This is a genomic window from Aerococcus urinae (genome assembly GCF_001543175.1).
Lineage (GTDB): Bacteria > Bacillota > Bacilli > Lactobacillales > Aerococcaceae > Aerococcus > Aerococcus urinae.
In genome coordinates this window covers 576,714-691,496 of the sequence record NZ_CP014161.1, presented here as the reverse complement: position 1 = coordinate 691,496, position 114,783 = coordinate 576,714, and the positions used below count along the sequence as shown (strand labels likewise).

Sequence of the window (114,783 nt, the reverse complement as noted above, 5' to 3'; positions counted from 1 at the left end):
GCGGCTGAGCTTACTTTGTAAGTCTAAGATGATCTGTTGGGCAGTTTTTTTACCAACGCCGGGAAACTTGGTTAAGAATTTGACATTTTCCGATTCAATCGCTGCAATAAATCCGGCTTGGTCACCATAAGCTAAAATTGATAAAGCACTCTTAGGCCCGATTCCCGAAACACTTATTAATTGTAAAAAGAGTTGTTTCTCGGCCTGATCAAAAAAGCCATACAGGCGTATGGCATCCTGGCTAACCGCTTGGTAGAGCCAAACTTGCACCTGTTGGCCTTTTTGATCACTTAAGCGATAAGGGTTAGGAAAATAAATATAATAGGCAAGTCCCGCCGTTTCAACAACTACCGCTTCACTAGTTAAATCAACAAGTAATCCCTTGATATATTGGTACATCACTCAACCTCATTACTCCACATATTTTTTGTAGTCACTATAGCCAGCTTGGTCCATTTCTTCATAGGGAATAAATTTTAAAGTAGCAGAATTAATACAATATCTTAACCCCCCTGCTTCACTTGGACCATCAGTAAAGACATGTCCCAAATGAGAGTCTGCTGCTTGACTTCGTACTTCAGTACGAACCATGCCATGTGAAGTATCTTGGTGCTCGTTAACAACATCCTCTTCAATAGGCTGGGTAAAAGCCGGCCAACCACAACCGGAATTGTATTTTTTACTGGAAGAGAATAAGGGTTTTCCATCCACAATATCTACGTAAATTCCCTTTTCAAAAAATTCATCATAGTCACCTGAAAAAGGACGTTCAGTGGCTTGATTTTGAGTCACTTCATAAGCTAAGTCACTAAGTTCTTTTAAACGAGCGTTTTTTTCTTCTTGATTCATAGCAGTCTCTCCTCTTTCTTTAATTTGCTTTATTTTATCATAACTAGCAGATAATCCCTATATTATTGATTCTTAGGACTTTCATGGGCATCTTGGATCCGTTTGAAGCTGCGTTCGATTTCATAATTAGAATAATGGATTAAAACGGGACGTCCGTGGGGGCAATTATAAGGGTTCTCACAGTAAGTCAGGTCATCTAACAATTGCCGGGCCTGACGATCATCTAAATAATGGTTAGCTTTTATCGAAAGCCGGCAAGACATCATAATAGCGGTTTTTTCCCGGTAGGTATTGACCGAAAAATCTTTATTTTCAATGGCTAGTTGGATCATGGAATCAATGTGTTCTTGGACCTGGTCACTCCCCATCCAAGCGGGATGGTAGTTGACTAAAAATTGATTGGGGCCAAATTCTTCAATGCCAATCCCCATAGCCCGTATCCGGTCTAAGACTTGTCTGACATCATGACTTTCTGATGAGGGATAGTCTAAAACTAAAGGAACCAGTAATTCCTGGCTAGCTGTATCCATATCACCGATGGCTTCGCGGAAATATTCATATTTAATCCGTTCTTGAGCCGCATGCTGGTCAACTAAATACATCCCGGTTTCATCGGAACAGACCAAATAAGAAGCCTGTAATTGGCCCACATAGTCCAGTTGAGGGAAGCTTGGATTCCTCTGACCTTGGACTTGCCCCTCTTCATGATTAGGGCTAGCTAGCTTAAGATCACTAGGTGTGCTTGTGCTTGGTGGGAAACTTTCTCTATGAGCACCCTCCCCTTTTTCAGCTGTCTGGGCTTCCGCTTGCCAGTCTTTGCCATGGTCTGTTTCCTTAACTAGGAAAGCTTCATTCTCAGCTGGCTCTACTTGATTTTTAAAATCAAAACGCAGTTGCTGGCTATCTTCTTGACTGCTTAGATCAATGCTGGCTTGATGGTTAGCTGTCTCAGTAATCTCTTTCTTGCCTACATCGGGGATCCTTCTTAGGGGAGATAGTCTTTCCTGAACACTGCTTTGGATGAGATCGTAAAGTTCTTCTTCCTTACTAATGCGAATCTCTTGTTTGGTTGGATGGACATTAACATCAAGTAATTGGGCATCTGTAGAAATATTAAGGACAGCTATGGGATAACGGCCAATCATGAGCTTAGAAGCGTAACCCTTGATAATTGCCTGACTGAGGACATAGTTTTTGATATAGCGGCCGTTAACAAATAGGGACATATAATTGCGTGAGGCCCGGGTAAGTTCTGGTTTAGAAATATAACCGCTGAGTTGAAAATCATGGTCCTCATTCTCAATCGCTAACATGTCTTGAGCCTGTTTAAAACCGTAAACTGCAGCGATAACTTCTTGGAGGCGGCCCTTGCCATTGGTCCTTAGTAGCTCCCTGCCATCATGATTATAAGTAAACCGGATATCAGGATGGGCCATGGCTAAACGGTTCACGACATCCGTAATATGAGAAAGTTCGGTGCTTAATTGCTTAATGTGCTTTAAGCGGGCTGGGGTATTGTAGAATAGATTTTCTACTCGGATGGTTGTTCCTTGCCGTAAATGCGAAGGACGATACTCTACTTCATCGCCCCCAATTAAGCTGATAGAGGAGCCCTCTTTTCCATCACTGGTTTCCAGCGAAACTTCAGCAACTGAGGCGATCGAGGGCAAGGCTTCACCACGAAAGCCCAAGGTTTTGATCCGAAAGAGGTCTCGTGAATGATAGATTTTACTGGTAGCATGGCGTTTAAAGGCCAACTTCACATCTTCCCCACTCATTCCTAAACCATTATCAATGACTTGGATGCTCTTCAAACCAGCCTCTTCGACTTTGATATCGATACTGGTTGCCTGGGCATCAATCGCATTTTCTAAGAGTTCTTTTACCACGGAAGCCGGCCGTTCAACCACTTCCCCAGCGGCAATCTGATTAGCAACTTGTTCAGGAAGTTCGTGGATCATCCTAGTCCTCCTCGCTTAGTTTCCTTTGTAATTGGTTCAATAATTCTAAGGCTTCAATAGGTGATAAATGATTAATATCGACAGCATCTAGCTGGTCTAAGACATAATCTTCACTCGCTGTTTTTTGATTGAAATTTTCTTGGTCAGTGAAGAGATTAAGCTGCTTAGGCTCAGCCCCTTTAGCGGCTTCACTCTCCAAGTCAGATAAAATATTAGCTGCATTGGTTAATAAGCTCTTAGGTAAGCCAGCCAGCTTAGCAACATGAATCCCATAACTCTTATCGGCCGGGCCATCATAAACCTTGTGAAGAAAGACCACTTCCCCATCTTTTTCAATGGCTCCGACGTGAATATTCTTAAGAGCTGGCAAGTGATTATCCAGATCAGTCAGTTCATGGTAATGGGTTGAAAAGAGCACCTTCGCCTTAAGATGGTCGTGTAAATACTCTAAAATAGCTTGGGCTAAAGCAATGCCATCATAAGTCGAAGTTCCCCGACCAATCTCGTCAAAGAGTAACAAGGACCGGTCAGTCGCATGTTGAATAGCCTGGTTAGCTTCCATCATTTCGACCATAAAGGTACTTTGCCCCGCTTGCAAGTCATCGGTTGCCCCAATCCGGGTAAAGATCTGGTCAAAAATAGGCAGGGTCGCTTGACTAGCGGGTACAAAACTTCCCATTTGGGCCATGATCACGGTGAGGCCCAGCTGGCGCATGTAAGTGGATTTTCCTGACATATTAGGTCCGGTAATTAATAGAATGGAAGTGTCCTTATCCATGATGATGTCATTAGGGACAAAATCGTCACGTCCTAAAGTTTCTTCAACCACTGGGTGGCGGGAATCTTTAATCAATAAGGCCCGGTCTTCTCCACTAAAATGAGGACGCACATACTGGTTTTGTTCGCTAATTTCCGCTAGGGACTGAATCACGTCCACCTGGGCAATAGCCTGGGCGATGGCTTGTAGGTCTTTTTGGTAGACTTTTACCTTTTCTCTCACCCCAAGGAACAGCTCGTACTCCAAGTCAACTGATTTTTCCTGAGCTTCCAAGATCCGATATTCCATCTCTTTTAATTCTGGGGTAATGAAGCGTTCCGCATTAGTTAGGGTTTGCTTTCTCTCATACCGACCTTCTGGTAAAAGATGGAGGTTGGCCTTGGTTACCTCGATATAATAACCAAAAACCTTATTATAGCCAATTTTTAAAGATTTAATCCCGGTCGCTTCACGCTCCTTGGCTTGCAGGTTAGCAATCCATTCTGACCCGTGGCGAATGGCCTGACGGTAGTCATCCAGCTGGTCACTAAAGCCATCCCTAATAATGCCACCTTCAGTAATCGATATATTCGCTTCCGGATCAATAGCGCTTTCGATGGTTTCAACCACTTCTGGTAGGGCTGCCAGGCTGTTAAGAAGCTTGGTCCAAACGCCAGTCTCTTGGCTGTCACTTTGATTGTCTTGGATAGACTGTAAATTTTCAGAGACTTGGGGAACCTTTTTCAAGGAATTCATCAATTGCAGGAGCTCGCGGGCATTGACCTGCCCCATTGAGATCTTAGCCACTAAGCGCTCTAAATCGTAGACCCCAGAGAGATTTTCTTGGATATTGCGCCGTTCAAAGAAGGCGTCGATCAAGGACTCTACTTGGTCTAAGCGCTCTTCAATCGTTGCTTGGATAATAAGAGGCCGGTCCAGCCACTGTCTTAGCAAACGTCCGCCCATGGCGGTTTTAGTCTCATCGAGAAAATGCAGTAAACTTCCTGAACATTTCTGAGTTCGAATCGATTCGGTTAATTCTAAATTGCGTTTAGCAAAATAGTCCATATGCAAGTAATAATCTAACTCATAGGACTCCGCTTGGCGCCAGTGGTTAACCATACGAAACTGGGTACTATAAACATAGGCCATCAAAATATGCAGAGCCTTAAGCTCAATACCATGCTTAATATTTTGAGTAATTTTTTCAAAGGCAGTTTCCGGTAATTGATCGAGGGTTTTCTGATTAATATAGGAAGAGGTGAAAGGAAAGAGCTGCTCGAGTTGGGCCAAGTCTTTTTCACGAAGTTCATGGTAAAAGACAACTTCCTTGGCTTGAATTTGTGAGAATTCTGTTAACAGCATTTCAAATGAATCCATATGGGTCACTTTCAACTCGCCTGTTGAAATATCAGTATAAGCTAAAGCATAGGCGCCTTCTTGATGTATAATCGCACAAATAAAGACATTTTCCTTATCGCTAGAATTGTAATAAGTCCCCGGAGTAATCACCTTGATCACTTGCCGGTCTACCATACCCTTAGCTTGCTTAGGATCTTCCATTTGTTCAGCGATAGCGACCTTATAGCCTTGGTTGACTAGGGTTTTCACATACTCATCCGCTGAATGATAGGGAACACCACACATGGGAATGGGATCATCCGCATTCCGATTTCGACTCGTTAGGGTTATTTCTAATATCTGTGCCGCTTTTTTGGCGTCATCATCAAACATTTCATAAAAATCGCCCAGCCTAAAAAATAAAAAGGCATCGGGATATTGATCTTTGATCTGATAGTATTGCTCCATCATTGGTGTTTTTTTCTTCGCCATTGTTTACATCCTTTAATCTTAACTTTTTACAATCTTATCTATTCTAACATAGAAAAGCAAAGGGTGAAATTCACAGCTTTAATAATTCGTGATAGAATAAAAGCTAAAAAAGAGAAAGGAATGAATTATGTTAAAGCATTTATATCTCATGCGCCACGGGGAAACGGAATTCAATTTGGAGAACAGAGTACAGGGCTGGTGTGATTCCCCTTTAACTGAAAAAGGTATCCGACAAGCCGAGCTGGCTAGAGATATGCTAAGGGAACGAGAAATCACTTTTACCCATGGCTACAGCTCACCACTTGACCGGGCCAGAGAAACGCTAAAATATAGCAGCCCCAATCCCATGCCCACAGAAACAGTCACTGGTTTAAAGGAATGGGGCTTTGGTTCACTAGAAGGGCAATCTCGCGACCTCATGCCTAAACCTCTCTCAGCACCCAAAACGGATGATTACTATTGTCAATATGGTGGTGAGAGAGCTAGCGAAGTCTGTCAACGCATTAACCATAGCCTCCAAGCCATCATGACTAGAGAGGATAGCCAGCAAGTCTTAGCGGTCGCTCATGGGGCTGTTATCTACCAATTTGTAAAAGATTTCCTCCCTGACCCGGTTGCTGGTATCGGCAACTGCGAAATCTTTCACTTTGTTTACGATTTCAACACCTTCACCTTTATAGAAAATATGAAGCCTTATCGGGAGATGTCCGTGTCTGGTGAAAATTTATTTGCAAAATCGGACAAAACGTTATAAGATATACTTTGTTGCTAACTTCGTTTAGCTGGGAGAAGTAGCGAAGAGGCCGTAACGCGCTTGACTCGAAATCAAGTTGTCGGGAAACCGGCACGTGGGTTCGAATCCCACCTTCTCCGTAAATGACTTTTTTTAAATTATCAAAAGGTGTCAAAAACGTTGATATAACAAGGATTTTAAAAAAGTTGATAACAGATGAAGACGCCTAATATTGCGACTATATTCGCAAAATATTGCGCAAAATTCTCACTATCCCTATAGCTGAATTAGCAAGTCAAAGCTCTTAATTTAAGGGCTTTTTTATTTGCCTTTTATTAACCGCTGGTTTGATTTAATAATCCTAAGATATATTTATACCTCCTAAGGCTAAAAACGCCTGTAGGGGTCTATATTTAAGTCTGAGAGTATGTTTTGAGCAAAAGAAAAGACTAGCTTTAAAATGCTAGCCTAAAAAAGTTGGTCATGTGTTCCTAACCTAGTTAAGGTTACTATCCCTTTTTGATCAATATAAATAATTAGCGTATCCCCATCAACATGAAGTTCTTTATATCCTTGCCATTCTCCCTTTAGATTATGAAGCCTATACTGATTAATTAAGATGTCTATTTCTTCACTAGCTATCAAGCATATAGCCTTATCAATTTTAGTCATGGGATAGTGCTTTTTCTTGTAACGTTTATAATCCCGCTTGAAAGCACTAGTAAATCTAATTTTATTCATTTAATGCCTCTAGTAAATCATCGACATTATCATAAGTTTTTAGTTGGTCACTTTCGGCTTCGGCCCTTGCTTGTCTGTTCTCAATTTGCTTCTTTGTTGCTGGTTTGAATGGTAATTCACCACTATTCACGGAATACTTAATAAATAAAGTGATTGCTGTTGTCAGATCAAGCCCCATATCTTCAAAAGTTGCTTTAGCTTGCTCTTTTAAATCATCATCAACTCTAATATTGATTCTAGCCATATAAATAACCTCCCTTTATCACTATTATTATACACCAATGTTATCCCGATGTTAGCATTTTAGGTTTGATAAAGCCGTCTACACTATCAATTTCGCACGATTTACTCACGATTAAATATTGATATATCAGCCTTTTTAGCTATTTTCGCACGATTTGCACACGATTATTGACGTAAAAAAACCACCGTTCACATTTGCGGTGGTTAACTAGCTAGATAAGTTTTAGCTTTTTGGTATTTTTTGTATCGCTTTATATCCTGATCGGTCACTTCGGATAGCCTTGTCAAATTCATGTTATCTTTTAGATCAGAAAGCTTCACTTCCCTAGCAATCTTATTTTCCTTAATTTGTTTAATATAATCAAAGTAATCTACTGCCTTATTATGAGTTAATAAACATAGCGCTTCTTTTTGCTCGTCGTCAAGGAAATTAAAGTCTGAAAGATTAAAGCGCCCGCTGTCTTCTAAAACATCGTGAAGCAAGGCCACAATTTTGACTCGTGGATTTTTAACTCCCCTAGATACTCTAAATGGGTGAAAAAAATAAAGGTGACCGCCCTTGTCTTTTTGTCCCCAATGAGCAACAGCGGCAATAATAAGCGCTTTAATATAGCTGATCATAATATTTCTCCTTAGAAATATCTTCGGTATAGATCTCTCCTAAATCAATTTGAGAATAAAAATCATTAAACCTTTCTACACCTTTTTCAATACAAAAAAACATTCCGCCTTCTCGCTTCACGTATTTCTTATAGTCAGGGCAATAATAATATTCTGTTGGGCTTGAGAAGTTTCCCATATTAACCAATCCTTTCAACGTCATGCGCCTGCACTAAATATGGCTAATTTACTCTTGAGGTAGTCCATCCCTCGATTGTCCATGTGATCAACTCCTTGCTTTCATTCCTTTTCATGAAAAAATATGTGCAATAGACGGCTGAAGTCCGGCCGGCCATGGGGTGGGGGAGGTATCCCCCCACCTACTGAGTCAGCCGCTCATAGAATTTTATAAAAAATATTTCTAAAGTTATCACTTATTAATAAATAAAAAAATAATTTATTTTTTATCTTTTTTATTTTAATTATTACTTTACCTTGAAGCTTAGCTAGCATAGGTTCACGCATTGACCTCGCTGCGGTTCAACTCTTAATTAGACTGAACAACTATTTACTTTATTATATCTAAATCTTTATCAGTGTTCCAAGTGATCATTGATTAGATTAATCGATCATAGTTATTAATATTAGCAGCAGCACTTACTTATCTATTACTTTCCTAATCGTCCGCCTATCAGTCAATAGCTTTATGCTTTGCTGTGAATGTAATAGCTAACCTATATCAGTTAGTTATCCTTATCTATACCAACTAACAATCTTTATCTATATCAGCTAGCCATCATAGTAGGCTACTGGGTCTAGGTAATAGAGGCAAACAGGTAGGCAGACTATCAGACCTATAGGCTATTCAAGGTAGTGGGGTAAAGGAAAAGGGGCGGTGTTCCACCAGCCCCATACCTATACTTCTCTTATTATGCTTACCACCAGTTAATAATACTTTAGCGCCATGAAGCTTCGATAAGGCTGTCAGCCATCTGAGCCCATGGGTTACCCTGATAGGGGCTAGGCTCTAAAGACTTCATAGGTGCTTCCGGCTGTGGCCTGCTGTCTAGGGTATCTCTCAGCAATTGAACATCTTCTGCGATCTCCTCGCCTGTTGATCCCTTAACATACTTAGCTATGTTAGGGTTAAGCCCATACTCTGCTAGCGTTTTAATCTTAATACTATTGACCTGCTCTTGGCTTAGGAGGTCTTGGCTTTCAGTTAGTGCCTGCTCATAAGTTGAAAGTTCCTCGGCCTGTTTGGCTATGGTATCTTCAAGGGTGCTGTTGGCTTCCTTGAGCTTTTCCAACTCAGAAACCTCCTCAGCACGAACTTTATATTCTTCCTTAATCTGATCCAAGGAATTATGATATTCCCCTAGGATCTTACCAATAGCCTCCTTATCTAGGCCAAATTGTTTTAGAAATTCTCTGTCCATGGTTGTTATTCACTCCCTGCTTTTTCTTATAATAAAAGTTATCCTTATTCAGCAGCTTCAAGCCCTAGCTCTTTTAGCTCATCGCTGCAACGTTCTTCAATGCTATCAAAGATCCATGCCGCTGATTTTCTAGGGTAATAATTTTCTGAGGGTTTTCGCCAGCTTTCCCCTTTAGCCTTTAAGTAAGCATTACTGCCCCAAGCGCCTAATCTGCCAATATCATAAACTAAAGCATGGATAAGGGTGTCAGCATGGTTGGTTATTTCCTGTGATTGTTCAGCTAATTTTTTAATTTCTAAAAGCGGGGCCTTTAATTGCTTGAATAGTTCATCAAGCCGTGATTCTGCTTCGGTCTTAATTTGATCCTCAAAAGCTTCAAGTTCTTTGCTAGTTGCCACTAAAGGGGCTTCTTTCAGTTCCTCAAGCTTCTTTTCAAGGTATCTAATAGTGACCTCGTTGGCATTAGCTTCTTTCGTTAAAGATAGGGCGGTATCAATATCAGCCTTTTCCTCAGCTTTGGCAAAATTGTTTTTATTTTCAGCATTTTGGGCCTTGAGCTTTTCCAGTTTGCTTTGGTATTCCGTGGTCAGCTTTTTATTTCTTGTGAGTAAGGTATTAAATTTTCTGTCGATTTGTTGCAATGTAGGCATATTTGCTTCCTCTTTTTCTATTATTTTGCTGAATTAATAAGACTTTCGGCCAAGTTAGCATAAGAGTCATTTAGGGCTTGTTCTTCTGTGGTTTTCTCGTTATAAACTAGCCCAGCCTCCTTAAATGCTTTCCGTTGGGCTAAGACCCTGCGATCATGTTCACGGTTAGCCTGTTCTTTGGCTAGGCGATCACTTTCCACTTGCATAGCATCTGCTAAGAATTGGCGGTTCTTTTCTTCCTCCTCTTGCATTTTTTTAATCTTAGCCTTTTGGGCTTCTTTATATTGTTGGTATTCTTTGGCGGCTTCTTCCTCTTTAATTTCCATATAAACGCCTAAGTCAAAAGCACCGGGTTTTCTTAAAATTTCATCTTGAACATCATTCATAATTAATTCTCCTTTTCTTTTTTAATTCCAAGTAATACGATCGGTTTCGTTCTTAAAGCATAATAGCTCACCTCCTTTAAAGGCCTCTGCGAACTGAATTTGAGCCTTTTTTAAGAACCTGTAAAAAGTGGATTCAGAATAGTAATACTCTCTATATATATCAGTATTTTTGAAGTGCTTAATATACTTTTTTTCCAAAATTTTGCCTAGTTCGGGCTCTACTAAATCAATTGCGTTTTCAATTTCTAATACTTTAGCTTTAGCCTCTTCTCTGATCTCTATTAGGTCCTCGGAATAATTACCAGCATTTTTTACATGCTTTTCAGGGGTATATCTATAGTTAGCTACTAAACGGCCTTGGTAGCCGCTAAGTCGTCTTAAACGGTCATAATCGCTTAATATACTATCGGCTTTTTTTGCAGTTTTTTCTTCATCAATTGGCGGAATATAGAACATTACCTAGCCCCTCTCTGATTCAAAATATGCTATAATTGGTATAGCCTACTTGATCTAGTGGGCTTCTGCTAAGGGTTTGCAAGTTCCTTTCTAAACGGGCTTATTATCATTTTTTTGGATAATAAGCTTTTTTTATACCCTGATACTGAAAGGCTGCTTAATTAAAAAATCTCCAATTCTTCATGAGATTATAGGCTGAGCATTCAATTTCGGTGTTTTCCTTAATCTTCCCTAGCTTTTCCTCGCTAATGCCCCCAGCAAGGTAGCGGGTTATGGCATAATACAAGACCATCACATCTAGTTCACTTTGAGCTAAGGCCTTGCTTACTTCATCTTTTGAAGTGCCTTTTAGCAGTTCCACACGGTCATTAATGTAGTTATCGCCAAAGGTCGCTATATGGGATTCTAATTCTCTAAAACTTAACATCTTGGCCACCTCTTTTATAAAATACCTACTTCTTTGAAAAGGTCAGCTGCTGCGGTTGGCATACCTGCTGAATAGGCATACTTCTCAAGTGCTTCTTTAGGTAAATCGCCATTGAGGTAGTCTATTACCGTGCCGGCCAATCCCAACATTTCTATTTCTTGATTTGCCAATAACTTAGCAATAGTGGGACATGGTAAATTAACTAAGCCTGCCACTCGCTTTTCTATGTATTGATCAATCTTTTCTTTTTCGTCCATAAGGTCCTCCTTTATAAAATATCCATGTCTTTCATCATCTGATAAGCTTCCCGGGCCACTCCGTACTTATCATTAATTGCTTTGAGCTGGTCTCTAGTGATTTGCCCTGATAAGTAGCCATTAATTGCCTTAGTAAGCATTGCTGTGTTGTATTCTTGACCTGCCACCATATCAGCTATTAGGTTGATAGGGTATTCCAACACTTGGCTTTGTCTGATTGTTGTAAATTGCTTTTTCTTTTCTGGTGAGTCCATTTATTTCCCCTTAAAATTCAATAATGCCAACTTCTCGCATGAGTTCATAACCTTGTTTGTCGATTCCGTTTTGATCATTGATTAGTTCCAACTGATCCTTGGTAATATCTCCCTCAATGTAATAAATGATCCCTTGCATGGTCATAATCAGATTGAATTCTTGTTCTGCCAACATATAAGCCCCGTCTCCTTGGGGGCGGTTAAGTAATTGCTTCATTCGCTTCTTGATATATTCATCTTTTATTTCTAAAACATCCATTTTTAGGTCTCCTTTTGTCTTTAATCATTGTTAATGATCTATTTAGGGGGTTGTGTCCCCAGTCTTGTCCCGGTTGTTTTTAGGGAAAAATTGCTCCCAAATCCCTTGATAGCAAAGGCTTTAGGCCTATTCCAAAAAAATGTCCCGGTTCTTGCCAACTTGTTATATATATATATATTATTTATTACTATAGTTATACTTAAAAAGAAGCGGGACATAGGGGACATATATGTTAGATTGTTGATATATCGCTGTTTCTAGGGTCCCGCCTCAAGCGGGTCAATACGGGACAAAGCGGGACATTATTCATGCTTGAGAATAATTCTTATTGGATTGCGGCCCTTGGCATAGGGTTGGATTTCCTCTGGCATATTTTCCGATTCAGAAACATTAATTCTCTGTTTGGCCAATTTATACTTATTACCCGTCAACCGTTCCAAGATCTCAATAAACTTAGTCCAAAAGCCATAGGGCAAGGGGCTATAGTTCCCCATCTCCTCTTTATAGACCGTTAAATCATGCTTAATAAAATTGTTTGGCACTTTCCCCAACTCATGATAGCCATTAGGGATATACTCATCATTAATGTATCCCTCTATAAAGTCATTAGCTCGGCGGTACTTAGCGATTTCTTTCTTAACCGATTCTGGCTCGATAAAGTGGGTGAAATCCAACTCAATGGCCTTTTTTAGGACGTATTCTAAAACAGCCTTGTCTTTTAGGTAGACTTCTTTAATATTGGGATCGTTCTTTTCCCCGTTAAAGTCAGCATTAAAGGGGATCAATAGTAACCGTCTGTACCAGCCTGTAGACTTATTGCGGACGTTAGGCATGCCGTTACCGCTAAATAAGCAAAATATTTTAAGGGTAGCCATAAAAATGGGCTTCCTTTTTTCCTCTATCATAATGGGATCTCCGGTGGCTAGACTCATAAGATCTGAGATACTATCGACATATTTATTAGAGATATCATCCCCTATGTTGCAGACTTTCCCTATTAGTGCCTCTTTCCCAAATTGACTGCCAAAATCAGGCGGTTTTAAAGCACTAACATTCTTTTTGCCAATAAGATTGATTAATAGTTGCTGAAACGTTCCTTTACCACTATTCCCATTACCGATTAAAAAACCGATTTTATTCCGTGTATGGTTAGGGTTCAGGGCTTCATTGATAACCTGCCATAGCAAAGTAACGACTTCTTCATCACCACAAGCAATAGCCTTTAGCCACTTATCAAAGTCAAAGCCATTGATAATAGGCTTAGTGGCCAAGGGATTGTAGTTAGTGGCGATTTTGCTGGTAATGGCATACTTAGGGCTAAAGGGTAGTAACTTATGTTCCTTGAGTGAGTAAATGCCATTGTTCACTGGGATTAGGTCACGACTAGAAAAAGGCTCTTTGAGGGGCACTCTGATTCTTAATTGCCGTATAACCTCGATCCAATGCTTATATTTATATTCTTCCAAGCAATTAATTAGCCCGCTCATTTCATTCTGACTTGAAATATAAAGGCCTTGTTCTGGGTCATAATAAGCCAGCATGGCCCTATCCCGGTCATTACCTATCAAAATACAATGGACATGTTGCATAAAAAGTTCTGCCCCTGTTCCCTCATGTAAAAAGGGGGCGCTTTTGTTTTCTTTTTGGTGTTCAGCATGCCATTTAGCCCCTGCGGCCTCGAGTGCTGAACGGATCTCTTCCATGGTTCTGGGGGCTTTTTCCTTAGGGGGATTGGTTAGGTTTCTGGCACGTCTAAGCACTTCATCAAATTCATTAGTCATTTACTGGTTCACCTCGCTTTCGTTCTTCTCGTGATAAAACGCTTTTCATTACACCAACCAATTCTTGATCAGATAGGGGCGGTTGAGTGAAGCGCTGATTCCAATCTTGACAAATAGAAATACAATATTCTGGGCTAACATTGGCCTTTAAAAGCGTTCCAAAGGCCTTAGTGAAAAAGTTATTGCGGCCACCTTGAGAAATTCCGGAATAAACTTCCTGTAATAGCCGGGGCACTTTGCCAATATAGCGGCCGTTCTCATAGGGGCTATAAGTCCTTTTAATTTCAAAATTAGCTTGTTGCTCAGGACGATTTACAGGCACTTTCGCACCACTAAGATGGGTAATTACCTTATAATCACCGTCTAGGCCGTTGTCTACTGGCATACCCATTAGACGGCTAAAGTCGCCACTACTTGGGTCAATGGGTAAACCTAACTTTTCCAAGTGGTCAATAAGCGCCTGAGTTGTCGCTTTACATTCTCGCTTAGTCATAGGCTGGTCAGGCTCTAAAATAACCCTTATTCTGGCATGCTGGGGCTGGCTATTGATCGTTGGATAGATGATATACCTTAGCCCCTCAAGCTCTTTTAAAAGCTTCTGAACGGCTTCTTCATAGTCCAATGGCTCATATTTAAAAGGGCTATTAGGGTCAGCGTTGGCCCTAGGTTCAATGTCTAGGGTAATGAGTGACTTGCTAAGGGTCTGGCTGTCAGAACGCTTTGAGCCTTGGATTTGGCCACTAAAGAAGTAAAGGCAGTCATTTAGTTTGATCTCATCAGAAACCGGCTTGCCACCGTCTGGCTGGGATTGAATGCCCTCTAGGTGTTGGATATTGTTTTGACAAAGATAGGCTAAGGTTTCAAAGTCACTACCATTAGAGGGGCATTCTTTGAGTTGGTTGTTCTTAACTCCTGTTGTTGTGTAGATCATGGCAGCCACCTAGTATTCAATACCTAAGGCCTCTAGGTTACTTTGAACTTCTGCTTCATCATCGCTATTGCATAATAGGCAATAGATAGTTGCTAAAGTATCGCCTTGGCGCATAATCTTTTCTTGAAAATCATTATCAAAGTCTTTTTGGATTCCTTCTAATTCGTGAAAACAGTCTAAATCGTTGGTGCTAGCGTATGAAGCCAAATAAATCAGTTTATCAATAGCTTCTTGCTTTTCGATTAGGTCTATAACGGGATATAGAACATTGGCCAACTGGTCTAAGTGATAAGGGTTTAGGTAGCATAAGTCTTCCGGGGTTCCCTCTGGGGCTGGTCTTAGCCAAAAGAGATTAGCTGTTATGCTAGTAACTGCTCTTTGAATGGCTTTGATTCTGGGATCAGTTTGCGGGTCACCTAAAGCAGGTAGGTTATTTTGGATAATGTCCTTTTGCTTAGAAATATCTTTAATTAACTCGTCTTTTGTTGTTTCCATGGTGATTTCTCCTTTAAAATCCTATTGCGGCGGGTTTTATAGATCTGGTATAATGGACGTATAAAAAGTTACCAAAGTTTCTTTTTAATTCCGGAAAGCTTCCGGTTCATAAAATCGTCCTTAGCGACTTGTGGTTAGCCATGAGCCGCTTTTTTTATTGGTAAGGGTGCGATCTAATGAAGTCGTTTAGCACTTGACGTTCAATATAGATCTTGTTTCCTAGCTTACTGAGGGGCAAGCCTAGTTCTCTGTGCCACTTTTCCGTTACCGTGTTCCGGCTGGTGGAATATAACTGACAGACTTCATCAATCGTGAGCATTTCCCTGTTAATGGCTAAATCTCTCTTGAGGTCTTCGGCCAGTTGGTTCAGATAGGGCTTTAACTGGTCTACAAAGCCTTTTGAAACGGTAGGATCTAATTTAATTTCAATATTACTCATCTTGTTTACCTCCTATACCTTAGACAAGGCTTTCATGGCCACCTGAATAGTATTAGTTTTTGCATTAAGAACAGTCGTGTCATTTTCGGTCATGGCCAATTCTTTTAACAGATAAAAAAGTTCCCAATACTCGGCGGATTGTTCTTGGCTTTTAATCCAAATTGGTTCATCTGCTCTTTTTAAGACCTCTAGGCCGTGCATGGCGCTATCCTTTACCGTAAAATCAATATAGCCTTGGCTCTTTAGGCGGTACATTTTGGGGCGTGCCACCTCAGCGGACGGGTAACCAAATTTGTCGGCCACTTCCTGAAAAGTAACTGTTGAGTGGCTGCCAAAGTAATTAAGCATGGCCTCCCGCCTTGCTGCGGCTTTTTCCCGCTGGTTCATTCCCTCTGTATTCTTAGTTAAATCTGACATAATAAATCGCTCCTATCCCTGTTTTTGGGCATATAAAAAGCCCTCATCAAATCAATGATAAAGGCTTAAGTGTTTTAGCTAGATTAGGCAGCTGCTAGGGTATCTTCCGTGTTAATTCCTTATAAAAGTTCTCACGGCTACCAACTTGGACAATTTCCACCGTCACTATGTCTTCATGGATCGTGTAAGCTATGCGATATTGTGCCTTTTGGTAGTGAATTGGTCGGGTGTAAATGTCCTTCAAGCCGCCTTTTTTCCGATCCCCACAATGGGGGTCTTTGGCTATGACCTGGTAAATTTCCTGACTAATTAACTTGATTAGGCGTTTATCTTTTAACTTATTGAGTTCCCGCTTGGCGCTGTTCCTGAAAAAGATTTTATAATCCAAACTCACGATTAAAATCCTCTTCGGTCATCTGGCTAGATGGCTCGTCCATCAGTTCAGCTAAACGGTCTTCCATGAGACTCTTCCGGTGTTCCATTTCCTTAATGATCGCCTCTCCGTCTGTGTAGCCGTCTTTGATAATGTCCGTTAATAATAAGGCATCAAAATCATCAACAAAGCGGGGGGCGGTGTCCACTCGCTCAAAGAATATTCCGTCTTCTTGCAGGTGGGGCGTAAAGCTAGCCCCCTCAGCTATGTTAAAGGCTTTTGGGATGGTGACCATTAAAGAATTCCCTTGTTTTCTGGCTTTAACTACCATGGCTTTCACTCCTTATTAGTAATTATTTTCGTAATTACATTATAATTAATTTAAGCCCGATAGTCTACACTTAGCCCTTTATATATTTAATTTTCAAAAATCAATGTTTTCGGTATAATGTAAATGGTGTTTTTTTAATGTGCCGGTGGTTAACCATTGGCACTTTTTTTCTAGTCTTCTTCAGCTTCTTTAAGGTCTGCTGGGGCTTCGTCCTCGGACTCTTCTGAGCCACCAAATAACAACTTATCAAGCTCCTTGAGTGAATAATTTGTTTCTATGATAGATTCGTCCAATGTCTCGGCAAGACTTTGTAGTCGAGTCATTTCCTCAGCACACTCAAAAGCGTATTCGGCGATTTCATCTTCTCCCCATTCAGCTAAATCTTCGACATTAAACGCTTTTACGTAAGCTTTTCGCTTGATAATATTAATAAGCGTTTTTGCTTCATCGATTCTTATGCCTGCGGTTGCTAGGGTTGCTTGAACACGTACTTCTTTAATTTCATCTTTAGTCATAATAAATACCTCTTTTACTTTCTTTTTTTAATTATTTTTGTACACTACTATTTAAAATATTTTTGATCTTGGCATTTTCCTCAGTCAGCCGCTCTACAGCCATCATCTGGTGGACAATGCCGGCCACTAGGAAAAGGATGGATATAAATAGGGTGGCAATATCTCCGGTTGAAAAATACATGTCTCTCACCTCCTTGGGCTGTTTATTTGCATAATAAAAACCCTTATCATTAGCAGATAAGGGCATTCACTCCCTTATCTGGGTTAGTCAAATAAGGGTACATGTGGTATAGTATTCATGTACTCTTATTGAGTGCCCCCCTTAGCGGTTCTCTGTCGCCAAACTTGCGAACCTCTAAGGGGTCTTTTTTTATTTGTCAGACTTTAAAACTAATTGAATGCCTTTCCGTATGGCTTCCGTCCTAGTGATATTGTGCTTTTTACAATAAGCAAGTAATTGCTCATTGGTTGCTTCATCAATACGAACTTTAACATCCACATTTAAAGGATTTTTAGCTTTAGGTCTTCCCATCTTGGAACTTTTCAAAGGCTCTCACCTCCTACTAATTGAGTTCCATAAAGTAATAATACTTTATGAGTTCCAACATGTCAATACCCTTATTTATTCAATTTTCAATGATCATTAATTTTATTGTTATTACTCAGGTCTAAGCTGCCAATAAGTTGGCTTTGATTTCTGAGTAAGGCAATTGCTGCCTTAAGCAGATGGTTGCCTGAACCTCTTTTTGGCGGTATAGGTCTAGTTCTTCCGTTGTCATGAGATCAAGGGCCGGCACTTCTTTAGAAGCGCCATGCTGCCCCCTTAATTGTCTGGGGGTCTGCCCTGTGACCACTTGGCAAAGTAATGAGTTGATATTACTGTAGGAATGCTGATTTTTGTATACCCAGCCATTAATGGCTTCATTTAGATGGCCGTGATACAATTTTTCATGGTCACGTTGAAGTCTAAATTCAGCAAGCTCTGCCCTCATAGAATAGAACTCCTTAACCAAAGCCTTTTTAAAAGCTCTAACTGGCTTTGTATTGTCAAGCCAAGTTATAAGCAGCGTGGCTTGAGGTTCGGTTAATCGGTAGTCTTTCGTTGGTCGTCCTCTACCCTCAGTTAATTTATGGATTTCAAATCCAATAATTCCAAACTCTTCTAAATCCTTTTTATAGGTTCTAATTAGTCGGGTAACGGTGTGGTGCTGTACCTCAGCACATTCAGCAATAACACTTGATAATGTGTAAGGTTCGCTGCTTCTATTTTTGATATAGACTAACTGCATGGTGGATTCCCCTTTCTAATTTAAAAATGGATTTCTGCCCCAAATACCTGTATAATAAGCAGGTAATATCTATAAGAAGTGCGGGGCTAGGTGGTATGACCTAATAGGTGCTTACTCCTTGTCTAAGCGCTATGGCGGGCGCTAACTTCTTATGGTTGGGTGAAAACGTTGGGCTATCTGCTCAGCGTTTTTTGTTTTCATTTTCTTCTGCAAGCTCCTTGGCGTGGGATTTAATTTTTTGACTTGCAGACTTTCTAACTAACTATAAATTTACCTTTAAACTTTTGACACTTCATGGCTAAAAAAAATATCATCGATTGTTGCACTTGGAAAAGATTCGTTGAAAATCTTTTTAAGAACAATCTTCTCTTCATCGGTGAATGGGGTTATCCCTTTTTCTTTTTTCCAATATGCTTGTAAAGAAATGTCTAGCGTATTAGCTAAATCAGTTTGAGTTAATCCCATGTATGACCGCATTTGTCTCACTTGAGTCATTCTCAAGACCTCCTTTCTACTTTTGACACCTAAAGAATATCATGGGATAAAAATAATTGCAACCCCAATATTCAACTTTTTACACTTTTGTGATAATATTAGCTTTAGTTAGGAGGAAATGCTTATGACTATAAACAAGCATGAATTAGGTCAGAAAATAAAAAAAATAAGGGTTGATCATAAATTAACCCTTGCTCAATTCGCCGATGAAATAAAAAAGAAAACTGAGGGCGCCTCTAAGACTGGTAAAAGTAATGTATCAAAGTGGGAACGTGGGGAAAATGTCCCTAATGACATTACAATTAAAGCTATAGCGGACATAGGCGGCATAACAGTAGATGAGCTATTACATGGCAATCAAAAAGACCGCTTATATAACCTTTTATGTAGTGCGATAGATGAAAATTCAGAAGTCTATTCTGAAGACCTTTATAATAGAATAATTGAATATTTGGATGTGTACGAAAACCTTACAGATATATTATTTTCTTTGCAAGATCTTGGAAATGACGGGGATTATGAAGAAGAATCAATAAGAAATTTTATTCGCACCAATATAGACAGTTTTATAAAATACAATTTAAATATCGATTTTAATCAACCTGAACAAATAATAGAGTCATTTATTCAATATATTAATATTGTTAGTAGCGAAGTAAGTAAGACATTTAAAGGCGCTGAAACTGTTATTATGAACGCTGTAAACGCTATTGATCCTTACAGCTATACGACTGAAACAGTTGAAGAATATGTTAGGGATCATGACAAAATGGGAATGACCAAAGATCAAGCAATCGAGCAATATTTTATTTTTCAGCTATATGATAATGTTCAAAATACAGTTTTAAAAATACATGAAGAATATTGGACTTATAAAAATAATGAAGAAAATAAAGAGATTTGACTAGAAAATAATATAATTTCATTCTTTTCTGCAAGCTCCTTGGCGTGGGGGGTAAAATTGACTATAGACTTTCTGATTCTGCTATAGGGATAGTGAATTAGAGAGGAAATTAAAGAATGGCAACTTATAGAAAATATACCAATTCAAAAGGGGAGTTCTGGCAAGTTTGGGGCTACCTTGGAATAGATGAACTAACAGGAAAAAAGGTTGAATGCCGTAAAAGAGGTTTTCAATCAAAAAAAGAAGCAGCCGCCTATCTCAAAGAACAAGAGAAAAAGTTCTTGCTAGGCGATTGCTTCAATAAAGAAAAGAAATTCACTTTTAAACAAGTATATCATGAATGGCTAGAAATTTATCAAAATGATGTCCAAGATTCCACATTATCAAAAGCTAAACGGCTCTTTGAAAATAGAATCTTACCTGTCTTTGGGGAGTATTACATAGACAAAATAACTGCCCCTATGATTCAGAATGTCGTCAACCAATGGCATAAGAAATATAAAAAATATCGCTCTGACTATAGTTATTTGAAACGAGTAATAAAATACGCCTATGTTCAGGGATACATTTCCCAATTAGTCACTAATAAAGTCGTTGTTCCTAAGAAGCAAATAACCTATGAATGCGACGAAAAGGCCGATCCCTGCCCTTTCTATACCCGTGACGAGTTACGCCAGCTTATGGCCATTCTTGAACGGCAGAGGAGCAGGAAATGGCATGCATGCATTAGAACGCTAGCCTATACCGGCCTAAGACGTGGGGAAATCCTCGCCTTGACTTGGAACGATATTAATTTCAATGCTAAGACACTAACGGTTGATAAAGCTGTTGGGCAACGTGACGGCAATGAGCTCTATTTAAAAGCTCCTAAGAATGCCAATAGTATAAGGACGATTAGCGTTGACGACAAGACCCTAAATGTTTTGAAGAAATGGCGGGCAGAACAGGGACAACTATTATTAAAAATGGGCTTCAACCTAGGTAAAGATCAGCTTATTTTCAATAACACTAAGACAAATGGCTTTCTCAACCTAACGTCTATCTATAACGCCTTTAAACGTATCTGCGAACAGAATGATTTTAGATTCATTAAGATCCATGGTTTTAGGCATACTCATTGTTCATTACTCTTTGAGGCCGGTGTCCCTATGAAAGATGTGATGAACCGCCTTGGCCACGGGGATATTCAAACCACCATGAACATATATACCCATGTCACGGAACAATCTGAAAGAAAAAGCGCTCAGCTTTTCGCAAATTATGTTAATTTTTAACTGTAGTCGCAAAATATTGCGCAAAGTGGAAAGTATAAACAAATCATATAGGGTTAAAACGCTGGTAAATCAATGTTTATAGAAGATAGAAGCGAAACAAGGGTGGAATCCCACCTTCTCCGTAGACAAATTTCTAGTGATTCTCAGTAGTTCCTAATTGTTGTTAAATCAACGTTTCTAAGGGTTTCGATTTCCTAATAATTTCTACTAATTGCCAACTTTTACCCCAAAATATATAACTTTTCTGTAACTTTTTTATTTCACAAACTATTGCCAGTCAACGTGTTAGCATCCTTCGGGGTGCTTTTTTTCTATATTTTATTGCTGGTTTTGACCTGTATTAAAAAATACTTTTAAAATAAGTCGCGACTACTTAAAAACAGTCAAATCAAAAATAAATCGTACAAATAGCGTACGAGTCTTTACTTCTCCGCTAAGGGGTTTATAGAAAAGAATGAATGAGCGGTCATAAGAATCGCCTTTTTTATTGCGCTTATTTAGCACTTTCCCGCCCTCTTTCAATAAAATCATAAATTTTCAACTTTTACTTTGCGATACCATATAAGCATATCCTAATAACGATACTGCGTTTTTACATAACATTAACAACATGAATAACTTAAAAAATAATATTATTTTTCATAAGGTGAATATATGACTGATGAAATGAGATCTGTAAAAGTCACCAACTTTGATTACTAGCTTACATAAAAAATAAGCGAACTGACCTTTCCAATAAGAAATTATCGATTCGCTTATTATTTCATTCTGGAATTTACTACTCCAGATTTCTTTATTTTTAATCAAAGCTTATTGTATAGCTTAGGTAATTTATCTTGCATAATCCACAGAACGGGATTCACGTATTACCGTCACCTTAATTTGGCCTGGGTAATCCAGTTCGTCTTCAATACGTTTAGAAATGTCATGTGACATCTTAACGACACTTAAGTCATCCACCTTTTCGGGGTTAACAATCACACGAATTTCGCGACCCGCTTGAATAGCGTATGTCTTCTTCACACCACTAAATTCATTAGCTAGGGCTTCTAAACTTCTTAAACGTTGAATATAATTCTCTAATGATTCACTTCGAGCACCAGGACGAGCAGCTGACAAGGCATCAGCGACTTGAACAATAATGGCAATCGCAGAAGCAGATTCAATATCTCCATGGTGGGCCGCAATGGCATTAATAACGATATCATTTTCATTATATTTACGAGCGAGTTCAGTACCGATTTCGACATGGGTACCTTCTACCTCGTGGTCCACAGCTTTGCCAATATCATGTAATAATCCACTTCGCTTAGCAAGTTGTTCATCTTCGCCGAGTTCACTAGCAATAATACCAGCCAGTTTAGCTACTTCGACACTATGGTTCAAGACATTTTGCCCATAGCTGGTGCGATAGTTTAAACGTCCGACTAACTTGACTAAGTCTGGATGCATATCATGAATACCTAGGTCAAAGGTTGTCTCTTCCCCAGTATCACGAATTTTTGTATCCATTGATTTTCTAGCACGTTCAACCGCTTCCTCAATTTTTGCTGGATGAATACGTCCATCCTTAATTAGATTTTCTAAAGCAATCCGAGCAATTTCCCGACGAATCGGGTCAAAACCACTGAGTACCACCGTTTCTGGAGTGTCGTCGATAATTAAATCAATCCCAGTCAAGGCTTCAATGGTTTTAATATTCCGCCCATCTTTACCGATGATACGACCTTTCATATCATCGTTTGGTAAATCGATACGGGTTACCGAAGTATCAGCGACTGTATCGGCAGCAGATGTTTCGATTGCTTGTAATATAATTGAAGTAGCGATCTTATGTGCTTGCTCTTTATAGTTTTCTTCTGCATTTCGAATTCGTAAAGCAATTTCATTAGATAAGTTTGCTTCTGTCTCTTTCAAAATCAAAGCCTTGGCGTCTTCAGTTGTCATCATAGAAATCCGCTCGATTTCATCTTGACGTTCCTGAACCATTGCTTGGGCTTCTTCTTCTTTTTGAGAAACATTTTTTAAGCGATCTTGAATCGATTGCTCTTTAGAAAGCTGATCATTTTCCTTATTGGTAAGAACATTTTCTCGCCGATCAAGATTTTCTTCTCTTTGGAAGAGTCTTTGCTCTTTTTGAGTAATTTCTTGACGACGGTCACTTAATTCGCTTTCTACTTGATTGCGATAATCCTGAGCTTTCTCTTTTGCATCTAAAAGAATTTCTTTTCTTTTAGCTTCAGCATCTTTATTGGCTTGAGCTAAAATTCCTTTTGCAGTATTTTGCGCCTCATTACGTTCTTCTTCTTCAACATTTTGACGTCTTTTGTAACCAATTACTAATCCGACTAAAAGGCCAACAATTAAAGTAACGATAACGAAGGCAATAGTTAAACCATCCATAGTTTCACCTCCGTGTCTATTTAATTGTTTGCTTTTTTAAATAAAAAAATCATAAAATTTCAAATGCAAAGCATTTATTTAAATTTTATATTTTTTTCACATTATTGTCAATTATTCTAGAAGCGCTACCAAGAAATTCTCCCTCTGCTCAGAAAATAAAAATAAGGAAGTATTGATGGGATGAGCCTTTTATAGGCAATAGATACAGCACTTAATCTCAGCATTTATAAGAGTCACAAAAAATATTTCTAAAAAAAACTTGGCTATCACCACCAAGTTTTTGAAAAAATTATTTTATTCTTCATCATCATTAAATAAATCTAGGGTCTCATTTTCTTCATCACTTGATGAATCGTTTTTGGTTTCTTCTTTGCTTGTTTCATCCTCTGAATCGTCATCTTCAACAGCTGGTCCAAAACCATACTCTGCTCGAACCTTGCTATCAATTTCCTTAAATATGTCAGGATTTTCGGTGAGATATAGTTTGGCATTCTCGCGTCCTTGGCCAATCCGGTCATCCCCGTATGAATACCAAGAACCACTCTTCTTAATGATATCCATGTCAGCAGCTAAATCGACTAATTCACCTGCTTGAGAAATCCCTTGGCCATACATAATGTCCACTTCAGCAACCTTAAATGGCGGAGCTACCTTATTTTTTACCACTTTAATCTTGGTGCGGTTACCAATAATATCCTGACCGGATTTGATCCGTTCACCGCGTCTCACTTCTAGACGGATAGTGGAATAAAATTTTAGGGCCCGTCCCCCTGGGGTGGTTTCTGGGTTACCAAACATGACACCTACTTTTTCACGGATCTGGTTTATAAACATGGCAATGGTTTTCGTCTTATTAATGGAGCCCGATAACTTCCGTAGGGCTTGAGACATCAAGCGAGCTTGGAGGCCCACATGGGAGTCCCCCATCTCACCTTCAATTTCAGCCCGTGGAACCAAGGCAGCAACAGAATCGACAACAACAATATCAATCGCACCAGAGGACACTAAGGCATCGGCAATCTCTAGTCCTTGTTCACCAGTATCTGGTTGAGAGAGTAATAGCTCATCAATGTCAACCCCTAAAGCTCTAGCGTATTCAGGGTCTAAGGCGTTCTCGGCATCAATAAAGGCAGCAATACCACCTTGTTTCTGAACCTCAGCAACAGCGTGTAAGGCAACAGTGGTTTTCCCGGAAGATTCTGGACCGTAGACTTCAATAATTCGTCCACGCGGGTAACCTCCGACTCCTAGAGCGATATCTAAGGATAAGGAGCCTGACGGGACAGTCGAAACCTGAGTATCCGTCGATTCTCCCATTTTCATTATAGCTCCCTTACCGAAGTTTTTTTCAATTTGTTTAAGAGCCTGGTCTAAAGCTTTTTGGCGGTTTGCATCATGTGATGTACTCATTCAATATCCTCCTCGTTTATCTTTCACTCTTAGTCTAACGGCATTAAGTCAAAAAAGCAAGCAAAAACAGAACAAATGTTCTCACAACTTGTCTTGGATAAAATCTAACACAGCTTGGTAGATAACCTTTAAACGAATGGCTGAACGATTGCCATTAATGTGATAGCGTTTGACCTGGGTAGTCTGCCCTTGGCTAGCAAAACCACAATAGACGGTTCCAACCTCTTGACCTTCCATTTTATCGGGGCCAGCAACTCCGGTGAAACTAATAGCATAATCAGCCCCATAGTCCGAGCAGGTTAATTCAGCCATTTGCTGGGCACAATCCTCGCTAACCATACCCTCTTGGTCGAGAGTTGCTTGACTCACCCCAATGACATGGGCCTTGGCATATTCACTATAGGAAACTGTTGAGCCCTTAAAAATTTTTGAAGACCCTTCATGGTTGACCAATAAATGCGCTGCTAGACCACCCGTTAGGCTTTCAGCAAAAGCAATCGTTTTTCCTTCTTGGTTCAAATAATCGAATAAGGCATCCATAGGGAGATAATTATAACCGCTTCCGTAATAATAGTCACCAACGAGGTCAAGGATTCCTTCCTGGGCTTGATCTAGTAGTTTATCTGTCACTACTTTATTCTTCCCTTGAGCCGTGAGTCTTAAGGTGACTACTGATTTTGAGGCATAAGGAGCGATCGTTGGATTACTTTGCTTAGCGATCAAGTCTTCTAAACGGCTAGTTAGTTCAGCTTCCCCAATGCCAAAGAAGTTTAAAAAACGGGAGGACAGTACCTGTTTATTGGTCAAGTGTTCAAACAGGTAGGGCTTGACTTCGTTAATGAACATGGGTTCCAATTCATCTGGAAAACCTGGGAGAAAAACATAGAGACAGCCATTTTTATGAATGAGGCTACCACAGGCTTGTCCCGTTTCATTATTAAGCGATTGCCCATTTTTGAAAGTTAGGGCCATTTGGAGGTTGTTGGAGGACATGGTTTGATGGCGGTCCTGGTAGTACTGCTTTATCTGCTCTAGACAGTCTTGGTCGTAGATAAGCTCTTCATTTAAGTACTCGGCAATGGCTTGCTTGGTCAAATCATCCTGGGTCGGTCCAATTCCCCCAGAGTAAATGATCATATCGCTACGTGACTCGGCAATCTGAGTTAATTCAACTAAGCGTTTGGGATTGTCGCCCACTACCGTCTCATAGTAGTGTTCAATTCCTAGTTCATTCAGTTGTCTAGCCATAAAGGGAGCATTGGTATTGACAATTTGTCCCATAAGCATTTCTGTTCCTACCGCGATTATTTCTGCCTTCATGATTTCCTCCACTCTATTATTCCGTACTTTCAGCAATTTTTATTGTCTTATTTAAAAACTATCACTAAAGACTTGCCAATTCTTTTTAAAATAATCATAACCTGAATAGATGGTTGCTAGTAAAGCCAGGTAGAGGCAAAGCTGTCCGAGTGAAAATGGCAAGGCTTGGAAAGGAAAATCATTCATTAATAATAAAATGATCGCCAACATCTGGGTACAGGTCTTGATTTTTCCTGGCCACTTAGCTGCTAGAACCTCCCCTTCAGTCACGATCAATAGTCTTAAGCCCGTAACGGCCAATTCACGCATGACAATAATGGCAACAATCCAAGCTGACGCCTTGCCTAGAGCAATGAGCTCGATTAGAGCTGTAATCACCAACATTTTATCCGCTAGGGGGTCGGCAAATTTACCAAAGTTGGTCACTAGGTTATCACGACGGGCAATGTAGCCATCCAACCAATCAGTAAAACTCGCTACGGCAAAAATGAGAGCTGCCACAGCCAATTGAACACTCACACTTTGACTAGCAATGGTCCATGTTCCCCAATTAAAGGGAATTTCTATCAATAAAATAAATAAGGGAATCATCAAAATCCTTAGCATGGTCAGTCGATTAGGTAAATTCATTATGACAATGTCCTCCTTTAGGAAAATATCTCTTACATTATATCACGTTTTAGACAGTCAAAAAGCAATCCAGCCTAGTAAAAAAGTCAAAGAGTGAGTCACTACTAAAGTTTCCTTTCTCTTTGACTTATTTCTTAGGAGCGTACGACAAGTGCCTTTAAATAGCGATCGATCTGCATCCGGGGCACCTTTTGAATTAAATAGTTTGGATTTTGAAAAGAGATTGGGACTTTTATCCTAGCCTCTTAGTCTTCCTGTTCTTCTGGTTTTTCACTAATATTAACTGTGCGCGGCTTGCTACCGTTTTGTTCTGAGACAATGCCGCGTGCCTCCATGTCATCAACTAGGCGAGCGGCCCGGTTGTAACCGATACGAAATTGACGTTGCAGCATGGAAATCGAAACCGTTTCGCGACCCTTGACAAAATCAATGACCTCATCCCACATCTCATCAAGGTCGTCAGCCGCGCTATTCTCATTCACTTCGCTAGGCATCATCGCCTCGCTGTAGTTGGCCTCTTGCTGGTCTTTAACAAAATCAACCACGCTTTCAACCTCTTCGTCCGTAATGAAAGCACCTTGTACTCTTAAGGGTTTTCCCTCTCCCATGGGCATAAAGAGCATATCACCACGGCCGAGGAGTTTTTCCGCACCATTTTGATCGATAATTGTCCGTGAATCTGTCCCACTAGATACGGCAAAGGCAATCCGGGAAGGCACATTAGCCTTAATGATCCCCGTAATAACATCAACGGACGGCCGTTGGGTAGCTAAAATCATGTGAATACCAGCTGCCCGCGCCATTTGTGCTAAACGGGTGATGGCAGCCTCAACTTCTTTGGAAGCCACCATCATCAAGTCAGCTAATTCATCGACAATAACCACAATATAAGGCAGCAAGGCCTGTTTATCATCACTGGTCTCATTGTATTCACTCACATGGTGGTTATAGCCATCGATATTTCGCTGACCCGTTGCGGCAAATAATTCATAACGCCGCTCCATTTCCTCAACTACCTTATTCAAGGCTTGGGCGGCTTTGCGTGGATTAGTTACTACTGGAGTTAGTAGATGAGGAATACCGTTATAGACGTTTAACTCAACCTTTTTGGGGTCAATCATCATTAATTTCACTTCATTAGGCTTAGCCTTTAATAAAATGGACACAATCATACCATTGATGCAGACGGATTTACCCGAACCCGTCGACCCTGCAATTAAGAGATGGGGCATTTTCGTTAAGTCTGCCACCCGGGTGTCCCCATAGATTGACCGTCCCAAGGGAACTTCGAGTAACTTAGTGTTAGCTGGCTGGTTCTCAAAACTGTCTCTAAAGGAAACCACAGACACCTTTTGGTTAGGGACTTCAATACCAATCACTGACTTTCCTGGAATCGGCGCTTCGATCCGGATATCCTTAGCAGCTAGGGCCAAGGCGATATCGTCAGCTAAGTTGGTAATTTTAGATACCTTGGTACCGACTGCCGGTTCAATTTCATACTTGGTAACTGCCGGACCTAAATTTGCCTTAGTCACCTTGGCATCCACATTGAAACTGGCTAAGGTCTTTTCCAAAGTTTTGATGTTTTCTTTAATAATGTGGTACTCACTACTTTGATCCGTGTGGTGAATCGGATTTAAGAGGTTGACTGGAGGGAGTTTATAATCTGGATTTTCTTCTTCGGCCTCGATAGTTAAATCAGATAAATCTTCCCCATCATCCTCTTCGTCGATATCCAGGCTTAATTGGCTAGCTTGATCTTGGCTTTGACTTGCCTTTTTCTGGTCAAGGGCTGATTCTTCTTCAGATTCTACTAAATTTTGGTAGTTGGGCCCTACAATTTCCACAGCGGATTCTTGATTTTTGTCGTCATCAAGCCTGACTTCATTATTATCATCTTCCTCTGCAGCTAGCTTAGGGGAATGATTTTTCGCTAGAATTTCTGGCTGACTTTTCTTAGCCCTATTAGCCTTGGCTTCTTTACGTTTAGCGGATTTCTCCTTAGTAACATTTATAAAGCCTTGTAGCCATTGCACCGCCATTTGAAAAAGATTTTGAACACTAGAAATCATTTCTTGACCGGATATATTTAGGCAGTAAGCCAGCCAAGCTAAAGCAGCTAGGAAAATAAGTAAGTAGGTACCCCATTGGCTGAGGATAAAATAACTCACTTGATAGAGACCAGCGCCCATGATACCGCCACCAACATCGGGCTGAAAATCTCCCTTAAAACCGGCCAAAAAGTGATTTAAACTAACGGCAAATAAAGACTCCCCCTTGGCCATGACTTCTTTAAACTGGATCGCATGGCAGAGTAAAGCCAAAATGGGGACGGCTAATAGCAGAGAACTGTAAGGGCGTTTGCGCCAATTTGGCCCTTGATTGGTTAATAGATAGGCAAGGGCGGTAATGGCCACCAGGAAAAAGCCCAATAAGTAGAGCTCGCCCACAATAAAACGCATGCTGGCTTTAACAATTCGACCTAAAAAGCCCAGTTGAAAACTCCCTAGCCCGGTTAAAATTAAAATAAAAAAAGCGATAATCGCTTGTTGGTAAGTATTATTTGTTTTTTTCTTTGAACGTGTTTTTCTTTTTGCCATAGTTCCTCCCGACTCATCTCTTCTTAAGTCAATCAGTCTTCATTATATAATATCCCTCCATTTTTTTAAAGCTGGGTCTTGGCATGATCCTCTATAGAATTAATCAATTTATTAGAGGGATTATGTTAAAATAAAACAATAGGAGATGATCATATGCTAACTAGTAAACTACAAGTTCAAGGACGGGTACAAGGCGTCGGTTTCCGTTTTCACGTTACCCGCCTAGCCAATAAACTGCAACTGACCGGTACGGTAAAAAATGAGTCCGATGGCAGTGTGACTATCCAATTACAGGCAGATGAAGCCCAAAGAGATCATTTTATCACAGAGCTCCAAGATCCTAAGAATATCCCTTACGCTAGAATCGACCAGCTAAGTATCACGGGAGAAAAAGATCTTCCAGTCATGCATGATTTTCACCCCATATATTGAAAAAAACAATATTTTTCGCTAAAATTAGGGGCGTTCGACAAATCTATATTAAGGAGTGCTATTTTGAAAACAAGTCTCAAATCAAAACACTTCCAGCTGCTCAGTCTATTGGCTGCCTCTTCCTTATTCTTAGGAGGCTGCGTTAGCCGTAACCAAGACAGCTGGACTTTTCGTTTAATTGCCAGTCCAATTAACCAGTTAATCGAGTGGTTGGCCCAATTTTTCAATGGTAACTATGGTTTTGCTATTATTGGCCTAGTGATCATCATCCGCCTACTACTTATTCCACTCACCTACAAGCAACAAACCAGTTCCATTCTGGGAACAGAAAAACGCCGTTATTACCAACCTTACTTGATGAAATTCCAAGAGTTAATCCAAGGCGCTGAAACTCCAGAAGAGCAAATGGAATATACCCGTCAACAGCAAGCCTTTATGAAGGATAATAACATCTCCCTATTTGGAAATATGGGCTGTTTACCCCTGTTAATTCAGTTACCTATCCTTTCCGGGATGTATGTGGCAATCTATAATAACCAAAATATTGCCAACTACAATTTCTTTGGCTTCTCTTTAGGAGAACCCAACCTAGTTTTAACAATTATCTTTATTCTTTTATCTTTCTTACAAACCCGGATCAGCATGCAAACCATGCCTGAAGAAGTCCGCGAACAACAAGGTAAATCCATGCTATTTATGCCTCTCATGCTAGGTTTTGTTGTCTTCAACGTCCCTGCTGCGATTGGTTTATACTTAGTAACAACCACTATTTGGGGAATGCTCCAACAATTGGCCATTAATACCTTTGTTCATCCTCGTATTAAAGCTAAAGTGGAAGATGAAATGAAGGATAATCCCATTCGCTTTGACCAACATTATAAACCCAATAATTCAGTCAAAGATGTCACCCATACAGCAAATTCCTCAACTTCAGCAACTAAGCCTCATAAATCTAACCGGAATGCGGGAAAACAAAACAGAAAGAAATAAAGTTTTAAGTAAGCCTTCAAACTAAAACACCCCCTAGCTGCTAGCGCATTAAGCGAACAGTTAGGGGGTGTTTTGATGTCTTTATTATGCTAAGAGTTATCCTCATCGCGCATGACATAACCAGCACCGCGGATGGTTTGGATATACTTTTGATTCCTATTGGGATCTATTTTATTACGTAAGTAACGAATATAAACGTCCACGACATTGGTTTCAACCACACTTTGAAAACCCCAGACATCTTTAAGTAATTTTTCCCGGCTCAACACCTTATTGATATTCTCCATAAAAATTACTAATAGGTCATACTCACGTTTTGTCAAGTCTAAGACCTCTTCGCCACGATAAGCAAGATGATTTTCTTTTTCCACTAGTAAATCGCGAAAGACCAAGCGGGTCTGTCTAATGTGGTTTTCATTGGCTTCAATGGTCATACGCCTTAAAATTGAGCGTATGTGTGCTAAAAAAACTTCAATTGGAAGCGGCTTAATTAAATAACCATCAGCTCCTTGGTCCAAGGCGGACACTTGGTCAATGACCGATGAGCGCTGGGTCATCACTAGAATTGGGACCGTCATCTCTTGCCGCAAGCGGCGCATGACCTCTAAGCCATTTAACAAAGGCAAATCTAAATCAAGTAAAATCAAATCCCATTGGTGTTGATGAGCTAGTTCTAAACCCATTGGACCATCATGAGCGATTGTAGCAAAATAATTTTCACTATTTAACTCATCACCGAGGTAATGCACCCATTCTTCTTCAGCATCGATTAAAAGAATTTGCTTTTTTGCTTCCAAACCCTAACACAACTCCTTAATGCGGATTACTGCTTAACTTCCTTTTCTTCATCCCATAAGAAATGATAAGTTCCTTCTTGGTCCACTCTTTGATAGGTATGGGCCCCAAAATAATCTCTTTGTGCTTGAATCATATTAGCAGGTAGTGTAGCGGAACGATAGCTGTCATAATATGATATCGCACTAGTAAATCCAGATACCGGAATACCCGCTTGAACTGCTGCACTCACCACATCACGAGTAGCTTGTTGGTATTTAGCGGCTATTTCTTTAAAGTAATCATCTAAAAGAATATTTTCTAATTCTGGATTATTCTCATAAGCAGCCATAATTGTTTCAAGGAATTGTGCTCGAATAATACATCCCCCTCTAAAAATACTTGCAATGGCCTTATAATCTAAGTTCCAGTTGTAAGTCTTGCTTGCTTCACGGTATTCCACAAAACCTTGGGCGTAGCTCATGAGTTTAGAGAAATAGAGAGCTTGACGAATTTTTTCAATAAAGTTTTCTTTATCCTCAACGCCTTTCACTTGGCTTGGACCTTCTAAGACTTGGCTAGCACGAACACGTTCATCCTTTAAAGCAGAAATATAACGCGCGTAAACTGAGTCCGTAATGGTTGGTAGCGGCACACCTAAATCTAAGGCCTCTTGAGAAGTCCATTTTCCGGTTCCCTTATTACCCGCAGCATCAAGGATAACGTCAATCATGGGTGCTTTGGTTTGGGGGTCCTTCTTGGTCAAAATATCAGCGGTAATTTCAATCAAATAGCTGTCTAATTCGCCTTGGTTCCATTGCTTGAAGTATTGAGCGCACTCTTCCACGCTTAAGCCTAAATAATGACGCAATAAATCATAGGATTCACTAATTAATTCCATGTCCCCATATTCGATACCGTTGTGGACCATTTTGACAAAGTGACCGGCTCCATTTTCACCAATATAGGTCACGCAGGGTTTACCATCACTTGGTGCCTTAGCCGCCATGGCTTCAAGAATATCTTTCATTTCTAGATAGGCTTCTTTTTGACCACCTGGCATTAAAGCAGGCCCCTTCAGGGCACCCTCCTCACCACCAGAAACTCCCATACCGATAAAGTGGATCCCGGATTGAGCTAATTTTTCTGAACGTCGCATAGTATCCTTGAAATAGGTGTTTCCTCCGTCAATGAGGATATCCCCTTCTTCTAAAAGAGGTAAAATTTGGTCAATAAAATGATCAGTAGCCGCCCCAGCCTTTACCATAAGTAAAATACGACGGGGACGTTCAAGATGTTCAACAAATTCTTCTAACGTACGGGTAGGGACTAAGTTCTTGTCCTTGTTTTCTTCATAAACGGCTTCCATCCGTGAGGTAGTCCGATTATAAATAGCGACCGTATAGCCGCGGCTTTCAATATTTAGGGCTAAGTTTTTCCCCATTACCGCCATTCCGATTACACCAATTTGTGCTTGAGTCATAGTAGTTCCTCCTACATTCTAATAACATTCGATGAGATTGCGTCATTAGGCTTCTCATTTCAATGATAATATTATCAAAGTCTTTAGCAAAAATAAAGGCGTAGCCAGGCACTTGTTTTCATCCTTTGCTTAAGTGAAGGCTTAAGGAAATCTTTCTAAGTCCACGTTAAATGTCATAAGCCTTTATGCTATAATAGCAAAGAGATTATTGTAAGGAGCGTTATACGAATATGTCAAACTCAACTAACTGGAAAGAGCAACGCGAAAAAGCCTATGAAAAATCAGAACGAAAAAAAAGACGTAAGAAAAGATGGGGCAAATTATTCACTTGGGCCATGCTACTCGCCCTGGTTTCAGGTGTCGTTATCAGTCTGGGAGTTGCCGTTTACGGTTATTTTTTCTAAATAAGAGGTAAAAAGCTTGCCAATTGAGAGAGGCAAGCTTTTTATATTGTTCTTTTTTACGACCTTGATCGACTCGCTTATATTTTTAAAGCAGATCATCCATGGCTTCTTCCTGGGCACTCGTTTCCTCTAAGGAATGATGGTCAATTCGCTCAAAGTTAAGCTTAGCTAGGCAATTATCCACTAGGCTGTCAATATCAAGACGAGATTCATAATATTCACAGCGGTCTACTTTTGGCTTAGTACTTGGTGAAGCCGGTGCAAAGACAGTACAGCAGTCCTCAAAAGGTTGAATCGACAAATCAAAGGTATCAATTGCTTGAGCAATATCAATAATTTCTAGTTTATCCATGGTAACAACAGGACGAATAATCGGTGTTGTGGTCACGGCATTGATAGCATACATGGATTCAGCGGTCTGAGAAGCCACTTGCCCAAGGGACTCTCCATTAATAATGGATAAGGCATGATATTGGTCACGTATCCGGTCAGCCACCCTTAGCATCATCCGCCGGGTAATGGTCATTAAATACTCACTAGGGATATGCTCCTTAATCGCTTCTTGAATTTCAGTAAAAGGCACTTCAATAAAATCAATCCACGAACCGAATTTAGTCAACTTACCTGCTAATTTTTTCGCCTTTTCTAGGGCTTGAGGACTGGTATAGGGTGGTGAGGCAAAGTGGATGGCAATGGGTCTAACCCCACGTTTCATGGCTAAGTAACCCGCCACTGGAGAATCGATTCCCCCAGATAACATGAGTATCCCACGGGAACTGGTGCCCACCGGTAAACCGCCGATCCCTTTAATCCAGTCTGCAGACACCACAAAGTCCTTGAAGCGCACCTTGACCCGGACAGTCAGGTCGGGCTTTTTCATTTTAACTTCTAAATCAGGAAATTCTTCCATCAGATAAGCTCCTAATTCCCGGTTAATAGCATTGGTGTCCATATGATAATTGTGGTCGGAGCGCGAAGTAGCGACCTTGAAGCTATGAATTTCCCTTTCATTTAATTTTTCTTCCACCACTTGCTTGGCCACTTCTTTCAACAGGTCAAAGTCGCGGTCAATTTCGTAGACGGGACTGTAACTTTGGATACCAAAAATATATTGTAAGCGATCAATGACGATTCCCTTATCGACCCCATTAAGCTCAATAAACATGAAATCGAACTGTTCACTCACCTTAACCTGTGGATAGTCGGAAAAAATTTGGCGGATATTTTCAGCTAAACGATTTATAAAACGGCGTTTATTTTTTCCTTTAACTGATAATTCGCCATAGCGAATCATGATTTTAGTTTCCATAAGACCTCCTATTGGATCACAGTAAATTTTTGACGTAATTCTTCAAAAGTGTCAACAAAGCGTTGAGCTTCTTCTACAGTATTTTCAAAGCCAAAACTTAGACGAATGGCCGAATGAGCCCAAGAGCCATCAACGCCCATGGCTAGTAAGGTCGATGAAGAATGACCGGTTTGCCGGCTGGAACAGGCGCTGGTGGTGGACACATAAATGCCCTTTTCTTCCAAAGCGTGAACCATCACTTCTCCACGTACCGCCTTTAAGGCAAAGCAGAGCACATGGGGAGAGGCGCCTGATTCAGGAGAAAAAATCCGAATGGTATCAGGATATTGTTTGAGGTAATCTCTGATTAAAGTCTGGATGGCTTCTTGGCGCTGATTTTCTTCTTGGGCCCGTTCTAAACTTAACCGGAAGGCCTTGGCTGTTGCCACAATTCCGGGTAAGTTTTCGGTTCCACTTCGTAGATTTGCTTCTTGGCCGCCACCTTCTACTAAATTCTTCAAAGTCCGATTTTTCTTTTTGTAGAGAATCCCCACTCCCCGAGGCCCATTAAATTTATGGGATGAGAAGGAGTAAAGGTCGACACGAGAATGGATGAGAGGATTTTCAAAGCGTCCCAAACTTTGGACGCCATCGACATGGAAGTGGATAGTGGGAAAATCGGTTAAAATTTCAGCAATTTCCTTGATCGGTTGGATGGTCCCAATTTCATTATTTACGGCCATGATGGAAACCAGAATCGTATCTGGTCGTAAGGCGGCCTGAAGATCCTTGGAATTTACCCGTCCTTCCTTATCAACGGGTAAGTAAGTCACTTCAAAGCCTTCTTGTTCTAGCTCTTTTAAAGTATGGCTAACTGAGGGGTGTTCAACACTAGAAGTAATAATATGTTTGCCCCGGCCAGCCTTTTCATAGGCAGTCCCTTTGAGAGCCCAATTATTGGATTCGGTTCCTCCACTGGTAAAAAAGATTTCCTCAGCCTGACAGCCACAGAGTTCTGCGATTTGTTGACGGGCTTTAGTAAGCAGGGCTTTGGCTTGGTTACCTAGGTCATGCAAGCTGGAAGGGTTGCCGTAATAATTCTCCATAGTCATCACCAGGGACTTTAAAGCGGCAGGATCAATTTTAGTTGTTGCACTATTATCAAAATAAATGATTTCTGACATGATTACTCCTTTATACACGGTCAAAATAGTGACTGCTAGTCATTCAATCAATGGATAAAAAGCAAAAGTGCATCAAATCAATAGCTATCCAATTGATTGAAGCACTTTTCTTGTTTAGAGACTGGTCAATGAGTCCCTATTAATATTTAAAACAAACGCTCTTCTTTCTCTTGACGATATTGGTTCTCAACTTTATTGGAAGCTCCTGACTCTAATTGGTCAACCGCTTGACTAATAGTTTGATGGGCCTTTTTATAATCGAAAGTTTGATTAAAGTAATAAGAAGATTTTTCGATGGCTTGATTCAGTTCAGGATGGTTGGCCCGGTAGCGGTTAGCATATTGAACGGTTTGTTCGGTCAATAAGGCTTGGTCAATCATATTTTCTGTTTCTAAATCCAGGCGCTCAATCGCCTCAGAAACTTCGTTGACGAGTTGGTCAATTTCATCCATATCCAATTTAACCCGGTTCATTTTACGTTCCAATTCGCCTACTTTATCTTCAGTAGCAAAATACCGATCTAGATAAGGATCAGGGAGACCAGGTAAGTGGTATTGGTTAACCCGGCGTTTCATGTTACGCATATCTAAGTCAAAGCTGTATAACATGTCACGGGCATCGCGTTCTTTTTGCCGGAGATTGGCTAAAGACCCCACAATATGGGATTGGGCCTTATCAATTTCATTAAGCTGTTCATATTTTTCTTTATAAACGCTCTGCATATCGGTATAGGCAATGACGTGGGCTCCCAGGCGTTGGTTAACGGTATCCACCTCTTCATGGATGCGATCAATTTGATCGGCGTAGTCCTGTAACTTGCCCAGTTCATTATCATGGAGCAGATAGTTTTGTGACACCCGGTCAATTTCTAGTGACCCATAGCGATTACTTTGGCGGACTTGGTTAATTCTTTGCTCAAGGTTACCTTGATTTTTCTCAATATATTCCTTAGCTCGTAATTCAACTTCCATTAATTCATAGCTGCGGTCAATTTGAGTTTCCGTTGCACTCATTAAGGAAGAGGTTTCACTTAAATCGCATTCAGCTAAGGCGGCATAGCATTGCTCGATACCCTTTTCTACCTGTTGAATTTCTTCGTCAACTCGCACACCAGAAGGGAATTGGAAGTCCATATCTAGCATTTGCGAATAGCCTGATTTCAAGTCTTCAAGTTGTTCTTCGTATTCATTATCAATCTTATCCAATAGCTTAGGAATTTCTTCCATCATCGCTTCTAAGGCTTCAATACCTTCCTTGGTTTGGTCTAAAACATCATGAGCTGCTAAGTAGTCGGCATCACTCATTAAGGTATTGTATTTGGTAAAGTCCAATTCAATATAAGAAAGATGCTTTTCCAAAGTTTCTTGTGAATCCCCGTAGGCATAACCATGGGCAAGGAGTTGTTTTCTTATTTTAGCATAGCGGTCATTGACCTCTTGAAAATAAGCTTCATTTTTTGACTCACTAGCTAAGAGTTCTTCTAAGGATTGATTAATATTTTGAACATCTTGCAAAGTATCATAAATCAACTTTTCAGTTTCTTCGGCCGTTTTTCGAGACTTAATCAGCGAAAATTTATCAGCATCTGCCTGGGCCTGCACCAGTGCCGCTTCAATTTCAGGCAACTTATACTGTTTAATGGTTTGCCACTTAGCTTGTTCAGCCTCAAATAGTCGGCGTGTATTACCACTCACATTTTTATTCCGGATAGTGTAGAGTTTATCTGCAACAGGAATGGCCATGATCTCCTGTTTCTTCTCATCAAGTTCTAGGTTGGTTTTGCTTTGCTTGCGACCTAAGTAGTAGAGTAGGCCATAGCCAATCAAAATAATCACAATGATGATGATTAGAGCAATTATAAATCCCACTGTCTTCCCCCCTCTATTGCTAAAAAGACGCTTTTGTACCTAATAATAAACATTATACGCTAAAGTTGGGACTTAGTCCACACTAGCCTCAGGGCAATGAGCAAAGTATTGACCAAGAAAGGCTTACTGCCGGTAAACAATAAAAGTCTGTTACAAAAACTGTAACAGACTTTTTTAAAAGCGGATTAAACTTGGTTGTAGTATTCAACAACAAGTGATTCGTCAATTTCTTGGTTCATTTCATCGCGTTCTGGTAAGCGTGATAATGAGCCTTCAAGTTTATCAGCATCAAATTCAACATAAGGAACGTGACCGTATAAACCTTCAACAGAGTCTTTAATCACTTGTAAGTCCTTAGATTTTTCACGAACGCCGATAACTTGTCCAACTTCAACAATGTAAGAAGGAATGTCAACACGGTTACCATCAACAGTGATATGTCCGTGGGAAACTAATTGACGTGCTTGACGACGGGTAGAAGCTAAACCTAAACGGTAAACCATGTTGTCTAAACGTTGTTCTAAAAGGGTCATGAAGTTAGTACCTACAGTACCTTCTTTAACCTTTTCAGCACGGTTGTATAGGTTATGGAATTGTTTTTCAGTTAAACCATAGATAAAACGTAATTTTTGTTTTTCTTGTAATTGAAGACCGTATTCAGATAAGCTCTTACGACGTTGGTTAGGTCCATGTTGACCAGGAGCGTAAGGGCGACGGGCTAATTCTTTACCAGTTCCGGATAAGGAAATCCCATAACGACGTGATTTCTTCCAGCTTGGTCCTGTATAACGTGACATAAATTGTTTCCTCCATTTTTTAAATAATTAGTTTGGAGTAAAATAATTATGGAATTGATCGCATTCGTGTAGTTCATCCAAGGCTTTCCCCTATGCAGCCGCAGGTACTCACTACACCATTCGTGGGCGAACTATTGACGAGCTTGCTTCAACTCTGCTGCATTATTTTACACAACCACTAGTGTACTAAATATCTAGCTTGCTGTCAATTTATTTACCGATATTTTTCTGATACTTCTTCCTAAGCAGACTTATTGAAGTTTTGCAATAAAGTCCAGCGTAGCTTGGGCGCTTTGACGACCCACTTTTTCAATAAACTCTTCAAAAGTTATATTAGCATCATGGTTAGCGGTATCTGAGATGGCCCGGATAATGACAAAAGGAATCTTAAAACGATAAGCTACTTGCCCTATCGCCGTGCCTTCCATCTCGGTACACAGGGCCCCTGGGAAGTGCTTTTGAATCCATCTAACCTTGTCTTGGCTAGCAATAAAGGAATCCCCAGAAACAATCGGACCAACTTTAATATTAGCTTGGCTAGCATGTTCAGAATAATACTGATAAAAAGCTGAACGCCATTGAGGGTCGGTTGGGTAGTTAACCGGCATCCCATCCACTTGGCCTAAAACATTATCAAACGCAGTCGCATCGACATCATTGTAGATGGCATATTCCGCCAAGACAATATCCCCAATCTTTAAACTAGGATCAATCGCTCCAGCTGAACCGGTATTAATAATCACATCCGGGTCTTCCAGAGCAACGACAGTCGTAGCTAAGGCAGCATTGACCTTGCCGACTCCGGATTGGGCGATCACTAAGTCCTTGCCTTGGTAGCTACCTAGCCAATAGGTCATATCAGCGATTGTCTTTTCCTCTAAATGATCAATGGTTTCAATATAATAATTCACTTCCCGGCTCAAAGCCGCGATAATAGCAATTTTCATTCTTCTCTCCTATACAAAAAATGCAATAGCTGTCACGATAATGATAGCTACAATTAAAATAACAATTCCCCAATTAAGGAAGCGGTCAATTGGAGGCCTTTGGTGAAGTCTGCCTTTCTTATCATCTGGGTCCGCTTCCTCAAGTTTCCCAGACTGGCTAGCTGCTTTAGCCGCTTCCAGGTCTGCGTCAGCCTCTTGACTGGCGGATGAGCTAGCTTGGCTCTCATCAGCTTCTGATTCAGCGGGCTTCTCTGGGGCAACTGGGCTAGTTTCATTATCTATTTCTTCTTGGTCATCAGAGTCGTCCTCTTGTTTGAAGAGGCGCCGCCAGATATTCTTGTGGTTGTTCTTTTCCCGAGCTTTCCGATAAGAACGTCGGGTAATTAAAGGATCCTTTTGCTTCATAAGACCTACTTCTTTTCACCTCGTAATCTATCAATTTCCCACTGCTTGACGGCATAAATCGTCTTCATATCACAAATATCGCCATTTTCAATAGCCGCTTGCGCTTCTTCAAAGCTTAATTGAAACACTTCAATATGCTCATCGGCGTCTTGAGCCTTAGGATGAGCGACTTTAGCTAAAGTTGAAGCCTGGTAGACTTGTAAATATTCATCTAAATAGCCAGGTGAGACATAAAATTTATCCAGGGCCTGCCAATTTTCAGCTTGAAAGGCGGTTTCCTCTTCGAGTTCACGCTTGGCAGCAGTTAAGAGGTCTTCTCCAGGATCGACTAAGCCGGCAGGAATTTCTAAAATTGCCTTTTCAATGGCCTTACGGTATTGCTTGACCAGTAATAATTTGCCATCATTAATCGCTAAAATTGCTACAGCCGGAGCATGGTGGATGATCTCGCGATTAGCTTTTTCCTTGTTCTGTAATTCCACCACGTGCTTTTCAACTTCAATCAAACTGCCTTGGTAAATGGTTTTTTTATTGAGTGTTTTTTCACCGAATTCCATGAGGCTACCCCTTTTCTATGAAATTAAATTCTGTTTTATTGTAACAAAAATCTATAGGAATAGGTAAAGCTCTCAATTTCTTAAGCAGAACTTACATATTATTTGTTAAAAGCGTCTTTTTCAACTAGAATATAAACAGACAAAAATAAAGGAGGTAATCACTATGGGTTGGATTTGGTCCCTCATTGTTGGTGGTGTACTTGGTGCAATCGCTGGTGCCATCATTGGTAGAGACGTTCCCGGTGGAGTGATTGGAAATGTTATTGCAGGTATTCTCGGTTCCTGGCTAGGCGGAAAATTAATGTCTGGCTTCGGTCCAGAAATCGGCGGTTTTTACATTATTCCTACCCTACTAGGTGCCATTATTATTTTGCTCATCTATTACTGGCTCGCTAAGAAGCTAGGCTAATAAATTATCAATCAAAAAGGCCCTGACTCACTTGATTTTGAAAAATCAGCGAGTCAGGGCTTTTCTCAATTTTCTTAATGGTTGCTATTTATCAGCGCTTAAAGCCGCCATAGTGACATAGTTATAAGGTTGGTTATAGTGAGGCAAGAAGAAAATGTCCAGGAGTTGTAATTTATCCATGGTTAATTCTTCTTGGATTGCTAAGGAGAACATGTGGATTAATTGGTGCATATCGTAATGAGAAGCTAATTGAGCACCGACGATCCGGTTTCCTTCTTCAGTATAAACAATCCGAATTTTTACTTTTTCATTCTTTTCTTCTGGCATAAAGCCTGGTAATTGTAAGTCTTCATAGTCAACATATTTCACTGGAATATCGGCCTTTTTGGCAGCCTTAACGCTTAAACCGGTGGAAACTAATTTCAAGTCAAAGATTTCAATCCCGTTTGAGCCTTGGACACCAGCGCCATCAATGGCAGTCCCTGCAGCATTGTGAGCACCAACGATACCAGCACGCACCGCATTACTTGCTAAAGCGATATAGGTGGTATCTTGCAAAGCATTGGAATAGTTGGTTGCACAGTCGCCTACAGCATAAACATCAGGATCAGAGGTTTGGAAACCGCGGTTAACTAAATAAGCGCCATTGCCAAAACGTTCCAAGTGATCTTCACCAAGGTTTGAATTGGGTCTAAAGCCGATACAGTTAATCACAGCATCCACTTCATATTGGCCTTTATCGGTTTTTAGTCCAGTGACCCGTCCATTTTCACCTAAATATTCTTGGGCGAATTCACCGTAATGGGTCTCAATCCCATTTTCTTTCAGGTTTTCATCCATTAATTGGGAGAACTCTTTGTCATAGTAGGAAGCCAAACAAGTATCTTCAGCATCGAATAATAATACATTCTTCCCACGACGCCTTGCTGCTTCAGCAATTTCTACCCCAATATAACCGGCACCAATTACGGCTATAGTATCGACACCTTCCTTGCTGAGTTCTTGGTCAACCGCTTGTCCTTCTTGGAAGAGTTTTAAGAAGTGGATCCCGTCTAAGTCTTTACCTGGTAAGTTAGGAGCAATTGGTGCAGAGCCTTCCGCAAGAATTAACTTGTCATAAGCTTCTTCAATTGCTTGCCCATCTTTTGTTTTGGCATACACGACTTTCTTGTCAAAATCAACCTTTTCGACATTGGTTTCCAAAGAAATTTTAGCACCTTTAGCTTCAAAATCTTCTGGTTTAGTATAGAAAAGTCCTTCATAGCCATCAATTTGACGACCTACCCATAAAGCTGTCCCACAACCCAAGTAACTCAAGTTGGAATTCCGGTCAAGCATGACTAATTCATTGCCTTCGCCATAATTATCTAAGATCGTGTTTGCTGCTGCAATCCCAGCATGGTTTGTACCAACAATTACAAATTTCATTTCGCTACCTCCTAAATTTTGTACTATTTTCTACATGTTTATTATATCACGAAGTCATGTAAGCGCTATTTATTTTGGTAAAATGACGTGAAATCAAGGTAAAAAGACACAATTTGTATTTATATTCACGAAGTAGATACAATTATTGTATATTTTATTAGTGGTTTACCTTTTTACTTCCCTTTTTTGTTTTTATTTACTCCTGCTTCATGAATTAGGCAAGCAAAAAAGCTATCCCAAAGCGGACAAAAATCCGATTGGGATAGCTTATCAATTTATTGAACGTTGACGGCTTGAGGGCCTCTTTGCCCCCAGGCAATTTCAAAAGCTAAAAGATCATTTACTAGCATTTTTTCATAATTGGCCGCTTCTAAGGCCGTCCGGTGGATAAAGACCTCTTTTTCAAAATAAGGATGAAGGACTTGGATAAATCCATAGCCGCGTTTTTCATCGTATGACTTTAAAATTCCTTGGTACATAACTAATCTTCCTCTTTAACTAGGGCTTCAGGGAAGTGGTTCAGCACGATTTCGGCACAACGTTGGCAAAGGTTTTCTGCTTCTTCAACACTACCAACAGAAGGATAGACGCCCCGGCAACGTTCACAGACCTTACCTTCAGCTGGAACAATAGTGATGGCATAGTCTTCATAATCTGTAGCTTGGTCATCAGCTTCTTGGTAGTCCTTAACATCTAATTGAGAAACAATCAGATAGGTTTTTAGGTCTTCTCCGATGCTTTCTAAGAATTGACGACTATCTTCCTTAGCATAAACAATGACCTTGGCTTCTAAAGACTTACCGATCACTTTTTCGTTACGGGCGCTTTCTAAGCTATGGTTAACATCATTTCTAAAGTTGAAGAATTTTTCCCATTTTGCTTTTAAGTCTTCAGCATTACTATAGTTTTCTACTTCAGGGAAGTCTGCTAATTGGACATAGTCTTCAGCTTCACCCATGTAGGACCAAATTTCTTCCGTGGTATGGGGAATAATTGGTGTCAGTAAAATAGTCATTTTCTTCAATACTTCGTACATTACCGTTTGCATGTTGCGACGTTTAGGATCATCGGCTAAGAGAATATAAGTAACATCCTTGGAATAATCCAAATAGAAACTAGACATGACTTGGGTGAGGAAATTAATGATTTCTTGGTAAATACTGTTGAAATCATAGTGATTGTAGTAGTCAATGACATGGTCAACTAATTCATTAAGTAGGACCAAGATATATTGATCAATACTGTCAAGTTCCTCATAAGCAACATAATTTTCCTTGGCATCGAAGTCAAAGAGATTTCCTAAGGTAAAGCGCAAGGTATTCCGGATCTTCCGATAAGACTCAGCCACTTGCCCCAGAATATCATCAGAAATGCGGACATCATAGCGGGAATCTACTGAAGCCACCCAGAGGCGCAAAATATCTGCCCCACGTTGGTCACAGACATCATTAGGAGAGACGGTGTTTCCTAATGACTTACTCATTTTACGTCCTTCCCCATCGTTAACAAAACCTTGGGAAACGACTTCCTTATAAGGCGCATGGTCATTAACGGCAACAGAAGTTAAGAGACTAGAGTTAAACCAACCACGGTATTGGTCAGACCCTTCCAGATACATATCTGCTGGATAGGAAAGTTCATCTCGAGTTTGTAAAACCCCAGCCCATGATGAGCCTGAGTCAAACCAAACGTCCATAATGTCGTTTTCCTTAGTGAATTCGCCATTTGGAGAGTGTTCATTTTCATAGCATTCAGGGAGTAAGTCTTTGGCTTCTTTTTCAAACCAAATATTTGACCCATGTTCTTCGAAGAGCTTAGCCACATGGTCGATCGTTTCTTCGCTAATGATTGGTGTGCCGTCTTCTCCATAGAAAATAGGTAGTGGAACTCCCCAAACCCTTTGTCTAGAGATGACCCAGTCACCCCGGTCACGAATCATGTTATAGATCCGGTGTTGACCAGAAGGATGCCACCAAGTCACTTCATTATTGATAACATCTAGGGTCTTTTCACGTATTTTATCTACTGAACAGAACCATTGAGGGAGGGCTCTAAAAATAACTGGTTTCTTGGTCCGCCAGTCATGGGGATAACTATGGACAAAGTATTCTACCTTTAATAAAGTGCCATTTTTAGTCATTTTATCAATGACTAAGTCGTTCCCTTCTTCGTAGAAGATCCCTTCTAAACCTTCTGCTTCTTCAGTAAAGCAGCCTTGGTCATCCACAGGGGATAAGACATCTAAGCCATATTTAACCCCGACATAGTAGTCATCTTCCCCATGACCAGGCGCCGTATGAACTAAACCAGTACCTGATTCAGTGGTCACATGGTCCCCCAGGATGAGTAGTAATTCGCGGTCATAGAATGGGTGGTTGGCCTTCATTAATTCCAGATCTTGACCTAAGACTCTATCTTCAACTTGATAATCGGTCCACTGGAATTTTTCTGCTAAACTTTCTAGCAATTCGCTAGCAACGACATAGTGATGACCATTGACTGCCACTAAACTGTATTCGATTTGTGGATGAACTGCAATAGCTTCACTAGCAGGCAAGGTCCATGGTGTGGTGGTCCAGATAATAAATTCAGTATCCTCTGGTAATTTGCCCTTAGTATCCTTGGCCTTGAAGGCAGCATAGATACTTGGGGTTTCCACGTCCTTATATTCAATTTCCGCCTCAGCTAGGGTTGATTCACTTGAAGGTGACCAATATACCGGTTTATTTCCCCGATAAATTAAGCCCTTCTTAGCCATTTCACCAAAAACACGGATTTCTTGGGCCTCAAACTTTTTAGTATAGGTAATATAAGGGTCTTCCCAATCCCCTTGGCCACCTAAGCGTTTAAAGTCTTGGCGTTGGCTATCGATTTGCTGGCTCGCGTAATCTTGACAGATCTGACGAAATTCAGCTGTGGACATTGACTTACGGTCTACTCCTGAATTAGTCACCGCTTGTTCAATCGGTAAGCCATGAGTATCCCAGCCAGGCACATAGGGACTATAATAGCCCTGCATGTTTTTAGAACGGACAATGATATCCTTGGTAATCTTATTTAAAGCATGACCAATATGAATATTTCCATTGGCATAGGGAGGGCCATCATGGAGAACAAAGGGTTTATTGTCCTTATTTTGGCTCAAACGTTTTTCATAAACCTGATTTTCTTCCCATTCTTTTTGACGTTCGGGTTCTTTTTTGGGTAAATTTCCCCGCATAGGAAACTTCGTTTTTCCTAAGTTTAAAGTATCTTTCATTTTCATATATCAATTGCTTCCTCTCATTAAAATAAAAAACACACCGCCCAAAGGGACGATGTGTGCTCGTGGTACCACCCAATTTTACAGATAAAGTTCTGCCTTAAAGTCTTAACGCAACTAACGGCCCAGCTTACTCTACATGTTCAGCTAAACAGGTCAACAGATGATAATCTAAGGCCTTAATCATCTATCTCGCACCCCACATAGACTCGCTCAGATTAAAGTACCTTAAACCGTGTTCTGTTGTAAATCTTATTGCAATCAATTATACGCAAGAAATGCTAAATTTTCAACTTCAAAATAGCGCCCATTTGCTTTGTTCTAATTATCGCTATCCAGTTTCTCCGCTTCTTCATCAAATAGTTTTTGTGCCTCCTCAGGCATTTGGGCTGGTTGGTCTCCAGAAGCTTGGTCAAAAAATTCTTTTTGCGCTTGTTTATGCTTAGCCTCATCCAAAGCTTCTTGGTAGAGTTGGTCAGCTTCCTGGTTGCGTACCTGGAAGTTCTCCCCAGCTAGGACTTCGTCCAATACCGGCGTCTCAACTTTTTCTTCTTCTTGATCTGCAAAGAGTTCCTGCCATTGCGGATCATCTAAAACTTCTTTTGCATTATTAATCAAGCCTTGCATTTGGAAGATGTAGTAGCGCGACATTTCCCTGAGCCGTGATTTCTCTTTAACAATGGTATTGGCTTTATCCGCTGCTGTTTGTAGGAGTTTTTGGGCTTCCGATTCGGCTTTTTGAATAATAAGATCAGCCTCATTCAAGCTATCCGCCCGCACCCGGTCAGCGGCTTGTTGGGCAACTACTATAGACCGATTCACTGAGGCTTCTCGTTCACGATATTCATCGAGCTGGTTATTGACATCGTATAATTCTTGTTGCAAATATTGGTTATTGGTCTCCAAATTATCCATGACCATGGAAAGCTCTTTGAGATAAGCATCGACCTCTTTTTTATCATAACCCCGCATTTTGCTATTAAATTTTTTTTCTCTCACTTGTTTAGCTTGCATCGAAAGTAACCTCCTAGCGATTTTCTAAACGACTTAATTGTACCCGATACTTGCCCTTTTTGCTGACCTTAAGCACCTTGTCTAAGCGCAGCCGACCACGATGTCTAAGCGATAAAATATCTCCTTCAGTCACTGTTTGAGCACTATTGGTTAAGGGCATCCAATTGTATTTCACTAAGCCAGCTTCAATGGCTGATTTTACCTTTGACCGCGACAAGTTAAAGCCCTCGCTTAAAACCAAGTCCATGCGAAAAGAAGCTAGTGATCTTTCCAAAGGCTGCCAAGGATCTTCCACTTGGATACGATCAGCAAAATCAACGGCTTCTAATTTAACACTGACTTTTCCAATACGCTGAATTTGGCTATTTACAAAGTCAATGAGAGAAGCATCAATAAAAAATTGCCAGTCTAAGTCAGAGTGAATAATATCGCCAATTCGATTTCTTTGTAAACCTTGTCCCAGTAAAGTCCCTAAGACCTGGCGATGTTCAATATGGTTGAACTTGGCGGCGTAATTAATCTGAATCAGGCTAATGTTAAAATCACTATCATTGATCTCCTCATAGCGAGGAGCAATGATCATCCGGCGCATTTCAGCTTGAGGATAACCGCCAAAATCTTTAACCTTTAGGTCTTCATCCTTACCAATGATGGAATAAACAATGGCCTGCTCTCTAGGATCCAAAAAGTGGCTTAAAAAGGGTTGAAAGGATGAAGCCACTCGGTTTTTCCAATTAATCACCTGGTCAACAAAATCCGCCTCACTTGACAAGAAATGCATCAAAATCGAATCGGTCATCTCAAATAACAGTCCTTCTAGCGTAAAACATTTAAGCCACTAATGGCTAATTCTAAGACTAAGATGGCTACAATAGGGCTAAAACTAATACCGCCGATCGGTGGGATTATCCGTTCGAACCAGTCAATATAGGGTCTGACGATCCGGTCCAATAATTGGCCCAAGCGACTTTGTCTTGCGCCTGGCAACCAGGATAAAAGTGCCCAAACGATGATAACAGAAATATATATTTGCAATACATTTTGAATAAAATTAATCATTAACATTCCTACCTTTTTGGCTAGTCTTTGAAGAAAGCTGACCCTACGCGAATAAAGCTGGCCCCTTCTTTAATGGCAAGTGGATAGTCTTGGCTCATTCCCATGCTAAGCTCGGTGCAAGGAGCGTGCATCCATTGCTGGTCAGCAACTTGGTCACGCAAGCTTGCCAATTGGCTAAAAATTTCTTGAACTTCTGAGTCACTGGCGGCACTCGGAGCCATGGTCATCAGACCAACTACCTTGATTTTCTTATATTCAGCTAATTGTTCGATGAAGGGAAGGGTCTCTTCCTTTGTTAGACCATGTTTGGAAGTTTCTCCAGATATATTCACTTCAACAAAACATTTAATCGCTTTAGCCGCCCGCTTGTCGATCTCTTTAGCTATCTTTATACGGTCTAAGGCATGGTAATAGTCGATTTCATTAATAACCTCTTTGACCTTCCGTGACTGCAAGGGCCCGATTAAATGCCAAATCACATCATCCGGCATAGCTGCTTTTTTAGCTAATAAGCCTTGGACATAATTTTCTGCAAAGTGACGGATGCCACAATGGTATACTGCCATGGCCTCTTCAGGACTATGATATTTAGAAACGCAAATCAGCGTGACCTTGTTTGAAGAACACGCTGATTGCTTAGTATCCTCTATGATACCTTCAATTTGTTTTACATTCGCTTGAATCGTCATGATCTTAACGACGACGCTTTCTAAAGAATGGTGGTGTGTCTAACTCATCATCTTCACTAACGTTATCAGTAAAGCGGTTGTCTTGTTGGTAGCGTGGGTCTTGACCACCATAATTACGTCCTGAATCATTCCAAGGTTCTTGGCTTACTTGTCCTTGGCGACTTTGGAAAGCTTGGTTATTAGGAACTTGTTTTTCTTCAAAGTATTCGGGACGATTGCCTAAATTTCTGGCTTGTCCTTGGTTTTGGAAAGCTTGATCTTGATAATTTGGTGTAGGTTGGCTAACCGGACGTTGCTTTTTTGCCTTACGTTGTTTTTCTTGACGACGTTCAGGATCAATCCCGGTAGCAATAACAGTTACCACAACCTCGTCATCTAAACGATCATTAATGGTGGTACCAAAAATGATGTTTACTTCGCTAGAAGAAGCCGCGCCAACAATTTCAGCAGCATCTTGGGCCTCAAATAAGGTTAAGTCTTCCCCACCAGAAATATTCAAGAGAATTTGTTCAGCACCATCAATGGAGACTTCCAATAATGGTGAAGAAATGGCCTTCTTGGTTGCTTCAGCCGTACGGTTTTCCCCGCTAGCGGTACCAATGCCCATTAAGGCTGTTCCTTGGTCTTGCATCACAGTACGCACGTCAGCAAAGTCCAAGTTCACATAACCTGGTGAAGTAATCAGGTCAGAAATTCCTTGCACCCCTTGGCGTAAAACATTGTCAGCTTCACCAAAAGCTTCTCGCATTGGAGTTTTCTTGTCAACGATTTCTAATAAACGGTTGTTTGAAATGGTCACTAAGGTATCCACATATTCTTTCATATTAGCAATACCTTCTGCAGCTGCACGACCACGTTTAGGACCTTCAAAGGTGAATGGACGGGTAACTACCCCAACAGTTAAGGCACCTAAGTCTTCCTTAGCAATACGTGCAACAATTGGAGCAGCACCAGTACCGGTACCACCACCCATACCAGCGGTAATAAAGATTAAATCAGCACCTTCTAAGGCTTCGCGAATTTGGTCTTCACTTTCTTCAGCGGCTTTTTGCCCTACTTCTGGTTGGGCACCAGCACCAAGGCCACGAGTCACTTTAGGACCTAAGTGAATCTTTGCATCTGCTTTAGAGTTAGCCAAGGCTTGGGTATCAGTATTAGCAACAATAAATTCAACACCCTTAACACCTTCATCGATCATGCGGTTAACAGCATTGTTACCCCCACCACCAACACCAATGACCTTGATGTTAGCGTTATTGTTGTATTCTGCAGTATTATCAAATTCTAAATCCATAGTTAATCCTCCTATTTATAAGCAATTCCCTCTTAACTAAACATATCATCAAAAACTTGACGTATTTTTTGTAAGAATCCTTCATCTTCTTGGTTGTCATCTTGATACTCTTGACCAGCATCTTCAGCTGTTGCATAAACATCACGCTCATCATTCGTTACAGAATCCTTATAAGTTGGTTCATCCACAACTGCCTCTTGATGAAGGGCTTGATTGGAAGCTTGGTAACTTGGTTTACTTTGATTACTGTTTACAGAATGGGTCTTTCCTTGAGCAACATGATAAATATCTGGTAGCTTAGCTGCATAAGCCACAACGCCATATGCTGTGGTAAAGCTTGGATTTCTTAGGCCAACTTGTTCAGGAATATAGAACCTAACATCCGTGCCAAACATTTCCTCAGCCAAATCAACTAGACCTGGTAAGGAAGCGGCTCCTCCGGTGATCACAACTCCTCCAGGAAGTTCAAAGGCTTCCACTTGGTCTAGGGCTTTCTTTAGCGTTTCAATTATTTGTTGTAAACGTGCTTCAATAATTTCTGCAAGATACTGTTCATCAACACGAACAGGGTCTTTTTTCCCGATCGTTTCAACTGGGAAATATTCATCAGGACTGGTAACGTCTGATTTTGCGTAGCCATATTCTAATTTAATACGTTCAGCATTTTCTAAAGTCGTATTGAGTATGGTGGAAATATCTTTTGAAACATATTCTCCACCTTCTTGATCAACATAAGAGAATTTTAATTGACCTTCATGAATGACACTGGCTGTAGATTGCCCGCCACCCATGTCAATGATAATAGTTCCAAAATCGCGTTCATCTTCAGATAAAGCCACTTGACCATTGGCCAAGGGTTGAACAACGAGATCATCAACAATGAGACCAGCTTTATCGACACAACGTTTAATGTTGTGAATGATGGTTTTGGGACCGGTAATCATGCTGGCGTATAATTCTAAACGTACGCCAATCATACCACGTGGGTCGCGAATGCCATCAAAACCATCAACGATAAATTCTTCAGGAACAACTGAAATAATTTCTCTCTCCGGGGGTACAGCTCTCACTTTAGCTGCTGATAAGACATTGTAAACGTCCTTGTCGGTGATTTCTCGATTTTCTCCTGAAACGGCAATCATTCCGTAACAAGGTTCAATATTAATTTGATTACTTGGAACGCCGACAACCACTCGATCAATTTGTATGTTAGCTTTCTGTTCGGCTTGGTTTACTGCACTTCTAATCGCTTCGACGGTTTTATCAATATCAACAATTACTCCTCGGCTTAGGCCTTCAGAGCGTTGACTACCAACACCGATAATATTTAAACGTTGATTAACATTTTCGGCAACAACGACTTTGACGGAAGTGGTTCCAATGTCTAATCCTACATATGTTTTGGGTTGAACCATATGATTGAAACCTCCTATTTAATTCTATAAGTATTAGATATGACTATATCGCAATTAATTTTAACATAAATCCTATTAAGACGAAACGAATTTGTTAGTAATCGGCCTTTTTACTTCTATCACTTGGCCGGCAAATAGGGCTATTAATTGTTTTTAATCATTGTATAAGAGACAAGTCTTTTTTTTCAATCCAATTTAATAAATAAATTTTAAGAATTACTTGACCTAGTCTGAGTCACTGTTGATGACTGCTGGCTCGAATTAGTACCGGGTCTAGGGTTGGACTGACTACTAGTTTGCCTTTGTGAAGAAGTCACTTCCTCACTTACTCCGCTTTGCTCTCCTCTTGGCTTAGGTTTATCTCCTGGCTTAGACTCGCTGCTATGCTTATCAGCCTTTGCCTGCTTTTCTTTAGACTTTTCCTTTGCCTGGTCCACTTTTTCTTGGTAGGAAGCTTTTTCCTCCGGACTCACAAAAGGATCGTTTAGAGGAGTTTTTTCTTGGAAATAGCTACCGACTTCCATATTAATTACCCCGGTTTTCCCTTCTAATTCGCTAACGATTTGGTCGTAGTACTGCATCCGGTCAGCAATACTATCGATAAAACCTACCACGATATTGCCATCTTCCATTTTTAAAGCGATGTGGTTAGGATAATTATCATCGCTAATATTCACAACTTCATTAATCTTAGCCAGTAAGTCATCAGACAATTTGGAAAGTTGGTTGGCCAGATGAAGAAGTTCTTGGTCTTCAAAACCAGTAAATAAGGGAATATCCTGGTCAAGATAAGGAATAGCCCCATCAAGAATAATATGATTTTCCAAAACCGGGTAATAAAAATCTTGTTTCTTTACATAGCCAATGGCACGGAATTCTTGGACATTAACTTCAACCGTTCGATTTCCCTTAGCATTCAGCTGAACACTGCGGACACTGGGGAACAATTGTTTTAAGCGGTTATCCACCACCCCGGTTTTTGATTCAATCCCTAGATAGGTCATATTTTCCCGTAAGCCTGATCCATAGAGAATCTGCTCTTGAGGGACAATATTATTCCCACTTACTTCAATTGCAGCGATACGGTTAAGTGGTGAAAGCCAAAAAACACTAAAAATAATCATAAAAAGGAAAGCAGCAGCTAAAATCAATCGTGACCATGAGACTGATTTTAACTGCACTTTTTTGTTCTTTGACCGGGATAAATAGGTCCAATTGATATACTTTCTATGATTAAAAGTCTTTTTGTGCTTTTTCTCTTGATGCTTAGAGGGATCTTCGTCCTTAGTCTCTTCTTCATCTGGCAGGTCTTGTTGCTTATCTTTTTGCCCTAAATGTTCTTGTGGATGCGCTTGACTTTGTCCAGGGTCATCACTGGACTCATCGGCTTGGCCTTCTCTTGCAGCCAATTCTTCCTGCTTCTCGACCTCTTGACGCCGTTGACGAAAGCGTCGGGCTTCCTTATCCCAATCAACCATAATAACCTCCTTTAAAGCAGATCTTTAATGACTTGAATAATCCGATCACTAGCATCAGGGACACCTAAGTTTTTCGCTTGGTGGCTCATTTGGATGCGCTTTCCCGGATTAGCCATTAGTTCATCGATGGTTTGCATTAAACGTTTGGGGCTGAGGTCTTTTTCTAGGATCATTTTGGCGGCCTGATTGTTGACCAAGCTTTCAGCGTTATGTTGTTGGTGGTTATTGGTCACATTAGGACTAGGGATCAAGATACTCGGTGTACCGACTGCCGTCAGTTCGGTAAGCGTCGTTGCTCCGCTCCGACAAACGACTAAGTCTACCTTACGCATAAGTTCAGGCATATTATTGATATAAGGCAGGATCCTAACATTGGAAAAGTTCTTCATATTAGGGAAACGCGCCTGCCAATCCTCATAGTAAATATCTCCCGTAGCAATAATACTTTGATAGGACCGGTGTTGTAGTTCACCCACCATATCCAGAACTACCTCATTGATCCGTTGCGCCCCCCGGCTTCCGCCAAAGATAAGCACTGTCGGCAGGTCATTATCTAATTGAAAGCTTTCTAAATCGACTTGAGAAGTATCTCCAGCTAATTCTTGGGCCCTAGGGTTTCCCGTAAAGACCACCTTATTTTTGTGATGTTTAAAATCTTGCTTGACCTCAGGATAGCAAATACAAATTTTATCAACATAGCGACTGAGAAACTTATTGGTGACACCAGCAACACTATTTTGTTCATGAATAATCGTTGGAATTTTCATCTTAGCGGCTTGGTAAAGAACCGGTGCACAAACATAGCCACCTGTTCCAATCACCACATCTGGTTGGAAAGCTTTTAAATATTTTTTACATTGATGAATACTTTTGACCATATAGGCTAGAGTGCGCACATTGTCAAAGGAAAGTGAGCGTTTTAGCCCCTGGATTCTAATCGTCTGAAAGTCAATGCCCAAATCAGGAACAATTTTCCCTTCAAGACCCTTTTCTGTTCCAATATAGAGGAATTCCGCTTGGGGGTATTGCTTTAAAATTTCTTTCCTCAGTGCTAAGGCTGGATAAATATGCCCGCCTGTACCACCACCAGATAAAACGATTCGCATAGTAAAACTCCTTTTTAGCTTTCCTGTTTCTTTAATTCTGCTACTGCATCGATAAAGCGTTGACCACGCACTTCAAAATTAGGGTATTGGTCCCAAGAAGCACAGGCAGGGGATAAAAGAATCACATCTCCTGGCTGGCTTAAACGGTAAGCGGCTTGGGTCGCCTCTTCAATATTTTTAGCGACACTAATTTGAGAAATTCCTGCCTTATTAGCGAGATCGATAAATTTGTCCTGGGTTTCTCCCATAGCTACTAGGGCATGCACCTGACCTAGTTCTTCTAATAGTTCTTCCACACCATTTCCTCGATCCAAGCCACCAGCTATCCAAACCAAGGGCTCTTTAAAACTACGTAAGGCTGTGATGGATGCCTCATTATTGGTCGCCTTGGAATCATTATAAAAGCGCCGTCCAATGATTTGATCAACAAATTGAATCCGGTGCTTGACCCCATGGAATTGGGAACAAGCTGCTTGGATACTTGCATTGCTTACACCTAATAATTTAGCGATGGCAAGAGCGACTAAGGCATTCTGAACATTATGTTTACCAGGTAAGAAGAGGTCTTCTCGTTTTAAGACCGCCTCACTCCCCCACATTAGGGTCCCTTCTTTTTCATTATACCATGCCCCTTTTTCCAACTCACTTTCTATAGAAATCGGAATAATTTGGGCAGCACTTTCCTTAGCCTTTTGCCAAAGGATTTCTTGGTCATAGTTTAATAGTAAGTAATCGTCCGGTCCTTGGTTCTTAGTAATCCGCCATTTAGCAGCAAGGTAATTTTCAATACTTCCATGGTAGTCTAAGTGGGTGGGGTAGAGGTCAATAATGGCTGCAATATGGGGACGAAAAGTTTCAATTCCCATTAATTGAAAACTGGACAATTCCAAGACTAAGCGGTCTTGACGACTCAGTCCTTGGCTGGCGGTTAAGGCCGGAATGCCAATATTACCGGCTACTTCCGTTTTTCCGATCAATTCCTTAGCGCCTTGTAAGATCTCTCCCAATAAAGAGGTGGTGGTTGTCTTACCATTTGACCCGGTAATGCCAATGACCTCCGCTTGGTTAAACCAGGCTAGAAGTTCGATATCAGTATAAATCGGTAAATTCAACTCTTGGGCTCTTTGAACCATAGGATTGCTGTAAGGAATGCCAGGATTTTTGACCATAAAAGCAAAGTCCTCGTCTAGGAGTTCAATCGGATGATAGCCAGAAATAATACGAACATTATGCTCAATGAGATCTTGGGCGGCTTTATTCTCATCTAGGGGCTGTTTATCATTGACAGTCACAATCGCACCTTCGGCAGCGAGTTTCTTAACCACACTCAGACCCGTTTTGGCCAAACCTAAGACCAAAACCTTTTTATTCTTTACTGTTTGCTTACTAGATGTTTGCTCCATAATATACTCCTAAAAAATAAAAATTCCGATAACACTTAAAGCTGCAGCAATGCCCCATAAAACAAAGTCAATTTTCCATTCACTCCAACCTTCCATTTCAAAATGGTGGTGGATGGGGGTCATTTTAAAGATTCGCTTACCAGTCTTTTTGAAATAAGTGACTTGAATCATGACACTAGCCGTTTCCACGACGTAAATAAAACCGAAAACTAGTAAACTCCAAGGATTTCCAGTCATTAAGCTAATCACGGCAAGGCTAGCGCCAATTGCCAAAGAGCCAGCGTCGCCCATAAAGACTTTAGCGGTTTTCATATTAAAGATTAGAAAGCCAAATAAAGAAGCAATCAAGGCAACATTAAAAAGCGCCAGATCCATCTGTCCTTGTTTTAAAAAGATAATGAGATAGGCAGTTAAGCTAATAATCCCGTTACCACTGGCTAAACCGTCAATCCCATCGGTGAGGTTGAATGCATTTGAAAAGCCGGTAATCCAAAAGACCGCAAAAATAAAAACCACTAAAAAAGATGATGTACTAAAGCCAAAGGGAAGCGGTAAGGAAATGTTTAACCCCGAAAAATACATGGCCAGAATCAGAATGGCCGATGCCATAAGCTGGGATAGAAATTTTTGCTTCGATGTGAGACCTTCATTTTGTTTTTTGAAAATTTTCAAAAAGTCATCCACAAAACCGATTCCAGCAAAAAGAATCAAAGAAAGCATTAGAATAACTAAGGGAAGAGAAAAATACGAATGCCAAAGTTTGTGAATCGTCAAGGCCAGCAAACTAGCAAAGAGAAAAACTAAACCTCCCATAGTGGGGGTACCACTTTTTTGCTTGTGCCAGCTGGGGCCAATGGCTAAAATTTCCTGACCAAATTGTTTAGCATGCATCCATTGGATAAAGATTGGCATCAAGATAACCGTTATTAAAAAACTCAATATAAAGGTAAATAACATAAATGATTCTCCCGTTCTCATTATTGTAATTCTACAGTAAGCCCCTGGCCATCAGAAATTGGCCGGCCAGGCTCAATATTTTGACTGATCACTTTACCTTCACCATTCACTTTGAGATTAATTCCTAACAAACGTGCTAAGGTAATAGCTTCCGTCTTTTCTAAGCCAAGGAAGTTAGGCATTTCCACTTGCCCATTAGTTAAGAGATAAACACGATTATCTAAAGACCGTCTGGTACCCGCTTGTGGAAATTGTTCAATCACCTTATCCCCGTCACCAATCACCTCAACGTTGACAAAGCCATTTCCCTGCATGGTTTGCTGGCCACTTTGGATACTGCTGTTAACCACATTAGGCACTGCTGTTAAATGGGCTTGGTCGGATTGGTCTAACTTCCCATATTCCATCGCCCGTTTCATAAAGGGAACAAAGATTTCTGAAAGCTGTACCTGGGCCAACTTTCCTGCTGAAGGAGATGGTTTCTTTAGGGTTAAGTATAAAATATATTGGGGATGATCGGAAGGTGCAAAGCCGACAACTGAATGTAAATAATTCGATTCACCGGATAAGTAACGACCCGCTTTTTCGTCAAAAATTTCTGCTGTCCCAGTCTTAACCGCTAGGCGGGTACCTTCCACATCATAGATTTTACCAGTACCAGTTGGGGCATAGACGATGGACTCCAAGGCTTTCAGGGTTTTTTGAGCGGTTTCTTCAGAAATCGGTGAGGAAATCACTTCTGGTTTGACAACTTCAATACTGCCATCTTCTTTTTCTAGGCGGTCAATCACATGTAATTTCATCATCTTGCCACCGTTTCCTACTGCGGTATAGGCTTGCATTAGGGCCCAAGGCGTGACTTGAATCCCTTGTCCAAAAGCGGTATTGGCCTTTTGGAGTTCTTCATCATAATTCATCGAACCCGCTATTTCATCAGAAAAACCTGAATTAGGTTTCTGAGTTAAGCCAAACTCCACCATATACTTATGCCAGGTATCATAGCCCATGGCTTGAACCAATTTTACCACAAGCACGTTAGATGATTGGGATAATCCTTCTAACTGGGTAATCGTTCCCCAACCGACCTTATTCCAGTCACTAATGCGGATACCATCCACAATAATACTCCCCGATTGGTAGGTAGCATCAGGATCAAAAACCCCTTCTTCGATAGCAGCAGCAATGGTTAAAACCTTAATGACTGACCCGGGTTCAAAGGCTTCGCCAACCAAAAGATTGGTCCACATATCTTCAATCCCTTTGCGGGTTTGCATGTTAAAAGTCGGTCGTTGGCTGGCTGCGAGAACATTCCCAGTAGAAGGCTCAACCAACATAGCTGTCATCGATTCAGGATGGTAATTATCATAGATGTTAGACATCAAACCCTCTAAGTAGGTTTGTAAACGGGTATCGATGGTCGTGTAGACATCTAAGCCATCTTTAGCTTCACTGTTAGCCGCTTCATTATCATCACTATTGGCATCATTGACAGCGACTTGGTCATGGCCAGCCTGGTAATCTTTGATAGCATTTTTTCCTGCCAGATGGGAGTCTAAGCTCTTCTCTAAGCCTAATTGCCCCACGAGGCGACTATCCAGGGGATTTTCTGCTTCTTGAAATTGGGCATAACCAATCACGTGAGAGGCAAAGATTCCCGACGGATATAGGCGGGAAGGTTGGGGGTCAAAGTGGATCCCTTGCAGGTTTTCATTTTGAATTTCTTGCATTTTCGCATAGGAAAGGTTTTTCCCAGCTTGGCCAAATTCAATTTGGGTGGCGTTTTCCGTATTTAATTGTTTGAGAATGTCTTCTTTTGACATATCAATATGCTTACTTAAAACTTCTGCTGTGTGCTCTTTTTGATCATCAGGAACATGGATGGGTTCGGCGCCTTCATCGGCCCAAGCGGAGGTTAAAACCGCGTATAAATTATAAGAAGTAGCATCCGTAGCTATCGCGTTACCACCAACATCATAGATGGTTCCACGTTTAGCCAATTGAATACTACTTCTTCCATATTGTTGCTGTGCACTTGCTCTTAAGTCCACCCCATCAACTTCTCCACCCAGCATGATATAAGCCAGTCTCCCCACAAAGAGGACAAAGATAAAACTAACCAAGAGCATCATGATATGCAGAAATTGTAAACGGTTTTGCTTGCTATTTTGATGTTTCATTCGTGACATTCCTTATATTTTCTTCTTCTAGCTTCAAGCCGTTGTCCTTAGCATACTGCATAACTCTTTCATAACTAGATAGTTCATTAACTTCTTGTTGGAGATTGCCTTTTTCCGTTTTTAAGGCCTGGGTTTCTCTTTGCACATTTTGTAATTCTTGTCTTTTAGCGTCCACTGAAGAACGTGCATTAATCAGCCAAAAAATCGCCACCATTAAAAAGAGAATCATTCCTGCTGAAAGCAAAAAATCTTTTCCCGTAAAAAAAGTAGAGGTCTCCACATGATAGTGACCATTTAAAGATTTTGCTGAATGACTATAAGTGTGATCAATTTCCTCCTTAGGCAGGGCATATTGAAGTTTAGCTTTCTCTCTTTCAAGTGCTGGTGATGACACATTAACGACTCCTCTCAAATTACTCCGATACCCGTTCAATGGCACGTAACTTGGCGCTTTGTGCCCGTGAATTCTTATCTAATTCTTCCTGGCTGGGATAAATCGGCTTTTTATTTACTAGACGAAACTTAGCTTGGGGTAATTGGCTTTCCAATAAGGGCAACTGGCTAGGGAGATTATCCACAGTGCTGGCCTCTTTAAACATGACTTTGACAATTCGGTCTTCTAAAGACTGAAAGCTAATGGCAGCAATCCGCCCTTCAACCTTTATTAATTGCAAAGCCTGACTTAAGGAGCTTTCAATGGCTCCCAATTCATCATTGACTGCAATCCGGATGGCTTGAAAACTGCGTTTAGCTGGGTGACCACCCTTGCGGCGGGCTGGAGCGGGAATGGCTTCTTTGATAATTTCCACTAATTCAGCTGTCCGCGTAATAGTAGCCTTTTGGCGGTGGTTTTCGATATTACGAGCTATGGCCTTGGCAAATTTTTCCTCACCATAGCGTTTGAGGATGCGAACTAAATCGGCATAAGACCATTCATTAACCACTTCTTTAGCAGTCAGTGATTGACTTTGATCCATTCGCATATCTAAAGGAGCATCTTGCTTATAGGAAAAGCCCCGCTCTCTATCATCTAATTGCGGGGAAGACACACCTAAGTCATAAAGAATGCCGTCAACTTGCTTAACCCCTCTTTGGGCAAGCTCTTCTTCTATTTGAGCAAAATTGGCATGGATCAAAGTCAGTTGCCCCGCATCAATCGCATCAGCGAAGCGGTCCTTAGCATGGTTGATGGCCTGAATATCTTGGTCAAAAGCATAAAGACGGCCCTTGGTTGATAGTTTACTTAAGAGGTAGCTGGTATGACCGCCACCTCCCAAGGTGCAATCGACATAAGAACCATCTTCTTTAACATTTAAGGCATCAACCGTTTCTTTTAAAAGAACCGTAATATGATGAAATGTTTCAGACATAGGGGCCTCCTTCTCCTAAAGACCAAAATCAAACAGGTTTTCTGCAATATCTTCAAAATTATCTGAAAGCGACTCAGCTTCTGCTAGCCAGCGACCTTCATCCCAGATTTCTATCCGTTCACTGACGCCAATCACGCGACAGGACTTTTCTAAATGGGCAAAATCGATCAAGGTTTGGGGAATATTAATCCGCCCTTGCTTATCCAGTTCTACCTCTTGGGCAGCCGAGTAAAAAAAGCGGGTAAAGGCCCGGGCATCCTTCTTAGCTAAGGGAAGTTGTTTTAACTTTTCCTGGACCAGGTCCCAGGTAGCTTTCGGATAACCAAAAATACAGCCATCCAAGCCCCGGGTAATCACAAAACGCTCCCCTAAATCATCGCGTAATTTAGCGGGCATAATCAGGCGACCCTTGCTGTCGATATTATGTTTATATTCTCCCATTAACATAATTTTTCGCCTTTCTGTGCCCCTGGTCCACCTAGCTTACTAAGATAATATTAGTTTACCACAATCCTCCACAATCCTCCATTATTCCCCAAATATTTTTGAAATTTTACCACATCCCCCACTTTCCTAAAAAAGGGCAGAAAAAAAGCCCAACCTAGTAAGGAAAATGCCCTTTCTAGGCTGAGCTATTTGCTCTAGTATTTACGAAAAAGACCTATTTAATGATAACTTGGATAAAACGAACGATAAGCATAAGTAAGTAGGAAATAGAGGTCAGGACAAAGAGACGCTTGGAGAGTTTCCTAAAGAAACGAGTCCAGCGAAAAGCCCTCTCTCCTTTTTCCTCTTGGTACAAGCCCCAGAGCCCCAAAATCCCCAAAATAATAAAATACAGGGGAAGTAAGGAAAAATAAAAAATGGTTTCAGTTAAATAATGGAAGCATAGCCATAATATAGGATGCATGACATCAATAGGTAACAAGTGGATATGGCGTCCATCATTTAAATACTGACGAAAATAAAGGGCTAAAAATAAGGTTAAAAAAGGCAAGAGATAAATAATAATTTCTGTCCATGAAAACGACATGGGCTGACCTCCTTAAATAGTAATAAATGATCATAGTTGTTGAAGCTTATAAAGTATGTAAAATCACATGTATAGTCTAACCCAAAGGCAGAAAAAGCAAAAGTCCTTTCAGTAAAGCATGAAAACATCAAGCTAAAAGCCTTAATATAGAAATAAAAAAAAGAGATTAGAACCTAGGTCCCAACCTCTCACAACAGAATCATTATTCTGCATCTTCATTAGTAGACATCACATCTTGGCCATCGTAGTATCCACAACTTGGGCAGACATGATGTGACTTACGGTATTCACCACAATTTGGACAAGTAACCATTCCTGGAACTTCCAACTTGTAATGAGTACGGCGTTTGCGTTTTCTTTGTTTTGATGTTTTACGTTTTGGTACTGCCATCTCCATTACACCTCCTAATTAGTTTCAGATTATGATTCAGAAGTATCATCGCTCAATAGATCCTTCAACTTGGCAAAGCGAGGATCGATTTGATCCGATTTTTTTTCATCATTTTGAAATGAAGCTTCTGTCATTAAATTCCAATCGTCGCCAGATGGTAAATCTGTTGCTTCCAACTCATCAGGCGTCAATCGTTTAAGAGGGATATGTGTGATGATATTATCAACAATGGCCCTCCCCAAATCCACTGTATTATCCTCAAGTTCAATCACTAAGTTATCCTCGTCTTGGACGAGTTCACTTTGCCAACCTGATTCAATATAGCGTTCTCGAATTGGAAACTGCATTGCCACATCTACCGGTTCAAGAGACCGTGAAGATGGGAGCGTTATAGTTAAAGCTATTTCTAATTGAGCCAATACTGTATGATCGTCGTATATCAAATACCCTTGAACCTTTACTGGTGATAAGTCGAGGACTTCTGGATTTTTATTCATTAAATCAGCTTTAAGGTCCAAGGCTTGATCAACCTTTAAGGGATCTTGGGCTTTTATACGGAGTTCTTGAAAAGACCATTTCATCATTGACCACCATTAAGCAACAAGAAAAATTATACCGATTTTCAATCGCTTTGTCAATGTTATTTCCTTGACAATCTTTTTCTCTACTTGCTCCCTTTCCACTATTTTTTATAACATGATCGGAGGATGAGCGAAAAGCTGACTTCCTTTACTTTTCATAACTATGCGCTGATAGATTTCATCCACACGAATCCATAAAGGCCAGGCCTTACTTTCTTCCTTGCCTACACGGTTTATCATAGCATAAGAAGATGGATCTGTAATTTCTAAGCCTTTTAAATAATTTCTTCCCCTGGCATTAGTCCCTAACAGATAAAGCGGTTGGCGCTTCTTTAAATGATCCTGCATTTCCTGGTCAGAAACCCCTAAAAAAATCATCAAAAGCGCCCGTTGAATCCGGTATTTAGACCATTTTTTATTGGTAACCTGATTAAGAAAATCGGCATAGCAGGTCTCCTTCCGGGCGGCTTCGATTAAGTTTTTTTCAATGCCTTCGTAAACTTGATAATAGTCTGCCAGCTTTTGACGGGATTCAGATAAGATTTTATAACGCAATAAGGGGTACAAAGCTGACCAGGAACTGTCATAATTGACTAATTCAAGCTTTTCCACCATTGCCTTAGGCATCAGCCGGTCGAGCTGACGACAATCTATCTGATCTTCCAGTAATGCCTTTCTAATACTGGTACTGGAAGCATAATTAGCCCCTGGTCTCATATCATCGTCTCGGTGCTGACTTCCTTGTCGCTTGATTGCAGTTAGGGACATGGGCGTTTGATACTTAGCGTTGGCCTTGGCGTAAGAATAGGCTAATAAGACATTACTGTTATCAGTGAAATCGATCTTTAAATGCCTTAATTCAGGCACTTCCGCCACTAAATCAGCTAGGAGACTAATCGAGCTCTTGCCATAATTATTGGCATGAAAGGCTTCATTTTGCTGTTTCAAAGCCACAATTTCTTCATGGTCACTCACCCATTGAGCTAATTCTTGGTAAGGCGCAAAATCCTCTAACTCACTACCAAAAGCTAATTGCTGGCAGCCCAAGGCATGTAAGCAGCCCACCGCCCCTTTTGCAAAGAGGTCAGCTGGTTGGACAGCATACCAAAAGGGAAGTTCAACCACCAAGTCGCAGCCATTTTTCAAAGCAACTTCCGTTCGTTGCCACTTAGAAAGCAAGGCTGCTTGGCCCCTTTGTACATAATTGCCACTCATTATGGCAATGATAACTGTATTCGGTTGACGGCCCCTAAGTTCTTGAATCAGATAGGCATGACCATTATGAAAAGGATTCCATTCTACAATCATTCCACAGACAGACATGTTATTCTAGCCTCCTTAACTCACTCAGCCTTTCCCTGAAAAATTTCTACTTACTTTTTACAGGAAAAGAAGAGACGGCGACTCTTTTGGCTAGGTTTTTCCTGGCTAAAGTCCGCTGTAACTTGAATCCCCCTGAAACCTTGAGCCAGTAAGAGCTCTTGATAGCTTTCCAGGGGCCATATTTGCTCCTGGTGAACTTCTTCAAAACGCTGATAAAGCGGGCCCGTCTCATCCTTAACGAAGATATTCAATAAATGATCGATGGTATTAGGCCCCCTCATCTGGTCACTTTGCCAGGTAAAAACAGCATCATCCCAGCTATCCACCCATTGAAAGTCAGGGTATATACAATTCATCTGGTAAGAACTATGGATATCAAAAAGCAAGAGGCCACCCTTTTCTAAGGCCTCATAGCAAGCCTTAAAGGTAGCTTCTAAGTCAGCTAGACTGTCTAAGTAACAGATACTGTCACAAAAGATGGAAATCAGGTCATAGCTTGTCTCAGTTTTAAAGCTGCGCATATCTGCTTGAAAATAAGGAACGTAAACCCCTGCCTCCTGCATCTCTGCTTGAGCAATGATTAACATTTCTTCAGACAGGTCCATGCCTGTCACATCATAGCCGGTCTTGGCCAGTTCCAGGGTTAAGCGCCCATCTCCACAAGCCATATCCAAAATTTTTATTCCCTCTTGATGAGTCAAGCGCCTCTCAACCTGATCTTCTAAATAATTCTGCCAGGCCTGGTAGAGGGATTGGTCAAAAATTTGGTGGTAGACTTCACTAAACAAGGCATATTGGTTAGTCTTCATCATCATTTTCCAATAAAGCCGTTAAATTGACCAATGGCGCATCATTCCACAATTTTTCAATATTATAATGACTACGCACTTCTTTATTAAAGACATGGACAATGACATCCACACAGTCAATTAATACCCAGGCATGACCGTCTTTCCCTTCAATGCCTTTAACCGTATAGTCTGCTGCTTCAACAGCTTCCGCAATACTATCCACAATGGCATTGACTTGTCTGTCATTTTTAGCGCTAACAATAACGAAATAGTCAGCCAGTGGGGTTAATTGGTTAACTTCTAGAGCAACAATGTCCTGACCTAAACGATCATCAGCTGCCTTTACAATAAGCTCCATTAACGGACGATTTAATTGATTAGTCATTCACTCTTTCCTTTCTTATTAATCCAAGCATTATATACCGCTAAACTCTCTGGATAAATACTTTGTCCCTTTTCAATGAGATGTTTTAGATTTTCTTTAATTTTATAATCCACTGCCAAATCAATGGATCGCTCAGTTAAGTCCCGGGCTTTGTCTACCCCAGGAAAATCCCGACCTGGCTCCATATAGTCTGCCAAAAAGACTAATTTAGCCGTATCCGTCCAGTTGATACTTCCGGTGGTGTGTTTATAAATCGCATAATAAATCTCTAAATCATGGAGACCAAAATCATCCACAGCCTTCATCGCTGCTAGGGGACCATGCCAGATCGCATTACCATAGTTCACCCACTCTTCATCAAAACCAGGAAAATGGGCATAGGACTTCAAGCTTTCCAGACTGTCTTCTTTAGCATAGTCATGAAGGAGGCCAGCTATCCCTGCCCGCTCCCGATTCAACTGATATTTTTGGGCCAGTTCGATAGCGGTGGACTCCACCCGTAAACAGTGTTCGAAGCGATCCTTTGATAAATTATTCTTTAACGCCTTAATTAAGTCTTCACGACTAGCCACAATGTATTTGTGGGAATAACTTATTTCTTTAGTCACGATATAACCCTTCCTTATCAATATAGTCTCTGACCTCTTCAGGCAATAAGTAGCGGATGCTGGATCCCTTATTGACGCTTTGACGTATATAGCTTGAAGAAATATCAATTTGAGGACTATCGACATAGATAATATTATAATCACTCGGCATATCATAGCCAGGTCTTTGGACCCCGACAAAATAACAAAGCTGCATTAATTCTTCAACCCGGTACCACTTGGGGAGGTTTTCCACCATGTCACCGCCGATAATAAAATAATACTCATTGTCAGGATGGAGGGTGGTCAAGATATCCATGGTATCGTAAGTATAGGATTTACCGGGACGATCCAGCTCAATTTTTTCTATTGCAAAGTGGTCATTTGCTTGGATGGCAAGGTCTAGCATGGCCAAACGTTTGTCGGCAGCAATGGTCTCCTTATGCTCGGCATGGGGCGGAAGATTGCTAGGCATAAAGTCCACGCGGTCTAGGCATAACTTTTCATAGACCTGTTCAGCCACCATCAAATGCCCCTGGTGAATGGGATTGAATGTTCCCCCTAAAAGACCAATTCTTTTTTTAGCCGAACTGCTTTCCTGGGATTCTTCAAGGACTTGGCAGCTGTAATTCCCTTGTCTTTGACTGTTATCAGCCATTCACTACACTCCCTTATTTTTTAAGGCGCGAATTTCTTTCGATAGCTTTTGATTCTTTTCCTCTGAGGAAGTCCGGTAGAGGACGATCGTGTGTCCGATACTATAAACGAATTGAGGCGCTAGGGTCTGGTCAATGGCTTCAAGAGCTTGGTCGGTCTCAATCCCGGCATTTTGTAAAACTGAGATTTTAACTAGCTCTCTCTTCTCTAGGGCTTGGTCAATTTGTTCCATTAACTCATCTTTTAAACCGTTTTTTCCAATTTGTAAAATGGCCTTCTCATGATGAGCTGCTTTTTTGATTGCCTTTTTTTGTTTATTAATTAGCATATTTCCTCCTAAATAAGTGGTTTTCTTTGAAAAATATCGACTGTTTTAGGTGCATAAATAGCTACTTTTCCTGGTTTTTTGATACTTAGCCAGCCTAGGCCAGCAATAACCAAATCACATGGGGCCTTAATGGTATAGACCTGACCAACAAGATCGGGAAATCGCTCGACTTCACTGGCACTTGGTGGGGTGAGTAGGCCCCCTTGGTGTTTGGCTAAGAATTCATCAGATCCTTCAGTTTTCCGACGGTGAATGTCCACTTGATTACTCAAGTAAACTGTTACCCCCTGTTTGTCTCCTTCTAAGTAGTCAAAGCGAGCCATTCCGCCTAGGAATAAACTCTGACCCGGATTTAATTGAAAGGTTCTCGGCTTTATCCGTTTTTGGGGGAGGATTTGCTCAATACTCTTATAATCCAGTAAACTGGTCATTTGACTGTCCTTAAGAATACCAGGCGTGTCAATTAAGTCACTCGCTTCATCAAAAGGAATTTTTATCAAATCTAGAGTAGTTCCAGGAAATTGACTGGTGGTAATGACACTATCGCTAAAGCCTTGGGCCCTGAGCATACTGTTAATTAAGGTCGATTTTCCCACATTACTTACTCCGACAATGTAAACATTGCGGCCCTTGCGGTGTTGGTCAATAAAGCTAAAGAGATCATCGATGGCTTTATTTTTCACGGCAGAGGTTAGGAAGACATTTCTAGCTTTAAAACCTTGGTCCTTTAAATATTTCTTCAGCCAGGCTTCAATTTTACTGCTTTTGACATCACTAGGGAGCAGGTCAACTTTATTCGCTACAAATACAATATCATTATTTCCCACTAAACGTTCTAAGGCCGGAATAATGGTGGACTGTACGTCAAAAATATCAATGACATTGACGATTAAAGCATCGTCCTCACTGATCTCATGTAAAATCTGCCTAAATTCTGCTGGGGTCATTTGGACTTTTTCTAATTGGTTATAGTGGCGCAATTTAAAACAGCGTTGGCAATAGAGCTCGCCACTTTCTACCCCCTTATCATAGGCACTTTTTGGAGTATAGCCTCGCTCCTTGGGCTGGTCTGTTTGCAAGCTCGCTCCACAACCAATACAATAAAGGACTTCCTCAGTCAATCCGATCCCTCCACTTTAATTCTGAATAGCGTCTTTTTAGTCCATTAAAGACAAAGCTTTCGATACGACGGTTTATCCGCGTGACTACACTATCACTGTTGGTCACCGGTCGGACCAAGACACTGCGCAAGCCTTGCCGGTTGGCCACAAAAATATCAGTCAATAGCTGGTCGCCAATGATAATAACTTCTTCTTCTTTTAAGCCGGAAATTTTCAATAAATGTCTTATTCCCTTGCGAAAGGGTTTAAAAGCTGCTGAATAGTATGGAACTTGTAATTGATCTGCGACATGTTTTACCCGCTGTTCATTGTTATTGGATAAAATCATGACCTCAATGCCATTTTCTTGCATCTCTTTGACCCATTCAATCAATTCCTGGGTAGCATCCGGAAAATCCCAGGCAATTAAGGTATTATCTAAATCAGTTATTATCCCTTTCACACTCAAGCTCTTTAAAGCTTGGGGAGAAATGGAATAAATTGTATCTACCAACCAGGTCGGTAGGAAGTAGTCTGTGAGCATATCCCTCTCCTCTCTACATTTCTTACATTATAGCATAATCATTGGCTTTGATAATTGATGGGCTCTTTAAAATAGAGGAAAACACGACTTCTAAAACTAGCGGCTAGAAGTCGTGTTTAAGCATATTATTCAAACTCATCTAGGGTTTTCACATCTTCAAAGCGACTCCCCTTATCATCAATAGCAAGGTCATAGAGGCTGACCTCTTCAAGGCTAGCCTCCAGCAGGTCCTTAACTTCTTGGCTATGGGAAGCCTGAACCATGGTCATGACAGTAGGCCCAGCTCCACTAAGATAGCTACCATAAACTCCAGGAACACCTTTTAAAAGTTGACGTACTTGTTCTAATTCAGGTACTAAGCTCTTGCGATAAGGCTCGTGGAAATAATCCTGTTCCATTAATCGGCCCGCATCATCCAGATTGCCTTCCATTAACTTGGAAACGAGAACATTTCCCATTCCATTGGCCCGAACAGCATCAGCGTATGACAGGCGGTCGGGTAGGACTTCGCGAGCTTTTTTGGTCGACAGATGATAATGAGGAACGGTTGCGATTAGGCGAGTATTAGGAAAGACTTCCTTAGACCAAATCACTTCTTCCGAACTGATCGCTACTCCAATCACTAGTCCGCCTGCTAAACAAGGAGCAATATTATCTGGATGTCCTTCGATTTTATTGGCTAAATTGATTTTGTGGCTAAGTGACCACTGGAATTGATTGAGATAATCAACAATTTCAATAGCAGCAACAATGGCACTGGAACTGCTCCCTAGGCCACGGGTGATGGGAATCTGACTATGCATATATAATTGTTGGGGCGGTGTTTGGGGGGCAAGATCGAGAATGGTTTTTATCAATAGGTTATTCTCATCAGTCGGGACATCATCCCCCAGGTTATGTCTAATCTCCCATTCTTGACTAGGGCCAATGATATCTACTCTTAAATACAAGTCGACAGCCACTCCGACCGAGTCAAAACCTGGGCCTAAATTGGCTGAAGTGGCAGGAACTATAACACGCTGCATGGATTAGTCCTCCTTTTCTTCTTTAAAAATAGGATAGGAAGCCAATAATTTCACTCCTTGAGCGCTGTCAAGCTGCTTTGCAATTGCTTGATGAGAAGAATAGCTTCCTGGACTGGTTAAAATATACAGCATTCCCTCTTGGTAATTACCCAAGTGGTTGATAGAGATCCCTTCTTGGTTGAGAAGATCGAGCAGGGTCTTTAGGCCTTGACTCTGGTCCTGGATGGCTAAACGATAATAATAAGGATAGTTGGCTTGAGCAGACAAGTGGACCTTTTCATCTAAACGATAATTGGCAAAGACTTGGTAGTCATCATTTTCCTGGTTCTTAGCGACTTGGATGATATCACTCACAACAGCAACCCCTGTCGGCAACTCGCCGGCTCCAGGGCCGTAAAACATCATTTCTCCCCCAGCCTTACTCTTGGTATAAACGGCATTCATTTCCTGTTTAACCATAGCTAGTGGGTGTGAGTTTTCAAGTAAAAAACTTTGCACTTCACAAGCAAAATTCTCTCCTTGTCGGTTGAGGACTGCCAAGGATTTAATCACATAACCTAAATTTCTAGCAACCTCAATATCTACCGCATTTAAATCACTAATTCCTTTGATCATCACGTCATCTAAATTAAGACTAATCCCAAAGCCCATTTTGGCGAGGATAACCGCCTTACGCCCCGCATCAAGGCCATCCACATCTGCACTTGGATCAGCTTCAGCAAAACCGAGTTTCTGAGCTTTAGCTAAGGCTTCTTGGTAGCTAGAACCATTTTCGGTCATTTCGCTAATAATAAAGTTAGAGGTTCCGTTTAGAATCCCTAATATTTCAGTGACTTCATCGCCAGCAAAACTATTGCGTAAGGTGTTTAAGATAGGGATGCCACCAGCGACCGCCGCCTCGAAGCGTAAGTCAAGTTCTTTAGCTTCAGCCAGTTGACTTAAAGAAGCACCATGTTCACAAATAAGGTCCTTATTGGCAGTGACAACCGCTTTGCCTGCTTGAAGAGCACCTTCAATACATTGCTTGGCAAAATCAATGCCTCCCATGACTTCAACCACAATATCAATGTCAGGGTCAGCAATAATCTCTTGATAATCAGTAACAATTTCAGCCTGACTAGAAAATTCTTCGGTGACTTTTTCGGGGCTTCTGACAAAGATCTTTTTTACTTCAAGGGCATGGTGGAGTTGGCTGGTAATTTTGGCCTGATGATCGCGCAAAACGCGGAATACACCCTGACCAACTGTTCCTAAACCTAAAATAGCTATCTTCTTACTTACCATACTTGCCTCCTTCTTATCTAATGCTTGGGTATTTCTTCTAAAGCCTGCTTCACATAATAGCGATCGGTTGGGTAAGCTTGGTCGACACCATTAATTTTCATGGTATCTTCATCCCCCTTACCAGCAATCAAGACCACGACCTCTCCATCATAAGCAGAAGCTTGTTGAAAAGCATAGTCAATCGCTTGGGGACGATTAGGGATAATTTTCGCCTGGCGCTTAGCCGCTTGAATGGGTTGGTTGATTTCTTGGCATATTTTTTCCACTGATTCAGTCCCCGGGTCATCCATGGTGAGAATAATTTCATCCGCATATTGGGCGGCGATTTCCCCTAAATCCTTGCGTCTAGAAATTGCTTTGTCCCCTGCAGAGCCAAAGACCACAATGCTATGGGCCTTAGGATACATTTGTCGGCTGGCTTCAAAAAGTTTTTCTAGGCTCAATTTATTGTGGGCGAAGTCAACGATAGCATGGATGCGTTTATCCGTAGAATGATAGACTTCCATCCGACCTTCAGTTTGTGCTTCTTGTAAGGCTTTTTTTATGGTTTCATAAGGAACCTGGTAGTAGCGGGCAATCGCAATAGCGACTAGGGCGTTTTCTACATTAAACCGCCCCAGCATCTTCATCCGGATTTCTCCTTCAAAGTCAGGAGCATGTAAAACAAAGTGTTGTTGATCAGACCCAGACACAATGTTTTTAGCTAGATAATCGGCCTGTTCATCCTTAGTCGAAACCGTCACAATTTCCTTGACCGTTTTCGAATCGCTTGCTCTTTGATAAATTCGATCGATATGGTCAGCGTCTAAGTTAATCACCGCCAACTGACTTTGATCAAAAAGCTTAAGCTTACTCATGAAGTAATCTTCGAAATTGGGATGCTCGCTTGGTGAAATATGGTCCGTGGAAATATTCAGAAAAGCTCCGACTTCAAAGGGAACTTCTGCTACCCGGTGATACTTGAGAGCCTGACTGGAAACTTCCATAGTCATAAAGTCGATTGCTGACTCGCGGACATGGTTAAAGCGATAGAAAAGTTCAAGGGACTCGGGCGTGGTTAAGTGGGATTCTCCTTGGTCAACTCCATCATAATAACTTGAGGAAGACAGATAGGCAGTTGGCTCCTTTCCTAAGCTTTTCTGATACAAATCAAGAATCTTAGTTAAATAGAAGGTAGTCGTTGTCTTCCCCTTAGTTCCCGTAATCCCAGTTAGGTGAAAGGCTTGGTAAGGGGCTTGGTAAAAGAAATCCGCAATAATGGGCATGGCTAAACGAATATCTTCCACTTGTATAAGGGGGAGATCCAGGCCATAGTCCTGCTCACTCACATAGGCAATGGCTCCTAAAGCTTGGGCTTGTTCTAAATAAGCAGGCTTAAAATGCGCTCCCTTGCAGAAGAATAATGTTCCTTCAGAAACCGCCTTAGAATTGTAACTTAAGTTTTGGACTGACGCCTGGCTCTTTAGCCGCGGACTCTTTAATTGTCCTCGTTCGTCAAGTAGGCGACATATCTCCCTTAATGTCTTTTTCATAATTGCCTCACTTTCTCTTCTGAATTCCCATTATACACTAAGTCAACTTTGTTTAACAAGATCAGCCCAATTGTCTATCTACAGAAAAAGCCTGGACAATCTCCAGGCTGTTTGTTAGTCAAATTATTGAATGAGGTCATAAATCTCCATAGCGGCTAGGTCGATATCATCAAATTGAAAAGTTTGATCTACCCCATGCTCGATTAATAGAAAGCTTTCACTTTCACGATCATAGCGCACCATGCATCGTTCCTCGCCCTCTTTTTCAAATCGTCTCACTTCAATATCTGATCCCTCTTCAAGCATGGCCTCAAGTCGAGAAATAATCGCTTTTAGTTGTGAAGCTTGCATTTTCTGTCCCCTTTCATTACTCTTGTTTCATTTTAACAAAAAGTCATGAAATGAAAAGGAAAAATTATTGAAAGGGCCAGATATTTTCGGAAATTTTCTCAAAAAAGCTAGTATCATCATCTTCCATCTGACTTTCTTGCTTTCTTATTAAAGAAGTATACAAGGCATGGACCCGTTCATAAAAAGTCTGGGCAGAAATTTCCTGCTCTAAATGCTTAAAGGCTTGACAATTTTCAGAAGTTGACTCTGCTAAGGTAAGCACCGCCTGGCTGAACTGGTCAACCTGGTCGAGTAATTTACCAATCGGAGCTGTCCGATTTAAGTTAAGTAAATAGTCATTCTTCATAGCCACGATAGGCAGATGATTGCCAATGGCCTCGATAAAGGTAATTCCCTGGGTCTCAGTCACGGATAAATTCACATAAATATCAGCGATTTGATAATAGCCGTTAATTTCTTCATGGGGAACCATCCCAGTAAAAATAACTGCATGATTTATCTTAAGTTCTTGGCTAAGGGCCATTAGGTGGTCTTTTTCCGGCCCATCACCGACTATCAAGAGCCGAGCCTGGGGGATAAGTTCCAGAAGCTTAGCCATCTGCTGAATTAAGCTGTCTAAATTCTTTTCTTGGGCAATTCGGTTAACCGTGATAAGAACCAGCTGGTCATCCTCAAGCCCCAGCTCATCCTTCAATTGTTGGCGGTCTGTCTCTGCTAGCTGCTTTGAGAAACGGACACCGGACGGAATAACTTCAATCGGGCGCTCAACACCGTATTCCTGTAAAACTTGGCGGATCATTTGGCTAGGGGCAATAACCGTATTGGCTAATTGACAAAAATAACGGGTATAGGACTTAACCGCCGCCTTAGGCACTAAGTGACCATTTAAGATATAATGCAGGTAATTTTCATACCAGGTGTGATAAGTATGCACAATTGGTAAGCGCAAACGGTGGGCTACCATGACGCCAAAAATTCCCATGGTAAATTCGGTATGGGTATGGATAATGTCTAAGTCTAGTTCTTTGGCCTTTTTATAAATCGGTCGCAAAGTCGTCACTGCCACCCGACGTTCTTTAAAAAAGAGAAAGGGAATGGATTCGTACCTAAATATTCCTTCTTCCGCTTGATCCTCTTTTACCTTAGGATCTGTGGTGGTGAAAATATAAACTTGGTGGCCGGCCTTGGTCAATTCTTCTCTTAAGGTCTGAATTGAGCTAGCCACCCCACTAGTTTGTGGAAAATAAGTATCCGTAAAAAAGCCGATCTTCATTTTCCTCTCCCCTCATTTATCATCTACTATTAAGTTGTGCAAAGTACTTTTATTTTAGCACAGGTCAGAGTGAATACCAATCCAAGAAAAAAAGTGCTGGTATGATTGAATCACTCTCCTTCACTGAAGGCAGTATTCATTACCAGCACTTAATCAGTTTATTTTTTTAGTCTAACTTAGAGACATAGTCATGAACCATTTCGGCCACTTCTTCTGAACTGGTCTTTTCATTCATGGCTTTGTGAGCTAATTCTTCACATTCCTTAGAATCTAAGCGAGCCATTAAGGAACGCGATTTAAGAATTGAAGTTGCGCTCATAGAGAATTCATCTAAGCCCATACCAACAAGGAGTGGGATAGCAGTTTGGTCACCAGCTACTTCCCCACACATACCGGTCCATTTACCTTCTTTGTGACTAGCTTGAATCACATAGTTAATCAGGCGTAGAACGGCTGGATTATAGGGTTGGTAGAGGTAAGAGATATTATTATTCATCCGGTCAGCAGCCATGGTGTATTGGATCAAGTCGTTGGTTCCAATACTAAAGAAGTCAACTTCTTTGGCAAATTGATCAGCTAAAACAGCTGCTGCTGGAATTTCGATCATAATCCCCACTTGAATATTGTCAGCAACTTTAACGCCTTCGTCAATTAATTTTTGACGTTCTTCCTCATATAAGGCTTTAGCTTGACGCCATTCTTCTAAGGTAGCTACCATTGGGAACATAATACTTAATTTCCCATAAGCAGAAGCACGTAGGAGTGCCCGTAATTGGGTCCGGAACATATCCGTTTCTCTTAAGCAAATCCGGATAGCACGGTAGCCCAAGAAAGGATTCAACTCTTCTGGTAAGGGTAAATAAGGGAGTTTCTTATCCCCACCAATATCCATAGTCCGGATAACCACATTCTTACCATTAAGAGATTCTAAAACTTCCTTATAAGCTTCAAATTGTTCTTCTTCAGTTGGGAAGTGGTCTGAATCCATATAGAGGAACTCTGTCCGATAAAGTCCCACACCTTCAGCCCCATTTTCATGGACACCAGGTAAGTCTTTTGGTGAACCGATATTGGCAACAATTTCAAACTGTTTACCATCTTTAGTTAGAGAATCCGCATCTTTTAAGCTTTCCCATTCAAGTTTTTGTTTTTGATAAGCCTTAGCTTTGTCCTTATAGCTATCAACAGTGGCTTGGTCTGGATTAATTAAAACTTCCCCTTCAAAACCGTCGACGATGACTAAGTCACCATCACTAACCGCTTCAGAAGCAGAAGTGGTCCCAACAACAGCAGCAACTTCTAAGCTACGAGCCATAATTGCTGAGTGGGATGTCCGTCCTCCAATATCAGTAACAAATCCTTTAACATATTTGTTTAATTGTGCCGTATCACTCGGAGTTAAATCAGGAGCAATAACAATTGCATCATCATCAATTAAACTCAAGTTAGGAATTTTTGCACCAATTAAATGCGCGATAAGGCGATCGGTAACATCTTTAATATCCGCTGCACGTTCTTGCATATAAGGATTATCTTCCATGGCCTTGAAGATAGCAATAAAGCCATCAGCCGTTTGGCGCACAGCAGTTTGAGCATCAAGATTTTCATCTTTGATTTTTTGTTGGTAAGTCGCGATCATTTCTGGGTCATCTAGCATTTGTAAATGCGCATCAAAAACGCCTGCTTCTTCTTCAGATAGACGTTCTTGAGCAATCACTTTAATCTTAGCAATCTCAATACGACTATCATCAATAGCCTTAGTTAAGCGTTCAATTTCCGCATCAGCATCTTCTACTTTTCCTTCTTCAAAGGATAAGTCAGGTTGTTCCAAAAGAAAGGCCTTAGCAATGGCGTAACCATCACTAGCCCCAATTCCTTTCAACTTTTCCATGTTATTCTGACAACCCTTCACTTTTCATGGTTTCTTGGATAGCTGCCATTGCTTCTTCTTCATCTTCACCTTCAACAGAGATGGTTACATCTGCACCTTGGCCTACTCCTAAGGACATTACACCCATGATGGATTTCAAGTTAACAGATTTACCTTTATATTCTAAGTTAATATCAGATTTAAATTTGCTTGCAGTTTGCACAAGTAAGGTTGCTGGACGAGCATGGATACCAGTTTCTGCAGTAATATTAAAGTCTTGAGTTTTCATTATTATAATCTCCTTTTTTTAAATCTACGTAATTTGACGACTTTCCCAACTATCGCTTAAAAGAAAAGAAAACCGTTACATTAATAATGTACCATTTTTTAAGCATGGTGACAACTACTTAATTAAATTCTCCTTGGCTTTAGCATGGGAAAACAAGCTTTATGACTTGAATGTCAAACATGGTCAATGTATAATAACAATTGAAGGTCAATGTTTATCAAAAAGGTGTTTTTACAATATATGTATATTAAAAATATTGGCCAATTTCTTAAGAAAGGAGCGTGGCACTATTGAAATGCCAACGTTGTAACCAACGCGAAGCTGCCATTCATATGTATGCGAATATTAATGGACAAAGGCAGGCCATTAACCTTTGCCAACCCTGCTATGCAGAGATTATTCGCAACCAATCTCAAGCTGGAAAAAGTAATAATGACAATAGTTCATGGGGAAATCTCTATGAACTACTTAGACAAATGCAAGATAGAGGCTCCAATAATAGCGGCCAAGAACCCCCACACCATCCTAATGATGGTCAAGGAAATAGCTTATTAGCTAATTATGGAACCAACATGACAGAGTTAGCTCGCCAAGGCAAGTACGACCCGGTAATTGGCCGTGACCAAGAAATAAATCGGGTGATCGAAATTCTTAACCGTCGAACCAAAAATAATCCTGTCCTCATCGGAGAAGCCGGTGTTGGTAAGACGGCAGTTGTAGAAGGTTTAGCCCAAAAAATAGTAGCTAAAGAAGTTCCTGAAAAGCTACAAAATAAAGAAGTTATTAGTTTAGATGTGGCTTCTCTAGTCCAAGGGACTGGGGTTCGGGGCCAATTTGAAGAAAAAATGCAAGCCCTAATCAAAGAAGTCAGCTCAAATCAATCAATCATTCTATTTATTGATGAAATCCATGAAATCGTGGGGGCAGGAACAGCCGATAATTCATCAATGGATGCTGGCAATATCTTAAAACCTGCCTTGGCTCGGGGTGAAATGCAATTAGTCGGAGCAACAACCTTAAATGAATTCCGTCGTATCGAAAAAGATGGCGCTCTGGCTCGCCGCTTACAACCAGTTCAAGTGGATGAACCTTCGGTAGAAGAAGCCATCACTATTATCAAGGGCCTAGCCGACCAATACCAAAAATTCCACCATGTTCACTTTACTGACCAAGCCTTAGAAGCAACGGTTACCCTGTCTAATCGTTATATCCAAGACCGACAATTACCTGATAAGGCCATCGACCTACTTGATGAAGCGGGCTCCAAGAAAAACTTAACCATTCCCTTCTTGGATAAGGAGGCCTTAGAAGATCAGATTCAAGAATTAGAAAAATTAAAGGAAATGGCTACCGATGCTGAAGACTATGAGAAGGCAGCCTATTACCGCGACCAATTAAAGAAGTATAAGGATATGGCCGCTAATAATGAAGCTGTTGTTGAACAAGTCCCAACGATCACCGTCGAAGACATCGAAAAATTAGTGGAAGCTAAAACCGGTATCCCCGTTGGCCAGTTACAAGACCAAGAACAAAGCAATTTATTGCAACTTGAGGATGAACTCAAGGAGACAATTATCGGCCAAGATCCTGCTGTCGAAAAAGTATCAGCAGCAATCCGCCGTAACCGTGTGGGTTTCCACCCAGGTAATAAACCTATTGCTTCCTTCCTATTTGTGGGGCCAACAGGTGTCGGCAAGACAGAATTAGCCCGTCAGCTTGCTAAGCAACTCTTTGGTAGTGAAGAAGCCATGATCCGCTTTGACATGTCTGAATACATGGAAAAACACAGTGTCTCTAAGATGATCGGTTCACCACCCGGCTATGTCGGCTATGACGAAGCTGGCCAATTAACTGAGCAAGTCAGACGGCAACCTTATTCCCTCATTCTCTTAGATGAAGTGGAGAAGGCCCACCCTGATGTTCTCAACCTCTTCCTACAAATCATGGAAGACGGTCGACTTACTGATGCACAAGGTCGGACGGTTTCCTTTAAAGATACCCTTATCATCATGACTTCCAATGCCGGAACAGGTAACGTTGAAGCTAGCGTCGGTTTTGCCGCTAGTCAACAAGGAAAAAACCAATCTGTCTTGGACCAATTGGATAATTACTTTAAACCTGAATTCATGAACCGTTTTGACGGCATCATCGAATTCCAACCGCTGACCAAGGAAGAATTAATTCAAATTGTCGACCACATGCTCACCAGCATGAACAAGTTACTCAAGGGACAAAAAATCAGCATTGCCATTGACGACCAAGTGAAAGAAGCTATTGTTGAACTAGGCTATGACCCCAAACTGGGTGCCCGCCCATTAAGACGGGTCATCCAAGAACAAATTGAAAACCAAGTTGCGGACCTATACTTAAAGGACCCAAGTATTTCCTATGTCCACTTTACCGTGGATGATTCTGGCAACATTGTTGTTAATGAAAGTGAAAATAGTCAGGCCATTGAAGAAGCAGACGTCGATTGATCAAATAGTTCTTTTTAAAAAGGAGTTGGGATTTGTCCCAACTCCTTTTTGTCTGTCTAATTAATAGAATATTTATTAAAAGATTAATCAATCAAAGATTTAGCCGGTTTAACCGCGTGAATAGTTAGGGGCTTCCTTAGTGATTTGAACATCATGGGGATGAGATTCCACGAGTCCAGCCGAACTGATGCGGACAAATTGACCATTTTGACGTAAGTCTTCCACATTGTGGGCACCGCAATAGCCCATTCCTGACCGTAAGCCACCCACCATTTGATAAACGATAGCACTAACAGGCCCTTTATAGGAAACCCGGCCTTCTATGCCTTCGGGCACCAATTTATTGGCTTCATTCACTTCACCTTGGAAGTAACGGTCGGCCGACCCTTTTTTCATGGCAGCCATACTCCCCATGCCACGGTATGTCTTGAAGCGTCTGCCTTGATAAATTTCCATTTCACCAGGAGCTTCATCAGTACCCGCTAACATGGAACCTAGCATCACTGCGTGGCCACCAGCTGCCAGGGCTTTCACGATGTCCCCAGAATACTTGATACCTCCATCGGCAATAATGGTTTTACCAAATTCATTAGCCACTTGAGCTGCATCGTAAATGGCAGTTAGTTGGGGCATTCCGACTCCAGCAACCACCCGGGTAGTACAAATAGAACCCGGTCCAATACCTACTTTAACCACGTCCACGCCTGCTTCAAAAAGCGCTCTCGTTCCCTCACCAGTCGCCACATTACCAGCAATAATGGTGAGATGTGGATAGGATTGACGGACTTCCTTGATTTTATTCAAAACGCCTTGAGAGTGACCATGAGCCGTATCAATCACAATAGCATCAACTTCTGCTTCAGCTAAAGCTTGAACCCGACGGAAGGTATCAGAAGTCACTCCCACAGCTGCAGCACACAATAAACGGCCACTGTCATCCTTAGCTGCGTCGGGGTAATTTCTGACATTAGCTAAATCCTTAAAAGTAATTAAGCCGGACAGATTTCCCGCTTCATCGACGAGGGGGAGCTTTTCAATCCGGTGACTTTGTAAAATTTCTTCAGCCGCTTCTAAACTGGTACCGACAGGAGCAGTGACTAAATTATCCTTAGTCATGTAGTCAGCAATTTTTCGCGAGCTATCAGTAACAAAACGTTTATCGCGGTTAGTAATAATCCCCACTAGCTTATGGGAGCTTTGGCTTTCCACAATGGGAACACCAGAAATGTGGTAAAGACTCATTAATTCTTCTGCTTCTCTGACAGTACTATCAGGATAAAGATAAAAGGGATTAGTAATCACACCACTTTCTGAGCGTTTAACCTTTCTAACCTCACCCGCTTGGTCATCAATGGTCATATTTTTATGGATAACTCCCATACCGCCTGAACGTGCCAAGGCGATGGCCATTTCTGACTCAGTTACAGTATCCATACTTGCCGAGAGTATCGGAACGTTTAAACGTATATTATCAGCTAATTGAACACTGACATTGACCTGGTCAGGAACAATATCACTCGCTTGGGGTATCAGTAATACGTCATCAAATGTTAGTCCTTCTTTAACAAATTTATTTTCCCATTGATTCATGAAGCCAAAACTCCTTTTTTTGATATTTTATATTGATTCCTAATATAGCACAAGTAAAGGGAAAAATACATACATTTTTAGCAAATATCGATTTGAATATACGCTTTATAAGCAATTTAACAGAAAATAAAGCCCCTTTCCACCAAAATTCAGTGTTTTTGGTGAAAAAGGGTCATTAACGAACTAACTATAACTGTTCAACTATTCAAAAACTAACAGGCTGATAAATAGCCTATTGGGACTACCTTTGCCTTTTAGGCCACTTGTTCGATTCCTATAACAAGGATTCTAATTGCACATCAGGATATTTTTGTTGGAACCAATTTTCGGCAAATTGGTTTTCAAAGAGAAAGACAGGTTGGTCGAAGCGGTCTTTACATAGCAAGTTACGACTCGATGACATGGACGGATCCAGTTGGTCTTTGGAAATCCAACGAGCAATTTTATTTCCCAGGGGTGTCATTTCTACTTCTGAATTATATTCATTTAACAAACGGTACTGGAAGACTTCGAACTGGAGTTGCCCCACTGCCCCTAAGATATACTCTTCGGTGTGCCAAGTTTTATAAAGTTGGATAGCCCCTTCTTCAACCAGTTGTTTAATCCCCTTATGGAAGGATTTTTGCTTCATGACATTCTTAGGACTCACTTTCATAAATAATTCCGGAGTAAATTGTGGAAGAGGTTTAAAGCTTACCTTGTGCTTGCCTGAATAGATGGAGTCTCCAATTTGAAAGTTTCCGGTATCATAAAGGCCAATAATATCTCCCGCCACTGCTAAACTGGCATGTTCACGAGTATCGGCCATAAAGCGGGTGGTATTATTCAGCTTCAACTTCTTATCCGTTCTAGCTACAGTGACATCCATGCCTTCATGAAACTCACCCGAGCAAATCCGCACAAAGGCAATCCGGTCACGATGTCGGGGATCCATGTTAGCTTGAATCTTAAAGATAAAGCCGGTTAATTGCTCATCGAGAGGGTTGACTAAGTCCTCTTCCACTGTTTCGACCGCTTGAGGTGCGGGGGCAAAATCGACAAAGGCGTCTAAAAAAGTTTGAACGCCAAAACCGGTTAAGGCAGAACCAAAGAAAACCGGAGTTAACTTACCAGCTTGGATAGCCTCAGCGTCAAAAGGATTTCCAGCCTCATTTAAGAGTTGTGCATTCTCCACGGCCTCCTCATACCAAGGAGAATTTTTCACTTCATAATTTCCCTCAAGTTCACCAGCTTCATTTAAAGGTAAGAAATCATTACCGCCATTAGCTTCAGGGTGAGTTAATTCTAAGCGATTATTAAAAAGATCGTAGTTTCCTTGGTAGGTCTTTCCCATTCCCATGGGCCAGTTCATGGCATAGGCATCGATACCTAAGACTTCCTCTAGTTCACTAATCAGTTCCATAGGTTCACGGCCATCACGGTCTAATTTATTCATAAAGGTGAAAATCGGAATGCCCCGATGGCTAGCCACTTCAAACAATCTCTTGGTTTGGGCCTCAATCCCCTTACCGGAGTCAACCACCATAACTGCAGCATCCACGGCCATAAGAGTTCGATAGGTATCCTCGGAAAAGTCCTCGTGTCCCGGAGTATCTACAATGTTAATTTGATAGCCGTCGTAGTCCACCTGCATGACCGAACTAGTCACTGAGATCCCACGCTGTTGTTCAATCTTCATCCAGTCAGACTTGGCAAAGTGACCACTTTTCTTCCCCTTAACCGTCCCTGCCTGACGAATAGCTCCTGAATATAGGAGTAATTGTTCAGTAATGGTCGTTTTCCCAGCATCGGGGTGGGAAATAATGGCAAAGGTCCTTCTTTTTTTTACTTCTTCTGCTCTATTCATGCATGACATCCTTTTTATGAGTTCTTATTTCTATGGTTTAGTAAAAAACTTGCTTATTTATCATATCATAACCCCATAAAGCTAAGAAAGTTTTCTTTAAAAAAAGAGTGCGACAGTCACATTAGAGGGCGAAATCGCTGGAGGAAAATACCATAAGCACAGCTATAAGGATGTGAGGAAGGATCAGGGAGGGAGATTCCTTGGAGGAAAAGTTGATAAGATCAACTATAAGGATGTGAGGATGCCAACAAAGCCTTGAATCGCTGGAGGAAAATACCATAAGCACAGCTAGTCTGTGCGTTGGAATTTTCTGAAGCGACTTCAAGGCTGGCATTCGAACTCAACTTGCTTGATCGTTCAACTTTTCTGAAAGGACATCCCCTGCCCCTTCCGAGCTCAGCTAGTCTGTGCGTTGGCAATTTTTAGTTGGGTTCGACTTGGAAGACTTGGAGTGATTTCACAAGTCAGAAACAAGCGAATCTTTCGCTTTTATTCTGGCTTGCTCCAATCATCCAAGCCTAGACGCCAAGTCTCACACCCTATATGAAGCGTACGTTCGTCCTGTGACTGGAGCACATTTTCTTTCTAAGTTCGTGTTAAAAAGAGCTGGAAACAAGTCCCAGCTCCTAGTAGATCTTATTTTTCTGCTAAATAGCGTGACAAGAAGGCCTTGGTCCGTTCATGTTGAGGGTGGTTAATCACTTGGTCAGGTTCCCCGTCTTCAACAATGACCCCTTGGTCCATAAAGCAAATCCGCGAAGAAACATCACGAGCAAAGGCCATTTCATGAGTCACCACAATCATAGTTAAGCCTTCTTTGGCGAGTTCAGTCATGGTTCCTAGAACCTCACCGACCATCTCCGGGTCCAGAGCCGAGGTCGGTTCATCAAAGAGTAAGATTTCCGGATCCATGGATAGGGCCCGGGCAATAGCGACCCGTTGTTGTTGCCCACCGGAAAGTTGATCAGGACGGGCATCACGGTAAGGGGCCATACCGACTTTTTCTAGGTTTTTCAAAGCGGTTTTCTCAGCTTCTTTTTTATTTCTTTTCAGAATTTTTTCTTGGCCGATAACACAGTTTTCCAGCACATTCATATTCTTAAATAAGTTGAACTGTTGGAAAACCATACCCACCTTGGCCCGATATTTATTCTTATCAAAGTTTTTAGCTAGGATAGACTGTCCATGGTAGATAATATCACCAGAAGTGGGTTGTTCCAGCAAATTCATACAGCGTAATAAGGTTGACTTCCCTGATCCTGATGAACCAATAATAGAGATAACATCGCCAGGGCTAACCGCAAAGTCAATATCCTTTAAAACCAAATTATCGCCAAACTTCTTCTCTAAGTGAGAAATTGTTAAAATCTCATTTTTCATGAATATTCACCTCACTAGTCGATGATTGATAAACCGTATAAGTATCGCTTCCCGACATCTTCCTTTCCACCAAGCGTAGTAAACGGGTAGTGGTAAAGGTTAGTACAAAGTAAATAATCGCTGTGATGAAGAAGGTTTGGAAGGTGAGATAGGTAGTCCCTGCTGCCGATTTGGACACAAAGAATAGTTCAGTAACAGCAATGACGTTTAAGACTGAGGTGTCCTTGATATTAATCACAAACTCATTACCCAAAGCAGGTAATATACTACGGATAGCTTGGGGTAAAACCACATAGGTCATGGTTTGGAAGTGGTTCATCCCAATTGCTTTAGCAGCTTCTGACTGGCCGTCATCGACACCAATAATCCCACCCCGGATAACTTCAGCGAGATAGGCACCGGTATTCACTGAAACAATGAGTAAGGCAGCGAACATGGAACTCATATCAATCCCTAGGAATAATTTCGACCCATAGAAAATCATCATGGCTTGGACCATCATTGGGGTCCCCCGGAAGACTTCAATATAAGCCGTAATCAAGAATTCAACAACTTTGTATAAAATAGATACAATACCGCTACTTTCAGCAATTGGCATCGACCGATAAATCGCAATCAATAAACCAATTAAAAAACCAACAAGGGTAGATATTAAGGCAATATACATGGTCGTTGCAGCACCTTTAAGTAATTGGCCCTTGTATGTGGACCAGATGCTGGCCACTTCACCCCAAAAGCCAATATCTTCGCCGCGATTATTTAAGTCAACCATTTCTTGCATCAGATTTTCCCGATCTTTATCTGGAATGGTCGCTAAGGCTTGGTTAATCGGTTCCATTAAAGGCGAATCTTTGCGGAGCCCAACGGATGACCAGTTAGCAATATCCCCCGTATCAAAGCCTTTCCCTTCTTCAAAGGAAACAATCTTTAAATCTGGATTAGCAGCGACAGCTGAGAGGGCACCAGGCCGGTCTGAAATATAGGCATCAATCTTATTACTTAGCAAGGAAGAGATCATAGTCGGGAAAGAATCCATTGGGGTTTGTTTGTCAATCCCTTGCATTTGATCGAGTAAATCAACGTGGAAGGTATTTAATTGTGCAGTTACCTTGGCCCCATTAAAGTCATTAATGGATTGGGCATTGGCATAAGGACCGTCCTTAAGGGTCACTACAACCATGTCTGAGCCATAATATTCATCGGTAAAATCGATTTGTTTTTCCCGTTCAGGTGTCGGTGACATCCCCGCTACAATGGCATCAATTTTTGCTGATTGTAAGGCAGGTGGCAAACCATCCCATTCCATCTTTACGATTTCTAGCTTTAACCCTAGAGCATCAGCAATTTGCTTGGCTATTTGCACATCGTAACCATTAGCATATTCCCCGCTAGCATTAGAAATTTCGATGGCGCCATTAGCGTCTGTCGTTTGACTCCAATTATAGGGAGCATAATTTGCTTCCATCCCTACTCTTAATACACCAGGTGTCTCTAATCCCTGGTTAAGAGCTTCTTGATCAACCTCAATCCTTGGCTGATTTTCAGCAGCATCTACCCTTAGCGGACTAGCTAAACCAACCAAAAGGGATAAGGTTAACAAGAGAAAAGAAAGCGCTGCTCCAAATCTCTTTGACATATATCTTCGCTCCAATCTTCTATTTGAGTGGTTCTAAAATAAGAAATAAAAGTAATATTCACAAAGCTCTCTACTCCCTTATTGATAGAACATTTCTCTATTATAGACCAAAGGAAGTCCATAGTTCAAGAATAGCAAAAAATATCCAAATAAAAAGCCCTGCTAGGTCTAACTAGACCAAAAGCAGGGACTTCATCACTATTACCCGTTCATGTCTTTAATTTTGATCATCCGGGTCTTAGTCGACCGCTCATTCTCTTCTAATTTACTTTGAATATAAGCGATCGTTTCCTTGGTATCAGGAATAACCCGATATTCCAAGGCATTCACCCGTCGTCTGGTTGATTCAATATCGTCAGCCATTAACTGACAGGTCTTTTCAATTTCACTGAGTTCTAATAACTTAGGCATGACTTGATTTAAGGTTGCAATCGCGTCATCTAACTCACTAGCAGTATTTAAGAAACTATAAGTGTTACGGTCCTTACCTTCTTGATATTCATCTGAATAGTGGAAATTCATCTTAGGAACATCGACACTCATAATATTTTCATGACGAATTTCAAGTTCCACACTCTGACTAGGTATGGCCACTAATTCATCAATGTAAGCCTCGTTAACCAGGGCAGATGCAAGCACAAAGTTTTCCAGAGCTAAGGATAGGTCCGCTTCAACCTCTTGACGAAGCTCATTATTTTTTCGAATGAGGTCAATAAACTGACGCATTAGCTCATCTTGCTTATCTTTTAACAATTTATGGCCGCGAGTTGCTATGGAAAGATTGCCTTGGAGTTTTTGCAATTCCATCCGAGTAGGCTTAACATTTAAAGCATTTGCCATAAAATATCACCCCTTCTTCACTAGGCCTCTTCATGACTTTCTTGATCAGCTTGATTATTGTCGGATTCTTGGTCTTCCGTTCTCTGATCAGATTTCGGATAGTATTTTTCAATATACTTATCATTAATCCGAGTTAATTCTGATTTTGGTAGGATGGTTAATAATTGCCAAGCCAGGTCTAAGGTTTCATAGATGGTTCGGTTGGTATCGAAACCTTGGTTGACATACTCTTTTTCAAAACGCTCAGCAAATTTTAAGTAAAGTTTATCCGTATCAGAAAGAGCTGATTCACCTAAGACAACCGCTAATTCACGTGCTTCTTTCCCCTTGGCATAAGCTGCAAAGAGTTGGTTCATGGTATCAGCATGGTCTTCACGAGTTTTCCCTTCACCAGTCCCATCATCTTTTAGACGTGACAAAGAGGGTAAAACATCAATCGGAGGGGTAATCCCTTGGTGGTTCAATTCCTTATCCAAAATAATTTGTCCTTCGGTAATATAACCGGTTAAGTCAGGAATTGGGTGGGTAATATCATCTTCAGGCATGGTTAAAATTGGAATCTGAGTCACTGAACCTTTAGCGTCCTTAATCCGACCGGCACGTTCATAAATTCCGGCCAAGTCGGTATAGAGATAACCAGGATAGCCACGACGTCCCGGCACTTCCCGTCTAGCAGCAGACACTTCCCGCAAGGCTTCACAATAGTTAGTCATGTCGGTCATGATCACTAAGACGTGCATGTCCTTTTCATAAGCTAGATATTCAGCTGCCGTTAAGGCCACCTTAGGGGTAGCTAAACGTTCAATGGAAGGATCATCGGCTAAGTTGATAAACATTACTGATCGGTCAATGGCCCCAGTTTCTTTAAAACTGTCAATAAAGAATTGGGCATCCTCGAAGGTAACCCCCATAGCAGCAAAAACAACCGCAAAGTTTTCATCATCGTTTAAAACAGTCGCTTGGCGGGCAATTTGAGCAGCCAATTCCTTATGGGGTAGACCTGATCCAGAAAAGATAGGTAATTTTTGCCCCCGGACTAAGGAGTTCATATGGTCGATGGTTGAAATCCCAGTTTGGATAAATTCATCCGGGTATTCCCGGGCCATGGGGTTGATCACCTGACCATTAACATCACGGGATTGTTCTGGAATCGGTGTTGGGCCACCATCAACCACATTCCCTAAGCCATCAAAAGTTCGACCAATAATGTCCTCTGACACACCGAATTCCAAAGGATGGCCTTGGAAACGAACCCGGGAGTCACGGATATTAATCCCTGAGCCACCACCATATATTTGGACAATGGCCTTGTCTTCTTGAACTTCAAGCACTTCACCAATACGAGACTCACCGTTTTGCATTTTAATTTCAACAAGTTCGTTATAGCCAACACCTGATACGTCATCGACAACCATTAACGGGCCCGAAATATCAACAATGGATTTATATTCTCTTTGCACTATTTCACGCCTCCTTTTTGAACAACTTCCTGCATAGTCGGTTTGATTGAATTGTTCAAGTCATCCAACTTGGAAATTTCAGCTTCTGGAACATATTTCATCCGGGCGATTTGCTCACGAATGGTTGAAGTTCCTTCCACAATCTCATCATAATAAGCCCCTAATTCCATGGCTTTACGCGCTTCACTATTGAAAGCTAGAATATTTCTTAACATCTTAAACTGCTTTTCTGAAGAAGTCTTTGTGTCGACTTCATCATAAGAGTTTTGTTGTAAATAATCTTCTCTCAACATACGAGCGATAACCAGAGTCAGACGGTCTTCTTGAGACAGGGCATCCACACCAACTAAGCGGACAATTTCTTGGAGACTATCCTCTTCTTGTAGAATCGCCATAGACTTAGTGACCATACCCGTCCAATCCACATCGAGTTCTTTTGAAATTCCCTCAGTCACTTCTTTTTGATAGAGAGAATAAGAATCCAGCCAGTTAACCGCTGGGAAGTGTCTTTGTTGGGAGAGGTTGGCATCCAAGCCCCAATAAACCTTAATCACCCGCATGGTATTTTGGGTAACTGGTTCTGAGGTATCTCCCCCTGGAGGTGAAACCGCACCCACTGCGGTAACTGCCCCACGGCGTTCATCAGAGCCCAGAGTCTCAACCATTCCGGCACGTTCATAGTATTCGGCCAAACGACTGCCCAAATAAGCTGGATAACCTTCGTCCCCTGGCATTTCTTCCAAACGACCTGACATTTCCCGCAAGGCTTCAGCCCAACGAGAAGTCGAGTCAGCCATGATAGCGACAGAATATCCCATATCACGGAAATATTCAGCGATGGTTATCCCTGTATAGATCGAGGCTTCCCGGGCTGCCACTGGCATGTTAGAGGTATTCGCAATCAAGACCGTCCGTTCCATGATCGATTCACCCGTTTTGGGGTCAATCAATTTAGGAAATTCGTCAATAACTTCGGTCATCTCGTTACCACGTTCACCACAACCAACGTAGACCACAATGTCAGCGTCAGCATACTTGGCAATTTGGTGTTGCAAGACGGTTTTCCCAGCACCGAAAGGCCCAGGTATGGCTGCTGCACCGCCCTTAGTGATTGGGAAGAAGGTATCAATGACCCGTTGTCCTGTCGTCATGATTTCATGGGGTAAGAATTTTTGTTTAAAAGGTCTTCCGACACGAACAGGCCAACGTTGAGCCATACCAAAGGATTTTACTTGGTCACTGTCTGTTAAGCGAATCGAATAGACATCATCATCGAGAGTATAGTCACCTGATTCAATGCTTTCAATGGTCCCACTCACCCCGTTAGGAACGAGGATGCGATGTTCAATCACTGATCCTTCTTGAACGGTACCTACAACATCACCACTAACTACCTCATCACCCACTGATTTAGTGGCTTGGAAAGTCCACACCGCTTGGTGGTCTAGGGAGTCGACTTCTGATCCTCTAACCAGGTAATTCGACTCAGTGACTTGCATAAATTCATCTAAGGGACGTTGGATCCCATCAAACATTTTGGTTAATAATCCAGGCCCCAACTCTACAGAGAGTGGAGATCCCGTTGGGTGAACGGGTTCGCCTGGTTTAATTCCTGAGGTTTCTTCATAAACCTGAATATAAGCCACGTCTTGATGCATTTCAATAATTTCACCGATTAGGTTTAAATTCCCTACCCGGCAAACTTCTTGAACAGCTGCATCGTCCATATCTTTGGCTTTTACTAAAGGACCAGAAACTTCAATAATTTTTCCTGATTTCAACTAGTTTCCTCCTTCATCCTATAAAATATTTTGTCCAACAGCTTTTTCGACATTATCATTCACACGTTTCTTACCAATTCCCAAGCTGCCATTATTTGTTGGAATAAGAATAATTGCTGGAGTGACTTGGGAATCGTAAAAAGAAATGGTTTCTGGGATTTCTTTGGCAAGGGTTTCTGTCAAATAAATAATCCCATAATTGTTTTCAGCTAAATGATGGATGGTGCGGCGAGCTTCGTCGCCACTCACCACAGGATAAGCGTCAAAACCAATGAGTTGAAAAGCAGTGACAACTTGTTTTTCACCAACTACTCCTATTTTACTCGTCATATATCGGCCGCATCCTTTCTTTTAGCTTATTTTCATCAATTTGGTTACTCTTACCAACGAGTATCAAGCGCAAATTGGTCACTTCGTTATTTAAAAAGTAGAGATAAGCCAAGACTGGTAGGGGACCAAAGGCTTGTAAACGCGCCTCACGCAAGTGGTCACTAATGACGCCTTCAATAGCCGCATCTAAGCCATCTAGTGAAATCCTCTGCTGATTGGATAGTTCACTTTCCGTTTCAGATAGGACTTGGCTAAAATGTTCCCCATAATCCTTCACTTCATAGGCTTTAAAAATACTGGAATAATCCTTATTCTCAGCCCATTCTAAGAGTGAAGAAAGCGAAATAGAGCCGTGTTCATTGAGTAATGAACGAATGAAGGAACTCGACCGCTTCTGTTGCATGGCACGTAGTAAAAGAGATAAATTCTCTAAATCAATCCGTAAAGCCACCCATTCAGTCACTTGGTCATCATCAATGGCTAAAGCCAGATAGTGAATGTGGGATAAATAGGCATCATCGAGCATCACCGAAATGTCATTAATTTGTTCGGTGTCCTCAACATAATTTCTCACCGTATCAATGGCTTCAATCATGCGCTGGTCAATAACCGATGATTTTCCAGTTTTTATCGCCTGCCTCAAACTATCGATTTGATAGGGGCCAGCTGGCAAATACATATGATGAAAGTCTTGGTCACTAAATAACTCTTTAAAAATAACCTTGGCGTTATGATAGCTATAACGCAGACCTAAAAGATCGACAACCTTTTGGTCAGGAATGTTTTGATAAACTTCTTGCATCGCCTGCATGAGCCGGTCGATTAAGAAACCATCAAAATCACGACTTGATAGAATGTCATCAGGAATCCGATAAGCACTATGCTGTAATTGAGCGATAGCGTCTTCCAAGTTTTTGGCGCTTAGTAAGGCTTGATAGTCGCTCTTATCCAGGAATTCTTCTTCATGGATACGTACAGTGACATTTAAACTCGCATAACTTGTTTTAGTCACAGCTATCTTCTCCCTTCTAATCATTCAATTGTTTAGCAACGTAGACAGATAGATGATCTTCTTGTTCACGAATCAATTGGTCAAAAGTCAGATCATAGTTCATGGTTTCTTGCTCGATCACTACCCCACCGTGGCCTTTAAGCGAGTCTTGACTAAAGCCAATGTGGGGATATTTTTCTTGCAGGCTTACCTTAGCTTCTTGGTCTAGTTGCTTTTGACTCAATTCTCCAACCACAATCTGGGTATTTTCCGCTTGTGGAATTGCTGAAAGCGCCTGGTCCAGCATACTGACAAAGTCCGCTTGACTGAGTTGGCTTAAGGCCAGCTGAGCTTCTTTAAAAGCCTGCTGAATTAATTCTTGCTTCTTCGCTAAGAGGTCTTGATTTAATTGATTACTATAACTTTGCTTTTGTCTTTCTAGATTATCATGATAGTCACGTTCAGCTTTTTCTTTTTGTTTTTGCCATTTGGCCTGGCTTTGCTCCTTGGCATCACTTATGTCTTTTTCGAATGTTGCTTTGGCATGATCCAGCTTGGCTTCATTTTCTGAACGGACTTCTTTGTACACTTCTTCAGTTAGTTGCTTAATTGTAGCCATATCCGTCCTCCTTTATCATGCTTAGCTAATTGAAAAGACCATCATTACTGAAATAACCAAGGCTAAAATAGCATAGGTTTCAACCATGATCGCTAGGATGATCCCGTTAACATTGTTTTCAGGGCGTTTTGCTAGAATTTGTAAGGAAGAAGTTGCTACTTGACCTTGATATTTAGCAGATACTAAACCTACAAAGGCTACTGGTAGGCTAGCTAAGAAATATTGGAAGCCTTGACTTAAACTCATTCCTGCACTGGCTTGAATGAAGATCAAAATCCCCACCACGAAGCCATATAAACCTTGGGTACCTGGCAATAGTTGTAAGATTAAGGCTTGCACAAATTTTTCGGGTTGGTCTTTAATTAAGGCTGCAGCGGCTTCCCCTGTTTCACCAACACCACGGGCAGAACCCATACCTGCTAAAATAACCGCTAAGGCTGCGCCTAAATAGGTAAATAAAATTCCGCCGTTTTCAGTTAAAAATCCTAACCAATTTTCCATTAATGTATACCTCCATTATTTATTTTCTACATTTTCATTAACATCCGATAAATGAATATACTTTTGTAAGGTGTCAATCGGCTTAAAGCGACGTCCCCCACCTTCAACAAACTTACCAAAGAATTCCACGAAAGTAAGTCTGAGTCCGTGCACATAAGCACTTAAGAGTGAAAGGAACATGTTAAAGCCGTGCAGGGCAACAATCAATACGATCCCCACTGTAAAACGAAGTGGGACGGGTAACAAGCCCACAATCATATTGAAGGCCATGGCGATACTGCCCCCAGATAGCCCTAAGGCCATTAGTCTTGAATAGGAAACAAAGTCACCTAAATAGGAACTTACGCCATATAAGTTATATAACCCACTGGCAAAACCGACAATTTTCTTATCAGCATAAACCATGGGAACAATAATCATACCGATAGCCGCTATAATCGCAATCACACCCGCTATCGTCATCAGCATGGGGTAATTGAAAACATAACCAGCAATGACTAAGGCTAAACTCAAGAACATCAGTAGCCAGCCACCGCTTTCACTATACATTTCCTGGAAGTCGCCACGGCGCCATTCCGTCACTGCCTTAATAATTAAAGCAACCATCATGTGAACAAAACCAAAAGCAATCGAAATAATCAATAATTGCATGGCTTGATTCAAGGGGTCAATTAATTTAAAAGGTAATGAAGCCCCGAAGAATGATCCATAAGCTAGCCCTACCAACATCGTCGTATAACTTAGTAAATGCCCCATTTTCATGGTGCTACGCATGGAGTCTTTCATATCCACAAACCTTAAAGCCAGGAAGGTGACAATCCACATGACCAAACCATAACCTAAGTCTCCCATCATCATACCGAAAAACAGCATATAAAATGGGGTGAGATAGGGCGTCGGGTCCGTCTCACGATAATTAGGTGTGGCATACATTAAAGTGATGGCTTCAAAGGGTTCCACTAAGGCATTATTCTCTAACTTAATCGGAACTTGGTCATCATCAATTTCTTTTTGACTAATTTCCTCTTTAATGAGCGCATATTGATTGTCATCCAAATCAAGAGCAAGTTGCTGCTCCAATTTTTCCAGGTCTTGGACACTCACCCAACCTTTAATATAGGTGAGATAGTTGGTATCATGAGCTAAATCTTCAACCAAAGCCCGCTGACTGCGATTATAGAAGGTCTCCGAAGCAAGCTGTAAATTGAAAATCTGCGCTTCCAAGCTCCTAAAGTTTTCCACTAATTCTTGTTCAGTGCCATTAAGCCATAAGCGGTGGTCTTCTAAGGCATCATACACCTTGTCGGGGGCTTCATGGTAAGGGTAGTCCCATTCTTCAAAGTGACTATTATTTAGAAGTTCACTATAGGAATTGTCGTTCCTTTCATCTTGAAGCAGGACCACACCAATATGTTCTTGAGTAGAAAAAACTTCCTCAATCGCTAATCCATCAGCTGCTTTAATCTTATTAAAATAGGACCGGTCTTCATCATTAGGCAAGTAGCCTAAGAAAGCTTTAAAGTGTTTACTTGCCAATAAGTCGCTAGGATTTATTGACAAAGCTCGCCAGTTACTAATGGTATTTTGAGCTTGTTCAACTTTTTGCCTTTGATCAATGAGCTCTTGACGGTCCTTAGATAATTGTTCAATCTCTTGAATAAGGGATTGGGCTTGATCAACGTCAACCGCTTTAATTAACTCACTCATGGTATATGTGGGACGCTTGGTCGTCAATCGACTTAAGAGCGGCTGAATGGTTAGGTAGCGTGACAAGGTCGTTAAAGCTTGCTCTGAACGCCGATACCAACTTTGATAATAGTCATATTGGCGGTTATTTTTCTTGGCAAGTTCTTGACTTGAAAGCTCCTGGTCTTCACTACTTAAGTCGCTAATTTCCACATTTTGTACACCTTGCAGGGATTGAATTAATTTTTCTTTATCTGTAGGCTTGGTGATCAATGAAATTTTTTGCATTTTAGCAATTGACATATACCTTTTTCACCTCCTCTACAATATAGTCAACAATACTTGCCTCTTGGGCTTGATAATGCTCAACCAGCTTAGCGATTCTTTTCTGATTCTTCTCATCACCTTCACGCTTATAGCTTTCCAGCGCTTCTTGATTAGAGCTTTTTAAAGATTCGACATATTGGCGATATTCCGCTTTGGCTTCTTGCTCAAATTGCTCAATTTGGCTGTCTTTTTCGTCTTCTAGCTCTTGAATTTTTGCTTGGGTTGCTTCACTTAATTGATTGGCTTGCTCATCAACAGCTAAGACTTGCGCCAATGTCTGATTTTCCATACTTTCACCCCCTCACATACCTAGCCTATCTAGCAAAATCTTCGAAAAAAGGGAAGTTCGACGTGACCAAACTTCCCACAACTATTTTTTATATATTTTTGACCAAGACAGACTTTGGCGTATATAACTAATGTACTACAATAAAAAGATACCACATTTGTTAACAAAGGGTCAATCGATACCCTTTATGTATATATTATAAGCTCCTTTTTATGGAACAGCAATAAAAAGATAAGGATTCTTTTCAGACTGAACGATTTTACCTATAATAAAATCATTACAAATAAAGGAGCCCTTCCCCGTGATCACTATTCATATGAGTCAAGCGCTCAATTCTAAGCTATACCATGACGCTCTTACCATTAGAAAGCAAGTCTTTATTGAGGAGCAAGGTGTCGACCCCCAAATTGAAATTGATGACTTTGAATCGCTTTGCTTCCACTTCTGCCTCTATCGAAATGGCCAAGCGCTTGCGACATGTCGACTCTATCCTTTGAACCGAGAAGAAATAAAAATGCAACGAGTTGCTGTCTCTAAAAACGCCCGCCATTTAGGCTACGGGCAAGCTTTAATGGAAGCCTGCCTAAAATTTGCTAAAGACCGTCATTACTCAAGCTGCATCCTTGATGCCCAAGAAACAGCCGTCCCCTTCTATTTAAAACTCGGCTTTCAAATTGAAAGCGAACTCTTTTTAGAAGCAGGGATTAAGCACCGCAAGATGGCTTATGCCTTAAGATAAAAAAACTATTTTTCTTTATCAATGCGTTCAATAACAAAGGGTGTTTCTTGGTAAACATAATAGTTTAACCAATTGGTAAATAACATATTTGAGGTTGACCGCCATCTCAATAAAGGTTTTTTATTGGGATTATCCTCGGGGTAATAATTTAATGGCACCTTGATATTTATCCCTTCATTGATATCTCGCTTATATTCCCGGTCTAGCGTATCAGCGTCATATTCCACATGACCAAAGATAAAGACAAAACGTTGGTCCTTACTATGGACAGCGGTGATTCCCGTTTCTGGTGAGGAAATAAGCACTTCCAGGTCGGGATTGGCCTCGATATCCTCGCGACGGACTTCAGTATAGCGGGAATGAGGGATATAGAAGACATCATCTAAGCCTCGGAGTAAGGAAATTTCCGGATGGTCCATGTATTGGGGGTAAACTCCAAAAAGCTTATGGTCCAGGGAATGTTTCTTAATGCCAAAGTGATGGTATAGACCAGCCTGGGCTCCCCAACAAATATGGAGGGTGGAGAAGACATGGTTAGAGCTCCATTCCATAATTTCAACCAATTCTTCCCAATAATTGACTTCTTCAAAGTCCAATTGCTCTACTGGCGCACCGGTGATAATCATGCCATCAAAGTAACGATCTTTAATATCGGCAAAGGTCCGATAAAAAGTATCCAGGTGTTTAGCTGAGGTGTTTTTTGCCTTATGAGACTGCATGTGAATGAAGGTGACATTAACCTGTAGGGCAGAATTGCTTAATAGCCGCAACAATTGCTCTTCAGTTGCCTCTTTGGTCGGCATTAAATTGACGATAATGACTTCCAGTGAACGAAAGTCTTGCATGGCCGCGCGACGTTCATCCATGACAAAGATATTCTCACTAGCCAATTTCTTTAAAGCAGGTAAATTTTCTTGTACTTTTATGGGCATGATCCCCATTCCTCCATTCCATAAAAAAAGTCCCTACAGCATGAATATTCATACTATAAGGACGCTTCACCGTGTTACCACCCTACTTCGTAATCGTTTGATTACCTCTCCATCTACACTATCATGTAGTGGTAAGTTATCGATTACCAAGCGCTAAGTGTTCACTATTGCTCACAATTAGTTGCTCATAGACCATCTTCAGTCAACGCCTCATACTCTCTTTCACCAAACAGAGCTCGCTCAAATGATTAACTGACTTACTTATCTATTCAAAGCTTACTTTTTTATATTATTGATCTCATTTTATCGGTTGTAACTATCTTTGTCAAGATAGGACTAGGATAAGTAAAGCAGAAACTGAGAAGCAATTGAAAAATAGATTAAAACACTGGTCAAGTCACTTAAGGTGGTAATAAAAGGACCAGAAGCCACTGCCGGGTCAAAGCCAAGTCGGTCCATAAGGAGGGGAATGATACTTCCCGCTAAATTAGCCACTGTAATCGCGCATAGCATAGCTACCCCAACGACCAAACCCAAGACCATATTCTTTTGCCAGAGGGTAATAATTAGGAAAATCGTTCCCCCAGTAATTAGTCCACAAATTAAACCCGTAAACAATTCGCGAAAGATCAATTGAAGAAAGGTAGACTCTTCATTATCTGGATTAGCAATTTTTCTCACAGCAACCGCTAAGGACTGGGTGCCTGCATTACCTGAGGTCCCGGTAATTAAGGTAATAAATAAAGATAAAGTGGCCACTTCAGAAATCATATCCTCAAAATGACCAATCAAGGTAGAAGTCCCCATCCCCAAAAACAAGAGAGTAATTAACCAGGGTAACCGTGACTGAGCTGATTTGACGGGTGTTTGATAAGGTTCGTCAACCGACACCCCAGCCAATCCAGAGTAGTCAGCCACGGCTTCTTCATCCATAACATCCAAGATATCATCAACCGTAATGATCCCTAGTAACTCCCCGGTCGCTTCAATAACGGGAATAGCTAGGAAGTCATAGTCTTGAATGGTTCTAGCCACATCTTGTTGGTTATCATCAACCGACACCGTCACCACCCGCGGCGACATGGCTTCAGAAACTAGCCGGTTAGCATCAGAGGTGATTAAATCTCTCAGGGTGAGAACCCCGACTAAACGGGAATCATCATCCACAACATAGAGATAATAAATGGTTTCAGCATTCTCAGCTTTGGCCCTCACTAGAGTCATGGCCGATTTAATGGTTTGATTGGCCTTAATCTGGACGAATTCGGTTGTCATAATCGCCCCAGCAGTTTCATCTTCATAATCCATCAAGGTCTTAATCTTTTCCGCTTGTTCGATGGGAATTAGGCGCATATAATGGACAATTTTATTAGGAGAAAACTTTTTCAGGATATCCGCTGCATTATCCCGGTACATTTCTCCCAGCATATTGGCTGCATATTGGTCATCCATGGCCTCTAAATAATCAATAATATCTTCTTGCTCATCCTCATCCAAAACGTCATAAACATCGGCTAATTCCCTAGCTGAGATATATTGGTAAAGCAGACGACGTTCTTCATCACTTAGTTTGATATAAATTTTGGCTTGGTCATAGGGATGGTTCTTAAAAAATTCATAACGCAAAGCCGACTGATCATGTTTAGCTAAGGCTTCTTTAACGCGGTCAACAATTTCTTCAGGAGTCAATTCCACTTCTTGTTCTGGCTTAGAGCTGCTAAGTCTTTTTTGTTCTTGATCCTTCATTTAGGCGTCCCCCTTTTGATAACTAGCTAACCAAGTTTTAAAGTCTTGGGATAAAGGTGCTTCAATCACTAAATCTTCCTGGGTTAAAGGCTGCTTGAAGGCCAGGCGCTGACAGTGTAAAGCCTGGCCAGCCAGCCCGGCTTCCTGACTACCACCGTAGAGATCATCCCCACAAAGAGGGGCGCCTAGATAAGCAAAGTGGACTCTAATTTGATGGGTACGTCCGGTATGGAGTTGAACCCGATAGCGGTAGAGTCCAGCCTGGCTATCCTCCAACCAGTACTCTGTCTTAGCGTGTTGACCATCCGCTCTGACACAGCGTTCGATAATTGAGCCCTCCTTGCGACCAATCGGCGCTTCAATCAGACCATGCTGGTCTGAGTCGATAGCAGAATGGGTAAAAGCTAAATACTGCTTATTGATACCGCCTGACTGCATTAATTGGTCAATTTGTGAATGGGCATACTTGTGCTTAGCAAAGATCATCGCTCCACTCGTAAAGCGGTCTAAACGGGTCACGACATGGATGACTTGGTTTTCATAATTTTTTCTAACAAAGTAACCTTTAACAAAATTAGCCATGGAGTATTCATCCTTAAATTGTGAAGGAATGGAGGTGTAGCCGGCCGGTTTATTAACAATTAAATAATCGCGGTCTTCATAAAGAATCTCCAAAGGAAAATCCACCGCCATAATTTGATCTTGACTCCCCTCAGGCGGGTAGATGATGGTCACTTGGTCTCCCAAAGAAAGGAAGTATTTACTCCCAACTCGCTTATTATTAACTAAAATAGTCCCCCCATGGTATTTGATTTTAGCCAGTTGACGGCGGGAAACGCCTTTTTGCCTAAGAAAAGTCTTCACATATACTTTCTGGTCACAAGTCCATGAGAAAAATAACATAAGTCGTCAATTATCCTTTCTTATCGCGGTCGCCTAGGCCAATAAAGGCATTTTCCACCCGGTCCCAGAAATGCATATGACGGTACCTGGCAAAGTGAACCCGTGATTTAGCAATTCGGAACTCTATATTTTTCACTCCTTTTAGGGAAAAAGATAAGTGATCCAGGGTCATAAAGACTCCTGCTAAAAATTCATCATCCAATTTTACCCGGATCCACTCATCTCCAGCAATCAGGATAGGACTAGAGATGGTGCGGTAGACCCGGTTATTTAAAGAAGCAATCTCTGTGACTTGCAGGGTATCCAAGCGGGGATGAACCACCGCGCCTCCTAGAGACTTGTTCAAACCTGTTGACCCAGTCGGTGTCGATACACATAAGCCGTCCCCTTTAAAGAGTTCAAACTTTTCTTCCTTTATAAAGACTTCCCCAGTCATCGTCCCTTCAAAACGGCGCAAGGTCGCTTCGTTAAGCGCAATCAGGTGATTTTTTTCGCCATCCACCTTTTCTAAAGCTACTTCTAAGAGCGGGTAAGAGACACTCTCACCCGAATCATTGAGGAGAAAATCAATAAACTGGTCCAATTCATCAACTGTCCAGTCGGTATAAAAACCTAAGTGCCCAGTATGAACGCCGACAAAACGGACATGGTCGAGCTGTTTTTCATAGTGGTGGAAGGCTTCCAATAAGGTGCCGTCCCCACCAATGGATACCACAATATCTGGATGGTCTTGGTCAATGCTGAAATCAGCCTGTTTACACGCAGAAAGCAGCCTCGCTTGGACATCCTTAGATGATTCATTGTCGTTACTTACTATTGCGATACGCATTGGTTGATTCTCCTTTTACATCCATATTATGATAAAATTTTAACTTGAAAAAATAATTCTTTTGGCCTATTTTATTAAGTAATTATATTAACTTAACTATAATCCTTACCCTACTATTAAAACATATTTTTCTTGCTTTAGGCAGCGATTACTGACTTTAAAGGCAAGTTTTTTGGCAAGGCCTTGAATGCTTGTTATAATACTTGGAGAAAAGAGGAGAGTGAATTTATGCACAAGGGCATTGAAACAGAATATAAAAATATTCTTAGTCCAGAAGAATATCAAAAGCTCTTATCTTTATTTGATCTTCATTTAAATGAAGCCAAGCACCAACATAATATGTACTTTGATACCGAGTCTCTTCGTTTGAAAGCAAACCACAGTGCCTTAAGGATTCGGCTAAGTGATACTTATGCCCATCTCACCTATAAGCAGTCACTGACTAGCGCCAAATCCTTGGAAGTCACTGATAAGGTCAGCCGTGAAAGTGCACAAGCGATGATGGAGACAGGGCAATTTCAGCCTGGAACACACTTAAGCGCCTTATTCCAAGAAATTGGTTTAGACGCTAGCGAATTACGACCCATTGGTCAATTTAAAACCACTCGCTTGGAAAAAAATTGGAAAAAGCAAAAGCTTGTATTAGACGCTTGCTCTTTTTACACTTACAATGATTATGAATTAGAATTAGAAGTTGAGCCTGGAGAAGACGATCCAAAGCGTTATTTTAATGAATTTTTATCTAGCTATCATATTACTCGTCGACCTTCCAAGCCAAAAATTGCCCGGATGCAATTAGATAAACCATTATATCCATTCGAATAATTTATACAGTTTGATCATCATTAATTGGGGGAGAATACAATGAAATCGGACTATAATTGTCATAGCATGGCAAATAAACATCATAATAATCATATCTTTGAAATCTTTTTATTTGTTAATCCAATTGACCCGTTTTGTCTAGAGTTGGAAGAAGAGTTATTGCGTTTTGTTGCCAACAGTGATAAAAAAATCTACTTCCGCCTCGTCTCCTGTGTGGACCACCACTTCTTTTGGAACTATTTCAAGAATTTAGCCAAAAACAAGCAAAGCTTAGAAGAGAGAAATGAACTTTACCAATGCATGTATAAGGTGTCTTTGGGATACAAGGCCGCTCTCTGCCAAGGTAAGAAGCGAGGACGCACTTTCCTAATGACCATGCAAGAAGTCTTTGGCTGTCAAAAGAAATCCTACAGCTTAAAGCGTATGGAGAAATATGCTAAAAAGATTGGCCTTGACTTTGATATGTGGATGGAAGATCTCTATTCTAAGCAAACCCGTGAAGATGTTCTAGAGGATTTACAATTGGCCCATCAAATGGAAATTGTGAACTACCCTTCTTTAGTTATCTTTGATAACTTAAACTACCAATACGGTCTTAGAATCGAAGATGCCTTCACAGCCCAAGATCTGGAAGAATTGACCACTCAAATGTTGCCCCAAGCAGAAAAAAAAATTAGCGAGCCTGCTCATTTAGAGAGAGAAAACAAGAGCCAGTCAAAGAAAAAATCACAATACCGCTCCTTAGATAAGGACAGTCTCAAATTAATCCGCCATTGAAGTCAATTTGGCAACCTTTTTCCATATAAAAAGCGATCCGCAAAAACGGATCGCTTTTTTATAGCAATTTTACCATGGCTTGACTGACCTGCCATAACCAGTTCTCATAAGCAAAGCTCAATTGGGGCCTAAAGGGACGCGGATTAAGGTAATTCAGTAAAAAAGTATAGATCTCTGAATCAAGTAAATTTTCTTCTTTAAGTAGGAAAACATAGGCAGCTAATAACCAGAGTTTTTCTTTGATATAGATAGACTCTCCCCTAAAGAAAAAACAAGTATCCGGTAAGTCGTCTAAGGACAATTTTCGAAAATAGAGCTGCTCTAGGAGCTTTTTCTCGGCCTTAAGCGGTCGTTGACGAATTTTGTGCCTTAAAGACCGGGTCTCCCTTACTTTTAACAACTGACTAATCCCGGGTCCGCTAGTCCCCTCTTGATTAAGTAAGCCAACTTGCCTGGGGTAAGAAAATAAATAGAGATAATCATCAATACTTAAGTGATAACGGCATAAGAGATGACCATAATCGTTAAAACTTTGAATTTCAACTAAGCGTGTCTCCTCCACCCAATAAGGCAAATAAGTGCCAAAGCAGGGCAAATACTGAAAAAACGGGGCTAAGCGATTTAAATTGTTAGACGTCAAGCGTAAGTCTCTTTGTTTAGGATTGAGTAGCCACAAAACCTGCACTTTTGCTCGGTGATAATCCTGCTCGCGACTGATGACAGCTTCTTTGGTCAGTAGGCTAGCCTGAAGTTCAATACTTACCACCACATCTCCTGCTTGAAAGAGGATATCTGAACGATGGTCAGGCGTGTAACTAGCTACTTCTACATGGGCCTGATAGCCCTTAGCTACTAAGATTTGCCTGATCTGCTCTTTATTATTCAAGTGCCAGTGGGATTCCCGGCGCCAATATTTGAGACTTAATTGATTATTTTGGTGGGCAAAATGTGGCTTCTTCCTTGAATGACAACGATAAACTAATTCTTGCCCGCAATTTGGGCAGTAGAAGCTCTGCTGGTTAAGGGCTAATAGTTTTCTTTGAATGCGGTCATCGACCTCATAAGAACTAATCAACTGGCCATTAGCTAATTTTGCATAATACATGATTATTCCCCCTCATAGGAATATATCCGTAATCAGGGTTAAAATTAGCTGATTAATGCATGATCAATTCTTTTTATCTAAAGCCAATCGCTTTTTCAATGCGTGCCAGGGTTTGGTTAGCGACTTCATTGGCTTGTTTAGCACCAGCTGCTAAGACGTCATCCAGTTCACTGCTTGCTAAGAGACGTTGATAGTCTTTTTGCATCGGTTCTAAAACGGCAATTAGCGCTTGGCTGAGATCCGTTTTCAGTTGGCCATAACCCGAATTGGCATAGGTTTTTTCTAGTTGACTAATGCTTTGGTCAGAAAAGGCTGAGAAAATATCTAATAGGTTAGAAACGCCTGGTTTATCTTCTGGATCATAGGAAATCTCTCCGCTCGAGTCCGTTACCGCACTTTTAATTTTCTTTTCAATCGTTTTCGGATCATCTAGTAAGGAAATAAAAGCTTTTTTATTGTCATCTGATTTACTCATTTTCTTGCTTGGATCTTGTAAACTCATAATCCGCCCACCTGCCTTCGGTGTATAGATTTCTGGTTTAACCAATAGCTTTTCTTCCTTAGTACCGAAGCGGTTATTGAAACGGTCGACAAAATTACGGGTCAATTCCATATGTTGCTTTTGGTCTTCACCCACTGGTACCAAGTCAGCATCATAAAGCACAATGTCAGCCACCATCAAAGCGGGATAGCCTAAAAGGCCGGCAAAAATATTGTCTTGCTTTTGCGCCTTGTCCTTAAACTGAGTCATCCGTTCCAATTCCCCTAGTGGAGTCAGACATTGGACAATCCAAGCCGCTTGAGCGTGGGCTGGGACCTGACTTTGAATAAAGATAGCGGATTTGTTAGGATCAACCCCTAAGGCTAGGTATAAGGCCGCCAAAGATCTGGTATTCTTTCTTAAAGTCTCTGGATCTTGGGCAACAGTGATGGCATGTTCATTGACCACACAATAATAAGTGTCAAATTGATCCTGTAAATCGACAAATTGCTTTAAGGCACCCACATAATTACCAATGGTTGGCGTGCCGCTTGGTTGTACCCCAGAAAAAATTCGTTTCATGAAAAGAAAACCTCCTCTAATTTTCCCTATTATATCACGAACCTGATCGGATAGACGGTATAAGTAATAAATTCACGAAGTCTTTTTTTAATCGAGCTGGTGATTTTTTCGCTTATAAATAGTAAAAATAGCTTTCTCAAACAGAGTTTTATTCTGTGCTATGTTTTATAAGTTAAAAAATCAAAAATTGATCAAACAAAGGTCAAATAGCGACTATATTGAAATACCTAATTCCATATTGCTTATTTTATCACAAGCTTCACTAAGTTTTGCTCATTTATTTTTAAAAAAGAACTAGTATACGGTTCACTTTTATGATATACTGTATATGTATACGGAACACAAGTCAAACCTTAAAGGAGAAATTGACATGGTTAAATTATATACTTCCCCTAGTTGTACTTCTTGCCGAAAAGCTCGGGCTTGGCTAGAAGAACACAACATTGCCTATGTGGAACGTAATATATTCCAAGAACCTCTAAGCCGCGATGAGATTAAAGAAATCTTAAGAATGACAGAAGATGGTACTGAAGAGATTATTTCTACGCGTTCAAAAGCCTTTCAAGAATTACATATTGATTTAAATGAAATCAGTTTAAATGAATTATTCGATCTTATCCAAGAAAACCCAGGACTATTGCGTCGCCCAATCATCATGGACGAAAAACGTCTGCAAGTAGGCTATAATGAAGATGAAATTCGTCGCTTCTTGCCAAGAGAAGTAAGAACGATCGAACTTCACGAAGCTTTAAGAAAAATGGGATAAGATCCCTTACTTTTTAAATCGATGGCATGTTCATCCTCTAGCTTTTTGAATGGAGGGTGAAGATGCCTTTTTTCATTTTAGCTGATTTATGGTAAAATAATCGTTGAAACAAAATATGCTTAAAGAAAAGATAATCACTAAATATTCGGAGGTGATTTGTGATGGAAATGGAGTATCTTAATGATAATACCATGCGCGTATTCATTGCCAAAGATGATCTCGAATCGCGCGGAATTACCCTCTTAGACCTCATGAAAGATCAAAGCCAAGTTGAAAACTTCTTTATGAGTATCTTAGAAGAAGCAGATGTTTCAAAGCGCTTTCAAGATTCAGAAGCTTTAACTTTTCAAGTCCTTCCTAAAAATGGCGGTATCGACCTCTATATTAGTAAAGCCACAGCAGATGGCCAATATATGGACAAGGATGGCTTGGAAAATCTACTTGAAAATATTACACAAAATATGAGTCCCGAGGAGGAAAACTCCTCTACAAACCCTAGTGAAGCAGACACAAAGGGAGGTCGGCCTGAACTTGCTTTAGCCTTTAAGTCCTGGGACCAAGTTCTGACTTTTCTGAAATCCTACCAAGTGGATGAGGCCAGCCTAGAAGTCTATGTCTACCAAGAGCTTTTTCAAGTGATTATAAGATTTGAAAAAGAAGACCTAACCCAGGCTAGACAAGCAGATCTGACTAGCTATGCCTTAGAGTTTGGTCAGCTGAGTCCCTTTGCTCCTGCCCTACTCCGCGAGCATGGCCAATTATTAATTCATCCAGAATCAATTAACCAGGTCGCTCAATTATTCCAATAAAAAAATCCAGCTCATCAGCTGGATTTTTTTATTGGAATAATTTTTTCGTAGGCATAGCGTCTGCCACTACCCGCTAATTCAATCTCTCCTAAGTACTGATAACCGGCTTTTAAGATAATCTTCTGCATGCCAAGGTTATCGGGATGGGTATCTATTCTTAAGTCATTAATCTTTAAGTGATAGGCTAGGTCTTCAAAGGCTTGAAATAAGGCCCAACTAAGCCCCTGACCGCGGTACTTAGTCGCCAAGGCCACCCGATGAAAAGCTAGGTAGTCTCCCTGGCCCTGCCAAATTGAATAGTTGTCATAATCCCTGTCTATAGGCCGGGCAATAAAAAATCCGGCCACATCCTCTTCGATTAAGCCTAAATACGCGTTTTTTCCTTCAATATCTTTTAATAAGCTGTCCGCTTGGTAGACGGTTGGATCCTGCCATTGATCAATATTTTGTTGGCGTAAATAGGCCGCCCCCGCCTTAATAATCGCCTGGATAGCTGGTAAATCTTCACTCTGAGCTAAGCGAATTCGCATTTTTTCCATCCTAATTCCTCCCGGTAAAAAGTTCATTACCACTTTACCATAAAGTCCATTAGCATGAGTAATGAAAATTCTTTAGCTCAAAATAAAAAAAGCTTCCATCCACAGATATTTCTAAAGTCTCATGTGGATAGAAGCTTTTAATGCTTAGTAGGTAATCATTAAGAAGTTAGGACTATTTTTGCCCTTCTTCTTGAAGTTTATGGAAGTCTTCTTCTGGTTGATCATTGTCGGTCCAGGCTTTTTGGTCAGCGTTACCAGAGATTTCTTTAATTTTCTTCTCAACGTCTTCACTTTGGTAGGCTTTCACAATCTTCTTATAAACTTCATTGTCTTTATTTTCAGATTTCACTGCAATAATATTCTTATATTGAGTTCCTAAATTATCAAGGTCATCGGTATCAGAGAAAATACCATCATTAGGATCAAAACCTGCTGAAACCGCGTAGTTGGTATTAGCAACAATAGCGTCAGAGTCTTTCAAGGCACGTGGCACTTGGGCAGCATCCATTTCAACCAGCTCAATATTTTTAGGATTCGAGGTAATATCATTAACAGTAGGAGTAATCCCTGCATTATCGTCAATTTCTAAGACACCAGCTTGTTCTAATAAGAGTAAGGCCCGGCCCCCATTAGTAGCGTCATTAGGGATAGCTACTTTAGCATTTTGAGGAAGGTCTTTGAGGTCTTTAACCGTATCGGAGTAGACCACCATGGCTGAAATATAAGTATAACCAATCGGCACTAAGTCAGCATTATTGTTCTTATTATAGTCCAATAAATAAGCCACATGTTGCATAGCATTCATGTCAATTTCGCCTTCTTGAACGGCACGGTTAGGTTGCACATAATCAGAGAATAGTTGAACTTTTAAGTCAATATTTTCATCTTTCAATTTTTCAGAGACTTCGGTCCAAATTTTTTCTTCATTTTCACCAGCAACCCCAACAGTGACAGTACCGCCCTCTTCTGGCGCTTTGGCTTCTTTTGAACAGCCTCCTAGTAATAATAAGGATAAGGCTGAGGCTAAAACAACATTCCATTTCTTCATAAAAATTCTCCCCTTTTATAATTCGTTTAATGTTCGAAATGTTTTACTAAACGGTCAGCAACAGCTTGACTGATGAAGACCATAATTAAAATCAATAAGGTAGCAACTAGGATTACATCATTTTGGTAGCGTTGGTAACCACGGTTAATGGCTAAGTCCCCAAGACCACCGCCACCAACGACACCTGCCATAGCGGTTAAACCAATCACGTTAATGACGGTTAGGGCAGATACCCGAATCAAACCTGGGATAGCTTCTTTCAAGTAAACCCGGCTAACAATTTCAGTTGTGGTAGATCCCATGGCTAGGGCTGCTTCGATGACACCAGGATCAATTTCTAATAAGGCGTTTTGGACTTGGCGGGCATAGAAAGGAATCGTTCCAACAATTAAGGGAACTAGAGCTCCTGCTGTCCCGATGGCTGTCCCCATAATTAGGCGGGTAAAGCCCCCTAAAAGCGCTATTAAAATAACGAAGGGAATCGACCGACCGATGTTAACAACCTTATCTAAGACATTATAAACTGCCTTATTTTCTTTAAGACCTCCTGGCATATAGAGAACTAGGAAGACGCCGACCACTAAACCAATAGCAAAGGCAAAGAGGCAGGTAATAACCGTCATAAATAAGGTTTCCCAAGTGGCTTCAACGAATTGGTCGGAAATAGCCACCACATTTGGCATGATTTTTTCTAAGAATTCCATGCTTATTTATCCCCCTTCTCTATATGATCGAATGTATACTCCTTAGTATGAGACCCACTGCTATGGACAAAGTCAATGGCTTCTTGGACTCGGCTAGGTTCTCCATTTAAGGAAATCAGAAGCGTCCCCACCGGCGTTCCTTGAAGAATTTCAATATTGGCATAAAGGATATTAGCTAATAAATCATACTTCTTAGTCAAGGAGGCAATCAAAGGCTCCCCAGTAGAAGCTCCGGTAAAGTCAATCCGTAAGAGGCGGTCACCCGGCTCAATATTTAATAGATCAGGATTGTCCAGGATAGTTTCAATACCTTTTTCAGTCGGACTAGCTGAACTAATGAAGTCTTGGGTTAATTCTTCATGCGGGTTTGAGAAGATATTTAAAATACTGTCTTGTTCAACCACAGAGCCAGCTTCCATAACCGCTACCCGGTCACAGATTTGTTTGATAACAGCCATTTCATGGGTAATAATGACAATGGTAATTCCCAATTCGCGGTTAACCTGCTTGAGCAAGTCTAAGATTTGGCTAGTTGTCTTAGGGTCTAAGGCACTGGTAGCTTCATCACAGAGAAGGACATGGGGGTCATTGGCCAAGGCCCGCGCAATAGCGACCCTTTGCTTTTGACCGCCGGATAATTGACTAGGATAAGAATCGCCCCGGTTACCCAAGCCTACCAGGTCCAGTAAGTGTTGGACTCTCTTTTGACTTTCTTCTTTAGATAAGCCGGACCCCTTTAAGGGATAGGCAACATTTTCGGCAACTGTCCGGGATTTCATTAAGTTAAAATGTTGGAAAATCATTCCAATTTTTTTACGGGCTAGACGTAGATCTTTTTCAGATAGCGCTGTAATTTCTTGATCATTAACAAAAACCTGTCCACTACTTGGTCTTTGCAGGCAATTAATGGTTCTGACTAAGGTACTTTTTCCAGCGCCAGAGTAGCCAATCACACCAAAAATTTCTCCTGATTGGATGGATAAGGACACATCCTTAACGGCATGAACGGCTTTATCATCACTCTCAAAAGTAACGGATACATTTTTTAATTCAATCAAAACGACCGCCTACCTTTCTATCACTTTCATAAACATTATTCTAACATTTTTTTGCCTTTTCAGCATGGCTTCTATTATATTACACTTGATCGTTTTTATCGATAGCAAAGTTAAATCGTCCTACAAGGCTCTTGCTTTACTTTCAAAAACATTAATTTTATAATTATTCTAAAGTAGAAAGTAATGCTAGAGAAAGGATATGATACATAATGGCATACACAGAAACAAAAAAAGCACTTAATCAATTAGTTGCTGACCTGGTTCAAGCCCACACCGTTATCCATCAAATTCACTGGTATATGCGTGGGGAAGGTTTTCTTTTCTATCATCCAAAACTCGATAGCTTTATGGATGATATTCTTGAACAGCTCGATGTTGTTTCTGAACGTATAATTACTATCGATGGTTCCCCCTTCTCAACCCTTAAGGAATTTTCTGACCATACCCGCATTCCCGACCATAAGGGCGAGTGGAATACCAGTATCCAAGAAGATATGCATCGGGTGGCTGATGTTATCCGCATCTTAGCAGACGACTATCAATTAGGGGTCGACGCAGCAAGTAAGGAAGGCGACGTCGCTAGTGAGGACATCTGTACTGGCTACCTCCGTGACGCTCAAAAAACCCTATGGATGGTTGAAGCGGAACTGGGCCAAGCGCCTAATATTGACAAAGACTAAGGCCAATAAATTTTACTTATAAACATAAAAAGGACCGCTGTGGGTCCTTTTTTAATACTTATTTTTCAAGTGCAGCCTTGGCTTGGTCACAGATTGCAGTGAAAGCTTCAGCATCGTTAACAGCGATATCTGCTAACATTTTACGGTTGATATCCACGTTAGCTTGGTGTAAACCGTTCATTAAACGGCTATAGCTTAAGCCATTTAAACGTGCAGCCGCATTAATACGGGTAATCCATAAACGACGGAAGTCACGTTTTCTTTGACGACGGTCACGGTAAGCGTATGAATAGGATTTCATAACCGCTTGTTTAGCTACTTTATAGTTGGTTGATTTGCTACCAAAGTAACCTTTTGCTAATTTTAAATATTTTTTACGACGACGGCGTGTAACCGTTCCACCTTTAACACGTGCCATGTTATTCCTCCTTGATTATACTTAGTTCTCTATCGATGCGTCCTACTTAACTGATCTTACTTGTAAGTGTCAAGCATTTGTTTAATACGTCTTTGGTCGGAAACATGCACCATTGCTGGTTGTTTGTGTTGACGACGTTGTTTCTTGGTTTTACCGTGAAAACGGTGTGAACGTTCTGAATGGCTACGTTTTAATTTTCCTGAAGCAGTACGTTTAAAACGTTTAGCTGACGCACGATGTGTTTTTTGTTTTGGCATAATATATCCTCCTGAAATTAATCTTCTTTTGGTGCTAATTGTAGTTGCATAGAGCGTCCTTCCATTTTAGGCTTTTGCTCTACAGTAGCTACATCAGCAAGTTCGCTGGCAAAGCGTTCCAAAACCTCGCGACCTAAATCTTTGTGGGTAATGGCGCGACCTCTAAAGCGAATAGAAACCTTCACCTTGTCCCCTTTATCAATGAATTTCTTTCCTTGACGTACTTTAGTTTGAAAGTCGTTTTCATCAATCGTTGGGCTTAAACGGATTTCTTTCACTTGAATCGTCTTTTGATTTTTACGTTGTTCACGCGCTTTACGTTGCTGTTGATAACGATATTTACCATAATCCATGATCCGAGCAACAGGCGGCTTAGCATTAGGTGAGACCAGAACTAAATCGAGTCCTGCTTCCTCAGCCCGGTCTAAGGCATCTCTTTTTGAAATAACCCCTAGCTGTTCTCCTTCTGGATCGATAACGCGTAATTCTTTTGCACGAATATCTTCATTAGTAAATAATTCGTTAAATTTATTCTTAGCGATATACCTTCACCTCCGAATGTTAAAGTGACAACAATAAATGAGATTTCGGCATAGAAAAACGGCGAATATAAAACACTATACCCGCCGTACTTGCACAATAGTCCCTAGAGACCATTGTGTCACTGTATCTATCGGCCCGAGGACGTCCTTGTCAACTCAGGCGAGAAACGGGTGTTTCTGCTTCTTTTCTCAACTTTTATAGATTACTATAAAGCTTTCACCTTGTCAAGACATTATTCTTTAATTTGTGCTTTAAAGGCTTCTTTCACTTTTAAGAGCAAGTCAGGATCTTGATCAAGTTCAATAGCTAAAGCGACAAAGGCTTCCACGGCTCGCTTAAGTTGCTGGTGGGCTTCTGGACTATCAGCCACTTGGAGAAAGCCTTCTTCATGAACGAAAACCTTACCCTGGCCAACGCCCACATTGCCATAAAAAGTTGGGCAAGCATAGCTCACATTACCAATATCGGTAGACCCAGGTTTTTCCTCTTCCTCGCTAATATCGTCAAAACCACTCAGGCGCATGTGATCTTCCATGCGGTCGGCCAAAACTGGATTAACTAAGAGGTCATAGAATTCATTTTCTGGATAGCTGATTTCCAATTGACAGCCTGTCATCAAGGCCGCGCCGCGGGCACAATTAATGACCCGATCCATGGCATGACGATAAGTGGCTAATTTAGGTGCCCGCACATAGAAGAAAGCCGTCGCCGATTCAGGAATAACATTGGCGGCCTGGCCCCCTTCTTTAATAATGCCATGGATGCGAACATCACTGGGCAGTTGTTGCCTGAGGTAAGAGATCCCAGTAAATGTCAAGTTGACAGCATCCAAGGCGTTGATTCCCAATTCGGGACTCATGGCGGCATGGGCGGCCCGGCCGATAAAGTGAAAGTTGACGGCATTCATGGCTAGGGCACTGGCCTTGAGGTTGGTACTTTCATAGAGGTGCATCTGCATACAGGTATCAATATCATCAAAAGCTCCGCTCCGAGCTAAATCAACCTTGCGGCCAAAATTTTCTTCCGCTGGCGTACCAATCACGACCACCGTTCCTTGGAAGAACTTCTTCATTTGACTTAAGACAATTCCTGCCCCTACAGTCGAAGCTGAGATCCAATTGTGGCCACAAGCGTGACCTGGTTTTTTATCGGGTCCGAAACCCGGCAAGGCATCATATTCCGCTAAAAAGGCAATCTTAGGCCCATCTCCCAAGCGGAATTCTGCTCGGAAGGCGGTTTCAATCCCCTGATAGGCTCGGTCTACCTGAAAACCAGCTTCTTGGAGGAGCTTGACAAGATAGTCCGAAGACACGTATTCCTGGTCGCCTAATTCTGGATGTTGGAAAATGAACTGACTGATATCAAGAATTTGCGGAAAATTTGCTTTAACTTTTTGTCGCACATGATCATGAAGGGCGGTGATTTTTTGCTCATCTTTCATTAATGCTTTACCTTCTCTCTGTGAGTTATTAGGGATAGAGGACCAGAAAGACGTCGAGGTCTTTGGGATAAGTGGCTAAAAAACTTTGAATGGTACTTTTTGCCACTGACAAAGCTTGGTCCTTGGGATAGCCATATACCCCAGCGGATATTAAAGGAAAGGCCAGCGACTTTACCGGGATACTAGCAGCTAGCTGGAGAGACTCTAGGTAGCAAGAAGTTAATAGGGCTTCTTCTTCCTGGTCGCCACCCTGCCAAACTGGCCCTACCGTGTGAATAACATAATCAGCGGGTAATTGATAACCGCGGGTTAATTTGGCCTGACCAGTTGGACAGCCCCCTAATTGCTTGCATTCAGCCAAAAGTTCAGGGCCAGCCGCCTGGTGAATGGCCCCATCGACACCTCCACCTCCTAGCAGGGAGGAGTTGGCTGCATTGACAATGGCTTCTACTTCCACTTGGGTAATATCCCCATGAATGACTTGAAATGTCATATCACTGCTCGCTTTCTAATAATGCTTTTCGGCTAAGAAAATTATAAACCATGACCACAAGGATGCCAGCTAATTTAGCCAGATGGGCGTCCAGGCTTAGTTGCTCTATCAGTAGGTATAAGATCAGTTCTTGAATCAGCAAGCCTGAAAGAGCTAAGACTAAAAACAGGAGAAATTCCTGCCAGCGCTCCTCCTTAGAAAAGCTAGACTGAAAGACAAAGCGCATACTGGCCCAATAGTTAAAGACTAAGGAAAGCATAAAGGCACACACATTAGCCCCTAAGTAATGGACTTGACAGCTGATTAATAAGCTAAAGACGAAAAAATCAAGAAGCGTGCTTAGCCCACCTACCAGGATAAAGCGCATAATTTGCCTGATCATCTTTTCCCACCACTTTTCTTTTTTGAAGTCACTTGCTTTTAGCTGATAAAAAACGTGCCAGCTTTAAGCTAATCGGTCTCTAAATCATTAGCTTAAAAGCATAAGCACGTTGTCAACTTAACTAGTCTTTTACACCATAACTTTCAATTTCTGCATGGATCATGCTGAGAAATTCATCTAAATCAACAGTTTCCGTTTTCTTAGACCCATAACAACGGACAGTTACCGTGCCATTTTCAATTTCATTGTCACCAAAGACTAATTGATAAGGTACCTTGCGGGTTTGGGCTTCACGAATCTTGTAACCCATTTTTTCATTGCGGTCATCGACTTCAATCCGTAGTCCTTCACTGCGCATGCGGTTAGCCACTTGGTAGACATAATCCGCATGTTGGTTTTCATTCACTGGGATTAAAATGGCTTGTTGTGGAGCTAACCAAGTTGGGAAGGCCCCCTTATATTCTTCAATTAAGTAAGCTACAAAACGTTCCATAGTGGAAACAATTCCCCGGTGAATCATCACTGGACGGTGGGTATTTTGACCATCTTCACCGACATAGGTCACATCGAATTTTTCCGGTAGGAGGAAGTCTAATTGGATGGTTGAAAGGGTTTCTTCATTGCCTAGGGCAGTTTTCACTTGAACATCTAACTTAGGTCCGTAGAAAGCGGCTTCCCCTTCTGCTTCAAAGTAGTCCAAGCCTAATTCATCCATAGCTTCCTTTAACATGGATTGGGCTTTTTCCCACATTTCATCATCATCAAAGTATTTCTTGGTATCTTTAGGGTCGCGGTAGCTTAAACGATAGCGGTAGTCAGTAATATTGAAGTCATGGTAAGCATCTTGCATGAAGCGTAAAATGCTCTTGAATTCGTCCTTAATTTGGTCTAAACGCACAAAGATATGGGAGTCATTCAGGGTCATTTCTCTTACCCGTTGTAAACCAGATAGAGCGCCTGATTTTTCATAACGGTGCATCATGCCTAGTTCGGCAATGCGGATAGGTAATTCCCGGTAAGAATGCACCTTATTTTGGTAAACCCGGATGTGGTGAGGGCAGTTCATTGGACGTAAGACAAAGCTTTCACCATCTTCAAAATCCATGGTTGGAAACATGTCGTCACTATAATGGTCCCAGTGACCAGACGTCTTGTATAAGTCTACATCAGCCATGATTGGGGTATAGACGTGTTGGTAACCGGCTTGAACTTCCTTGTCGACAATATAGCGTTCAACTTGACGGCGAATGGTTGCTCCGTTTGGTAACCAGAATGGCAGGCCTTGTCCAGTTTTAGGATCAATCATAAAGAGATCTAATTCTTTACCAATTTTACGGTGGTCACGTTCCTTAGCTTCTTCGCGACGTTTAAGATCCTCTTTAAGGTCTTTTTCATTGAAGTAACTGGTTCCATAAACCCTTTGCATCATAGCATTGTCAGAGTTCCCTCGCCAGTAAGCTCCTGCTAAGGAAAGTAATTTAAAGTGTTTAATATAGCCTGTTGATGGAACATGACCACCCCGGCAGAGGTCAGTAAATTCTCCTTGGCTATAGGTGGTAAGGGTAGCATCTTCAGGTAAATCAGCAATAATTTCTAACTTATAAGGGTCATTTTTAAAGATTTCCTTGGCTTCTTCACGGCTTACTTCCTTACCTTCCACTGGGTAGTCTTCTTTAACAATCTTTTCCATCTCAGCTTCAACCCGTGGCAAGTCTTCCTCACTCACTTGTTGGCCTTGACCATTATCGGTGTCATAGTAGAAGCCGTTTTCAATGGCTGGGCCGACCCCAAATTTAATATTAGGATAGAGACGGCGTAGGGCTTGAGCCAGTAAATGGGCACTGGAATGGCGGAGAATATCTAAGGCTTCTTGTTCAGTTTCTTTATTCTTAGGGTCGATTAACCGAATGCTGCCATCACTGTCAATGGCTTCATCTAAGCCTTTTAATTCATCGTTTAAGGTGTAAGCCACCACCCGTTTGGCTAAAGAATTACTAATGGATTTAGCCACATCGCGGCCACTCACACCGGCTTCAAATTCTTTTACACTTTGATCAGGAAAAGTTAACTGTATCATTTTATCAAATTCCTCCTATAAAAAAATCCCTTCTGAGAATACTCAGAAGGGACGATTACAAATTGATATCGTGGTTCCACCCTAGTTTACACCGATTGTGTCTCTAGTACGCTGATAACGTTGCGCTAACGTCATAATAGAAAGTCTAAGAAGTGGTATCCTATAAAACCTGTCAGGCATTTGCACCATCTAGCCTGTCTCTTATACAAGTTGATTATATTCAGTCTTCTATCATTGACTTGCTTTAATTAAAGCACTTTTTATGAAACAATTCAAGCTTTTATTTAGGAAAGTGAAGTGACTCTAATCCGAATAGCGACGGTTGCGCCCGGACATAGTTACTTCCTCGCTCAAATAACGAACCCTTTCCATAATCCGCTGCGCCTTGACGGTTTCCGAATCTCCTTGATTAGTATGGGCCAAATGATTTTCTAATTCCTTCATGGAAAAATTAGAAGTGAAAAAGGTAGCCTGGCTTTGACTCATACGGTTCTGCAAGAGAACCCCTAGGACTTCATCACGGACCCAGGCCGAATTACTTTCAGCACCAATATCATCAATCATTAATACTTGGGCGTCTTGGAGGCTCTTGAGTCGCTGGTTAACACGATTATCTTTGATGGCACTCTTGATCTCACTAATAAAAGTAGGATAGTGGAACAAGGTAGTCGTGAAACCATGTTCAGCCAAGTGATTAGCCACAGCTGCCGCTAAAAAGGACTTCCCCACGCCAAAGGGGCCATGTAAGTAAAGGCCTTGGTGAAATTGCTTGGGCTTAGACTGCATGGCTTCGACAAAATCAATAGCCTTCTCCAAGGCAGCTTGCCGTTTGGGATCGGTCAGGTCAAAGTTTTGGAAGGAGGCTTCCTTTAAATCCTTAGGCATTTCCAGTAAAGTGACCCGTTGCTTCTTCTCCCGCTCTTTTTGGGCGGCGAGGAATTCATCAGTCGCCTGGTATTCAATATCAATATAATTAAAATTCATAATGAGCTTGGGATAGAAATTAGGAAATTTGGGTCTTTTCCCCGCCCTTATCCGTTCTTTTTCTTGAACAAATTCATAGAGTTTCGATATCGAACGGTCAATCGTTTCTTGGTCTAAGTCTTCTTTATGCTTATCAATAAATTGTCTAACATCCGGATCACTCAAGACTTGGGCCTTGGTTTGGTCTAAGCGTTGGCGAAAGTTGCCTTTATTGAGCTCATGGCTGATATCTTCCCCAATATTTCTCATTCGTCTCCCTCCTCACTATTCAACGCCCGAATTCGATCGGCTAAGGCTTGGACACTTTCATGGTCCATTTTTTCCTCTTTATCTGCCACCTCTTGTTTTTGATTAAACCAAGCGGGCTGTAATTCTTGGTAAGTCTTACGTTTGGTATTTTGTCGCTTATTTTTGCTTTGTCTTTGTTTTTGAATCCGTTTAGTCCGTTTGTTGAGATAGGTCAGCGCCTGTTCCGGACTTTGAATATTTTTTTGACTCCAATCATCCACTGTCCGCTCAAAGGTCGACCGGATGATACTTGAACTTTCCTGGCTGATCAAATAATAGTGAATCATGATGTTCAAGGTAGGTCCATCGATAAGGCCCTTATTCATGACCATCTCTAAGGTTTTTATCTCGTTGGTAGTTAGATAGCCGTTTTTTTGTTCTTTGATAGTCTTAGCAAAGGTTAGGGGCGGATAAGCCTTAGCTGCCTTGATCAAGGCTAGACTAGCTTCATCTTGATTTTCTTTAGGTAAATCCTGACCCTGACTCTCGGTCTGCTGCTTGACTTGGTCCATTTGATAGTCAGGTCGTTTATTTACCGGTTGGTCCGCCATGGCCTTGATCACTAGGCCTTGGTAGTAATTAATGTCCACTTGGTTGGTTCTTACATTACTTGCCTTAATGGCAAACTGAGACAGGGC

123 protein-coding genes, 1 tRNA gene and 1 other annotated feature (2 of these 125 running past the window's edge) are annotated in these 114,783 nt (G+C 41.1%); of the genes, 15 read left to right on the top strand and 109 right to left on the bottom strand.

Going from position 1 to position 114,783, the window contains the following annotated elements:
• The 4 genes from ruvA to mutS all read right to left on the bottom strand — a co-directional run.
• A protein-coding gene (gene ruvA / locus AWM73_RS03130) for a Holliday junction branch migration protein RuvA (protein WP_041706144.1) crosses the window boundary here: on the bottom strand, positions 1–399 show its 5' portion. 210 nt of this gene lie to the left of the window's left edge; 399 of the gene's 609 nt are visible here — the first part of the coding sequence; its start codon is at positions 397–399; the stop codon falls past the left edge of the window.
• A gap of 12 nt (positions 400–411) precedes the next feature.
• A complete protein-coding gene (gene msrB, locus AWM73_RS03125) occupies positions 412–849 on the bottom strand; it encodes a peptide-methionine (R)-S-oxide reductase MsrB (protein ID WP_060778049.1) in 438 nt (145 codons plus the stop codon).
• Positions 850–911: 62 nt separating this feature from the next.
• The gene (gene mutL, locus AWM73_RS03120; protein WP_060778048.1) at positions 912–2,810 is read right to left on the bottom strand and encodes a DNA mismatch repair endonuclease MutL; all 1,899 of its coding nucleotides are present in this window, start codon (positions 2,808–2,810) and stop codon (positions 912–914) included.
• Position 2,811: 1 nt separating this feature from the next.
• Entirely contained in the window at positions 2,812–5,400 is a 2,589-nt protein-coding gene (gene mutS / locus AWM73_RS03115; RefSeq protein ID WP_060778047.1) for a DNA mismatch repair protein MutS, read from the bottom strand.
• A 127-nt stretch (positions 5,401–5,527) separates the two neighbouring features.
• On the opposite strand from mutS, the gene AWM73_RS03110 reads away from it, so the two are divergent.
• Complete coding sequence (locus AWM73_RS03110) at positions 5,528–6,154, top strand: histidine phosphatase family protein (RefSeq protein ID WP_060778046.1); 627 nt, start codon at positions 5,528–5,530, stop codon at positions 6,152–6,154.
• Between the two features lie 31 nt (positions 6,155–6,185).
• Positions 6,186–6,273, top strand: a tRNA-Ser gene (locus AWM73_RS03105).
• A gap of 328 nt (positions 6,274–6,601) precedes the next feature.
• Here AWM73_RS03105 and AWM73_RS03100 read toward each other — a convergent pair.
• The 24 genes from AWM73_RS03100 to AWM73_RS02990 all read right to left on the bottom strand — a co-directional run bounded on the left by AWM73_RS03100 (position 6,602) and on the right by AWM73_RS02990 (position 18,911).
• Positions 6,602–6,874, bottom strand: a complete 273-nt coding sequence (locus tag AWM73_RS03100) for a type II toxin-antitoxin system RelE/ParE family toxin (protein WP_060778045.1) — start codon at positions 6,872–6,874, stop codon at positions 6,602–6,604.
• Positions 6,867–7,118, bottom strand: a complete 252-nt coding sequence (locus AWM73_RS03095) for a type II toxin-antitoxin system RelB/DinJ family antitoxin (protein WP_060778044.1) — start codon at positions 7,116–7,118, stop codon at positions 6,867–6,869. Before AWM73_RS03095 ends, AWM73_RS03100 begins: the two co-directional genes overlap by 8 nt.
• Before the next feature lie 203 nt (positions 7,119–7,321).
• The gene (locus AWM73_RS03090; RefSeq protein ID WP_060778043.1) at positions 7,322–7,738 is read right to left on the bottom strand and encodes a GTP pyrophosphokinase; all 417 of its coding nucleotides are present in this window, start codon (positions 7,736–7,738) and stop codon (positions 7,322–7,324) included.
• Positions 7,722–7,916, bottom strand: a complete 195-nt coding sequence (locus AWM73_RS03085) for a hypothetical protein (protein WP_060778042.1) — start codon at positions 7,914–7,916, stop codon at positions 7,722–7,724. Before AWM73_RS03085 ends, AWM73_RS03090 begins: the two co-directional genes overlap by 17 nt.
• A gap of 757 nt (positions 7,917–8,673) precedes the next feature.
• Entirely contained in the window at positions 8,674–9,156 is a 483-nt protein-coding gene (locus AWM73_RS03080; protein WP_060778041.1) for a hypothetical protein, read from the bottom strand.
• A gap of 44 nt (positions 9,157–9,200) precedes the next feature.
• Positions 9,201–9,806: a hypothetical protein gene (locus tag AWM73_RS03075; RefSeq protein ID WP_060778040.1), complete on the bottom strand. Its 606-nt coding sequence runs from the start codon at positions 9,804–9,806 to the stop codon at positions 9,201–9,203.
• Between the two features lie 20 nt (positions 9,807–9,826).
• A complete protein-coding gene (locus AWM73_RS03070; protein WP_060778039.1) occupies positions 9,827–10,192 on the bottom strand; it encodes a hypothetical protein in 366 nt (121 codons plus the stop codon).
• Positions 10,193–10,213: 21 nt separating this feature from the next.
• Complete coding sequence (locus AWM73_RS03065; RefSeq protein ID WP_060778038.1) at positions 10,214–10,648, bottom strand: ArpU family phage packaging/lysis transcriptional regulator; 435 nt, start codon at positions 10,646–10,648, stop codon at positions 10,214–10,216.
• A 157-nt stretch (positions 10,649–10,805) separates the two neighbouring features.
• The gene (locus tag AWM73_RS03060; protein ID WP_060778037.1) at positions 10,806–11,075 is read right to left on the bottom strand and encodes a hypothetical protein; all 270 of its coding nucleotides are present in this window, start codon (positions 11,073–11,075) and stop codon (positions 10,806–10,808) included.
• 14 nt (positions 11,076–11,089) lie between these two features.
• Positions 11,090–11,332 carry a hypothetical protein gene (locus AWM73_RS03055; RefSeq protein WP_060778036.1) on the bottom strand — a complete coding sequence of 81 codons (243 nt, stop codon included), beginning with the start codon at positions 11,330–11,332 and terminating at the stop codon, positions 11,090–11,092.
• 11 nt (positions 11,333–11,343) lie between these two features.
• Positions 11,344–11,586: a hypothetical protein gene (locus AWM73_RS03050; protein WP_060778035.1), complete on the bottom strand. Its 243-nt coding sequence runs from the start codon at positions 11,584–11,586 to the stop codon at positions 11,344–11,346.
• A gap of 10 nt (positions 11,587–11,596) precedes the next feature.
• On the bottom strand, positions 11,597–11,845 hold the full coding sequence (locus tag AWM73_RS03045) for a hypothetical protein (RefSeq protein WP_060778034.1): 249 nt from the start codon (positions 11,843–11,845) through the stop codon (positions 11,597–11,599).
• Positions 11,846–12,147: 302 nt separating this feature from the next.
• Complete coding sequence (locus tag AWM73_RS03040; RefSeq protein WP_060778033.1) at positions 12,148–13,626, bottom strand: DNA primase family protein; 1,479 nt, start codon at positions 13,624–13,626, stop codon at positions 12,148–12,150.
• On the bottom strand, positions 13,619–14,557 hold the full coding sequence (locus tag AWM73_RS03035; protein WP_060778032.1) for a primase alpha helix C-terminal domain-containing protein: 939 nt from the start codon (positions 14,555–14,557) through the stop codon (positions 13,619–13,621). Before AWM73_RS03035 ends, AWM73_RS03040 begins: the two co-directional genes overlap by 8 nt.
• 9 nt (positions 14,558–14,566) lie before the next feature.
• Positions 14,567–15,052, bottom strand: a complete 486-nt coding sequence (locus AWM73_RS03030; RefSeq protein ID WP_060778031.1) for a hypothetical protein — start codon at positions 15,050–15,052, stop codon at positions 14,567–14,569.
• Between the two features lie 154 nt (positions 15,053–15,206).
• On the bottom strand, positions 15,207–15,491 hold the full coding sequence (locus AWM73_RS03025; protein ID WP_060778030.1) for a helix-turn-helix domain-containing protein: 285 nt from the start codon (positions 15,489–15,491) through the stop codon (positions 15,207–15,209).
• A gap of 12 nt (positions 15,492–15,503) precedes the next feature.
• A complete protein-coding gene (locus AWM73_RS03020) occupies positions 15,504–15,908 on the bottom strand; it encodes a hypothetical protein (RefSeq protein WP_060778029.1) in 405 nt (134 codons plus the stop codon).
• A gap of 94 nt (positions 15,909–16,002) precedes the next feature.
• Positions 16,003–16,302, bottom strand: coding sequence for a type II toxin-antitoxin system RelE/ParE family toxin (locus tag AWM73_RS03015; protein WP_060778028.1), 300 nt, complete (start codon positions 16,300–16,302; stop codon positions 16,003–16,005).
• Positions 16,286–16,612, bottom strand: a complete 327-nt coding sequence (locus AWM73_RS03010; protein WP_060778027.1) for an AbrB/MazE/SpoVT family DNA-binding domain-containing protein — start codon at positions 16,610–16,612, stop codon at positions 16,286–16,288. The genes AWM73_RS03015 and AWM73_RS03010 overlap by 17 nt, the downstream gene beginning before the upstream one ends.
• Positions 16,613–16,782: 170 nt before the next feature.
• Positions 16,783–17,127 carry a hypothetical protein gene (locus AWM73_RS03005; RefSeq protein ID WP_060778026.1) on the bottom strand — a complete coding sequence of 115 codons (345 nt, stop codon included), beginning with the start codon at positions 17,125–17,127 and terminating at the stop codon, positions 16,783–16,785.
• A 31-nt stretch (positions 17,128–17,158) separates the two neighbouring features.
• Complete coding sequence (locus AWM73_RS09055; RefSeq protein ID WP_156417363.1) at positions 17,159–17,308, bottom strand: hypothetical protein; 150 nt, start codon at positions 17,306–17,308, stop codon at positions 17,159–17,161.
• A gap of 189 nt (positions 17,309–17,497) precedes the next feature.
• A complete protein-coding gene (locus AWM73_RS03000; protein ID WP_230080685.1) occupies positions 17,498–17,674 on the bottom strand; it encodes a CopG family transcriptional regulator in 177 nt (58 codons plus the stop codon).
• A gap of 121 nt (positions 17,675–17,795) precedes the next feature.
• Positions 17,796–18,416, bottom strand: coding sequence for a Rha family transcriptional regulator (locus AWM73_RS02995; protein WP_060778025.1), 621 nt, complete (start codon positions 18,414–18,416; stop codon positions 17,796–17,798).
• A gap of 276 nt (positions 18,417–18,692) precedes the next feature.
• Positions 18,693–18,911 (bottom strand): helix-turn-helix transcriptional regulator, encoded by a 219-nt coding sequence (locus AWM73_RS02990; protein WP_060778024.1) that lies wholly within the window; start codon positions 18,909–18,911, stop codon positions 18,693–18,695.
• 124 nt (positions 18,912–19,035) lie between these two features.
• Between AWM73_RS02990 and AWM73_RS02985 the strand changes: the two genes are divergently transcribed.
• Positions 19,036–19,815, top strand: a complete 780-nt coding sequence (locus tag AWM73_RS02985) for a helix-turn-helix domain-containing protein (protein ID WP_060778023.1) — start codon at positions 19,036–19,038, stop codon at positions 19,813–19,815.
• A 116-nt stretch (positions 19,816–19,931) separates the two neighbouring features.
• Positions 19,932–21,089 carry a tyrosine-type recombinase/integrase gene (locus AWM73_RS02980; protein WP_060778022.1) on the top strand — a complete coding sequence of 386 codons (1,158 nt, stop codon included), beginning with the start codon at positions 19,932–19,934 and terminating at the stop codon, positions 21,087–21,089.
• An 831-nt stretch (positions 21,090–21,920) separates the two neighbouring features.
• Here the strand turns inward: AWM73_RS02980 and rny are convergent.
• From rny to AWM73_RS02955, 5 genes are all read right to left on the bottom strand, one after another.
• On the bottom strand, positions 21,921–23,492 hold the full coding sequence (rny, locus tag AWM73_RS02975; RefSeq protein ID WP_060778021.1) for a ribonuclease Y: 1,572 nt from the start codon (positions 23,490–23,492) through the stop codon (positions 21,921–21,923).
• A 294-nt stretch (positions 23,493–23,786) separates the two neighbouring features.
• Positions 23,787–24,902 (bottom strand): recombinase RecA, encoded by a 1,116-nt coding sequence (gene recA, locus AWM73_RS02970; protein ID WP_060778020.1) that lies wholly within the window; start codon positions 24,900–24,902, stop codon positions 23,787–23,789.
• Between the two features lie 81 nt (positions 24,903–24,983).
• Positions 24,984–26,222 (bottom strand): competence/damage-inducible protein A, encoded by a 1,239-nt coding sequence (locus AWM73_RS02965; protein ID WP_060778019.1) that lies wholly within the window; start codon positions 26,220–26,222, stop codon positions 24,984–24,986.
• Positions 26,223–26,273: 51 nt separating this feature from the next.
• Positions 26,274–26,852, bottom strand: coding sequence for a CDP-diacylglycerol--glycerol-3-phosphate 3-phosphatidyltransferase (gene pgsA / locus AWM73_RS02960; protein ID WP_060778018.1), 579 nt, complete (start codon positions 26,850–26,852; stop codon positions 26,274–26,276).
• A gap of 245 nt (positions 26,853–27,097) precedes the next feature.
• Positions 27,098–29,452 (bottom strand): DNA translocase FtsK, encoded by a 2,355-nt coding sequence (locus AWM73_RS02955; RefSeq protein ID WP_060778017.1) that lies wholly within the window; start codon positions 29,450–29,452, stop codon positions 27,098–27,100.
• A 153-nt stretch (positions 29,453–29,605) separates the two neighbouring features.
• On the opposite strand from AWM73_RS02955, the gene AWM73_RS02950 reads away from it, so the two are divergent.
• Together AWM73_RS02950 and yidC are read left to right on the top strand one after the other, a co-directional pair.
• Positions 29,606–29,884: an acylphosphatase gene (locus AWM73_RS02950; protein ID WP_060778016.1), complete on the top strand. Its 279-nt coding sequence runs from the start codon at positions 29,606–29,608 to the stop codon at positions 29,882–29,884.
• Positions 29,885–29,947: 63 nt separating this feature from the next.
• Complete coding sequence (yidC, locus tag AWM73_RS02945; RefSeq protein ID WP_060778015.1) at positions 29,948–30,874, top strand: membrane protein insertase YidC; 927 nt, start codon at positions 29,948–29,950, stop codon at positions 30,872–30,874.
• Positions 30,875–30,963: 89 nt separating this feature from the next.
• On the opposite strand, the gene AWM73_RS02940 is transcribed toward yidC, so the two are convergent.
• Both AWM73_RS02940 and gndA read right to left on the bottom strand, forming a co-directional pair.
• Positions 30,964–31,671 (bottom strand): response regulator transcription factor, encoded by a 708-nt coding sequence (locus tag AWM73_RS02940; protein WP_013668854.1) that lies wholly within the window; start codon positions 31,669–31,671, stop codon positions 30,964–30,966.
• 26 nt (positions 31,672–31,697) lie between these two features.
• Positions 31,698–33,131: an NADP-dependent phosphogluconate dehydrogenase gene (gndA, locus tag AWM73_RS02935; RefSeq protein ID WP_060778014.1), complete on the bottom strand. Its 1,434-nt coding sequence runs from the start codon at positions 33,129–33,131 to the stop codon at positions 31,698–31,700.
• Between the two features lie 230 nt (positions 33,132–33,361).
• Between gndA and AWM73_RS02930 the strand changes: the two genes are divergently transcribed.
• The gene (locus AWM73_RS02930; RefSeq protein ID WP_060778013.1) at positions 33,362–33,535 is read left to right on the top strand and encodes a hypothetical protein; all 174 of its coding nucleotides are present in this window, start codon (positions 33,362–33,364) and stop codon (positions 33,533–33,535) included.
• Between the two features lie 85 nt (positions 33,536–33,620).
• Here the strand turns inward: AWM73_RS02930 and thiI are convergent, their stop codons facing one another.
• The 7 genes from thiI to AWM73_RS02895 all read right to left on the bottom strand — a co-directional run bounded on the left by thiI (position 33,621) and on the right by AWM73_RS02895 (position 40,581).
• On the bottom strand, positions 33,621–34,844 hold the full coding sequence (gene thiI / locus AWM73_RS02925) for a tRNA uracil 4-sulfurtransferase ThiI (protein WP_060778012.1): 1,224 nt from the start codon (positions 34,842–34,844) through the stop codon (positions 33,621–33,623).
• Positions 34,845–34,852: 8 nt separating this feature from the next.
• Positions 34,853–35,998 carry a cysteine desulfurase family protein gene (locus AWM73_RS02920; RefSeq protein ID WP_060779052.1) on the bottom strand — a complete coding sequence of 382 codons (1,146 nt, stop codon included), beginning with the start codon at positions 35,996–35,998 and terminating at the stop codon, positions 34,853–34,855.
• A 155-nt stretch (positions 35,999–36,153) separates the two neighbouring features.
• Positions 36,154–37,875: a septation ring formation regulator EzrA gene (locus tag AWM73_RS02915; RefSeq protein WP_060778011.1), complete on the bottom strand. Its 1,722-nt coding sequence runs from the start codon at positions 37,873–37,875 to the stop codon at positions 36,154–36,156.
• A 185-nt stretch (positions 37,876–38,060) separates the two neighbouring features.
• Positions 38,061–38,672, bottom strand: a complete 612-nt coding sequence (gene rpsD / locus AWM73_RS02910; RefSeq protein WP_060778010.1) for a 30S ribosomal protein S4 — start codon at positions 38,670–38,672, stop codon at positions 38,061–38,063.
• Positions 38,673–38,923: 251 nt separating this feature from the next.
• Positions 38,924–39,619: a 5'-methylthioadenosine/adenosylhomocysteine nucleosidase gene (locus tag AWM73_RS02905; protein WP_060778009.1), complete on the bottom strand. Its 696-nt coding sequence runs from the start codon at positions 39,617–39,619 to the stop codon at positions 38,924–38,926.
• A gap of 9 nt (positions 39,620–39,628) precedes the next feature.
• Positions 39,629–40,024 (bottom strand): hypothetical protein, encoded by a 396-nt coding sequence (locus AWM73_RS02900; protein ID WP_060778008.1) that lies wholly within the window; start codon positions 40,022–40,024, stop codon positions 39,629–39,631.
• Positions 40,025–40,029: 5 nt separating this feature from the next.
• Positions 40,030–40,581, bottom strand: a complete 552-nt coding sequence (locus tag AWM73_RS02895; protein ID WP_060778007.1) for an NUDIX hydrolase — start codon at positions 40,579–40,581, stop codon at positions 40,030–40,032.
• Positions 40,582–40,744: 163 nt separating this feature from the next.
• Here AWM73_RS02895 and AWM73_RS02890 point away from each other — a divergent pair, with 163 nt between their 5' ends.
• Entirely contained in the window at positions 40,745–40,990 is a 246-nt protein-coding gene (locus AWM73_RS02890; RefSeq protein ID WP_013669621.1) for a GlsB/YeaQ/YmgE family stress response membrane protein, read from the top strand.
• 84 nt (positions 40,991–41,074) lie between these two features.
• On the opposite strand, the gene nox is transcribed toward AWM73_RS02890, so the two are convergent.
• From nox to AWM73_RS02715, 35 genes are all read right to left on the bottom strand, one after another.
• Positions 41,075–42,418, bottom strand: a complete 1,344-nt coding sequence (gene nox / locus AWM73_RS02885) for a H2O-forming NADH oxidase (RefSeq protein WP_060778006.1) — start codon at positions 42,416–42,418, stop codon at positions 41,075–41,077.
• 275 nt (positions 42,419–42,693) lie between these two features.
• A complete protein-coding gene (locus AWM73_RS02880) occupies positions 42,694–42,897 on the bottom strand; it encodes a cold-shock protein (protein ID WP_060778005.1) in 204 nt (67 codons plus the stop codon).
• A 2-nt stretch (positions 42,898–42,899) separates the two neighbouring features.
• The gene (ileS, locus tag AWM73_RS02875) at positions 42,900–45,683 is read right to left on the bottom strand and encodes an isoleucine--tRNA ligase (RefSeq protein WP_060778004.1); all 2,784 of its coding nucleotides are present in this window, start codon (positions 45,681–45,683) and stop codon (positions 42,900–42,902) included.
• A 318-nt stretch (positions 45,684–46,001) separates the two neighbouring features.
• The gene (locus tag AWM73_RS02870) at positions 46,002–46,694 is read right to left on the bottom strand and encodes a DivIVA domain-containing protein (protein WP_060778003.1); all 693 of its coding nucleotides are present in this window, start codon (positions 46,692–46,694) and stop codon (positions 46,002–46,004) included.
• A gap of 13 nt (positions 46,695–46,707) precedes the next feature.
• Positions 46,708–47,493 (bottom strand): YlmH family RNA-binding protein, encoded by a 786-nt coding sequence (locus AWM73_RS02865; protein WP_060778002.1) that lies wholly within the window; start codon positions 47,491–47,493, stop codon positions 46,708–46,710.
• 17 nt (positions 47,494–47,510) lie between these two features.
• Positions 47,511–47,753 carry a YggT family protein gene (locus AWM73_RS02860; RefSeq protein ID WP_013669306.1) on the bottom strand — a complete coding sequence of 81 codons (243 nt, stop codon included), beginning with the start codon at positions 47,751–47,753 and terminating at the stop codon, positions 47,511–47,513.
• A 20-nt stretch (positions 47,754–47,773) separates the two neighbouring features.
• Entirely contained in the window at positions 47,774–48,442 is a 669-nt protein-coding gene (locus tag AWM73_RS02855; RefSeq protein ID WP_060778001.1) for a YggS family pyridoxal phosphate-dependent enzyme, read from the bottom strand.
• Between the two features lie 4 nt (positions 48,443–48,446).
• Positions 48,447–49,736: a cell division protein FtsZ gene (gene ftsZ, locus AWM73_RS02850; RefSeq protein ID WP_060778000.1), complete on the bottom strand. Its 1,290-nt coding sequence runs from the start codon at positions 49,734–49,736 to the stop codon at positions 48,447–48,449.
• A 32-nt stretch (positions 49,737–49,768) separates the two neighbouring features.
• Positions 49,769–51,151 (bottom strand): cell division protein FtsA, encoded by a 1,383-nt coding sequence (gene ftsA, locus AWM73_RS02845; protein WP_060777999.1) that lies wholly within the window; start codon positions 51,149–51,151, stop codon positions 49,769–49,771.
• A gap of 209 nt (positions 51,152–51,360) precedes the next feature.
• Positions 51,361–52,629 (bottom strand): cell division protein FtsQ/DivIB, encoded by a 1,269-nt coding sequence (locus AWM73_RS02840; protein ID WP_060777998.1) that lies wholly within the window; start codon positions 52,627–52,629, stop codon positions 51,361–51,363.
• 11 nt (positions 52,630–52,640) lie between these two features.
• Positions 52,641–53,735 carry an undecaprenyldiphospho-muramoylpentapeptide beta-N-acetylglucosaminyltransferase gene (murG, locus tag AWM73_RS02835; protein WP_060777997.1) on the bottom strand — a complete coding sequence of 365 codons (1,095 nt, stop codon included), beginning with the start codon at positions 53,733–53,735 and terminating at the stop codon, positions 52,641–52,643.
• 14 nt (positions 53,736–53,749) lie between these two features.
• Positions 53,750–55,138 carry a UDP-N-acetylmuramoyl-L-alanine--D-glutamate ligase gene (gene murD / locus AWM73_RS02830; RefSeq protein ID WP_060777996.1) on the bottom strand — a complete coding sequence of 463 codons (1,389 nt, stop codon included), beginning with the start codon at positions 55,136–55,138 and terminating at the stop codon, positions 53,750–53,752.
• A 9-nt stretch (positions 55,139–55,147) separates the two neighbouring features.
• The gene (mraY, locus tag AWM73_RS02825) at positions 55,148–56,095 is read right to left on the bottom strand and encodes a phospho-N-acetylmuramoyl-pentapeptide-transferase (protein WP_060777995.1); all 948 of its coding nucleotides are present in this window, start codon (positions 56,093–56,095) and stop codon (positions 55,148–55,150) included.
• A 20-nt stretch (positions 56,096–56,115) separates the two neighbouring features.
• The gene (locus AWM73_RS02820; RefSeq protein WP_060777994.1) at positions 56,116–58,272 is read right to left on the bottom strand and encodes a penicillin-binding protein; all 2,157 of its coding nucleotides are present in this window, start codon (positions 58,270–58,272) and stop codon (positions 56,116–56,118) included.
• On the bottom strand, positions 58,256–58,666 hold the full coding sequence (gene ftsL / locus AWM73_RS02815; RefSeq protein WP_060777993.1) for a cell division protein FtsL: 411 nt from the start codon (positions 58,664–58,666) through the stop codon (positions 58,256–58,258). The genes AWM73_RS02820 and ftsL overlap by 17 nt, the downstream gene beginning before the upstream one ends.
• Positions 58,667–58,685: 19 nt before the next feature.
• The gene (gene rsmH, locus AWM73_RS02810) at positions 58,686–59,642 is read right to left on the bottom strand and encodes a 16S rRNA (cytosine(1402)-N(4))-methyltransferase RsmH (protein ID WP_060777992.1); all 957 of its coding nucleotides are present in this window, start codon (positions 59,640–59,642) and stop codon (positions 58,686–58,688) included.
• A gap of 15 nt (positions 59,643–59,657) precedes the next feature.
• Entirely contained in the window at positions 59,658–60,089 is a 432-nt protein-coding gene (gene mraZ / locus AWM73_RS02805) for a division/cell wall cluster transcriptional repressor MraZ (RefSeq protein WP_060777991.1), read from the bottom strand.
• Positions 60,090–60,303: 214 nt separating this feature from the next.
• Positions 60,304–60,675, bottom strand: a complete 372-nt coding sequence (locus tag AWM73_RS02800) for a DUF3397 domain-containing protein (RefSeq protein WP_060777990.1) — start codon at positions 60,673–60,675, stop codon at positions 60,304–60,306.
• 202 nt (positions 60,676–60,877) lie between these two features.
• Positions 60,878–61,066, bottom strand: a complete 189-nt coding sequence (gene rpmF, locus AWM73_RS02795) for a 50S ribosomal protein L32 (protein ID WP_060779051.1) — start codon at positions 61,064–61,066, stop codon at positions 60,878–60,880.
• A gap of 29 nt (positions 61,067–61,095) precedes the next feature.
• Entirely contained in the window at positions 61,096–61,647 is a 552-nt protein-coding gene (locus tag AWM73_RS02790; RefSeq protein ID WP_060777989.1) for a YceD family protein, read from the bottom strand.
• 108 nt (positions 61,648–61,755) lie between these two features.
• Complete coding sequence (locus AWM73_RS02785) at positions 61,756–62,970, bottom strand: tRNA(Met) cytidine acetate ligase (protein ID WP_060777988.1); 1,215 nt, start codon at positions 62,968–62,970, stop codon at positions 61,756–61,758.
• Positions 62,971–63,020: 50 nt separating this feature from the next.
• Entirely contained in the window at positions 63,021–63,779 is a 759-nt protein-coding gene (locus tag AWM73_RS02780; RefSeq protein WP_060777987.1) for a class I SAM-dependent DNA methyltransferase, read from the bottom strand.
• Positions 63,769–64,146, bottom strand: coding sequence for a ribosome silencing factor (rsfS, locus tag AWM73_RS02775; protein ID WP_060777986.1), 378 nt, complete (start codon positions 64,144–64,146; stop codon positions 63,769–63,771). The genes AWM73_RS02780 and rsfS overlap by 11 nt, the downstream gene beginning before the upstream one ends.
• A complete protein-coding gene (gene yqeK, locus AWM73_RS02770; RefSeq protein ID WP_060777985.1) occupies positions 64,143–64,754 on the bottom strand; it encodes a bis(5'-nucleosyl)-tetraphosphatase (symmetrical) YqeK in 612 nt (203 codons plus the stop codon). Before yqeK ends, rsfS begins: the two co-directional genes overlap by 4 nt.
• Positions 64,747–65,391 carry a nicotinate-nucleotide adenylyltransferase gene (locus AWM73_RS02765; RefSeq protein ID WP_060777984.1) on the bottom strand — a complete coding sequence of 215 codons (645 nt, stop codon included), beginning with the start codon at positions 65,389–65,391 and terminating at the stop codon, positions 64,747–64,749. The genes yqeK and AWM73_RS02765 overlap by 8 nt, the downstream gene beginning before the upstream one ends.
• 3 nt (positions 65,392–65,394) lie before the next feature.
• Positions 65,395–65,718, bottom strand: a complete 324-nt coding sequence (yhbY, locus tag AWM73_RS02760; protein WP_060777983.1) for a ribosome assembly RNA-binding protein YhbY — start codon at positions 65,716–65,718, stop codon at positions 65,395–65,397.
• A gap of 8 nt (positions 65,719–65,726) precedes the next feature.
• Positions 65,727–66,839: a ribosome biogenesis GTPase YqeH gene (gene yqeH, locus AWM73_RS02755; RefSeq protein ID WP_082702840.1), complete on the bottom strand. Its 1,113-nt coding sequence runs from the start codon at positions 66,837–66,839 to the stop codon at positions 65,727–65,729.
• Positions 66,832–67,362, bottom strand: coding sequence for a YqeG family HAD IIIA-type phosphatase (locus tag AWM73_RS02750; RefSeq protein ID WP_013669417.1), 531 nt, complete (start codon positions 67,360–67,362; stop codon positions 66,832–66,834). Before AWM73_RS02750 ends, yqeH begins: the two co-directional genes overlap by 8 nt.
• Before the next feature lie 125 nt (positions 67,363–67,487).
• On the bottom strand, positions 67,488–68,387 hold the full coding sequence (gene thrB, locus AWM73_RS02745; RefSeq protein ID WP_060777981.1) for a homoserine kinase: 900 nt from the start codon (positions 68,385–68,387) through the stop codon (positions 67,488–67,490).
• Between the two features lie 3 nt (positions 68,388–68,390).
• Positions 68,391–69,671 carry a homoserine dehydrogenase gene (locus tag AWM73_RS02740; RefSeq protein WP_060777980.1) on the bottom strand — a complete coding sequence of 427 codons (1,281 nt, stop codon included), beginning with the start codon at positions 69,669–69,671 and terminating at the stop codon, positions 68,391–68,393.
• A 17-nt stretch (positions 69,672–69,688) separates the two neighbouring features.
• Complete coding sequence (locus AWM73_RS02735; protein ID WP_060777979.1) at positions 69,689–71,203, bottom strand: Mur ligase family protein; 1,515 nt, start codon at positions 71,201–71,203, stop codon at positions 69,689–69,691.
• Between the two features lie 123 nt (positions 71,204–71,326).
• Complete coding sequence (locus AWM73_RS02730) at positions 71,327–71,554, bottom strand: YkuJ family protein (RefSeq protein WP_013669196.1); 228 nt, start codon at positions 71,552–71,554, stop codon at positions 71,327–71,329.
• Between the two features lie 64 nt (positions 71,555–71,618).
• Positions 71,619–72,827, bottom strand: a complete 1,209-nt coding sequence (locus tag AWM73_RS02725; RefSeq protein WP_060777978.1) for a glycosyltransferase — start codon at positions 72,825–72,827, stop codon at positions 71,619–71,621.
• A gap of 166 nt (positions 72,828–72,993) precedes the next feature.
• Positions 72,994–74,718 carry a phosphoenolpyruvate--protein phosphotransferase gene (ptsP, locus tag AWM73_RS02720; protein ID WP_060777977.1) on the bottom strand — a complete coding sequence of 575 codons (1,725 nt, stop codon included), beginning with the start codon at positions 74,716–74,718 and terminating at the stop codon, positions 72,994–72,996.
• Position 74,719: 1 nt separating this feature from the next.
• Positions 74,720–74,986: a phosphocarrier protein HPr gene (locus tag AWM73_RS02715; protein ID WP_013668503.1), complete on the bottom strand. Its 267-nt coding sequence runs from the start codon at positions 74,984–74,986 to the stop codon at positions 74,720–74,722.
• A gap of 290 nt (positions 74,987–75,276) precedes the next feature.
• Between AWM73_RS02715 and AWM73_RS02710 the strand changes: the two genes are divergently transcribed.
• Positions 75,277–77,463, top strand: a complete 2,187-nt coding sequence (locus tag AWM73_RS02710; RefSeq protein WP_060777976.1) for an ATP-dependent Clp protease ATP-binding subunit — start codon at positions 75,277–75,279, stop codon at positions 77,461–77,463.
• A gap of 108 nt (positions 77,464–77,571) precedes the next feature.
• Here AWM73_RS02710 and guaB read toward each other — a convergent pair whose 3' ends face one another.
• The 13 genes from guaB to AWM73_RS02645 form a co-directional block, all read right to left on the bottom strand.
• The gene (guaB, locus tag AWM73_RS02705; protein WP_060777975.1) at positions 77,572–79,053 is read right to left on the bottom strand and encodes an IMP dehydrogenase; all 1,482 of its coding nucleotides are present in this window, start codon (positions 79,051–79,053) and stop codon (positions 77,572–77,574) included.
• A 274-nt stretch (positions 79,054–79,327) separates the two neighbouring features.
• Positions 79,328–80,899, bottom strand: coding sequence for a peptide chain release factor 3 (locus AWM73_RS02700; protein WP_060777974.1), 1,572 nt, complete (start codon positions 80,897–80,899; stop codon positions 79,328–79,330).
• A gap of 636 nt (positions 80,900–81,535) precedes the next feature.
• Positions 81,536–82,279: an amino acid ABC transporter ATP-binding protein gene (locus AWM73_RS02695; RefSeq protein ID WP_060777973.1), complete on the bottom strand. Its 744-nt coding sequence runs from the start codon at positions 82,277–82,279 to the stop codon at positions 81,536–81,538.
• Complete coding sequence (locus AWM73_RS02690; RefSeq protein ID WP_111818066.1) at positions 82,269–83,915, bottom strand: ABC transporter permease subunit; 1,647 nt, start codon at positions 83,913–83,915, stop codon at positions 82,269–82,271. Before AWM73_RS02690 ends, AWM73_RS02695 begins: the two co-directional genes overlap by 11 nt.
• A gap of 201 nt (positions 83,916–84,116) precedes the next feature.
• Positions 84,117–84,755 carry a V-type ATP synthase subunit D gene (locus tag AWM73_RS02685; RefSeq protein ID WP_013669305.1) on the bottom strand — a complete coding sequence of 213 codons (639 nt, stop codon included), beginning with the start codon at positions 84,753–84,755 and terminating at the stop codon, positions 84,117–84,119.
• 20 nt (positions 84,756–84,775) lie between these two features.
• Positions 84,776–86,215, bottom strand: coding sequence for a V-type ATP synthase subunit B (locus AWM73_RS02680; RefSeq protein ID WP_082702839.1), 1,440 nt, complete (start codon positions 86,213–86,215; stop codon positions 84,776–84,778).
• On the bottom strand, positions 86,215–87,996 hold the full coding sequence (locus tag AWM73_RS02675; RefSeq protein ID WP_060777971.1) for a V-type ATP synthase subunit A: 1,782 nt from the start codon (positions 87,994–87,996) through the stop codon (positions 86,215–86,217). The genes AWM73_RS02680 and AWM73_RS02675 overlap by 1 nt, the downstream gene beginning before the upstream one ends.
• A gap of 18 nt (positions 87,997–88,014) precedes the next feature.
• Positions 88,015–88,326, bottom strand: coding sequence for a V-type ATP synthase subunit F (locus AWM73_RS02670; protein WP_060777970.1), 312 nt, complete (start codon positions 88,324–88,326; stop codon positions 88,015–88,017).
• Positions 88,316–89,338, bottom strand: coding sequence for a V-type ATPase subunit (locus AWM73_RS02665; RefSeq protein ID WP_060777969.1), 1,023 nt, complete (start codon positions 89,336–89,338; stop codon positions 88,316–88,318). Before AWM73_RS02665 ends, AWM73_RS02670 begins: the two co-directional genes overlap by 11 nt.
• Positions 89,339–89,354: 16 nt before the next feature.
• Entirely contained in the window at positions 89,355–89,936 is a 582-nt protein-coding gene (locus AWM73_RS02660; protein WP_060777968.1) for a V-type ATP synthase subunit E, read from the bottom strand.
• Positions 89,937–89,957: 21 nt separating this feature from the next.
• Entirely contained in the window at positions 89,958–90,437 is a 480-nt protein-coding gene (locus AWM73_RS02655) for a V-type ATP synthase subunit K (RefSeq protein ID WP_013668531.1), read from the bottom strand.
• Positions 90,438–90,452: 15 nt separating this feature from the next.
• On the bottom strand, positions 90,453–92,426 hold the full coding sequence (locus tag AWM73_RS02650; RefSeq protein ID WP_060777967.1) for a V-type ATP synthase subunit I: 1,974 nt from the start codon (positions 92,424–92,426) through the stop codon (positions 90,453–90,455).
• Positions 92,413–92,739, bottom strand: coding sequence for a DUF3450 domain-containing protein (locus AWM73_RS02645; protein WP_060777966.1), 327 nt, complete (start codon positions 92,737–92,739; stop codon positions 92,413–92,415). Before AWM73_RS02645 ends, AWM73_RS02650 begins: the two co-directional genes overlap by 14 nt.
• Before the next feature lie 301 nt (positions 92,740–93,040).
• Between AWM73_RS02645 and AWM73_RS02640 the strand changes: the two genes are divergently transcribed.
• Positions 93,041–93,478 (top strand): GNAT family N-acetyltransferase, encoded by a 438-nt coding sequence (locus tag AWM73_RS02640; protein WP_060777965.1) that lies wholly within the window; start codon positions 93,041–93,043, stop codon positions 93,476–93,478.
• 5 nt (positions 93,479–93,483) lie between these two features.
• Here AWM73_RS02640 and metA read toward each other — a convergent pair whose 3' ends face one another.
• The 4 genes from metA to AWM73_RS02620 form a co-directional block, all read right to left on the bottom strand.
• Positions 93,484–94,410 carry a homoserine O-acetyltransferase MetA gene (metA, locus tag AWM73_RS02635; RefSeq protein ID WP_060777964.1) on the bottom strand — a complete coding sequence of 309 codons (927 nt, stop codon included), beginning with the start codon at positions 94,408–94,410 and terminating at the stop codon, positions 93,484–93,486.
• Between the two features lie 54 nt (positions 94,411–94,464).
• Positions 94,465–94,692, bottom strand: a binding site (T-box leader).
• A gap of 54 nt (positions 94,693–94,746) precedes the next feature.
• Entirely contained in the window at positions 94,747–96,156 is a 1,410-nt protein-coding gene (mgtE, locus tag AWM73_RS02630; protein WP_060777963.1) for a magnesium transporter, read from the bottom strand.
• Positions 96,157–97,020, bottom strand: a complete 864-nt coding sequence (locus AWM73_RS02625; RefSeq protein WP_370664340.1) for an RluA family pseudouridine synthase — start codon at positions 97,018–97,020, stop codon at positions 96,157–96,159.
• A gap of 49 nt (positions 97,021–97,069) precedes the next feature.
• A complete protein-coding gene (locus tag AWM73_RS02620; RefSeq protein WP_013669620.1) occupies positions 97,070–97,888 on the bottom strand; it encodes an NAD kinase in 819 nt (272 codons plus the stop codon).
• A 228-nt stretch (positions 97,889–98,116) separates the two neighbouring features.
• Between AWM73_RS02620 and AWM73_RS02615 the strand changes: the two genes are divergently transcribed.
• Together AWM73_RS02615 and AWM73_RS02610 are read left to right on the top strand one after the other, a co-directional pair.
• Entirely contained in the window at positions 98,117–98,713 is a 597-nt protein-coding gene (locus tag AWM73_RS02615) for a CYTH domain-containing protein (RefSeq protein ID WP_060777961.1), read from the top strand.
• A gap of 39 nt (positions 98,714–98,752) precedes the next feature.
• Positions 98,753–99,490 carry a DsbA family protein gene (locus tag AWM73_RS02610; protein WP_060777960.1) on the top strand — a complete coding sequence of 246 codons (738 nt, stop codon included), beginning with the start codon at positions 98,753–98,755 and terminating at the stop codon, positions 99,488–99,490.
• Between the two features lie 58 nt (positions 99,491–99,548).
• Here AWM73_RS02610 and AWM73_RS02605 read toward each other — a convergent pair whose 3' ends face one another.
• The gene (locus AWM73_RS02605; protein ID WP_060777959.1) at positions 99,549–100,595 is read right to left on the bottom strand and encodes a competence protein CoiA; all 1,047 of its coding nucleotides are present in this window, start codon (positions 100,593–100,595) and stop codon (positions 99,549–99,551) included.
• Between the two features lie 73 nt (positions 100,596–100,668).
• Positions 100,669–101,658 (bottom strand): tryptophan--tRNA ligase, encoded by a 990-nt coding sequence (gene trpS / locus AWM73_RS02600; protein ID WP_060777958.1) that lies wholly within the window; start codon positions 101,656–101,658, stop codon positions 100,669–100,671.
• 370 nt (positions 101,659–102,028) lie between these two features.
• Between trpS and spxA the strand changes: the two genes are divergently transcribed.
• Positions 102,029–102,424, top strand: a complete 396-nt coding sequence (gene spxA, locus AWM73_RS02595) for a transcriptional regulator SpxA (protein ID WP_013669487.1) — start codon at positions 102,029–102,031, stop codon at positions 102,422–102,424.
• Positions 102,425–102,585: 161 nt separating this feature from the next.
• Positions 102,586–103,233, top strand: coding sequence for an adaptor protein MecA (locus tag AWM73_RS02590; RefSeq protein ID WP_060777957.1), 648 nt, complete (start codon positions 102,586–102,588; stop codon positions 103,231–103,233).
• A 14-nt stretch (positions 103,234–103,247) separates the two neighbouring features.
• On the opposite strand, the gene AWM73_RS02585 is transcribed toward AWM73_RS02590, so the two are convergent.
• The 4 genes from AWM73_RS02585 to AWM73_RS02570 all read right to left on the bottom strand — a co-directional run bounded on the left by AWM73_RS02585 (position 103,248) and on the right by AWM73_RS02570 (position 106,582).
• Positions 103,248–103,772, bottom strand: a complete 525-nt coding sequence (locus AWM73_RS02585; protein ID WP_060777956.1) for a GNAT family N-acetyltransferase — start codon at positions 103,770–103,772, stop codon at positions 103,248–103,250.
• 172 nt (positions 103,773–103,944) lie between these two features.
• On the bottom strand, positions 103,945–104,820 hold the full coding sequence (locus AWM73_RS02580; RefSeq protein ID WP_060777955.1) for a MetQ/NlpA family ABC transporter substrate-binding protein: 876 nt from the start codon (positions 104,818–104,820) through the stop codon (positions 103,945–103,947).
• 26 nt (positions 104,821–104,846) lie between these two features.
• Positions 104,847–105,524, bottom strand: a complete 678-nt coding sequence (locus tag AWM73_RS02575) for a methionine ABC transporter permease (protein ID WP_060777954.1) — start codon at positions 105,522–105,524, stop codon at positions 104,847–104,849.
• 2 nt (positions 105,525–105,526) lie between these two features.
• A complete protein-coding gene (locus AWM73_RS02570) occupies positions 105,527–106,582 on the bottom strand; it encodes a methionine ABC transporter ATP-binding protein (RefSeq protein ID WP_060777953.1) in 1,056 nt (351 codons plus the stop codon).
• A 209-nt stretch (positions 106,583–106,791) separates the two neighbouring features.
• Here AWM73_RS02570 and AWM73_RS02565 point away from each other — a divergent pair, with 209 nt between their 5' ends.
• Positions 106,792–107,262 carry a Dps family protein gene (locus AWM73_RS02565; protein WP_013668903.1) on the top strand — a complete coding sequence of 157 codons (471 nt, stop codon included), beginning with the start codon at positions 106,792–106,794 and terminating at the stop codon, positions 107,260–107,262.
• A gap of 58 nt (positions 107,263–107,320) precedes the next feature.
• Here the strand turns inward: AWM73_RS02565 and rplT are convergent, their stop codons facing one another.
• The 9 genes from rplT to AWM73_RS02520 all read right to left on the bottom strand — a co-directional run.
• A complete protein-coding gene (rplT, locus tag AWM73_RS02560) occupies positions 107,321–107,680 on the bottom strand; it encodes a 50S ribosomal protein L20 (RefSeq protein WP_013669362.1) in 360 nt (119 codons plus the stop codon).
• 56 nt (positions 107,681–107,736) lie between these two features.
• Positions 107,737–107,937, bottom strand: coding sequence for a 50S ribosomal protein L35 (gene rpmI, locus AWM73_RS02555; RefSeq protein ID WP_041706153.1), 201 nt, complete (start codon positions 107,935–107,937; stop codon positions 107,737–107,739).
• Between the two features lie 17 nt (positions 107,938–107,954).
• A complete protein-coding gene (gene infC / locus AWM73_RS02550; RefSeq protein WP_060777952.1) occupies positions 107,955–108,479 on the bottom strand; it encodes a translation initiation factor IF-3 in 525 nt (174 codons plus the stop codon).
• 233 nt (positions 108,480–108,712) lie between these two features.
• Positions 108,713–109,921: a M20 family metallopeptidase gene (locus AWM73_RS02545; protein WP_076340206.1), complete on the bottom strand. Its 1,209-nt coding sequence runs from the start codon at positions 109,919–109,921 to the stop codon at positions 108,713–108,715.
• Positions 109,922–109,949: 28 nt separating this feature from the next.
• The gene (locus AWM73_RS02540; RefSeq protein WP_060777951.1) at positions 109,950–110,414 is read right to left on the bottom strand and encodes an O-acetyl-ADP-ribose deacetylase; all 465 of its coding nucleotides are present in this window, start codon (positions 110,412–110,414) and stop codon (positions 109,950–109,952) included.
• 1 nt (position 110,415) lies between these two features.
• Positions 110,416–110,796 (bottom strand): GtrA family protein, encoded by a 381-nt coding sequence (locus AWM73_RS02535; RefSeq protein ID WP_060777950.1) that lies wholly within the window; start codon positions 110,794–110,796, stop codon positions 110,416–110,418.
• Positions 110,797–110,917: 121 nt separating this feature from the next.
• Entirely contained in the window at positions 110,918–112,873 is a 1,956-nt protein-coding gene (gene thrS, locus AWM73_RS02530) for a threonine--tRNA ligase (protein ID WP_060777949.1), read from the bottom strand.
• A 303-nt stretch (positions 112,874–113,176) separates the two neighbouring features.
• The gene (dnaI, locus tag AWM73_RS02525) at positions 113,177–114,106 is read right to left on the bottom strand and encodes a primosomal protein DnaI (RefSeq protein WP_060777948.1); all 930 of its coding nucleotides are present in this window, start codon (positions 114,104–114,106) and stop codon (positions 113,177–113,179) included.
• Positions 114,103–114,783 carry the end of a DnaD domain protein gene (locus AWM73_RS02520; RefSeq protein ID WP_060777947.1) on the bottom strand. It continues 723 nt past the right edge of the window, so the window shows 681 of its 1,404 coding nt (coding positions 724–1,404); its start codon lies beyond the right edge, outside the window — the gene reads right to left on this strand; the stop codon is at positions 114,103–114,105. The genes dnaI and AWM73_RS02520 overlap by 4 nt, the downstream gene beginning before the upstream one ends.

What these genes read in the sequence shown, in the direction of transcription:
- msrB (WP_060778049.1), bottom strand. Translation starts at nt 849, where the DNA reads ATGAATCAAGAAGAAAAAAACGCTCGTTTAAAAGAACTTAGTGACTTA.
- mutL (WP_060778048.1), bottom strand. Translation starts at nt 2,810, where the DNA reads ATGATCCACGAACTTCCTGAACAAGTTGCTAATCAGATTGCCGCTGGG.
- mutS (WP_060778047.1), bottom strand. Translation starts at nt 5,400, where the DNA reads ATGGCGAAGAAAAAAACACCAATGATGGAGCAATACTATCAGATCAAA.
- AWM73_RS03110 (WP_060778046.1), top strand. Translation starts at nt 5,528, where the DNA reads ATGTTAAAGCATTTATATCTCATGCGCCACGGGGAAACGGAATTCAAT.
- AWM73_RS03100 (WP_060778045.1), bottom strand. Translation starts at nt 6,874, where the DNA reads ATGAATAAAATTAGATTTACTAGTGCTTTCAAGCGGGATTATAAACGT.
- AWM73_RS03095 (WP_060778044.1), bottom strand. Translation starts at nt 7,118, where the DNA reads ATGGCTAGAATCAATATTAGAGTTGATGATGATTTAAAAGAGCAAGCT.
- AWM73_RS03090 (WP_060778043.1), bottom strand. Translation starts at nt 7,738, where the DNA reads ATGATCAGCTATATTAAAGCGCTTATTATTGCCGCTGTTGCTCATTGG.
- AWM73_RS03085 (WP_060778042.1), bottom strand. Translation starts at nt 7,916, where the DNA reads ATGGGAAACTTCTCAAGCCCAACAGAATATTATTATTGCCCTGACTAT.
- AWM73_RS03080 (WP_060778041.1), bottom strand. Translation starts at nt 9,156, where the DNA reads ATGGACAGAGAATTTCTAAAACAATTTGGCCTAGATAAGGAGGCTATT.
- AWM73_RS03075 (WP_060778040.1), bottom strand. Translation starts at nt 9,806, where the DNA reads ATGCCTACATTGCAACAAATCGACAGAAAATTTAATACCTTACTCACA.
- AWM73_RS03070 (WP_060778039.1), bottom strand. Translation starts at nt 10,192, where the DNA reads ATGAATGATGTTCAAGATGAAATTTTAAGAAAACCCGGTGCTTTTGAC.
- AWM73_RS03065 (WP_060778038.1), bottom strand. Translation starts at nt 10,648, where the DNA reads ATGTTCTATATTCCGCCAATTGATGAAGAAAAAACTGCAAAAAAAGCC.
- AWM73_RS03060 (WP_060778037.1), bottom strand. Translation starts at nt 11,075, where the DNA reads ATGTTAAGTTTTAGAGAATTAGAATCCCATATAGCGACCTTTGGCGAT.
- AWM73_RS03055 (WP_060778036.1), bottom strand. Translation starts at nt 11,332, where the DNA reads ATGGACGAAAAAGAAAAGATTGATCAATACATAGAAAAGCGAGTGGCA.
- AWM73_RS03050 (WP_060778035.1), bottom strand. Translation starts at nt 11,586, where the DNA reads ATGGACTCACCAGAAAAGAAAAAGCAATTTACAACAATCAGACAAAGC.
- AWM73_RS03045 (WP_060778034.1), bottom strand. Translation starts at nt 11,845, where the DNA reads ATGGATGTTTTAGAAATAAAAGATGAATATATCAAGAAGCGAATGAAG.
- AWM73_RS03040 (WP_060778033.1), bottom strand. Translation starts at nt 13,626, where the DNA reads ATGACTAATGAATTTGATGAAGTGCTTAGACGTGCCAGAAACCTAACC.
- AWM73_RS03035 (WP_060778032.1), bottom strand. Translation starts at nt 14,557, where the DNA reads ATGATCTACACAACAACAGGAGTTAAGAACAACCAACTCAAAGAATGC.
- AWM73_RS03030 (WP_060778031.1), bottom strand. Translation starts at nt 15,052, where the DNA reads ATGGAAACAACAAAAGACGAGTTAATTAAAGATATTTCTAAGCAAAAG.
- AWM73_RS03025 (WP_060778030.1), bottom strand. Translation starts at nt 15,491, where the DNA reads ATGAGTAATATTGAAATTAAATTAGATCCTACCGTTTCAAAAGGCTTT.
- AWM73_RS03020 (WP_060778029.1), bottom strand. Translation starts at nt 15,908, where the DNA reads ATGTCAGATTTAACTAAGAATACAGAGGGAATGAACCAGCGGGAAAAA.
- AWM73_RS03010 (WP_060778027.1), bottom strand. Translation starts at nt 16,612, where the DNA reads ATGGTAGTTAAAGCCAGAAAACAAGGGAATTCTTTAATGGTCACCATC.
- AWM73_RS03005 (WP_060778026.1), bottom strand. Translation starts at nt 17,127, where the DNA reads ATGACTAAAGATGAAATTAAAGAAGTACGTGTTCAAGCAACCCTAGCA.
- AWM73_RS09055 (WP_156417363.1), bottom strand. Translation starts at nt 17,308, where the DNA reads ATGTATTTTTCAACCGGAGATATTGCCACCCTATTTATATCCATCCTT.
- AWM73_RS02995 (WP_060778025.1), bottom strand. Translation starts at nt 18,416, where the DNA reads ATGCAGTTAGTCTATATCAAAAATAGAAGCAGCGAACCTTACACATTA.
- AWM73_RS02990 (WP_060778024.1), bottom strand. Translation starts at nt 18,911, where the DNA reads ATGACTCAAGTGAGACAAATGCGGTCATACATGGGATTAACTCAAACT.
- AWM73_RS02985 (WP_060778023.1), top strand. Translation starts at nt 19,036, where the DNA reads ATGACTATAAACAAGCATGAATTAGGTCAGAAAATAAAAAAAATAAGG.
- AWM73_RS02980 (WP_060778022.1), top strand. Translation starts at nt 19,932, where the DNA reads ATGGCAACTTATAGAAAATATACCAATTCAAAAGGGGAGTTCTGGCAA.
- rny (WP_060778021.1), bottom strand. Translation starts at nt 23,492, where the DNA reads ATGGATGGTTTAACTATTGCCTTCGTTATCGTTACTTTAATTGTTGGC.
- recA (WP_060778020.1), bottom strand. Translation starts at nt 24,902, where the DNA reads ATGAGTACATCACATGATGCAAACCGCCAAAAAGCTTTAGACCAGGCT.
- AWM73_RS02965 (WP_060778019.1), bottom strand. Translation starts at nt 26,222, where the DNA reads ATGAAGGCAGAAATAATCGCGGTAGGAACAGAAATGCTTATGGGACAA.
- pgsA (WP_060778018.1), bottom strand. Translation starts at nt 26,852, where the DNA reads ATGAATTTACCTAATCGACTGACCATGCTAAGGATTTTGATGATTCCC.
- AWM73_RS02955 (WP_060778017.1), bottom strand. Translation starts at nt 29,452, where the DNA reads ATGGCAAAAAGAAAAACACGTTCAAAGAAAAAAACAAATAATACTTAC.
- AWM73_RS02950 (WP_060778016.1), top strand. Translation starts at nt 29,606, where the DNA reads ATGCTAACTAGTAAACTACAAGTTCAAGGACGGGTACAAGGCGTCGGT.
- gndA (WP_060778014.1), bottom strand. Translation starts at nt 33,131, where the DNA reads ATGACTCAAGCACAAATTGGTGTAATCGGAATGGCGGTAATGGGGAAA.
- AWM73_RS02930 (WP_060778013.1), top strand. Translation starts at nt 33,362, where the DNA reads ATGTCAAACTCAACTAACTGGAAAGAGCAACGCGAAAAAGCCTATGAA.
- thiI (WP_060778012.1), bottom strand. Translation starts at nt 34,844, where the DNA reads ATGGAAACTAAAATCATGATTCGCTATGGCGAATTATCAGTTAAAGGA.
- rpsD (WP_060778010.1), bottom strand. Translation starts at nt 38,672, where the DNA reads ATGTCACGTTATACAGGACCAAGCTGGAAGAAATCACGTCGTTATGGG.
- AWM73_RS02905 (WP_060778009.1), bottom strand. Translation starts at nt 39,619, where the DNA reads ATGAAAATTGCTATTATCGCGGCTTTGAGCCGGGAAGTGAATTATTAT.
- AWM73_RS02900 (WP_060778008.1), bottom strand. Translation starts at nt 40,024, where the DNA reads ATGAAGCAAAAGGATCCTTTAATTACCCGACGTTCTTATCGGAAAGCT.
- AWM73_RS02895 (WP_060778007.1), bottom strand. Translation starts at nt 40,581, where the DNA reads ATGGAATTCGGTGAAAAAACACTCAATAAAAAAACCATTTACCAAGGC.
- AWM73_RS02890 (WP_013669621.1), top strand. Translation starts at nt 40,745, where the DNA reads ATGGGTTGGATTTGGTCCCTCATTGTTGGTGGTGTACTTGGTGCAATC.
- nox (WP_060778006.1), bottom strand. Translation starts at nt 42,418, where the DNA reads ATGAAATTTGTAATTGTTGGTACAAACCATGCTGGGATTGCAGCAGCA.
- AWM73_RS02880 (WP_060778005.1), bottom strand. Translation starts at nt 42,897, where the DNA reads ATGTACCAAGGAATTTTAAAGTCATACGATGAAAAACGCGGCTATGGA.
- ileS (WP_060778004.1), bottom strand. Translation starts at nt 45,683, where the DNA reads ATGAAAATGAAAGATACTTTAAACTTAGGAAAAACGAAGTTTCCTATG.
- AWM73_RS02870 (WP_060778003.1), bottom strand. Translation starts at nt 46,694, where the DNA reads ATGCAAGCTAAACAAGTGAGAGAAAAAAAATTTAATAGCAAAATGCGG.
- AWM73_RS02865 (WP_060778002.1), bottom strand. Translation starts at nt 47,493, where the DNA reads ATGACCGATTCGATTTTGATGCATTTCTTGTCAAGTGAGGCGGATTTT.
- AWM73_RS02860 (WP_013669306.1), bottom strand. Translation starts at nt 47,753, where the DNA reads ATGATTAATTTTATTCAAAATGTATTGCAAATATATATTTCTGTTATC.
- AWM73_RS02855 (WP_060778001.1), bottom strand. Translation starts at nt 48,442, where the DNA reads ATGACGATTCAAGCGAATGTAAAACAAATTGAAGGTATCATAGAGGAT.
- ftsZ (WP_060778000.1), bottom strand. Translation starts at nt 49,736, where the DNA reads ATGGATTTAGAATTTGATAATACTGCAGAATACAACAATAACGCTAAC.
- ftsA (WP_060777999.1), bottom strand. Translation starts at nt 51,151, where the DNA reads ATGGTTCAACCCAAAACATATGTAGGATTAGACATTGGAACCACTTCC.
- AWM73_RS02840 (WP_060777998.1), bottom strand. Translation starts at nt 52,629, where the DNA reads ATGGTTGATTGGGATAAGGAAGCCCGACGCTTTCGTCAACGGCGTCAA.
- murG (WP_060777997.1), bottom strand. Translation starts at nt 53,735, where the DNA reads ATGCGAATCGTTTTATCTGGTGGTGGTACAGGCGGGCATATTTATCCA.
- murD (WP_060777996.1), bottom strand. Translation starts at nt 55,138, where the DNA reads ATGGAGCAAACATCTAGTAAGCAAACAGTAAAGAATAAAAAGGTTTTG.
- mraY (WP_060777995.1), bottom strand. Translation starts at nt 56,095, where the DNA reads ATGTTATTTACCTTTATATTGAGTTTTTTAATAACGGTTATCTTGATG.
- AWM73_RS02820 (WP_060777994.1), bottom strand. Translation starts at nt 58,272, where the DNA reads ATGAAACATCAAAATAGCAAGCAAAACCGTTTACAATTTCTGCATATC.
- rsmH (WP_060777992.1), bottom strand. Translation starts at nt 59,642, where the DNA reads ATGTCTGAAACATTTCATCATATTACGGTTCTTTTAAAAGAAACGGTT.
- mraZ (WP_060777991.1), bottom strand. Translation starts at nt 60,089, where the DNA reads ATGTTAATGGGAGAATATAAACATAATATCGACAGCAAGGGTCGCCTG.
- AWM73_RS02800 (WP_060777990.1), bottom strand. Translation starts at nt 60,675, where the DNA reads ATGTCGTTTTCATGGACAGAAATTATTATTTATCTCTTGCCTTTTTTA.
- rpmF (WP_060779051.1), bottom strand. Translation starts at nt 61,066, where the DNA reads ATGGCAGTACCAAAACGTAAAACATCAAAACAAAGAAAACGCAAACGC.
- AWM73_RS02790 (WP_060777989.1), bottom strand. Translation starts at nt 61,647, where the DNA reads ATGAAATGGTCTTTTCAAGAACTCCGTATAAAAGCCCAAGATCCCTTA.
- AWM73_RS02785 (WP_060777988.1), bottom strand. Translation starts at nt 62,970, where the DNA reads ATGTCTGTCTGTGGAATGATTGTAGAATGGAATCCTTTTCATAATGGT.
- AWM73_RS02780 (WP_060777987.1), bottom strand. Translation starts at nt 63,779, where the DNA reads ATGAAGACTAACCAATATGCCTTGTTTAGTGAAGTCTACCACCAAATT.
- rsfS (WP_060777986.1), bottom strand. Translation starts at nt 64,146, where the DNA reads ATGACTAATCAATTAAATCGTCCGTTAATGGAGCTTATTGTAAAGGCA.
- AWM73_RS02765 (WP_060777984.1), bottom strand. Translation starts at nt 65,391, where the DNA reads ATGGCTGATAACAGTCAAAGACAAGGGAATTACAGCTGCCAAGTCCTT.
- yhbY (WP_060777983.1), bottom strand. Translation starts at nt 65,718, where the DNA reads ATGCTAATTAATAAACAAAAAAAGGCAATCAAAAAAGCAGCTCATCAT.
- AWM73_RS02750 (WP_013669417.1), bottom strand. Translation starts at nt 67,362, where the DNA reads ATGCTCACAGACTACTTCCTACCGACCTGGTTGGTAGATACAATTTAT.
- thrB (WP_060777981.1), bottom strand. Translation starts at nt 68,387, where the DNA reads ATGCAGCGTGTTATAGTTCCTGCCACTTCAGCCAATTTAGGCCCAGGT.
- AWM73_RS02740 (WP_060777980.1), bottom strand. Translation starts at nt 69,671, where the DNA reads ATGGTAAGTAAGAAGATAGCTATTTTAGGTTTAGGAACAGTTGGTCAG.
- AWM73_RS02735 (WP_060777979.1), bottom strand. Translation starts at nt 71,203, where the DNA reads ATGAAAAAGACATTAAGGGAGATATGTCGCCTACTTGACGAACGAGGA.
- AWM73_RS02730 (WP_013669196.1), bottom strand. Translation starts at nt 71,554, where the DNA reads ATGCAAGCTTCACAACTAAAAGCGATTATTTCTCGACTTGAGGCCATG.
- AWM73_RS02725 (WP_060777978.1), bottom strand. Translation starts at nt 72,827, where the DNA reads ATGAAGATCGGCTTTTTTACGGATACTTATTTTCCACAAACTAGTGGG.
- ptsP (WP_060777977.1), bottom strand. Translation starts at nt 74,718, where the DNA reads ATGGAAAAGTTGAAAGGAATTGGGGCTAGTGATGGTTACGCCATTGCT.
- AWM73_RS02715 (WP_013668503.1), bottom strand. Translation starts at nt 74,986, where the DNA reads ATGAAAACTCAAGACTTTAATATTACTGCAGAAACTGGTATCCATGCT.
- guaB (WP_060777975.1), bottom strand. Translation starts at nt 79,053, where the DNA reads ATGAATCAATGGGAAAATAAATTTGTTAAAGAAGGACTAACATTTGAT.
- AWM73_RS02700 (WP_060777974.1), bottom strand. Translation starts at nt 80,899, where the DNA reads ATGAATAGAGCAGAAGAAGTAAAAAAAAGAAGGACCTTTGCCATTATT.
- AWM73_RS02695 (WP_060777973.1), bottom strand. Translation starts at nt 82,279, where the DNA reads ATGAAAAATGAGATTTTAACAATTTCTCACTTAGAGAAGAAGTTTGGC.
- AWM73_RS02690 (WP_111818066.1), bottom strand. Translation starts at nt 83,915, where the DNA reads ATGTCAAAGAGATTTGGAGCAGCGCTTTCTTTTCTCTTGTTAACCTTA.
- AWM73_RS02685 (WP_013669305.1), bottom strand. Translation starts at nt 84,755, where the DNA reads ATGGCAAATGCTTTAAATGTTAAGCCTACTCGGATGGAATTGCAAAAA.
- AWM73_RS02670 (WP_060777970.1), bottom strand. Translation starts at nt 88,326, where the DNA reads ATGACGAGTAAAATAGGAGTAGTTGGTGAAAAACAAGTTGTCACTGCT.
- AWM73_RS02660 (WP_060777968.1), bottom strand. Translation starts at nt 89,936, where the DNA reads ATGGCTACAATTAAGCAACTAACTGAAGAAGTGTACAAAGAAGTCCGT.
- AWM73_RS02655 (WP_013668531.1), bottom strand. Translation starts at nt 90,437, where the DNA reads ATGGAAAATTGGTTAGGATTTTTAACTGAAAACGGCGGAATTTTATTT.
- AWM73_RS02650 (WP_060777967.1), bottom strand. Translation starts at nt 92,426, where the DNA reads ATGTCAATTGCTAAAATGCAAAAAATTTCATTGATCACCAAGCCTACA.
- AWM73_RS02645 (WP_060777966.1), bottom strand. Translation starts at nt 92,739, where the DNA reads ATGGAAAATCAGACATTGGCGCAAGTCTTAGCTGTTGATGAGCAAGCC.
- metA (WP_060777964.1), bottom strand. Translation starts at nt 94,410, where the DNA reads ATGCCCATAAAAGTACAAGAAAATTTACCTGCTTTAAAGAAATTGGCT.
- mgtE (WP_060777963.1), bottom strand. Translation starts at nt 96,156, where the DNA reads ATGAAGGATCAAGAACAAAAAAGACTTAGCAGCTCTAAGCCAGAACAA.
- AWM73_RS02620 (WP_013669620.1), bottom strand. Translation starts at nt 97,888, where the DNA reads ATGCGTATCGCAATAGTAAGTAACGACAATGAATCATCTAAGGATGTC.
- AWM73_RS02615 (WP_060777961.1), top strand. Translation starts at nt 98,117, where the DNA reads ATGCACAAGGGCATTGAAACAGAATATAAAAATATTCTTAGTCCAGAA.
- AWM73_RS02610 (WP_060777960.1), top strand. Translation starts at nt 98,753, where the DNA reads ATGAAATCGGACTATAATTGTCATAGCATGGCAAATAAACATCATAAT.
- AWM73_RS02605 (WP_060777959.1), bottom strand. Translation starts at nt 100,595, where the DNA reads ATGTATTATGCAAAATTAGCTAATGGCCAGTTGATTAGTTCTTATGAG.
- trpS (WP_060777958.1), bottom strand. Translation starts at nt 101,658, where the DNA reads ATGAAACGAATTTTTTCTGGGGTACAACCAAGCGGCACGCCAACCATT.
- spxA (WP_013669487.1), top strand. Translation starts at nt 102,029, where the DNA reads ATGGTTAAATTATATACTTCCCCTAGTTGTACTTCTTGCCGAAAAGCT.
- AWM73_RS02590 (WP_060777957.1), top strand. Translation starts at nt 102,586, where the DNA reads ATGGAAATGGAGTATCTTAATGATAATACCATGCGCGTATTCATTGCC.
- AWM73_RS02585 (WP_060777956.1), bottom strand. Translation starts at nt 103,772, where the DNA reads ATGGAAAAAATGCGAATTCGCTTAGCTCAGAGTGAAGATTTACCAGCT.
- AWM73_RS02580 (WP_060777955.1), bottom strand. Translation starts at nt 104,820, where the DNA reads ATGAAGAAATGGAATGTTGTTTTAGCCTCAGCCTTATCCTTATTATTA.
- AWM73_RS02575 (WP_060777954.1), bottom strand. Translation starts at nt 105,524, where the DNA reads ATGGAATTCTTAGAAAAAATCATGCCAAATGTGGTGGCTATTTCCGAC.
- AWM73_RS02565 (WP_013668903.1), top strand. Translation starts at nt 106,792, where the DNA reads ATGGCATACACAGAAACAAAAAAAGCACTTAATCAATTAGTTGCTGAC.
- rplT (WP_013669362.1), bottom strand. Translation starts at nt 107,680, where the DNA reads ATGGCACGTGTTAAAGGTGGAACGGTTACACGCCGTCGTCGTAAAAAA.
- rpmI (WP_041706153.1), bottom strand. Translation starts at nt 107,937, where the DNA reads ATGCCAAAACAAAAAACACATCGTGCGTCAGCTAAACGTTTTAAACGT.
- AWM73_RS02545 (WP_076340206.1), bottom strand. Translation starts at nt 109,921, where the DNA reads ATGAAAGATGAGCAAAAAATCACCGCCCTTCATGATCATGTGCGACAA.
- AWM73_RS02540 (WP_060777951.1), bottom strand. Translation starts at nt 110,414, where the DNA reads ATGACATTTCAAGTCATTCATGGGGATATTACCCAAGTGGAAGTAGAA.
- AWM73_RS02535 (WP_060777950.1), bottom strand. Translation starts at nt 110,796, where the DNA reads ATGATCAGGCAAATTATGCGCTTTATCCTGGTAGGTGGGCTAAGCACG.
- thrS (WP_060777949.1), bottom strand. Translation starts at nt 112,873, where the DNA reads ATGATACAGTTAACTTTTCCTGATCAAAGTGTAAAAGAATTTGAAGCC.
- dnaI (WP_060777948.1), bottom strand. Translation starts at nt 114,106, where the DNA reads ATGAGAAATATTGGGGAAGATATCAGCCATGAGCTCAATAAAGGCAAC.